General features: G+C 53.4%; 105 protein-coding genes and 5 tRNA genes (2 of these 110 running past the window's edge). 101 read left to right on the top strand and 9 right to left on the bottom strand.

Annotated features, from left to right (window positions below):
- Positions 1-36: the 3' end of a hypothetical protein gene (locus tag JYE50_RS07520; RefSeq protein ID WP_084096738.1), read on the top strand. 1,800 nt of this gene lie to the left of the window's left edge; only the last 36 of its 1,836 coding nucleotides appear in the window; its start codon lies beyond the left edge, outside the window; its stop codon occupies positions 34-36.
- A gap of 241 nt (positions 37-277) precedes the next feature.
- Here JYE50_RS07520 and JYE50_RS07515 read toward each other — a convergent pair.
- Positions 278-368 (bottom strand) — tRNA-Ser (locus JYE50_RS07515).
- 10 nt (positions 369-378) lie between these two features.
- A tRNA-Ser gene (locus JYE50_RS07510) sits at positions 379-467 on the bottom strand.
- Between the two features lie 113 nt (positions 468-580).
- Here JYE50_RS07510 and JYE50_RS07505 point away from each other — a divergent pair.
- The 5 genes from JYE50_RS07505 to JYE50_RS07485 all read left to right on the top strand — a co-directional run bounded on the left by JYE50_RS07505 (position 581) and on the right by JYE50_RS07485 (position 6,698).
- Positions 581-1,522 carry a phosphatase PAP2 family protein gene (locus JYE50_RS07505; protein WP_084096739.1) on the top strand — a complete coding sequence of 314 codons (942 nt, stop codon included), beginning with the start codon at positions 581-583 and terminating at the stop codon, positions 1,520-1,522.
- A gap of 65 nt (positions 1,523-1,587) precedes the next feature.
- The gene (locus JYE50_RS07500) at positions 1,588-2,484 is read left to right on the top strand and encodes an RluA family pseudouridine synthase (protein ID WP_084096740.1); all 897 of its coding nucleotides are present in this window, start codon (positions 1,588-1,590) and stop codon (positions 2,482-2,484) included.
- Between the two features lie 115 nt (positions 2,485-2,599).
- Positions 2,600-4,234: a class I adenylate-forming enzyme family protein gene (locus JYE50_RS07495; protein WP_084096862.1), complete on the top strand. Its 1,635-nt coding sequence runs from the start codon at positions 2,600-2,602 to the stop codon at positions 4,232-4,234.
- A 137-nt stretch (positions 4,235-4,371) separates the two neighbouring features.
- Entirely contained in the window at positions 4,372-6,129 is a 1,758-nt protein-coding gene (iorA, locus tag JYE50_RS07490; protein WP_084096741.1) for an indolepyruvate ferredoxin oxidoreductase subunit alpha, read from the top strand.
- Positions 6,126-6,698, top strand: coding sequence for an indolepyruvate oxidoreductase subunit beta (locus JYE50_RS07485; protein WP_084096742.1), 573 nt, complete (start codon positions 6,126-6,128; stop codon positions 6,696-6,698). The genes iorA and JYE50_RS07485 overlap by 4 nt, the downstream gene beginning before the upstream one ends.
- Positions 6,699-6,869: 171 nt before the next feature.
- Here JYE50_RS07485 and JYE50_RS07480 read toward each other — a convergent pair whose 3' ends face one another.
- Positions 6,870-7,754, bottom strand: coding sequence for a diacylglycerol/lipid kinase family protein (locus JYE50_RS07480; RefSeq protein ID WP_179138412.1), 885 nt, complete (start codon positions 7,752-7,754; stop codon positions 6,870-6,872).
- A 290-nt stretch (positions 7,755-8,044) separates the two neighbouring features.
- Here JYE50_RS07480 and JYE50_RS07475 point away from each other — a divergent pair, with 290 nt between their 5' ends.
- The 9 genes from JYE50_RS07475 (at position 8,045) to JYE50_RS07435 (ending at position 19,492) form a co-directional block, all read left to right on the top strand.
- Positions 8,045-9,778, top strand: coding sequence for an ABC transporter ATP-binding protein (locus tag JYE50_RS07475; RefSeq protein WP_084096744.1), 1,734 nt, complete (start codon positions 8,045-8,047; stop codon positions 9,776-9,778).
- A 3-nt stretch (positions 9,779-9,781) separates the two neighbouring features.
- Complete coding sequence (locus JYE50_RS07470) at positions 9,782-11,737, top strand: ABC transporter ATP-binding protein (protein WP_283399245.1); 1,956 nt, start codon at positions 9,782-9,784, stop codon at positions 11,735-11,737.
- A 319-nt stretch (positions 11,738-12,056) separates the two neighbouring features.
- Complete coding sequence (locus JYE50_RS07465; protein WP_084096745.1) at positions 12,057-12,641, top strand: xanthine phosphoribosyltransferase; 585 nt, start codon at positions 12,057-12,059, stop codon at positions 12,639-12,641.
- 54 nt (positions 12,642-12,695) lie between these two features.
- The gene (locus JYE50_RS07460; RefSeq protein WP_084096746.1) at positions 12,696-13,907 is read left to right on the top strand and encodes a BMP family ABC transporter substrate-binding protein; all 1,212 of its coding nucleotides are present in this window, start codon (positions 12,696-12,698) and stop codon (positions 13,905-13,907) included.
- 119 nt (positions 13,908-14,026) lie between these two features.
- Positions 14,027-15,730 carry an ABC transporter ATP-binding protein gene (locus tag JYE50_RS07455; protein WP_084096747.1) on the top strand — a complete coding sequence of 568 codons (1,704 nt, stop codon included), beginning with the start codon at positions 14,027-14,029 and terminating at the stop codon, positions 15,728-15,730.
- A complete protein-coding gene (locus JYE50_RS07450; protein ID WP_084096748.1) occupies positions 15,727-16,860 on the top strand; it encodes an ABC transporter permease in 1,134 nt (377 codons plus the stop codon). Before JYE50_RS07455 ends, JYE50_RS07450 begins: the two co-directional genes overlap by 4 nt.
- Positions 16,857-17,810 (top strand): ABC transporter permease, encoded by a 954-nt coding sequence (locus JYE50_RS07445; RefSeq protein ID WP_084096749.1) that lies wholly within the window; start codon positions 16,857-16,859, stop codon positions 17,808-17,810. The genes JYE50_RS07450 and JYE50_RS07445 overlap by 4 nt, the downstream gene beginning before the upstream one ends.
- A gap of 404 nt (positions 17,811-18,214) precedes the next feature.
- The gene (locus JYE50_RS07440) at positions 18,215-19,072 is read left to right on the top strand and encodes a DegV family protein (RefSeq protein ID WP_084096750.1); all 858 of its coding nucleotides are present in this window, start codon (positions 18,215-18,217) and stop codon (positions 19,070-19,072) included.
- A 3-nt stretch (positions 19,073-19,075) separates the two neighbouring features.
- Positions 19,076-19,492 (top strand): peptidoglycan-binding domain-containing protein, encoded by a 417-nt coding sequence (locus JYE50_RS07435; RefSeq protein ID WP_084096751.1) that lies wholly within the window; start codon positions 19,076-19,078, stop codon positions 19,490-19,492.
- A gap of 378 nt (positions 19,493-19,870) precedes the next feature.
- Here JYE50_RS07435 and JYE50_RS07430 read toward each other — a convergent pair whose 3' ends face one another.
- On the bottom strand, positions 19,871-21,235 hold the full coding sequence (locus tag JYE50_RS07430) for an O-antigen ligase family protein (RefSeq protein WP_179138413.1): 1,365 nt from the start codon (positions 21,233-21,235) through the stop codon (positions 19,871-19,873).
- 124 nt (positions 21,236-21,359) lie between these two features.
- On the opposite strand from JYE50_RS07430, the gene JYE50_RS07425 reads away from it, so the two are divergent.
- From JYE50_RS07425 to JYE50_RS07095, 67 genes are all read left to right on the top strand, one after another.
- Positions 21,360-22,445: an ABC transporter ATP-binding protein gene (locus JYE50_RS07425; RefSeq protein ID WP_084096753.1), complete on the top strand. Its 1,086-nt coding sequence runs from the start codon at positions 21,360-21,362 to the stop codon at positions 22,443-22,445.
- Positions 22,442-23,338, top strand: coding sequence for a carbohydrate ABC transporter permease (locus tag JYE50_RS07420; protein WP_084096754.1), 897 nt, complete (start codon positions 22,442-22,444; stop codon positions 23,336-23,338). Before JYE50_RS07425 ends, JYE50_RS07420 begins: the two co-directional genes overlap by 4 nt.
- 109 nt (positions 23,339-23,447) lie before the next feature.
- Positions 23,448-24,299, top strand: a complete 852-nt coding sequence (locus JYE50_RS07415; RefSeq protein ID WP_084096755.1) for a carbohydrate ABC transporter permease — start codon at positions 23,448-23,450, stop codon at positions 24,297-24,299.
- Between the two features lie 82 nt (positions 24,300-24,381).
- Positions 24,382-26,010, top strand: a complete 1,629-nt coding sequence (locus JYE50_RS07410; protein ID WP_084096865.1) for an ABC transporter substrate-binding protein — start codon at positions 24,382-24,384, stop codon at positions 26,008-26,010.
- Positions 26,011-26,102: 92 nt separating this feature from the next.
- Positions 26,103-26,837 (top strand): hypothetical protein, encoded by a 735-nt coding sequence (locus tag JYE50_RS07405; RefSeq protein ID WP_084096756.1) that lies wholly within the window; start codon positions 26,103-26,105, stop codon positions 26,835-26,837.
- A gap of 175 nt (positions 26,838-27,012) precedes the next feature.
- Complete coding sequence (locus JYE50_RS07400; protein ID WP_084096757.1) at positions 27,013-28,428, top strand: MFS transporter; 1,416 nt, start codon at positions 27,013-27,015, stop codon at positions 28,426-28,428.
- A gap of 1 nt (position 28,429) precedes the next feature.
- Positions 28,430-29,185 (top strand): glycerophosphodiester phosphodiesterase family protein, encoded by a 756-nt coding sequence (locus tag JYE50_RS07395; RefSeq protein ID WP_179138414.1) that lies wholly within the window; start codon positions 28,430-28,432, stop codon positions 29,183-29,185.
- Positions 29,186-29,310: 125 nt separating this feature from the next.
- Positions 29,311-29,386: transfer RNA gene (locus tag JYE50_RS07390), tRNA-Met, on the top strand.
- A 3-nt stretch (positions 29,387-29,389) separates the two neighbouring features.
- Positions 29,390-29,463: transfer RNA gene (locus JYE50_RS07385), tRNA-Met, on the top strand.
- Positions 29,464-29,835: 372 nt separating this feature from the next.
- Entirely contained in the window at positions 29,836-30,681 is an 846-nt protein-coding gene (locus tag JYE50_RS07380; RefSeq protein ID WP_084096759.1) for an EFR1 family ferrodoxin, read from the top strand.
- Positions 30,681-31,262, top strand: a complete 582-nt coding sequence (locus tag JYE50_RS07375; RefSeq protein WP_084096760.1) for a TetR/AcrR family transcriptional regulator — start codon at positions 30,681-30,683, stop codon at positions 31,260-31,262. Before JYE50_RS07380 ends, JYE50_RS07375 begins: the two co-directional genes overlap by 1 nt.
- 139 nt (positions 31,263-31,401) lie before the next feature.
- Positions 31,402-31,857, top strand: a complete 456-nt coding sequence (locus JYE50_RS07370; RefSeq protein WP_084096761.1) for a deoxycytidylate deaminase — start codon at positions 31,402-31,404, stop codon at positions 31,855-31,857.
- An 84-nt stretch (positions 31,858-31,941) separates the two neighbouring features.
- Entirely contained in the window at positions 31,942-32,721 is a 780-nt protein-coding gene (locus JYE50_RS07365; RefSeq protein WP_084096762.1) for a DUF6062 family protein, read from the top strand.
- An 87-nt stretch (positions 32,722-32,808) separates the two neighbouring features.
- The gene (locus JYE50_RS07360) at positions 32,809-33,183 is read left to right on the top strand and encodes a DRTGG domain-containing protein (protein WP_366212447.1); all 375 of its coding nucleotides are present in this window, start codon (positions 32,809-32,811) and stop codon (positions 33,181-33,183) included.
- A 3-nt stretch (positions 33,184-33,186) separates the two neighbouring features.
- Positions 33,187-33,615, top strand: a complete 429-nt coding sequence (locus tag JYE50_RS07355; RefSeq protein ID WP_084096763.1) for an ATP-binding protein — start codon at positions 33,187-33,189, stop codon at positions 33,613-33,615.
- Between the two features lie 60 nt (positions 33,616-33,675).
- Positions 33,676-34,971, top strand: coding sequence for a [Fe-Fe] hydrogenase large subunit C-terminal domain-containing protein (locus tag JYE50_RS07350; protein WP_084096764.1), 1,296 nt, complete (start codon positions 33,676-33,678; stop codon positions 34,969-34,971).
- A 94-nt stretch (positions 34,972-35,065) separates the two neighbouring features.
- The gene (locus JYE50_RS07345; protein WP_084096765.1) at positions 35,066-35,416 is read left to right on the top strand and encodes a four helix bundle protein; all 351 of its coding nucleotides are present in this window, start codon (positions 35,066-35,068) and stop codon (positions 35,414-35,416) included.
- A gap of 64 nt (positions 35,417-35,480) precedes the next feature.
- Positions 35,481-35,834 (top strand): hypothetical protein, encoded by a 354-nt coding sequence (locus JYE50_RS07340; RefSeq protein ID WP_084096766.1) that lies wholly within the window; start codon positions 35,481-35,483, stop codon positions 35,832-35,834.
- Positions 35,835-35,836: 2 nt separating this feature from the next.
- Positions 35,837-36,541: a PHP domain-containing protein gene (locus JYE50_RS07335; RefSeq protein WP_084096767.1), complete on the top strand. Its 705-nt coding sequence runs from the start codon at positions 35,837-35,839 to the stop codon at positions 36,539-36,541.
- A 335-nt stretch (positions 36,542-36,876) separates the two neighbouring features.
- The gene (nuoE, locus tag JYE50_RS07330; protein WP_084096768.1) at positions 36,877-37,347 is read left to right on the top strand and encodes an NADH-quinone oxidoreductase subunit NuoE; all 471 of its coding nucleotides are present in this window, start codon (positions 36,877-36,879) and stop codon (positions 37,345-37,347) included.
- Complete coding sequence (locus JYE50_RS07325; protein WP_283399246.1) at positions 37,328-37,897, top strand: ATP-binding protein; 570 nt, start codon at positions 37,328-37,330, stop codon at positions 37,895-37,897. The genes nuoE and JYE50_RS07325 overlap by 20 nt, the downstream gene beginning before the upstream one ends.
- Positions 37,894-38,262: a (2Fe-2S) ferredoxin domain-containing protein gene (locus JYE50_RS07320; protein ID WP_084096769.1), complete on the top strand. Its 369-nt coding sequence runs from the start codon at positions 37,894-37,896 to the stop codon at positions 38,260-38,262. Before JYE50_RS07325 ends, JYE50_RS07320 begins: the two co-directional genes overlap by 4 nt.
- Positions 38,263-38,289: 27 nt before the next feature.
- Entirely contained in the window at positions 38,290-40,086 is a 1,797-nt protein-coding gene (gene nuoF, locus JYE50_RS07315) for an NADH-quinone oxidoreductase subunit NuoF (protein WP_084096770.1), read from the top strand.
- Between the two features lie 23 nt (positions 40,087-40,109).
- Positions 40,110-41,858, top strand: a complete 1,749-nt coding sequence (locus JYE50_RS07310; protein WP_084096771.1) for an NADH-dependent [FeFe] hydrogenase, group A6 — start codon at positions 40,110-40,112, stop codon at positions 41,856-41,858.
- A gap of 256 nt (positions 41,859-42,114) precedes the next feature.
- A complete protein-coding gene (locus JYE50_RS07305; protein ID WP_084096772.1) occupies positions 42,115-42,651 on the top strand; it encodes a TetR/AcrR family transcriptional regulator in 537 nt (178 codons plus the stop codon).
- Between the two features lie 262 nt (positions 42,652-42,913).
- Positions 42,914-44,602 (top strand): ABC transporter ATP-binding protein, encoded by a 1,689-nt coding sequence (locus tag JYE50_RS07300; protein ID WP_179138415.1) that lies wholly within the window; start codon positions 42,914-42,916, stop codon positions 44,600-44,602.
- Entirely contained in the window at positions 44,599-46,320 is a 1,722-nt protein-coding gene (locus JYE50_RS07295) for an ABC transporter ATP-binding protein (protein ID WP_084096774.1), read from the top strand. The genes JYE50_RS07300 and JYE50_RS07295 overlap by 4 nt, the downstream gene beginning before the upstream one ends.
- A gap of 12 nt (positions 46,321-46,332) precedes the next feature.
- Positions 46,333-47,466, top strand: coding sequence for a pectin acetylesterase-family hydrolase (locus tag JYE50_RS07290; protein WP_084096872.1), 1,134 nt, complete (start codon positions 46,333-46,335; stop codon positions 47,464-47,466).
- A gap of 26 nt (positions 47,467-47,492) precedes the next feature.
- On the top strand, positions 47,493-50,474 hold the full coding sequence (locus JYE50_RS07285) for a glycoside hydrolase family 2 TIM barrel-domain containing protein (RefSeq protein WP_179138416.1): 2,982 nt from the start codon (positions 47,493-47,495) through the stop codon (positions 50,472-50,474).
- Between the two features lie 402 nt (positions 50,475-50,876).
- Complete coding sequence (nusG, locus tag JYE50_RS07280) at positions 50,877-51,392, top strand: transcription termination/antitermination protein NusG (protein ID WP_143763674.1); 516 nt, start codon at positions 50,877-50,879, stop codon at positions 51,390-51,392.
- A 47-nt stretch (positions 51,393-51,439) separates the two neighbouring features.
- Positions 51,440-52,999 carry a tyrosine-protein kinase domain-containing protein gene (locus JYE50_RS07275; protein WP_084096777.1) on the top strand — a complete coding sequence of 520 codons (1,560 nt, stop codon included), beginning with the start codon at positions 51,440-51,442 and terminating at the stop codon, positions 52,997-52,999.
- A 5-nt stretch (positions 53,000-53,004) separates the two neighbouring features.
- Positions 53,005-54,018 (top strand): LCP family protein, encoded by a 1,014-nt coding sequence (locus JYE50_RS07270; RefSeq protein WP_084096778.1) that lies wholly within the window; start codon positions 53,005-53,007, stop codon positions 54,016-54,018.
- A gap of 71 nt (positions 54,019-54,089) precedes the next feature.
- Positions 54,090-54,617 carry a hypothetical protein gene (locus JYE50_RS07265; protein ID WP_084096779.1) on the top strand — a complete coding sequence of 176 codons (528 nt, stop codon included), beginning with the start codon at positions 54,090-54,092 and terminating at the stop codon, positions 54,615-54,617.
- A 41-nt stretch (positions 54,618-54,658) separates the two neighbouring features.
- Positions 54,659-57,079 carry an ABC transporter substrate-binding protein gene (locus tag JYE50_RS07260; protein ID WP_084096780.1) on the top strand — a complete coding sequence of 807 codons (2,421 nt, stop codon included), beginning with the start codon at positions 54,659-54,661 and terminating at the stop codon, positions 57,077-57,079.
- 17 nt (positions 57,080-57,096) lie between these two features.
- Positions 57,097-58,026, top strand: a complete 930-nt coding sequence (locus tag JYE50_RS07255; RefSeq protein ID WP_084096781.1) for a zinc dependent phospholipase C family protein — start codon at positions 57,097-57,099, stop codon at positions 58,024-58,026.
- Between the two features lie 19 nt (positions 58,027-58,045).
- Positions 58,046-59,029: an aldo/keto reductase gene (locus JYE50_RS07250; protein ID WP_084096782.1), complete on the top strand. Its 984-nt coding sequence runs from the start codon at positions 58,046-58,048 to the stop codon at positions 59,027-59,029.
- A complete protein-coding gene (locus JYE50_RS07245) occupies positions 59,011-60,135 on the top strand; it encodes a glycosyltransferase family 4 protein (RefSeq protein ID WP_084096783.1) in 1,125 nt (374 codons plus the stop codon). Before JYE50_RS07250 ends, JYE50_RS07245 begins: the two co-directional genes overlap by 19 nt.
- A gap of 36 nt (positions 60,136-60,171) precedes the next feature.
- The gene (locus JYE50_RS07240) at positions 60,172-61,254 is read left to right on the top strand and encodes an EpsG family protein (RefSeq protein ID WP_084096784.1); all 1,083 of its coding nucleotides are present in this window, start codon (positions 60,172-60,174) and stop codon (positions 61,252-61,254) included.
- A gap of 10 nt (positions 61,255-61,264) precedes the next feature.
- Positions 61,265-62,356: a glycosyltransferase gene (locus tag JYE50_RS07235; RefSeq protein WP_143763675.1), complete on the top strand. Its 1,092-nt coding sequence runs from the start codon at positions 61,265-61,267 to the stop codon at positions 62,354-62,356.
- Between the two features lie 29 nt (positions 62,357-62,385).
- Positions 62,386-63,003 (top strand): DUF1919 domain-containing protein, encoded by a 618-nt coding sequence (locus JYE50_RS07230; protein ID WP_084096786.1) that lies wholly within the window; start codon positions 62,386-62,388, stop codon positions 63,001-63,003.
- A gap of 9 nt (positions 63,004-63,012) precedes the next feature.
- A complete protein-coding gene (locus JYE50_RS07225; protein ID WP_084096787.1) occupies positions 63,013-64,056 on the top strand; it encodes a stealth family protein in 1,044 nt (347 codons plus the stop codon).
- A gap of 33 nt (positions 64,057-64,089) precedes the next feature.
- Positions 64,090-64,959: an ABC transporter permease gene (locus tag JYE50_RS07220; RefSeq protein WP_084096788.1), complete on the top strand. Its 870-nt coding sequence runs from the start codon at positions 64,090-64,092 to the stop codon at positions 64,957-64,959.
- Between the two features lie 23 nt (positions 64,960-64,982).
- Positions 64,983-66,275 (top strand): ABC transporter ATP-binding protein, encoded by a 1,293-nt coding sequence (locus tag JYE50_RS07215; RefSeq protein ID WP_084096789.1) that lies wholly within the window; start codon positions 64,983-64,985, stop codon positions 66,273-66,275.
- A complete protein-coding gene (locus JYE50_RS07210) occupies positions 66,272-66,985 on the top strand; it encodes a glycosyltransferase family 32 protein (protein ID WP_084096790.1) in 714 nt (237 codons plus the stop codon). The genes JYE50_RS07215 and JYE50_RS07210 overlap by 4 nt, the downstream gene beginning before the upstream one ends.
- Before the next feature lie 58 nt (positions 66,986-67,043).
- Positions 67,044-68,060, top strand: a complete 1,017-nt coding sequence (locus JYE50_RS07205; protein WP_084096791.1) for a glycosyltransferase family 2 protein — start codon at positions 67,044-67,046, stop codon at positions 68,058-68,060.
- Positions 68,061-68,082: 22 nt separating this feature from the next.
- On the top strand, positions 68,083-68,916 hold the full coding sequence (locus tag JYE50_RS07200) for a glycosyltransferase (protein WP_084096792.1): 834 nt from the start codon (positions 68,083-68,085) through the stop codon (positions 68,914-68,916).
- Between the two features lies 1 nt (position 68,917).
- Positions 68,918-69,823, top strand: coding sequence for a LicD family protein (locus JYE50_RS07195; RefSeq protein WP_084096793.1), 906 nt, complete (start codon positions 68,918-68,920; stop codon positions 69,821-69,823).
- A gap of 39 nt (positions 69,824-69,862) precedes the next feature.
- Positions 69,863-70,948 (top strand): glycosyltransferase, encoded by a 1,086-nt coding sequence (locus JYE50_RS07190; protein ID WP_084096794.1) that lies wholly within the window; start codon positions 69,863-69,865, stop codon positions 70,946-70,948.
- Positions 70,945-72,024 carry a glycosyltransferase family 2 protein gene (locus tag JYE50_RS07185; protein WP_084096795.1) on the top strand — a complete coding sequence of 360 codons (1,080 nt, stop codon included), beginning with the start codon at positions 70,945-70,947 and terminating at the stop codon, positions 72,022-72,024. Before JYE50_RS07190 ends, JYE50_RS07185 begins: the two co-directional genes overlap by 4 nt.
- Positions 72,025-72,120: 96 nt before the next feature.
- Entirely contained in the window at positions 72,121-72,921 is an 801-nt protein-coding gene (locus tag JYE50_RS07180) for an FRG domain-containing protein (RefSeq protein WP_084096796.1), read from the top strand.
- A 103-nt stretch (positions 72,922-73,024) separates the two neighbouring features.
- Positions 73,025-75,019 carry a CotH kinase family protein gene (locus JYE50_RS07175; RefSeq protein ID WP_084096797.1) on the top strand — a complete coding sequence of 665 codons (1,995 nt, stop codon included), beginning with the start codon at positions 73,025-73,027 and terminating at the stop codon, positions 75,017-75,019.
- A 292-nt stretch (positions 75,020-75,311) separates the two neighbouring features.
- The gene (locus JYE50_RS07170; protein ID WP_179138417.1) at positions 75,312-76,355 is read left to right on the top strand and encodes an SGNH/GDSL hydrolase family protein; all 1,044 of its coding nucleotides are present in this window, start codon (positions 75,312-75,314) and stop codon (positions 76,353-76,355) included.
- Entirely contained in the window at positions 76,352-77,014 is a 663-nt protein-coding gene (locus tag JYE50_RS07165; protein ID WP_283399247.1) for an HAD family hydrolase, read from the top strand. The genes JYE50_RS07170 and JYE50_RS07165 overlap by 4 nt, the downstream gene beginning before the upstream one ends.
- Positions 77,015-77,218: 204 nt before the next feature.
- Entirely contained in the window at positions 77,219-78,337 is a 1,119-nt protein-coding gene (locus tag JYE50_RS07160; protein WP_084096799.1) for a sugar ABC transporter substrate-binding protein, read from the top strand.
- Between the two features lie 102 nt (positions 78,338-78,439).
- Positions 78,440-79,390 (top strand): ABC transporter permease, encoded by a 951-nt coding sequence (locus JYE50_RS07155; protein ID WP_084096800.1) that lies wholly within the window; start codon positions 78,440-78,442, stop codon positions 79,388-79,390.
- Between the two features lie 11 nt (positions 79,391-79,401).
- Positions 79,402-80,901: a sugar ABC transporter ATP-binding protein gene (locus JYE50_RS07150; RefSeq protein ID WP_084096801.1), complete on the top strand. Its 1,500-nt coding sequence runs from the start codon at positions 79,402-79,404 to the stop codon at positions 80,899-80,901.
- Positions 80,902-80,915: 14 nt separating this feature from the next.
- The gene (locus JYE50_RS07145; protein ID WP_084096802.1) at positions 80,916-81,887 is read left to right on the top strand and encodes an ABC transporter permease; all 972 of its coding nucleotides are present in this window, start codon (positions 80,916-80,918) and stop codon (positions 81,885-81,887) included.
- Positions 81,888-82,217: 330 nt separating this feature from the next.
- Entirely contained in the window at positions 82,218-83,234 is a 1,017-nt protein-coding gene (locus JYE50_RS07140; RefSeq protein WP_084096803.1) for a galactose ABC transporter substrate-binding protein, read from the top strand.
- Positions 83,235-83,412: 178 nt separating this feature from the next.
- A complete protein-coding gene (locus JYE50_RS07135; RefSeq protein ID WP_084096804.1) occupies positions 83,413-84,924 on the top strand; it encodes a sugar ABC transporter ATP-binding protein in 1,512 nt (503 codons plus the stop codon).
- Positions 84,925-84,941: 17 nt separating this feature from the next.
- Positions 84,942-85,958, top strand: coding sequence for an ABC transporter permease subunit (locus JYE50_RS07130; protein WP_084096805.1), 1,017 nt, complete (start codon positions 84,942-84,944; stop codon positions 85,956-85,958).
- A gap of 5 nt (positions 85,959-85,963) precedes the next feature.
- Entirely contained in the window at positions 85,964-86,209 is a 246-nt protein-coding gene (locus JYE50_RS07125) for a hypothetical protein (protein WP_084096806.1), read from the top strand.
- 371 nt (positions 86,210-86,580) lie between these two features.
- Positions 86,581-86,865, top strand: a complete 285-nt coding sequence (locus JYE50_RS07120; RefSeq protein ID WP_084096807.1) for a hypothetical protein — start codon at positions 86,581-86,583, stop codon at positions 86,863-86,865.
- Positions 86,866-87,033: 168 nt separating this feature from the next.
- Entirely contained in the window at positions 87,034-88,104 is a 1,071-nt protein-coding gene (locus tag JYE50_RS07115; protein WP_084096808.1) for a substrate-binding domain-containing protein, read from the top strand.
- 143 nt (positions 88,105-88,247) lie between these two features.
- Positions 88,248-89,792: a multiple monosaccharide ABC transporter ATP-binding protein gene (gene mmsA, locus JYE50_RS07110; RefSeq protein ID WP_084096809.1), complete on the top strand. Its 1,545-nt coding sequence runs from the start codon at positions 88,248-88,250 to the stop codon at positions 89,790-89,792.
- 2 nt (positions 89,793-89,794) lie between these two features.
- Positions 89,795-91,021 carry an ABC transporter permease subunit gene (locus JYE50_RS07105; RefSeq protein ID WP_283399248.1) on the top strand — a complete coding sequence of 409 codons (1,227 nt, stop codon included), beginning with the start codon at positions 89,795-89,797 and terminating at the stop codon, positions 91,019-91,021.
- 18 nt (positions 91,022-91,039) lie between these two features.
- Positions 91,040-92,209, top strand: a complete 1,170-nt coding sequence (locus tag JYE50_RS07100; RefSeq protein ID WP_084096810.1) for an ABC transporter permease subunit — start codon at positions 91,040-91,042, stop codon at positions 92,207-92,209.
- A 116-nt stretch (positions 92,210-92,325) separates the two neighbouring features.
- Complete coding sequence (locus tag JYE50_RS07095) at positions 92,326-93,021, top strand: zinc-ribbon domain-containing protein (RefSeq protein ID WP_084096811.1); 696 nt, start codon at positions 92,326-92,328, stop codon at positions 93,019-93,021.
- A gap of 314 nt (positions 93,022-93,335) precedes the next feature.
- On the opposite strand, the gene miaA is transcribed toward JYE50_RS07095, so the two are convergent.
- Positions 93,336-94,229 (bottom strand): tRNA (adenosine(37)-N6)-dimethylallyltransferase MiaA, encoded by an 894-nt coding sequence (miaA, locus tag JYE50_RS07090; protein ID WP_084096812.1) that lies wholly within the window; start codon positions 94,227-94,229, stop codon positions 93,336-93,338.
- Positions 94,230-94,455: 226 nt separating this feature from the next.
- Between miaA and hbs the strand changes: the two genes are divergently transcribed.
- The 9 genes from hbs to JYE50_RS07045 all read left to right on the top strand — a co-directional run bounded on the left by hbs (position 94,456) and on the right by JYE50_RS07045 (position 101,981).
- A complete protein-coding gene (hbs, locus tag JYE50_RS07085; RefSeq protein ID WP_084096813.1) occupies positions 94,456-94,731 on the top strand; it encodes a non-specific DNA-binding protein Hbs in 276 nt (91 codons plus the stop codon).
- A 135-nt stretch (positions 94,732-94,866) separates the two neighbouring features.
- Entirely contained in the window at positions 94,867-95,709 is an 843-nt protein-coding gene (locus JYE50_RS07080; RefSeq protein ID WP_084096814.1) for a transglutaminase-like domain-containing protein, read from the top strand.
- Positions 95,710-95,744: 35 nt separating this feature from the next.
- Entirely contained in the window at positions 95,745-96,809 is a 1,065-nt protein-coding gene (locus JYE50_RS07075) for a type II secretion system F family protein (protein ID WP_084096815.1), read from the top strand.
- Positions 96,810-96,863: 54 nt separating this feature from the next.
- A complete protein-coding gene (locus JYE50_RS07070) occupies positions 96,864-97,178 on the top strand; it encodes a hypothetical protein (RefSeq protein WP_084096816.1) in 315 nt (104 codons plus the stop codon).
- The gene (locus JYE50_RS07065) at positions 97,175-97,705 is read left to right on the top strand and encodes a DUF4860 domain-containing protein (RefSeq protein ID WP_084096817.1); all 531 of its coding nucleotides are present in this window, start codon (positions 97,175-97,177) and stop codon (positions 97,703-97,705) included. The genes JYE50_RS07070 and JYE50_RS07065 overlap by 4 nt, the downstream gene beginning before the upstream one ends.
- Complete coding sequence (locus JYE50_RS07060; protein WP_084096818.1) at positions 97,702-98,103, top strand: hypothetical protein; 402 nt, start codon at positions 97,702-97,704, stop codon at positions 98,101-98,103. Before JYE50_RS07065 ends, JYE50_RS07060 begins: the two co-directional genes overlap by 4 nt.
- On the top strand, positions 98,100-98,537 hold the full coding sequence (locus JYE50_RS07055; RefSeq protein WP_084096819.1) for a hypothetical protein: 438 nt from the start codon (positions 98,100-98,102) through the stop codon (positions 98,535-98,537). Before JYE50_RS07060 ends, JYE50_RS07055 begins: the two co-directional genes overlap by 4 nt.
- On the top strand, positions 98,534-99,604 hold the full coding sequence (locus JYE50_RS07050) for a type IV pilus twitching motility protein PilT (protein ID WP_084096820.1): 1,071 nt from the start codon (positions 98,534-98,536) through the stop codon (positions 99,602-99,604). Before JYE50_RS07055 ends, JYE50_RS07050 begins: the two co-directional genes overlap by 4 nt.
- A 448-nt stretch (positions 99,605-100,052) precedes the next feature.
- A complete protein-coding gene (locus tag JYE50_RS07045; protein WP_179138418.1) occupies positions 100,053-101,981 on the top strand; it encodes a GGDEF domain-containing protein in 1,929 nt (642 codons plus the stop codon).
- Between the two features lie 59 nt (positions 101,982-102,040).
- On the opposite strand, the gene JYE50_RS07040 is transcribed toward JYE50_RS07045, so the two are convergent.
- A complete protein-coding gene (locus JYE50_RS07040; RefSeq protein WP_084096822.1) occupies positions 102,041-104,128 on the bottom strand; it encodes a glycoside hydrolase family 13 protein in 2,088 nt (695 codons plus the stop codon).
- Positions 104,129-104,273: 145 nt separating this feature from the next.
- Here JYE50_RS07040 and JYE50_RS07035 point away from each other — a divergent pair.
- From JYE50_RS07035 to JYE50_RS06995, 9 genes are all read left to right on the top strand, one after another.
- Positions 104,274-104,350: transfer RNA gene (locus JYE50_RS07035), tRNA-Arg, on the top strand.
- 477 nt (positions 104,351-104,827) lie between these two features.
- Positions 104,828-105,601 carry a hypothetical protein gene (locus JYE50_RS07030; protein WP_143763677.1) on the top strand — a complete coding sequence of 258 codons (774 nt, stop codon included), beginning with the start codon at positions 104,828-104,830 and terminating at the stop codon, positions 105,599-105,601.
- 102 nt (positions 105,602-105,703) lie between these two features.
- A complete protein-coding gene (locus tag JYE50_RS07025) occupies positions 105,704-106,459 on the top strand; it encodes an AAA family ATPase (RefSeq protein WP_084096824.1) in 756 nt (251 codons plus the stop codon).
- A gap of 140 nt (positions 106,460-106,599) precedes the next feature.
- Complete coding sequence (locus JYE50_RS07020) at positions 106,600-108,933, top strand: extracellular solute-binding protein (RefSeq protein ID WP_084096825.1); 2,334 nt, start codon at positions 106,600-106,602, stop codon at positions 108,931-108,933.
- Between the two features lie 104 nt (positions 108,934-109,037).
- Positions 109,038-110,000, top strand: coding sequence for a zinc-ribbon domain-containing protein (locus JYE50_RS07015; RefSeq protein ID WP_084096826.1), 963 nt, complete (start codon positions 109,038-109,040; stop codon positions 109,998-110,000).
- 116 nt (positions 110,001-110,116) lie between these two features.
- Complete coding sequence (locus JYE50_RS07010; protein WP_179138419.1) at positions 110,117-110,287, top strand: hypothetical protein; 171 nt, start codon at positions 110,117-110,119, stop codon at positions 110,285-110,287.
- A gap of 129 nt (positions 110,288-110,416) precedes the next feature.
- Positions 110,417-111,130, top strand: coding sequence for a hypothetical protein (locus tag JYE50_RS07005; RefSeq protein WP_084096827.1), 714 nt, complete (start codon positions 110,417-110,419; stop codon positions 111,128-111,130).
- 224 nt (positions 111,131-111,354) lie between these two features.
- Entirely contained in the window at positions 111,355-112,329 is a 975-nt protein-coding gene (locus JYE50_RS07000) for a P1 family peptidase (protein WP_084096879.1), read from the top strand.
- 39 nt (positions 112,330-112,368) lie between these two features.
- A complete protein-coding gene (locus tag JYE50_RS06995) occupies positions 112,369-112,668 on the top strand; it encodes an STAS domain-containing protein (protein ID WP_084096828.1) in 300 nt (99 codons plus the stop codon).
- Between the two features lie 71 nt (positions 112,669-112,739).
- Here the strand turns inward: JYE50_RS06995 and JYE50_RS06990 are convergent, their stop codons facing one another.
- The 3 genes from JYE50_RS06990 to JYE50_RS06980 all read right to left on the bottom strand — a co-directional run bounded on the left by JYE50_RS06990 (position 112,740) and on the right by JYE50_RS06980 (position 114,646).
- Positions 112,740-113,573 (bottom strand): YdcF family protein, encoded by an 834-nt coding sequence (locus tag JYE50_RS06990; RefSeq protein WP_084096829.1) that lies wholly within the window; start codon positions 113,571-113,573, stop codon positions 112,740-112,742.
- Between the two features lie 340 nt (positions 113,574-113,913).
- A complete protein-coding gene (locus tag JYE50_RS06985; protein WP_084096830.1) occupies positions 113,914-114,213 on the bottom strand; it encodes a hypothetical protein in 300 nt (99 codons plus the stop codon).
- A gap of 190 nt (positions 114,214-114,403) precedes the next feature.
- Positions 114,404-114,646, bottom strand: a complete 243-nt coding sequence (locus tag JYE50_RS06980; protein WP_084096831.1) for a hypothetical protein — start codon at positions 114,644-114,646, stop codon at positions 114,404-114,406.
- A gap of 460 nt (positions 114,647-115,106) precedes the next feature.
- On the opposite strand from JYE50_RS06980, the gene JYE50_RS06975 reads away from it, so the two are divergent.
- Positions 115,107-115,343: the beginning of a VOC family protein gene (locus JYE50_RS06975; RefSeq protein WP_084096832.1), read on the top strand. Its footprint extends 258 nt past the window's final position; 237 of the gene's 495 nt are visible here — the first part of the coding sequence; its start codon is at positions 115,107-115,109; its stop codon lies beyond the right edge, outside the window.

Here is a 115,343-nt window from a genome sequence, read left to right as displayed (position 1 = left end):
GAGACGGTATATATTATTCGGACAGATTTGAAATAATAGATTGAAATTGGATCTGCGAGTCAACAAATCTATTCCCGGTTATAAATTTCGCTTGGAACAATAGGATGATATAGCGCGGTGCGAGCGGTTTGACAACACTAACGCCGCGCGATTTTGTTATTCAAGCGTAATAATTTGTACAATTTGGTCATTCTCTCTAAAGGGTACAGTAAAAGGTACAAGCCTGTTTTTTGGCATCAAAAAAACCCCAGGAACGTTGATTTTCCTGAGGTCTTATTGGCGGAGAAGCCGGGATTTGAACCCGGGCTGGCTTTAACACCACTACTCCCTTAGCAGGGGAGCCCCTTCGGCCACTTGGGTACTTCTCCATGTCAAGGCTGGCGGAGCGAGAGGGATTCGAACCCCCGGTACCTTTCGGTATCACTGGTTTTCAAGACCAGCGCCTTCAACCGCTCGGCCATCGCTCCAGAGCTAACCAGCCCGATTATATTATCATGAGACAGGTGCCTCGTCAAGGGCTTTTTGTTGCGGGCAGAAAGCAAATCATATATAATGACCGGGATCGGAGATGAGGCATTGAATGGGTAATATTTTCTATTTTGACTGGGAAGTGGACCTGATCGAATGGCTGCAGAAGGCGGCAGGATCCATTGGGCAGACAGTGTCCAAAGCGGTGACTTTTGTCGGCGGGGAAACGGTGACCCTGCTGATCCTGCTGATCATGCTTTTCTGCTATAACAAAGAGGCGGGGAAGCGCTGCGGCTTTACGATTGTTGCTGCCAGCATGTGGTATCCGATGATCAAAAATATCGTGATGCGCGTGAGACCCTATATGGCTCATCCGGAACGGGTAGAGGCGATGACCGTTGTTGAAGCTGACGCGGATCCTATGGATATTCTCCAGCAGGGATATTCTTTCCCCAGCGGACACAGCGCCACGGCGGTGTCCATGTACGGGAGCATAGCCCGGGAAGTCCGCAAAAAATGGATGTGGTGGCTGGCTGTGCTTCTTCCGCTGCTGATCGGCCTGAGCCGGTTTACGGTCGGTGTGCATTATCCGACAGATGTGCTTGCCGGATGGGCTGTCGGCCTGGCGGCAATTGCTTTCAGTGCTGTTCTGCATAAGAAAGTGAAACGGGAATGGGTACGGAGCGCGATCCTGCTTGCGGTAACTCTGCCGGGGATCTTCTGGTGCACAAGCCGTGATTATTTTACGTCCCTTGGCCTGCTGATCGGTATGGTGACGGTTTATCCGTATGAAAGGAAACACATAGGGTTTAAAGATACCAGAAATGTATGGGCAATGATCCTGAGACTTGCGGGAGCCTTCGCGATATACGCGGTCCTGAACACCGTGCTGAAGCTGCCGTTCAGCAGTGAATGGCTGAACAGCGGTACACTGGCGGCAAACCTGATCCGCGCAGCCCGGTACGCGATTATCCTGTTCACGATCGTAGGTGTGTATCCGCGGGCGTTTCCGTTTTTTGAGAAAATCGGGAAAAAGGGAATTCATAATTCATAATTCAGAATTCATCGTTATATCTGCCTGAGGGCGAAACCTATTGAGTGCAAAGTGAGGGGCAGGGAATGGAGTACCGGGTGGGACCGGAGGAGACCGGGTGGAAAATCAGGGAAGTTCTGCGGCGCTCCATGGGCGTGAGCTATACAGCTATGAAAAGCGCCAAGTGGAATGGACGGATCACCCTGAACGGCGGTCCAGCCCGGGCCGATGAACGGGTGACGGAAGGCGATACAGTGACAATTGACTGGGCAGAGGATGTTCCGGTATACACCCTGAAACCCTTTGATTTCCCGATTCGTGTTCCGTATGCCGATGAACACCTGATGGCGGTGGACAAACCCGGCGGCATTGCCAGCCAAAGCAGCCGGAATCATCCGGACGATTCGCTGGAAAACGCGGTATATTCCTGGGCGGGATGCCCGGAGAATTTCGTTTACAGGCCTGTGAACCGGCTGGACAAGGGGACCGGCGGGCTGATGATCATCGCACGCACCCCGCACGCACAGCACCTGCTTCAGAAACAACTGCATACGCCGGTCTTCCGGCGGCGCTACCTGGCACTGACAGACGGGATCCCTGCGGAAAAGGAGGGAATCCTTGACTTTCCCATTGCCAAGGTGCCTGGCGCGACGATCAAGCGGATGGTCAGCCCGGAGGGAAAACCGTCCAGGACGCGGTACAGGGTGCTGCGGGAGCAGGGAAACGGCGCACTGGTGCTGCTGGAGCTGGAGACGGGACGAACCCATCAGATCCGGGTACACCTGAGCCACATCGGCTGTCCGGTACGGGGTGATTTCCTTTACGGTACGGAAAACCCGGAGGAGTTTCCGGGAAAATTCGCGCTGCACAGCGCCATGGCTGAACTGCGCCATCCGATAACGGGGGAGACGATCCGCCTGACCAGCCTGCCCGAGTGGGCAGACGATATTGATCCTTCTGTTCTTTTCGTGGACTTTAATTGACATTTCATAATTCATAATCCATAATTCAAAATTACCGGATTCTTTGATGTATACAGAACAGCATCTGAAGAAAGAATCTTTGATATGCGCAGAAAAGACAAGGGGATACAAAGTAATGACCATTATTGAACTGCTTGAAAGAAACGCCAAAGAATGGCCGAATGATACCGCCCTGGTAGAGATCAACCCTGATCAGCCGGAAACGCGCCGGGTTACCTGGCATGATTTCGAACTGGTTGAGCCCAGCGCGAAGCAGAAGCATTACCGCCGGGAGATCACCTGGGCGGTTTTTGATGAAAAAGCGAACCGGGTAGCCAATATGCTCCGGAGCCACGGAATTGGCAAGGGCAAAAAGGTTGCCATCCTGATGATGAACTGCATTGACTGGCTGCCGATCTATTTCGGTATCCTGAAGACCGGTGCGGTGGTGGTTCCCATGAACTTCCGCTACGCGTCCAATGAGATCGAGTACTGTCTGAACCTTTCTGAAAGCAATATGCTGATCTTCGGGCCGGAGTTTATCGGCCGTATCGAAGAGATCGCGGACAAGATCCCCCATGTGGCCCTGGTCTACGAAGGCCCCGGCTGCCCCAGCTTCGCGGATGACCTGATGGAACTGATCAATGAGAGCAGTTCCAGCTTCCCGAAGTGCAACCTGACAGAAGAGGATGATGCCGCAATCTACTTCTCATCCGGTACCACCGGATTCCCGAAAGCGATCCTTCACAAGCACCGCAGCCTGATCCATTCCGCCCGGGTGGAGCAGGCACATCACGGCCAGACAAAGGATGACTGTTTCCTGTGCATTCCGCCGCTGTACCATACCGGTGCGAAGATGCACTGGTTCGGCAGCCTGATCTCCGGCGGCAAGGCTGTAATCCTGAAAGGAACACGTCCCCAGACGATTCTGGAGGCGGTCAGCAGCGAGAAGTGCACGATCGTATGGCTGCTGGTACCGTGGGCGCAGGATATCCTGACTGCCCTGGACAGCGGCGAACTGAAGCTCGAGAACTATGAACTTTCCCAGTGGAGGCTTATGCACATCGGCGCGCAGCCCGTGCCCCAGAGCCTGATCCACCGCTGGCTCCAGTATTTCCCGAACCATCAGTATGACACCAACTACGGCCTGAGCGAATCCATCGGCCCCGGCGCGGTTCACCTGGGCATTGAAAACGTCCGCAAGGTCGGCGCCATCGGAATCCCCGGATACGGATGGGAGACAAAGATCATCCGTCCGGACGGAAAGGAAGTGGCTCCCGGAGAAGTCGGCGAACTGTGCCTGAAAGGGCCCGGGGTTATGGTCTGCTATTACAACAATCCGCAGGCAACAGCCGAAACCCTGAAGGACGGCTGGCTGCTGACCGGTGACATGGCACGGCAGGACGCGGAGGGATTCATTTACCTGGTAGACCGGAAGAAAGATGTTGTTATCACCGGCGGTGAGAACCTCTATCCGGTGGAAATCGAAAACTTTATGGCGGCTTATCCGCCGATTAAGGACGTGGCGGTCATCGGCCTGCCGGATGCCCGCCTTGGTGAGATCGCGGCTGCTATCGTGGAACTGGTTCCCGGCAGCACAGCCACGGTGGAAGATATCCAGGAATTCTGCACGGGTATGCCGCGGTACAAGCGGCCGCGGAAGATCATCCTGGCGCCGGTGCCGCGGAACGCAACCGGCAAGATCGAAAAGCCGAAACTTCGCCGGATGTACGGCGGAGAAGGGCTGGTTGATTCTCAGAATCGCAGTTAAGCGATTCCGAGAATCAACAATGAACAATGAACAATTAACAATGAACAATGATCCGCTGCGGCGGGGGAGATCCCTCCACTTCGGTTGGGATGACAAAAGGAACGAGCGGAATATTTAAGAATAAAGGTTGAGGAGTCATGAAAAAGTTACTGATTGGTAATGAAGCGGTGGCCTGGGGCCTGTACAACGGCGGAATCGGGCTGGTGAGCAGCTATCCGGGAACGCCTTCCACAGAAATTACGGAGTTCCTGGCCAAGCATGATGACATTCACAGCGAGTGGGCACCGAATGAAAAAGTGGCCATGGAAACGGCTTTCGGAGCCAGCCTGGCAGGTATGCGCAGCGTCTGCGCGATGAAGCACGTGGGACTGAACGTGGCGGCAGACCCGTTGTTCACGCTGAGCTATACCGGCGTTACCGGCGGTATGGTGGTCTGCGTGGCGGATGACCCGGCCATGCATTCCAGCCAGAACGAACAGGATTCCCGGCACTATGCCATTGCGGCGAAGGTGCCGATGCTGGAGCCTTCCGATTCCGCTGAAGCTTATGTCTTTGCCAAATCCGCTTTTGAACTGAGCGAAAAGTATGACACACCGGTGCTGCTGCGGATGTGCACGCGGATCGCACACAGCCAGTGTGTTGTGGATATCGGGGAGCGGGAGGAAGCTCCGCTGAAGGAATATGTGAAGCAGCCTTCCAAGTACATTATGATGCCGGGATACGCGAAACAGCGCCATCCCGTTGTGGAAGAACGGACAGAAAAACTGCGGGCCCTGGCAGAAGAATGCATGTATAACCGTGTGGAAATGGCTGATGACCGGGAGATCGGCATCATCACCAGCGGCTGCAGCTACCTGTATGTCCGGGAAGTGTTCGGTGACAGCGTCAGCGTGCTGAAGATCGGCATGCCCAATCCGCTGCCTGAAAAACTGATCCGTGACTTTGCCGCGAATGTGAAGAAGCTGTATGTGATTGAAGAACTGGACCCGGTGATCGAGAACCATGTGAAAGCCCTGGGAATCGAAGTGACCGGCAAGAGCCTGTTCTCCGCCATCGGCGAGTTCAGCCAGAAGACGATCCGGGAAGCTTTCCTGAAGGAAGGCTATGCGGTGAAAGACGTTCCGGAAGCGCAGGGTGAAGCGCCTGCTGTTCCCGGCCGTCCGCCGATGATGTGCTCGGGCTGTCCGCACAGGGGTATGTATTACACGCTGGTGAAGAACCATATCACCGTTCTGGGCGACATCGGCTGCTATACGCTGGGCGCGGTGGCGCCGCTGAACGCACTGGATTCCACCCTGTGCATGGGCGCCAGCATTTCCGGTATCCATGGCTTCAACGCGGCCCGGGGCAAGGAAACCGAGAAGAAGACGGTGGCCGTGATCGGTGACAGCACCTTTATGCACAGCGGTATGACGGGCCTGGTGAACATTGCCTATAACGCGACGAACTCCACTGTCATTATCCTGGACAACTCCATTACCGGCATGACCGGACACCAGCAGAACCCCACCACGGGTTACAACATCAAGGGAGATCCCGCTGCGAAGGTGAACCTGGAAGCCCTGTGCAAGGCGCTGGGCATCAACCGGGTGCGGGTGGTGGATCCCTATGACCTGAAGGCCTGTGAGGAAGCGGTACTGGAAGAGCTGGCTGTGGAAGAGCCGTCTGTGATCATTTCCCGCCGGCCCTGCGTACTGCTGAAGTACGTGAAGCCCAAAACACCTCTTCAGGTGGATACGGATAAGTGCCGGGGCTGTAAGAAGTGCATGAAGATGGGCTGCCCGTCCATCAGCTTCAAGGAAGGCAAGGCCAGGATTGACAAAACACTCTGTGTAGGCTGCGGCGTGTGCGAACAGCTGTGTGCCTTCGGCGCGATCGGGGGTATGGACAAATGAAAACAACGAGTGTAATGATCGTCGGCGTCGGCGGACAGGGAAGCCTGCTGGCCTCCAGACTGCTGGGGACCCTGCTGACGGATGAAGGCTATGATGTGAAAGTCAGCGAAGTGCACGGCATGAGCCAGCGCGGCGGCAGCGTCGTGACCTATGTGCGTTTCGGCGAGAAGGTGTACAGCCCGATTGTGACTGAGGGAGAATGCGACTATATCATCAGCTTTGAAAAGCTGGAGGCAGCCCGGTATGCCGGCTGCCTGCGCAAGGGCGGAAAGATCATCGTCAATACCCAGGAGATCGATCCGATGCCGGTGATTACCGGCGCGGCGGAATATCCGACGGGTGTGCTGGAAGACCTGAAGGCCAAAGGCTTTGACATTGATGACTTTGACGCGCTGACGCCTGCCATGGAAGCGGGAAGCTCCAAGGCGGTCAATATTGTATTGATGGGACACTTTGCCAAGTGCACGGAGATTCCGAAGGAGAAGTGGCTGGCTGCCCTGGAGAAGGTAGTTAAGCCGCAGTTCCTGGAAATGAACAAAGCCGCGTTTGACCGCGGGTTCAACGGATAATGAACAATTACATGATCGCCGTGACCAAAGTTCCAATGGGAACTTTGACGGCTGTAATATGGCAGCTGTTACCCAAATCAAAGATTTGGACAACTGCTCAACAATGAACAATGAACAATTAATACTAAAAGCCAGCGGATACTCCGCTGGCTTTTCTCTATGGTAATAAGTTCAGTAAATCAGGCTGATCGCGTTATGGATGTTTTTGATCTCAACGCGTGAGGTGCCTTCGGCGGCTTCACCGTCCAGGGTCCATGTAATCTCCGGGGCACCTTCAAAGACAAAGGAGGAAGCCCGGAGAAAATAGAGGGAAGGATCATCATAACAATGCGTCCGCAGGGCTGTGAGGATCCGGTTCAGGACGAGAAGATCCGGCGGAAAGGGAATAAGAAGTGCCTCAAAAAGGCCGTCGCTCATGTGGACTTCGCTGTCATCCAGCTTCAGGACACCGCCCAGGGATGTGGAATTGCATACAGCGCCGAAGATATAGTCATCCTCATATTCGTGCCCGTCAGCGGTGACCTTCATATGAATCGGATGAATATCCGCAAGGGAACGAATACCCTCGAGAATGTACGCCGCATGCCCCAGTACGTTCTTTACATTCTGGGATGTGGACCAGGAGACACTGGTAAAGGCTCCGAAGGAAGCGGTATAGCTGAAATACCGGTCAGAACCGAAAAGCCCCACATCCAGAGGCCGCGGGTTGCCGAGAACAATGGAGTCGCAGGCAAGCAGCGGCGCAAGGGGCAGTTCCAGCCCGCTGGCAAAATCATTGGTGCTGCCGCAGGGAATGTAGCCCAGAGAAGGTTTATGCCTGCCCAGCTGCAGCCCGGTGATCACTTCGTTGAGGGTGCCATCGCCGCCGCAGGCAACGACCAGATCCGCTTCACCCGCGTGGGCTCGGGCAAAATCAACCGCGTCGCCGCGCTTTTCCGTCACATAGACAGAACAAAGATACCCTGCCCGGTTGAAGATGGAAATCATCTCAGGCAGGAAACGGCGGCCCTGGCGGGTACCGGCGTTGGGATTAATGATGAGATGGAGAGATTTCAATTCAGAATTCATAATTCATAAAGCGTGTTTCATAATGATAAACGGTGACAGGGAAATTATACCAGACTGGAGGGGAAAAACAAATTCATAATTCATAATTCATAATGGCGGAGAAAACTGCTTCCGGGAGACTGGAAGCAGTTTTTTGATTGGAAGAGATGGACGAATGGAAAAGGGGCTGGGCGGTGCGCCTGCTCAAGTGATTTCCAAAGGTATGGTTCTGGGTTGACAATATGTTCATATGGGGATAAATTGAAACGTACGTACATATAAGGAGAGGAGAAGTCCTTTTGAAACACTGGATGAAATATATCAAGCCTTACAAGGCTTGGTTCATTCTCGGTCCGCTGTGCATGATCGTGGAGGTCATCGGTGAGGTGATCCTGCCGATGCTGCTGGCGGGCGTGATCAATGCCGGGAACATGGGCACGCTGACGGTGGGATCCAGCATCGGTACGGCAGGACTGATGATCCTGATCGCTATTTTTATGATGGCCGGCGGTATCGGCGGATGCTATTTCAGTTCAAAAGCCAGCATTGCTTTTGCGGGGGATATCCGTAATGACCTGTACCGGAAGATCCAAAGCTTTTCTTTCGGGAATATTGACCGGTTTTCCACGGGATCGCTGGTTACGCGGGTGACCAATGACGTGACCCAGATGCAGAACTTTGTGGCCATGGTGATGCGGATGGCCCTGCGGGCACCGGGTATGATGATCGGCGGCCTGATCATGGCGATCCGGCTGCGGCCGAGCCTTGCCACGGTCTTCCTGATCAGTATTCCGGTACTGCTTGTGTTTGTGGGCGGCAATATCCTGACCGCTTTTCCCCGGTTCAAAAACGTGCAGGCCAAGGTGGACGGCCTGAATTCCACTGTGCAGGAGAACATCACCAATGTGCGTGTGGTGAAATCCTTTGTGCGGGAACAGGATGAGAACGTGAAGTTCCACAAAGCCAACGGAGATCTGAAGAACGCCCAGCTGCGGGCAATGCGCATTGTGATCCAGATGCAGCCGGTTACGACCCTGATCATGTATATTACCGTGATCGCGGTAGCCTGGCAGGGCCACTCACTGGTCCTGGGCGGCGAGATGGCTGTAGGCGACCTGTCCGCTTTCGTTAATTACGTGATCCAGATCCTGTCTTCCCTGATTATGGTTACCTTCCTGTTCATGATGTCCTCCCGCGCAATGGCGAGCGCAAAGCGTATCCGTGAAGTGCTGGAAGAAGAACCGGATCTGAACGATGAAGCTGCTGCACAGAAGGAACTGACCGTGAAGGAAGGACGGGTGGAATTCCGCAACGTTTCCTTCCGCTATTACAAGCACAGCGAAGACAGCGTGCTGGATAACATCAGCCTGACGATTGAACCCGGCAGCGTGGTGGGCATTATCGGTTCCACCGGCTGCGGAAAGAGCACGCTGGTGAGTATGATCCCGAGACTGTATGACCCGGACGAGGGAGAAATCCTGGTGGACGGGGTGAACGTCAAAGACTACAGCCTGTACAACCTGCGTGAAGGCGTGGGCATGGTGCTCCAGAAGAACGTACTGTTCTCCGGTACGATCGCGGAGAACCTGCGCTGGGGTGATGAGAACGCAACGGATGACGAGATGATCTCCGCTGCGTCCTCTTCCCAGGCAGACAAGTTTGTTTCCACTTTTGCGGATGGCTATGATACGGAACTGGACAAGGGCGGAAACAACCTGTCCGGTGGACAGAAGCAACGCCTGTGTATTGCCCGGGCATTGCTGAAAAAACCGAAGATCCTGATCCTGGATGACTCCACATCTGCCGTGGATACGGCGACGGAGGCACAGATCCGCCATGCCTTCAGCCATGAACTGGCGGGCAGCACGAAGATCATCATCGCCCAGCGGATCGCTTCCGTGATGGACGCTGATCAGATCATCGTGATGAATGAAGGAAAGATAACGGGCGTGGGCACCCATGACGAATTGCTGGCCTCCAATACGGAGTACAGGGAAATCGCTGAGAGCCAGCTCGGAAAGAAGGGGGCGTAAGCAATGGCCAGATCACTGGAACGCCTCAGAAAACAGTACGCCTCCCGGCCCGGAAGTATGCAGAAAGGCCCGCGCCAAGGCCCGCCCGGCCGCGGCATGACCGGAAAACCAAAGAATGCCCGCCAGACGATCAGACGCCTGCTGAGCTATGTGAGCAAATACTGGTATAAGCTGGTACTGGTGCTGATATGCATGCTTGTGTCTACAGTGACAAGCCTGTGCGGCGGCTATATGATGGCTCCGATCGTGGATCACCTGGCACTGGCGGTGAATCCGGATACGGTGATCACGATGAGTCCGTTTGAAAGAATCGCGGACAATGTGCTGAATCAGATTACTGCCGGTGAAACGGTGCAGAACTGGATCGCTTCCGGAACGATTCAGGCGGTGTCCGCCTACGTAGCGGTGGCACTGATCGTGCTGAGCATTATCTACCTTGTAGGCGTGGCCAGCACTTACCTGCAGGCACGGCTGATGATGTCGGTTTCCCTGAAGGTGATCGAGAATATCCGGAACGATCTGTTCGAGAAAATGCAGACCCTGCCGGTTCGGTATTATGACGGACACCCGACGGGCGAGCTGATGAGCCGGTATACCAACGATATCGACAATATCGATGTGATGATCAACAATTCCCTGGTGGGACTGGTTTCCGGCCTGATCACGCTGATCGGTACGTTTGTTTTCATGATCACCACCAGCTGGGTGCTGACCCTGATCACGATCGTGTTTATTCCGGTTTTCCTGTTCGGCGGGATGATGATCGCCAAGCGGAGTGCAAAGTATTATGCCTGGCAGCAGGCGGCTCTCGGCGCGGTAAACGGTTATATTGAAGAGACCGTGACAGGCCAGAAGGTGATCAAAGTATTCAACCACGAAAGCGAGTGTGTGGAGGAATTCAGCCTGCTGAACAGCGACCTGAAGGAGAAACAGTTCGGAGCGCAGTTCTGGGGCGGCATCATGTGGCCTGTGATGGGCAATGTGGGCCAGGTGACCTTTGCGGTGACGATCGGCGTGGGCGGTATCCTGATGTGCACGGGCGGTTTTACTCCCGGCGCACTGACGGTGTTTGCCGGTTACAGCCGGCAGTTCTCCATGCCGATCAACCAGATGTCCCAGCAGGCGACCACGATCCTGGCTGCCCTGGCCGGTGCGGAACGGGTGTTTGCCGTGATGGACGCGGAACCTGAAACTCCGGACCGTGAAGGCGCGGAAGCGACCGAGATCCGCGGCGATGTGGTGGTGGAACATGTGACCTTCGGCTATGTGCCGGAGAAGACCGTGCTGAAGGATATCACCCTGTACGCCCATCCGGGACAGAAGATCGCTTTCGTCGGTTCCACAGGCGCCGGCAAGACCACGGTGACAAACCTGCTGAACCGTTTCTATGACATTGAAGAGGGAAGCATTACCATCGACGGGAAAGACATTAAGGACTATCCCCGGGAGTGGCTGCGGAAGAACATTGCCATGGTACTGCAGGACACCCATCTGTTCACCGGTACCGTGCGGGAGAACATCCGCTACGGGCGGCTGGATGCCACGGATGAGGAAGTGGAGGCAGCGGCCAAACTGGCCAGCGCCCACAGCTTCATCATGCGGCTGGAAAACGGCTATGACACGATGCTGGAGGGCGATGGCGCAAACCTGAGCCAGGGCCAGCGGCAGCTGCTGAACATCGCCCGGGCGGCGGTGAGCAAAGCGCCGATCCTGGTGCTGGATGAAGCGACCAGCAGCGTGGATACCCGTACAGAACGCCATATCGAACACGGTATGGACCGGCTGATGAAGAACCGGACCACCTTCGTCATCGCTCACCGGCTGAGCACCGTACGGAACGCGAACGCGATTATGGTGCTGGAAAAGGGTGAGATCATTGAACGCGGAACGCATGACGACCTGCTGGAGATGAAGGGAAGGTATTATGAGCTGTATACGGGGAAGAAGGAGCTTGATTGATTTCCCGGAGGAGAAATCAATCAAGTAATGAATAATGAATACTGAAAAACCGTCAAATGAATAATGGCGGAGAACACAGCTTCCGGGAATCCGGAAGCTGTGTTTTTGATTTGAAGAAAAGGGGCGGGAGTATAGGAAATAAAGAATGAGGTTTGTGATGAATGTATATAATGTTTGCAAAGTGAGACGGTACAACGGGTTCTTCGGATTTAGGATAGATTTTAACACTTTTGGCATATAATCGTCATTGAAATATTCGGATTTAAGGCGTATAATTTTGCCTATCCCAAGAGGGAATGTTCGTGTTTTTGGAGGAACCATGGAAGCACTGCGCCGGATGATCCTGGAAAAAGGCAAAGGAATCGGGAACGATATCGTCAAGGTGGATATGTTCCTGAACCACAGGATCGATACGGCTCTTTTGTTTCAGATGGGCGAAGCATGGGCGGACGAATTCAGAAATGAAAAACCGGAAACTGTGCTGACGGTGGAAGCCAGCGGCATTGCCATGGCTGTTGCTGCGGCCCATGCTCTGGGAGATATTCCGGTGGTGTTTGCCAAGAAAAGCGCAACGGTGGTCCAGAATGACGATATCGTCCAGGCACCGGTTTACTCCTTTACGCACAAGACACAAAACATGATCCGCATCGAAAAACGGTACCTGCCGGAAGGAACAAGGGTACTGATCATTGATGATTTCCTGGCGGACGGCCAGGCGGTGCACGGGCTGATGAGCCTGTGCGAACAGCAGAAGGCTGTGGTTGTCGGCGTGGGCATTGCTGTTGAAAAGGGCTTCCAGCCCGGCGGCAAAGCCCTGCGGGAAGCCGGCGTTCATCTTAAGTCTTTGGCAGTTGTGGAGGGCATTGAGAACGGGAACATCGTTCTCCGGCCGGATGACAACTGATCCAATAGAAAAACAAAACTCCGTGATCCAAAGAGAAAGAGGAGGAAAACAAACATGAAAAAGGTTCTTGCCCTGGTTCTGGCTCTGGCCCTGTGCCTGACCGCTTTCGCGGCGCTGGCTGACGGTGTTGCCAAGGAAGACATCAAGCTGGGTGTCATCCTGCTGCACGACGAAGATTCCACCTACGACCTGAACTTCATCAACGGCGTGAAGGATGCCGCCGCTGCTCTGGGACTGTCTGATGAACAGGTGATCATCAAGCGCAACATTCCCGAATCCAATGACTGCTATGAAGCTGCTTTGGACCTGGCCGATGAAGGCTGCCAGATCGTTTTCGCCGACAGCTTCGGTCATGAGACTTTCATGCTGCAGGCTGCCAAGGAACTGCCCGAAGTGGACTTCTGCCACGCGACCGGCACCATGGCTCACACCGAGAAGCTGAACAACTTCCACAATGCTTTCGCCGCGATTTACGAAGGCCGCTACCTGGCGGGCGTTGCCGCCGGCCTGAAGCTGAACGAGATCAAGGAAGCCGGCAAGCTGAAGGGCGATGCTCCTGTGATGGGCTACGTCGGCGCTTTCACCTATGCTGAAGTTATGTCCGGCTACACCAGCTTCTACCTGGGCGCCAAGAGCGTCTGCCCCGACGTTACCATGAAGGTGCAGTTCACCGGTTCCTGGTACGATGAGAAGGAAGAAAAGGCTGCCGCCGAAGCTCTGATCGCTGCCGGTGCCGACCTGATCTCCCAGCACGCTGACTCCATGGGTGCTCCCACCGCCTGCGAGAACGCCGGTATCCCGGACGTTTCCTACAATGGTTCCACCGTGGAAAGCTGCCCCAACACCTTCATCGTGGCCAGCCGTATTGACTGGGCTCCCTACTTCCAGTATATCATCGAGCAGAAGATGGCCGGTGAAGCGATCGCCACCGACTGGACCGGCACTATCGCTACCGGTTCCGTGAAGCTGACCGACGTGAACGAGCAGGCTGCTGCCCCCGGTACTGTCGAGAAGCTGGCTGAAGTGAAGGCTCAGTTCGAAGCTGGCGCCCTGAAGGTGTTCGACACCGCTACCGAAGGCTTCATCACTGTTGGCGGCAATGCTCTGACCGAGTACATGGCTGACGTTGACACCGACGCTGCTTTCGAGAAGGATACCCAGGTTGTGTCCGACGGTTACTTCCATGAATCCGAATTCCGCAGCGCTCCCTACTTCGATGCTGAAATCGATGGTATCGAACTGCTGAACAGGAACTACGGTGATTGATTCACAGAACGACTAAAGGGCATATGATCGGACTGCCACTCTTTCAGGGTGGCAGTCCGTATCCTTTTATGTTAAGATAAAACAGATGACCTGTTAACGCATTTTTGGGAGGACAGATCGTGGAGAAGCAGTTGGCGCTTCAGATGCGCGGAATAACCAAACGGTTTGGTTCGATCGTGGCGAATAACCATGTGGACCTGGATGTCTACCAGGGGGAAATCCTGGCGGTTCTCGGTGAGAACGGCTGCGGCAAAACCACCCTGATGAACATGATCGCGGGTATCTATTTCCCGGACGAAGGCCAGATCCTGATCGGCGGGAAAGAAGTTGTGATCCGTTCTCCCAAGGATGCGTTTGACCACAAGATCGGTATGATCCATCAGCATTTCAAACTGGTGGATCTGTTTACGGCTGCCGAAAACGTTGTGCTTGGCAATGAATCGAAAGAAAAATACAACCTTAAGGCAGTCAATGCCCAGGTGGCCCAGATTGCGGAACGGTACGGTTTCCGGCTGGATCCGGCCAAGAAGATCTATGACATGTCCGTTTCTGAAAAACAGACGGTGGAGATTATCAAGGTGCTGTACCGCGGCGCGGATATCCTGATCCTGGATGAACCGACCGCCGTGCTGACGCCCCAGGAGATCACCCGGCTGTTTGACGTGCTTCGCCGGATGAAGGAAGACGGAAAGAGCATCATTATCATCACCCATAAGCTGAATGAGGTAATGGAAGTCAGCGACCGGGTCGCGATCCTGCGCCGGGGCGAACATATCGCCACCGTGAACACGGCGGAGACCAGCGAAGCAGAGCTGACTGAGATGATGGTTGGCAAGAAGATTGACCTGAACATTCATCGCTCCAATCCCGTGAATGCCATCCCGCGGCTGATCGTAGAGGGACTGAATCTTTACAACGCTGAAGGCGTTCATGTGCTGAAGGATATCTCCTTTACCGCCAACGGCGGGGAAATCCTGGGCATTGCCGGTATTGCCGGCAGCGGCCAGCGGGAACTGCTGGAATCCATTTCCGGCCTGCAGCCGGTGGCAAGCGGTACCATTACCTTCAATAACCCCAAAAAGAACCGTCCGGTCAGCTTCTACCACAAGAGCATGAAGCAGGTCAGGGCACTGGCTGAAAAAGGCGCCTTCCATGACCGGAATATGAACGACGTTACCTTCCACGGCATGAGCAACAAGGCGGTCCGTAAATGGGTACAGAACGGTGATGTGCTGTTCCGGGAAGATGAGGTCATGAACCTGCGGGACAAGACGCCGCTGGAGATTCGCCAGCTGGGCGTGCACCTGAGTTTTGTTCCGGAGGACCGGCTGGGCATGGGTCTGGTGGGCAGCATGGATATTACGGACAACATGATGCTGCGCAGCTACCGGAAGGGCAAGCTGGGATTCCTGAACCGGAAAAAACCCAAAGCCCAGGCAGAGGAGATTATCAAGGAACTGGAAGTTTCCACACCCGGCGTTTCCACCCCGGTACGGCGTCTTTCCGGCGGTAATGTGCAGAAGGTGCTTGTGGGCCGTGAAATCGCCTATACGCCGAAGGTGCTGATGGCAGCCTATCCCGTCCGCGGACTGGATATCAACTCCAGTTATACGATTTACAACCTGCTGAACCGGCAGAAAGAGAACGGAGTCGCCGTCATCTATGTCGGTGAGGACCTGGACGTGCTGCTGGAGCTGTGCGACAGGATCATGGTCATTAACGGCGGCGCCGTCACCGGCATTGTGGATGCCCGGACAACAACCAAGGAAGAAATCGGTCTGCTGATGACCAAAACGGATGAGCGGAAGGAGGAGGACGCGTGAGTACTGCCAAGAAAAACGAAGTCCGTGAACCGCTGATCCACCTGAGCAAACGGACGACTGTAGATCCGGTCAGGGCCTGGGCTATCCGTATCGCGGCCATTGTGCTGGGACTGATCGTCTGCGGACTAGTGGCTTTCCTGCTGATCGAAAAGCTGAACGACCATCCGGAACGGATCGGTGATTTCTATACCGCGTTTATCAAGGGATCTTTTTCCACCAGCCGTAAATTCTGGAAATTCCTGAAGAATATCGCGATCCTGCTGTGCGTTTCCCTGGCGCTGACGCCGGCGTTCCGGATGCGCTTCTGGAACATCGGCGGAGAGGGACAGACGCTGACCGGCGTACTGGGAGCCATCGCGGTTGACTTTTACCTGGGCGGCAAGGTCCCGGAGTGGCTGCTGCTGATCCTGATGTTCTTTGCGGCAATTCTGGCCGGCGCGGTCTGGGGCGTGATCCCGGCACTGTTCAAAGCACGGTGGGGAACAAATGAGACCCTGTTCACCCTGATGATGAACTATGTAGCTACTTTCCTGGTGAGCTATTTCCTGGTGGTCTGGGTTCCGAGCGGATCCTCCTCCCTGGGGAAACTGAAGCACGGCAAACTGCCGTCACTTGGGAATGATTACCTGCTGATCATCCTGATCGTGCTGGCGCTGGCGGGCATTCTGTATGTTTACCTGAACTATACCAAGCACGGTTATGAGATTAACGTGGTGGGCGAGAGCGTCCGTACCGCGCAGTATGTCGGAATCAACGAGAAGAAGGTTATCATCCGGACCATGATCCTTTCCGGCGCGCTGTGCGGGCTGGCCGGATATCTGATCGGTGCCGGTCTGGACCAGACGATCACAACAGAGTCCGCCGGAGGACAGGGATTCACGGGCATCATGGTGGCATGGCTCGGTAAATTCAATCCGCTGGCCATGATCCTGACTGCCGGACTGATCCAGCTGCTGAACCAGGGCGCTGCCCAGATCAGCCAGGACTTCGACGTTTCTGGCGCTTTCCCGAACGTAATCATCGGTATTATCCTGTTCTTCATTATCGGCAGTGAGTTTTTCATTAATTACGAGATCCATTTCCGCGGCCATCACAGCCATGCGGAAGCCGGAAAGGAGGCCGTCAAATGAATATCTGGCTGAACTTCCTGATCGACTCCCTGGCTTTCGGCGCAACGTTCATGTACGGCTCCACGGGTGAAATCCTGACTGAAAAGGCCGGCCACCTGAACCTGGGTATTCCGGGTATCATGTGCATGGGCGGCGCGGGCGGCTGCCTGGTTCTGAACATGATCGGCAAGAGCGGCCTGCCGCCGTTCCTGATCGTGATCCTGGGAATTCTCGGCTCCCTGCTGCTGGCCATGTTCTGCGGACTGATCTATTCTTTCCTGACGGTGAGCCTCCGGGCGAACCAGAACGTGACAGGCCTGGCCCTGACCACCTTCGGCGTCGGCCTGATGAAGGTGATCATGAGCAAGCTGGACGCGACGGTCTACCTGATCGGCCCGAAAGCAATGTACCGCTGGCCTTTCGCCGGCAGGCAGGACAGCCTGCAGTCCCTGGGTATCCTGTTTTTCCTGGCAATCATTATTGCTCTGCTGAGCAGCTGGGTGCTGTTCCGTACCCGTGTCGGCCTTCAGCTGCGGGCTGTGGGTGAAAACCCGGCAACAGCTGACGCGGTAGGCATTAACGTGACCCGGTATAAGTATGCGGCCACCTGCATCGGCAGCGGCATCGCCGGACTGGGCGGGTTTTACTACATCATTGACTACATGGTATCCCAGGAAGCCTATTTGAGCCTGGAAGCCTTTGGCTGGCTGAGCATCGCACTGGTTATCTTTGCCCTGTGGCGGCCGCATCTGACCATTGTCGGATCGTTTGTGTTCGGTGTTTTATTCTCCTGCTCCAGCTTTATCACGACTATTCCCGGAATCCAGGTGACCATGGCGGCCAAACCGCTGCTGAAGATGCTGCCCTATGTGGTGACCATCATCGTCCTGGTGATTTCCAGCATCCGGAACAAGCGGGAGAATCAGCCGCCGGCTTCGTTAGGATTAAGTTATTTCCGTGAAGAACGGTAAAATATGAAAGCCGGCAGCTGATTCTTCCGCAACCTCAATGGTCGCAGCTCCATACTATGGAGCCTGCTCCTTTCGGTTGACCTCACCTCTTTCGAGATTTCTGCCACTGGCAGTCGAAAGAGGTTCGCCCGCCGGCGTCTCTGGGCTTGAGCTATTTCAGGGAAGAAAGATAAAAGCAATTCATAATTCTGCGATCGCTGTTACCAAAATGCCATTGGCATTTTGACAGCTGTAGCATGGGAGTCATTAGCCGTGAATGGCTCGGTGTTACCAACGCTAAAGCGTTGACACCTGCATGGACGATCTGTTACCAGTGCTAAAGCACTGACAGATCAGTCTGAAGCACGGATGACTCCTCAACAATTAATACTTCATCCTGCTGCAGTAGGATACGGGGGAAATTTATGAAGATCAGAATGACTGCGGACAGCACCTGTGACCTGACGCCGGAATGGATCCGGAAGTATCAGATCGGAATCGCTCCGCTGAGCGTTATTATCGACGGGGAAGTATTCCATGATGGCGTTGATGTGACGCCCCGTGATATCTTCCGCGCGGCGGAAGCCGGAAAATCCGTGCGGACGGCTGCGGTGAACACCTATGAGTACAAGGAGTTCTTCAGGAAACAGCTGGAGAAATGTGACCAGCTGGTTCATGTGTGCCTGAGCAGTGAGTTTTCCACCAGCTATAATGACGCGGTGGAGGCCAGCCGGGAAGTTGGCAACGTGTTTGTTGTGGACAGCCGGAATCTATCCACGGGCAGCGGACTGCTGGTGCTGGAAGGAATCAGGATGATCAATGACGGCGCGGAGGACGGCGCGGCAATCGCCGAGGCGCTTCGTGCCAAGGCGGATCTGGTGGACTCCAGCTTTGTGGTCAGGACGATCGATTATCTGCGCCGGGGCGGCCGCTGCAGCGGCCTGGAAGCGCTGGGCGCGAAAATGCTGCATATCCGTCCCTCTATTGTCGTGGCGGACGGAAAGATGCATCCCGGCCAGAAATACCGGGGACGGTATGAGCATTACCTGAAGCACTATATCCGGGATCTGCTGGAGAACGATGACAATATTGACTTCAGCCGGGTGGTAGTTGTTCATTCTCCCAGCGAGGAAGGCCTGGTGCGGTTTGCCATTGATACGGTGAAAAGCTACGGACTGTTCAAGGAAGTGCTGGAGGCCATGGCCGGCTGCACGATCTGCACCCACTGCGGTCCGGATACGCTGGGTCTGATGTTTATGCGGAAGAAAAAGAAGGAAGCCTGAGGAATGAAAAAGAATCCGAAAGTGATCGCGGGGATCATCGGCCTGATGATCCTGGCTGTGCTGGCGATTGTCCTGGCGACCTATATGATTCCCACCATCAGTGAAGTGCGGAGGGAAGCCAGCCTTACGCCTACGCCGCTGCCCCCGGCTCCGGATACCATCCGCGAAAATGTATACGCGGTTGTCACCCCGGAACCCGCCCTGCACAACGGTTCGCAGGGTGAAAAAGTGACGAAGCTGCAGGAACGGCTTCAGGCTCTTGGGTATTATGAAGGCGAAGTGGACGGCCAGTTCGGCCCGGGCACGCGGGAGGCGGTTGTCGCTTTCCAGGAACGGAACGGACTGGATCCGGACGGCTATGCCGGCGAAGAAACCCAGAAGGTACTGTACAGCGATCTGGCAGTGCCGAAGGGAAATTAAGAGAATTCAGAATTAAGAATTCAGAATTATAAGTAAAACTGTCCTGAACATTGTGTCAGGACAGTTTTTTTAGTGAATAGTCTTATCGGCTGCGGCCGGGAAGCCTCTCCGCAATCTCAGTCGACGCAATGGATATTGCTGGCGCATCAATCCGCCGCTTGCTTCGATAAGGAAACGCACACGCACCGCGGACGGAATCCCCGTCCCGCGCACCGCGCGCGTCAGGACTCCAGGTCGCTTCCTGCTTTGCAGGATAGCCCACTGGGCTATCGCTTCCTTCGTTCCCCCTCCACGCGCTTTGCTTGGTCGGGATGACATCCGTGGGATGTCAGTTAAGAGTGAAGAGTGATCAGTGATCAGTTAAGAGTGAAGAGTGTCTTATTGCTCTGTAAAAGACAGAGCAATAAGAGCCCAGAACATAGGCGCGACGAGGCAGACGGAGAAAGAGAAGATGGCCTGGACCGCATAGCAGAGCACCGCGGCGGAATAAGGGGAAAGGCAGGGGAACCAGCCTTCCCGACGGCGGAATACGGCAACAAGCATCAGGAGAATGAACAGCAGCATGGCCAGGAGGCCGTGGTCTGCCAGCTGGGCAATGTATTCGCTGTGCGGGTTGTCAAAATATGCCGGTAAGGCGAGGCCATCCTGCTCTGTTGGAATGACATAATCATGTTCCGGAAGGAAGGTATTGAAACACTCCTTGAATGTCCCGGAACCGTTGCCCAGGAGAAGATGCTCCTTCGACATGAGTATGCTGTAATACCAGACGGCAACACGGTTGCTGCCAAAGGACAGGCGGGCACGGCCGTGGAAGATTTCGTGCAGTTCCCACAGGCCGCCGCTGTGCCCCGGCCAGAACCAGACAACCAGCAGCGCAACGACGATCAGGATGATCAGCAGGGGACGACGCGCTTTTCGGGGCAGGAACCGCAGCAGGGTGAAAAGCAGCAGCACAGACAGGGAAATAACGCCGAACTGGACCCCCATGGTCAGGATCAGGTAAACGGCAGCCAGGAACGCGGCGAGGCTGATCAGGGAAAGGCAGGGATGCCTTTCATCCTTTGGCTTCAGCCGGGCTGACCTGCCGGAGGACGCTTTGGAAGACCGGAGCGTGAAGAGATCATCCAGGAAAGAATAAAGGAGGAAACCAGCCATGAGCAGGAGATAACCTGTCACCATATCGATATTTCCGATGGTTCCCTGGAACTCCGGGACCAGTGCATAGCTCTTATCAGGAGGATAGAGTCCGAAAGGATTCCCGCCTGCCCGCTGGAGCAACACAACAACAAGATAAGCGATGACGCCGGCGGAGGCGGAAAGCACTACGGGTCTCCGGTACACCCGGGAAAAGAGAAAACAAACGAAGAGACCGAAATAGCAGAGTTGCGTGGCCAGCCCTTCATACCGCGCGTCTTCTCCGATCCACCAGGTAATGGAAGTGAATCCTATACTGGTGAAACAGGATACGGCAGTCAGGCCCATGAGAGCTGACGCGATCAGCAAAGGAACCAGGATTTGCCGCTTCCCGGACGAGGGAGACGGGTTCTTTTTCCGATGGATCAGGAAGAAAACCAGGTCAAAGAGAAGACAGAGGAGTGTAACCGCTGACAGGTCCTGCATAATGCGCAGCTTGTCATGGGTGATACTGTAATAGGTTCCGCCCTGAAGCAGCGGGAAAAGGCCCAGCCAGAGACAGGCGGAAAGGGTCATTCCATATCCGCGGCGCGGGTGTGCCTGCTGCATGGGAACGCCTCCTTTCCGTTGATTTTTTTGGTTCCGATATGGTAATATAAACCAAATGAAGTATACATCATCCGATCCTTTCCGCACAAGAGCGCGGAGAGAGAGTTGAAAGGAAGCGGATGCCATGAAAGTTGTGCTGGAAAACCTTACAAAGCAGTTTGCGTCCCGGCAGAAAAAAGGAGAAGTTGTTACCGCTGTGAACAATTTCAACTTTGAAATACCGGACGGGCAGCTGATCGGCCTGCTGGGACCCAGCGGCTGCGGCAAAAGCACCACGCTGAACCTGATCAGCGGTCTGGAAACGCCGACAACAGGGAAGATCTATTTCGGGGATGAGGACGTGACAAATCTGCCTCCGGAAGAGCGCGGCGTCGGCCTTGTATTCCAGAATTACGCGCTGTATCCCCATCTGACGGTGGAGGAAAACATCATCTTCCCGCTGCAGAACCTGAAGGGCGCCCAGAAGATGACCAAAGAGGCGATGCACCAGAAAGCGGTGGAAACGGCGAAGCTGGTGCAGATTGACGGCCTGATGGAGCGCAAGCCGAAGGAGCTTTCCGGCGGCCAGCAGCAACGCGTCGCGATCGCCCGGGCACTGGTGAAGATCCCGAAGGTCCTGCTGCTTGACGAACCGCTGAGCAACCTGGATGCCCGGCTGCGGCTGCAGACCCGTGAGGAGCTGCGCAGGATCCAGCGGGAAACCGGCGTTACCACGATCTTTGTTACCCATGACCAGGAAGAAGCCATGAGCATCAGCGACCTGATCATCGTGATGAAAGACGGCGTGGTTCACCAGATCGGAAAGCCGCAGGAAGTTTATGATGAGCCTGTCAACCTGTTTGTGGCCCAGTTCCTCGGAACTCCCCAGATCAATGTGTTTGAGGGAGAAATCCGTGACGGGCAGGTCTGGATCGGAGAAGAGGCTGTGCTGGACGCCCAGGGTCGGGAAGACAGGAAAGTCTGGGTCGGTATCCGGCCGGAAGGGTTTATTCCGGATGAGAACGGCCCCTTTACCTGCAAAATGGACCGGGTTGAAGTGATGGGCCGGGATGTCAGCGTGGTATCCACCCACGAGAAGATGACGGGCAAGAGCATCCGCTCCATTGTCAGCGCGGAGAACAAGTTCAGGCCGGACCAGACAGAGGTAAAGTTCAGCCTGAAACCCTATAAAGTATTTCTGTTCGACCGGGAGAGCGAGGAACGGGTATGAAACAGAAAAACAACCTGAAAGCCTGGCTGTACCTGCTTCCGGCGATCCTGTTCCTGGGTGTGTTTATGGTCTATCCGCTGGTGGACGTATGTTTTTACTCCCTGGAGGAGAACTACCATTCCATATCCCAGACCTATACAGGAGTCGGACTGGGTAATTTCGGCCATGTGCTGAGCGATCCTTTCTTTATTCAGGCATTGAAAAACACACTGATCCTGGTGGTGATCACGGTGCCGGTCAGCACGGGCATCTCCCTGCTGATCGCCCTGGGGCTGAGCTCCATCAAGGCGCTGAAGAAAGCCTTCCAGACAATCTATTTCCTGCCGTATGTGACCAACACGCTGGCGGTGGGTCTTGTTTTCATGATCCTGTTTGCCAGGACGGAATATACGGACGGACTGATCAATGCGCTGATCCAGGCGATGGGCTATGAGATGGTGGATTTCATCAACGGCCCCTACTGGGCAAAGATGATGGTCACCTGCCTGTATACGGTCTGGATCGTGATGCCCTTCAAGATCCTGATCCTGACCAGCGCCCTGGCCAGCGTGAACCAGGATTACTACAAGGCGGCTAAGGTGGACGGCGCAAGCAGCGGACGCATCTTCCGGAAGATCACCCTTCCGATGATCAGCCCCACAGTGTTCTACCTGATCATCACCGGCTTTATCGGGGCCTTCAAGGCCTACAGCGATGAAGTGGCACTGTTCGGCGTGAACCTGAACGAAGCCGGAATGAATACCATCGTCGGCTATGTGTATGACATGCTGTACAGCGACAAAGGCGGGTATCCCGGCTACGCGGCAGCGGCGGCACTGCTCCTGTTTGCCATTGTGTTCACGATCACGTATATCAACCTGAGGTTTAGTAAGAACAAGGTTCAGTACATGTGATTCAGGGACTGAATCACATGCAATGAACAATGAATAATGAACAATGAACAATTAATGGTTTTTATCCTGCTGTACATACAGTATTGTACGAGCCGGAGGATGTGAAGATATGATTGAGAAGAAGAACGCGCGGGTGTCACGGGTGCTGGTCTATCTTTTCCTGATCATCTGGGCATTTATCGTCCTGTTCCCGTTCTATTGGATGGTGCTGACCAGCGTCAAGGATACCGCGGCCTACAACAATGAAAAGATCCCGGAATTCATCACCACCGCGCCGACAGGAGAGAACTATGTCAAGGCGTTCACCGAGGTCAGCCTTGGACGGTATTTCATCAACACGCTGATCTTTACGGTGGTGACCACGGGGCTGATGATGCTGGTGATCGTACCGGCAGCATTCGCTTTTGCCCGGCTTGAATTCAAGGGAAAGGGCCTGCTGTTTGCCCTGTTCCTGAGCCTGATGATGATCCCGAATGAGCTGGTCATCATCACCAACTATGTAACGATCGTCAACTGGGGATTCCAAAAGGGAGACCTGACCTACCTGGGCCTGATCCTGCCTTCTGTGACCAGCGTGTTCTATATTTATCTGCTGAAGGAAAACTTTGAAGCCATTCCGGATGAACTGTACAACGCCGCGAAGGTGGATGGCACCAGCGACCTGAAATACCTGCTGAAGGTGATGGTGCCGATCAGCCAGCCTACCATTGTGACAATCGTTATCCTGAAGGTTATCGAATGCTGGAACAGCTATGTATGGCCGAGACTGATCACCAAGGAAGCAAAGTATTTCCTTGTGTCCAACGGCATCCAGGCGATCCGGGAAAGCGGATTCGGCCGCCAGGATATTCCGGCAATGATGGCCGCGGTTGTGGTGGTCAGCGTGCCGCTGATCGTGCTGTTCCTGGTGTTCAGGGACAAGATTATGGCGGGCGTGTCAAGAGGCGGAACAAAGGGATAAAGATCTTTTGAAGAAAGATCTTTATCCCAATGCAGAATGCAGAATGCAGAATGAGAGTGTTTACCGGACGGGGGACGGAAAAATGACAGGAAAGCAGATTAAGAGGGTAATGATCGGGCTGATGCTGATTGCTGCCCTGTTGCTTTTGAGCGGATGTCATGGGCGGCTGGAGAGCCGGGAAGCGGCGGGCGCGGGAAGCGCTAAGATCCCGGAGGTTTTTGATGACACGAAGCCGATAGAACTGGTTTTCTGGGCCAAGAATGACACCAACAAGGTGCAGACAGCCGTCTATACCAAAGCGATCGAAGACTTCGAAAAGATGTATCCGAACGTGAAGATCAATCTGCGCCTGTACGCGGATTACAGCCGGATCTTCGCGGACGTGATCACAAATATCGCCACCAAAACCACACCCAACATATGCATTACCTATCCGGACCATATCGCGACCTACAAGACGGGCCAGGACGTGGTGCTGCCGCTGGATGACTGGATGAGCGACAGTCGGTACGGGCTCGGCGGAAGCGAGGTTCGTTTCGATTCCCCGAAACAGGAGGAGATCGTTCCGGAATTCCTGAAGGAATGTGTGCTGGATGAGCACTATTATGCCCTGCCTTATATGCGTTCCACGGAAGCACTGTATGTGAACCAGGACATGGTGGAACAGCTGGGATATGAACTGCCGGATATGGTCACATGGGATTTCGTCTGGGAAGTCAGCGAAAAGGCCATGGAGAAGAACGAGGACGGCACGTTCAAAATCAACGGCCAGAAGGTCATGATCCCCTTTATCTACAAGAGCACGGACAATATGATGATCACCATGCTCAAACAGCTTAACGCGCCGTATTCCACGGAAAACGGGGATGTGCTGATCTTCAACGATACCACAAAGAGCCTGCTGCAGGAGATTTATACCCACGCGAAGAGCCGGGCTTTCTCCACCTTCGCCATCAGCAGCTACCCGGGCAATTTCCTGAATGCCGGGCAGTGCATTTTCGCCATTGACTCCACTGCCGGAGCTACCTGGATGGGAAGCGAAGCCCCGATGCTGGATATTCATGAGGAACAGATTGTCCCGTTCCGCATGAAGGTGATGCCAATTCCCCAGTTTAATCCGGAAGAACCGAAGATGATCAGCCAGGGCCCGGACATCTGTATCTTCAACAAGGAAGATCCCCAGGAAGTGCTGGCCAGCTGGCTGTTTACCCAGTATCTGATCAGCAACGAGGCCCAGCTGGGCTACGCTGAGACGGAGGGCTATATCCCGGTGACCCTGAAGGCCCAGGAAAGCGCGGAATACCAAGACTACCTGAGCCGGAAAGGGGAGGATGACGATCACTATTTCGCCAAGATCGAAGCCAGTGAGCTGCTCCTGAAACATACGAGCGATACCTTCGTCACGCCTGTTTTCAACGGCAGCACCAGTCTTCGTTCCGCGGCGGGACAGATGATCGAAAACGTCAGCAAAAGCGCCCGCCGAAAGGAAAAGATGAATGACGCTTATATCGACAAGCTGTACGCGGATGTGACCAGCCTGTTCCAGCTGGACCAGATTGAGGTGAAAGCGGGAAAACGGGTGACCTTTGGGGAACTTCCCGGCGAAGCAAAAACGCTTCTGATCACGATTCCCTGCGTGTGGGTCGTGATCGGCGGATATTCCCTGTGGGCGAAGCGGAAAGACCGAAAGAAAAAAGCAAAAACCCAATGAATCCGTTGTGTTTTTGGGTTGTTTGATGTATGATGTAACCATCCTGACGGAAGGGTATCCTTCCTGCAAACATTGAAAGGAGAATAGGTATCATGAAGAAGATTCTTAGCCTGATTCTGGCTCTTGTGCTTGCGGTGTTCGCTGTCTGCGCGCTGGCCGAGGAAGCTGCCGTGGAAGAAGAGGAAGTCACGGAAGTTCCGCTGATGACCTACGCTGATTACGCGCTTGCCGAGATCGACGCTCCCGTGTACGTGGAGACCTATGTCCAGGCACATCAGTCCTGGTGGAATGACAAGATCACCGTTTATGCCCAGAGCGAAGACGGCGCCTATTTCATCTATGAACTGGCCTGCTCCGAGGAAGACGCTGCCAAGCTGGTCCCCGGCACGAAGATCGCCGTGAAGGGCTACAAGAGCGAGTGGAGCGGCGAAGTGGAGATCACCGACGCTACCTTTGAAATCCTGGAAGCGGATCCCTTCATCGCGGAACCCGAAGACGTGACCGCGAAGCTGGGCACCGATGAGCTGATCGATGACCAGAACAAGCTGGTTGCCTTCAAGGGCATGACCGTTGAAGCCTATGACGAGACCGGCGCTGCTTTCGCGTACAAGAACGCTGAGAACAAGACCGATGACCTGTACTTCAAGGTTTCCAAGGACGGCAAGACCTATGACTTCTGCGTTGAGTTCTATCTCTGCGGACAGGACACCGAAGTGTACAAGGCTGTTGAAGCGCTGCAGGTTGGCGACGTGATCGACCTGGAAGGCTTCCTGTACTGGTACAACGGCGCGAATCCGCACATCACCAGCGTGAAGGCTGCCGAATAATCCAATCCCGTTATCAACAGGCGGAACCGAAAGGTTCCGCTTTTTTACTACCCTTATTCCGTCCGGGTGTGTTATAATTCTTCGTGACATGGAAGAAAAAGGCTGATAACGGACAAACCCGCGATACAATCGCGGCGTATGCCGGTATATCGGCCGGGAAAGGAAACAGAACCCTATGAAACTGAACGTCAAACGAACCTGTCAGATTGGATTCGCCTTTTTCGGGATTCTTTTGCTGTGGCAGGTGTATGACTCCTGGTGCCCGACCTTCCTGACAGACCTGTTTGCCCACCGGATGTATGGGCTGACTTCGGCGGAACTGAAAGCCAGCGCGCCGGACAAGATCCTGAACGTGCAGTGGCTGGTCGGTATCATCATGGCCTGTGACAACCTGGCTGCCCTGATCCTGCTTCCGATCTTCGGAAACCTGTCCGACAGGACAAAGACACCCATCGGAAAGCGGATGCCATATATCCTGGTTGGTACCTTTGTGGCGGCAGTGGCGTTCCCCTTTATTCCGCTGTTCTTCCATCAGAATAATATGGCGGGCATGATCATCATGATGGGCATTGTGCTGATCTTCATGATGATGTACCGTAATCCCGCTGTGGCCCTGATGCCTGATATCACGCCGAAGCCCCTGCGGGCGAAAGCCAACGGGATCATCAATATCATGGGATATCTCGGCGGCGGTTTCGCCACCATTCTGGGCGTATTCCTGAAACTGAGCGACTATATCAACGTAACGGACAGAAGCTCCAAGATGTGGATCATTGAGATCCCGTTTATCGTGGCTTCCGTGCTGATGGTGATCTCAGCGCTGGTGCTGTTCTTTACGGTTAAGGAAAACAAGATCGAAGAGGAAATGAAGGATGAACTGGCGGAGGGCGAACGCCTGGCGGCCATAGAAAATCCCGCTACGGACGAGGGCCCCATGTCCCCGGCCAACCGGCGGATGCTGCTGGCAATCCTCGGCGCGGAGTTCCTCTGGTTCATGTCTGACAACGCCATCGGTACCTATATCGGCAACTATGTGATCTATTACCTGAACGCGGCCTCCAGCGCCACAATGATCCTGACGTTGGGCGGCGGACTGGCTGCCGCCATCGGTTTTCTGATCGCCGGCGGCATTGCGGAGAAAGTCGGCCGGAAATGGACGGTTTCCTCCGGCCTGATCATATCCTTCCTGGCCACGATGATCATGATCTTTGTCCGGCCTACCGGCAAGGTGGTTGGTGAGCATGGTGAATTCTCTTTCCCGGCCATCCTGTTCGGAGTGTGGGCCCTGAAGGGCTTCGGCATGGCCCTGGTCCACAACTGTTCCTTCCCGATGGTGGTGGAACTGTGCACCTCGAAGAAGATCGGAAAATTCACCGGCTACTACTACGCAGCGAGCATGTCCGCCCAGACGGTCACCCCCGTTCTGCTGGGTCTGATCTTCATGAGGACCGGTGCCTGGGGTGCCCTGCCGGTATATTCAACCATCCTGACAGTCTGCAGTGCCCTGGTCTTTATCCTGCTGGTGAAGAACATCAAAACCAGGAAGGTGGCCAATGCCTCCGGACTGGAAGCCTTTGCGGAGGAAGACTGAGATGAGACAGTATACCGCGGCGGATTTCTGCGGATTCTACTATGCCCACCGGGGACTGTATGACAATCACCACGGGATCCCGGAGAATTCGCTTGCCGCTTTCCGGGCGGCAGCGGAAAAGGGATACGGCGTGGAACTGGACGTACAGCTGTCTTCCGACGGACAGGTCGTGGTCTTTCATGACGATACCCTGGACCGGATCTGCGGTGTACACGGGAAAGTGATCGACTATCCGCTGGAGCAGCTTCAGGAAATGAAACTCCTGGAGACGGCCGAAACGATCCCGCTGTTCACAGACGTCCTTGCGGTACTGCGGCAGGGGGCGGGCCCGCTGATCGTGGAACTGAAGACGGTAGGGAAGCGCAACCCGGAACTGTGCGAAAAGACCCGGGAGATCCTGCGTTCCTATCCCGGCGTATTCTGTATTGAATCCTTTGATCCGATGATCGTCCGCTGGTTCCGGAAAAACGCTCCGGAGATCTTCCGCGGGCAGCTGGCCCAGCCGGAGGCAGATTACCAGGGACAGCTTCCGGGCGTGCTGGCATGGATGCTGGCCGGATGCCGGTTCTCTTTCCTGAACAAACCGGATTTCATCGCTTACAAGATCGGTACAAGGCCGGAACGGGTCCTGGAAAAACGCAAAAAAGGCATCCTGCTGGTTGCCTGGACGTCCCATGACGCGGAGAAGGACGCAAAGGAAAACGATGCTGTGATCTTTGAATACTGCGCGCCGCCGCTGCGGTATCAGGAAGGATAAAAGGGGATACAACAGACACACGATATCCGCTTCCGGACAGAAATGTCCGGAAGCGTTATATTTTCTTCTTGACAATTTAATCCGGCTCATGTATTATATCCCTTGCGCTCGCAAGAGCGATGTGACGCGGGGTGGAGCAGTTGGCAGCTCGTCGGGCTCATAACCCGGAGGTCGGGGGTTCAAATCCCTCCCCCGCAACCATATGGCTCAATAGCTCAGTTGGCTAGAGCATTCGGTTCATACCCGGAGTGTCATAGGTTCGAGTCCTATTTGAGCCACACAACAGAAACGAGGTCTTGTGACCTCGTTTTTTGCTGTTTGTGGCTCAAGGACTCGATTTATGACACTCCGGGTCCCGGAGGGAGCGAGGGAAGCGGTAGCCCAGTGGGCTATCCTGCGAAGCAGGAAGCGCCCCGAACGAGTCAGCCGAAACGAGCAGTGCGACCGCTCCAAGGGAGCAATGCGACGATTGAGGCCGCGTGGATAGGTTCGAGTCCTATTTGAGCCAAATAGGAAGGCGGATCCTTTACGGATCCGTTTTTTCTATAGCTGTTCTAAAAAATAGAACGAAATTCTAGAAACTCTTGACAACCCTCTCAACTCCGCTTATCCTAAAATAGAACGATATTCTATTTATGGAGGAGCTCACGATGAAAGGAAGAATCTATTACTTCACCGGAACAGGAAACAGCATGCGGGCAGCACGCGTGATCGCACAACAGCTGCAGGATACAGAGATCATCTCAATGAAAGTGAATCCAGAGGAATATCCGGCTACGGACTGTGATATTGTCGGATTTATATACCCTGTATATCACTGGACAATGCCCGCACCTGCAGCAGCGTTTATTGAGAAATTGAAGATCAATCCAAATGCTTATGTGTTTGTGATAGCAATGCCGAGTTTTGTATGCGGTATAGCCTGTGAGAAACTTGCGGAGATTCTCGAAAAGAAGGATGTTCAGATCAATTACGGCAATCTTGTGCACAGTGTGGCTAATTACGCGATTGTCTATCCGCCGTTTCCATCAGCAAAGATCAGGGTTCCGGCAACGGAAAGAAAGCTGAAGAAGATTGCCGGGGATATAGTCCTGAGGAAAGACAGAGCGTATCCCCGGGCAAGCAGGTTCATAAAGAGAAAAAGAGAAAGGGTTATGACGCCGTATGTGGAACTTCAGAAGTATGCGGACTATCCTTTTACGATCAGTGATGGATGCATTTCGTGTGGCCTGTGCAGGAAAGTGTGCCCTTGCAAAAACATTATCCTTGAAGAAGGAAAACCTGTTTTTCAGCATCATTGTTCCAACTGCATGGCATGCGTGGTGAGTTGCCCCAGGCGTGCAATTGGGTATAATATATCTCAAGGAGACAGGAAACTCCTGGACGCATCAAATACTAAAACGTTCCTGGTGAAGTGGATGGGGCTTCCGGAAAAACGCAAACTGTATATGAATCCGTATATAACAGCGAAGGACCTGACAAAGGAAAGAGAATAATGGCAAAAAGAGGCGAAACAAGGGAAACCATTCTCCAGGCTGCGACAAAGGCGTTTTTTGAGAACGGCTTTGAAAAGACTTCTGTGAAGATGATCCTGGAAGAAGCTCATATTGTTACGGGAAGCTTTTATCATTTCTTTCCATCAAAAGAAGATCTGTTTGAAGCTGTGGTTGAAGCTTTTCTACAGCAGTATGCGCAGAGAGTCAGGAGCATTCTGGATGATGAAGCCCTGGATGCGAAGCAGATCGCAGAAAAGGTACTGGAAGAACTCAAAACTTCCGGTGAGAAATACTACACGGAGTTACAGGGTGATAAGCTTCATTGGACTATCCAGCTTGCCTTGCATGAAATGACATTGCAGGCAATGGAAGAGCCTCTGACCCGGGCATTGAGTCGACTGAAAGAAAATGAAAAGATAAAGAGTTGTCTTGATGTTGATGATAAGACGCTAGCCCGAATCCTGATCAAAGGATCTGAGGCAGTTATTCACCATGAAGACAATACCGGGGCCGAATGGTTCCGGTCAGAAAAGCTGAATGACAACTTGATCCGGTTCTGGAACAGGATTATTGAAGTGTAAACTGTTTACCTCCCGACCTGAGCAATTGAGAAGCAGGCCCATTGACGGGCCTGTTTTTTGTTGACCAAATGTTTTCAATCTTCTATAATAAAAAGGATAAAACGAGCCAATCATAACAATTACAAAGGCGGGGAAATATATGGATAAATGGGACAAGCGGTTTATGCAGATGGCCTTTACAATCGCAGACTGGTCCAGCTGTTACCGTGCGGGGCGCAGCATCGGCTGCGTGATCGTGAAGGACAAGCGGATCATGACCACGGGCTATAACGGCGCACCGGCCGGCATTAAAACCTGCCGGGACAAGGGCGAATGCATGCGGGATAAGCTTGGTATTCCCAGCGGTACGCGGATGGAAACCTGCTACGCGGTGCACGCGGAGCAGAACGCCATTGTACAGGCCGCGAAACTGGGCGTCTCCATTGACGGGGCAACGCTCTACTGCACCCACCAGCCCTGCTCCATGTGCTGCAAGATGATCATCAACTCCGGTATCCGGAGGGTGATCTACAAGGAAGGCTATCCGGATCCCTTCACGCTGGAACTGTTTGCGGAAGCAGGCGTTCAGCTGGAAAGGTTCGAAGAAGAACTGTAAGGCAATTAAGAATTAAGAATGAAGAATGAAGAATTAAATGTTTCCGCCTGATATTATGGGGTCAGGAAAGATTGGAGTTATTGATTGAGGTATCATATTGACACGATTCCCGTATGGGATGCGATGAAACTGGACGGAGAGTGCCTGCTGTGCGCTCTGGAAAGAAAAACGGAACTGGGAGAGGCAGAACGGTATCTCGGCGCTTCCGTAATGGAACCGGATGTACGCGTGAAGGTGAATGACCGGGGATTCTGCCGGAAGCATCACGCAATGCTGTTTTCCATGAGCAACCGCCTGGGGCATGCCCTGATGCTGGAAAGCCATACGATTGAGATCCGGGAAAAGCTGGCAAAGATCTCGGACAAGCTGAATAAAAACGCCGAACTGCTGAAGAACGCCGGGATCGGCGACAAGCTGAGCGGAAAAACAAAGGCGGCGACGGATGAGATCCTGAAACAGGCGCAGGCCGTGAACGAAATGGCGGACAGCTGCCTGATGTGCGACACGATCAGGGAAAACATGAACCGGTACCTGCATACCTTCTTCCATCTTTATCAGAACGACGGGGATTTTCGCAGCCGGTTTGAAAAGAGCAAGGGGCTGTGCCTGCCGCACCTGGGCCAGCTGCTGGAGGTTGCCACCCAGAAACTGAATGCCAGGGATCTGGGCAGCTTTGTGACAACGCTGACCCGGATGGAAAAGGAAAACATGGACAGGATCCAGGAAGATATTTCCTGGTTTATCAAGAAGTTTGACTACCGCTATGAGAATGAAAGCTGGAAGAACAGCAAGGACGCTGTGGAACGTACCGTAAACAAGGTGCGCGGATGGTGCGTGGGAAAAGAGCCAACACCAGACGCTTAAATAATTCAGAATTCAGAATTAAGAATTCAGAATGTTATATACTTTGAACCCCAGGAACCCTGAGACAAGATAAAGGGGAGACAGAAAATGATGACTATACGGGAAGTCATGGAGATTGTGGACGGCAAGGTGCTGGTTGGTGGAGACAGGCTGGATGAACGGGTGGATACGGCCTGCGGATCGGACCTGATGAGTGACGTGCTGGCTTTTGTGAAAGAAAAGACAGTGCTGATCACAGGACTGATCAATCCGCATGTGCTCCGCACATCGGAGATGCTGGATATTACCTGCATTGTTTTCTCGCGGGGGAAACTGCCCAGTGAGGAAATGATGGAAATGGCAGAGGAAATCGGTATCACACTGATCTCCAGCCCGCTGACCACTTACACGGCATGCGGGGAACTGTATATCCATGGACTGCCGGGCACGAAGAGGAAGTCGGGCGTAACGAAAGGAGAGTAAGCGGTGGCATACATCCTTGAGAAAAGCTTTCCCGTGGAAGCCGGGGCATATACAACGGCCGGAGAAGCTTCCACAACCATTAAAAGAACGCTGAAGCAGCTGGGTGTCAGCGCGGAAGTGCTGCGGCATGTTTCTGTCGCCTGCTACGAGGTGGAGCTGAACCTGGTGATCCATTCACTGGGCGGCACACTGACCCTGCTGGTGGACCCGGAGAAGGTTACGCTGATCTCCAAGGATGTGGGACCGGGAATCCCTGATATTGAAATGGCCATGAAGGAAGGGTTTTCCACGGCCAGTGCGGAGGCACGTACACTGGGCTTCGGCGCCGGCATGGGCCTTCCGAACATGAAACGGAACGCAACGGAGTTTGACATACAGAGCGAAATGGGTGTGGGAACGACGATCACGATGTCATTTTCATTGGCATTATGATGCCAGTGAAAATGACTTAATGCACAATGCATAATGCACAATGAATGATGGAGATTGGCTATGGAACAGAAGCGGTTTCATTCGGTGAGACTGGAAGGCGACAAGTGCAGGGGATGCACCAACTGCCTGAAGCGCTGCCCGACGGAAGCGATCCGTGTCCGGGGCGGCCGGGCACATATCATTGACGAGCGCTGCATTGACTGCGGAGAGTGTATCAGGGTTTGCGGCTATCATGCAAAGGTGGCGGTAACGGATCCGCTGTCTTCCATCAGCGGCTTTAAGTATAAGATTGCTCTGCCGGCACCGAGCCTGTACGGCCAGTTCCAGAACCTGAAGAGCATCAGCCAGGTGCTGAACGGGCTGAAGCAGATGGGGTTTGATGACGCGTTTGAAGTGGCACGCGGGGCGGATGTGGTATCGCGCGCGATCAGGGAAAGGCTGAAGAATCCCGACCTGCCCAGGCCGGTGATCTCTTCGGCATGCCCTGCCATTGTACGCCTGATTCAGGTCCGCTTTCCGGACCTGCTGGACCATATTGTGGATGTGCGTCAGCCGATGGAAGTGGCAGCCATGATCGCAAAGCGTGAGTATGCCCGTTCCCATGGCGTGAATGAGAATGAGATCGGCTGCTTCTTTATCACTCCCTGTCCCGCCAAGGTAACGGCGATCCGCCGGCCTATCGGCCACGCAAAGAGCTCTGTGGACGGCGCAATCTCTGTGCTTGAAATCTACGGCCTGCTATCCAGCCAGATCCGGAACGCACCGGTTGATATCAGCCTGGAAACTGCCTCCGACCTGGGAGTTGGCTGGGCCAGGAGCGGCGGCGAGTGTAATGCTGTGAGTCCGGAAAACTCCATGTCTGTGGACGGAATCGAAAACTGTATCCATGTGCTGGAGGAAATTGAGGACAACAGGCTGAAGAACCTGGAGTTCTTTGAAGGCGCGGCCTGCACCGGAGGCTGTGTCGGCGGACCGCTGAACTTTGAAAACAACTATGTGGCCCGGTCCAATGTACGGCGACTTGCCAGCAGGGATCAGAATCCGGAACTGAATGTGGATAACGGCATGATGACGAAGTATTCCCTGTATGACGACATGCGCATCCTGCCCAATTCCGCCATGAAGCTGGACGATGATCTGATGGAAGCCATGCGGAAGATGGAGAAGATCGACAAGATCTACAAGGAACTGCCTGGCTTTGACTGCGGCAGCTGCGGGAGCCCGACGTGCAGGACTTTCGCGGAAGACGTGGTGCAGGGATTCGCAACGAAGATGGACTGCATTCATATGATGAAGGAACAACTGAGGGTCATGGCGCAGCAGATGGTCGATCTGGCGAAAACTACGCGCGAATAATCGCGCGGGGTTTTGCCAGATCAACATCTGCAATGCAGAATTCAGAATTCAGAATGCAGAATGATATAGTGTTTTACTGCTGAGGGTGCGGGAGATGAAGGAAAACAATCCTATTGTTGATAAGAGCAAGGCTTTTGCAATTCGCATTATCCGTATGTGCCAGCATATTGAGACAGAAAAAAGGGAAATCGTTCTGTCCAGGCAGGTGCTCAGAAGCGGAACAAGCATCGGAGCAAATGTCAGAGAGGCGACGCGCGCTCACAGTAAAGCGGATTTTATCGCGAAGATGCAGATTGCCCTGAAGGAAGCGGGCGAAACAGAATACTGGATCGAACTGCTTCAGGAAACGGGATATATTACGGAAAAAGTGGGAGAAAGTATGCTTGCTGACTGCAGGGAACTGCTAAAGATGATGTCAGCTATCATCAGAACAGCTAAAGAGTAATCATCATTATGAATTATGAATTGTGAATTATGAATTATAAATGTGAATTTGGAGGAAAACAGAGATGACAGTGAAGGAACTGTGTGAGCTGATCGAAGCGAAGGATATGACGCCGGAAGCGGATAAGAGCGCGGAGGTTTCCTGCGGATATACCTGTGACCTGCTGAGCTGGGTGATGGCTCACGGGACAGCAGGGATGGCCTGGGTGACGGTGCAGACCCATATGAACGTGATAGCTGTGGCCAGCCTGATGGAAATGGCGGCAGTCATCATTCCCGAAGGAATCGAGATGGAAGCACCTTCCCTGGAAAAAGCACAGGATGAAGGAATCAACGTGCTGCAGACGCAGCTGACGGCTTATGAGATCTGCGCGCGGCTGGCGGAAGCCGGACTGCCCGGAAAGAGCCGGGAGGCCTGAGCATGTGGGTGGATCTTCATATTCACTCCTGTCTCAGTCCATGTGCGGATGACGATATGACGCCGGCCAATATTTGCGGCATGGCGCACATCAAGGGACTGGACGCGATTGCGGTGACAGACCATAATACCGCCAGGAACCTGCCATTTGTGAAAGAGGCAGCGGATTATTACGGCCTGATCCTGCTGCCGGGAATGGAGATTACCACCAAAGAGGAAGTTCACCTGCTGGGTTATTTCCGGGACGTTGATACGGCAGTGGAGGTCGGGGAGATTTTCTCCAGCCACCTGCCGGCGATGAAAAACAAGCCGGATTATTTCGGAAACCAGCTGGTTATGAATACGGACGATGAAGTGGTTGATGTGGAGGAACGGCTCCTGATCGGTGCGACGGACCTGGACCTGGCAGAGTGTACGAAAATCATCCGGGACCACGGCGGCGCGGCGGTGCCGGCCCATATCAACCGGGGTCACGGACTGCTGGTGAACCTGGGTCTTTTTCCGGAAGAACCGGTTTTTCCGGTGGTTGAGGTACGGCCGGAACTGCCTGTGAACGAAAAACTGATCGTGGGGAAGAGAAGACTGTGGTCATCGGACGCCCATCATCTGGGGGATATCCTCGAAGCAGTAAGCGAGCTTGATACTGACCGGTTTTCACTTGGCGGGTTGTTTGAATTCATCGAAGGACGAAATCAGGCAAATGCATAATGATTGAATGGTGTTCAGCGGCAGAAAAGCCGTCCTGAGGCAAAAGGAAAACAGACGAGGAGACTTGTCTGATATTAGGACATTTTTTGAGGGCGTGCGGGGGAAGAATCCGGCATGCCCTCTTTATGTGACGGGGCGTCTGGAGAGGGACGGCGGCTGAAACCTATGAAAAATAAGGGAAATATTAGTTTCGACTAACCAAAAAGTTTTGATATTCAACGGTGAAAACCCTTTTCTTTCAAGGGCGAATATGATAAAATCAATCGGATAGCTGTAATGGGCAGAGTCTGCCTTTACATAAGTCTCAAAAACATCCCAAGGAGGTCAAGGACTGTATGCCTGACAACAAGGAAAAGTACGCAAAGCTGCAGGAAGTGATCGAGAAGCACAAGGGTGAACGCGGCGCCGTGATGCCCTGCCTGCAGGAAGCCATGAACATTTTCGGCTATGTGCCGCAGGATGTTCAGGAAATGATCGCGGATGGACTGGGAACCACCCTGTCTGAAGTCTACGGCGTTTCCACTTTCTACTCCCAGTTCTCCCTGAAACCCAAGGGAAAACACGTGATCGGCGTGTGCCTGGGCACAGCCTGCTACGTTAAGGGAAGCCAGAAGATCATCGAAAAACTGTCTGAGGAGCTGAAGATCCAGCCCGGAGATACCACGGACGACGGACTGTTCACACTGAACGCTACCCGTTGCCTGGGCGCCTGCGGCCTTGCTCCTGTTATGATGATCGGAGAAGAGGTATATGGCCGTCTGACACCGGATCAGGTTCCCGGTATTCTTGATTCCTATCGTGCGTGACCTGAGTCTTCATCTGCTGGACCTGGTACAGAACAGCATCACTGCCGGCGCAAGCCTGGTTACCATTCGTCTGACTCTTGAAGAGAACGGAATGCTGACCATGGTGCTTGCCGATAACGGCAAAGGTATGAGCCCGGAGCTGCTTTCCAGGGTTACCAGCCCCTTTGCCACCACCCGGACAACCCGGAAGGTGGGATTGGGAATCCCTATGATGAAGGAAAATGCCGAAAAAGCCGGGGGCACTTTCCAGCTGGAAAGTGAGGAAGGGAAAGGGACAACCCTGACCTGCACCATGGATACCGGCAATATCGACTGCCTTCCGCTGGGAGACCTTTCCGGCACATTGCTGAGTCTGATGCTGACCAATCCGCTGTTTCCGGATTTCCTCTTTGAGGGCAAAAGCCCGAAAGGAGAGGGGACCTTTGATACGCGGGAAGTCAGACAGGCGCTGGGCAGCGATATCCCATTCAACGAGCCTTCCGTGGCCGCCTGGCTGAAGGAAGCGCTGGACGAGGAAATCAACTCAATCTTTGGAGGTGTAATGATATGAAATCTTTGGCAGATCTGGAAGCCATCCGCGCAAAGACACTTGAGAGCATCAACATGCGCAAGGATAAGGACGCCTGCCGCGTCGTGATCGGCATGGCCACCTGCGGTATCGCCGCCGGTGCCCGCCCTGTTATGCTGGCCTTTATGGAAGAAATCCAGAAGAGGAATCTGCAGCACGTGACCGTGAGCCAGACCGGCTGCATCGGTATGTGCCGCTATGAGCCCATGCTGGACGTGATCCTGCCCGGCCAGGAAAAAGTTACCTACATCCACGTGAAGCCCGAAATGGTACCGCGGATCGTAGCTGAGCACATTGTTAACGGTCAGCCTGTGGAAGAATACACCATCGGCGCCGCAAAAGACTAATTCACGACAAAGAGGAGGAAAACCCAGATGGAGCTTTATCGTTCTCATGTGCTGGTCTGCGGCGGTACCGGCTGTTCTTCTTCCGGTTCCGCGAAGCTGATTGAACGCTTCGAGGAGCAGCTGAAGGAAAAGGGCCTTGACAAGGAAGTCAAGGTGGTCCGCACGGGCTGCTTCGGACTGTGCGAAGCGGGTCCCGTTGTTATTGTTTATCCCGAAGGAACCTTCTACAGCCGCGTCAAGGTTGAAGACGTGGATGAGATCGTTTCCGAGCATCTGCTGAAGGGCCGCAAGGTTCAGCACCTGGTCTACGTGGATCACAAGACCCACGAGAGCAGCGTTCAGAAGAGCCTGAGCGAGATCGGCTTCTACAAGCAGCAGGAGCGCGTCGCGCTGCGGAACTGCGGTGTGATCGATCCTGAAAATATCGATGAATATATCGCCTTCGACGGCTACAAGGCCCTGGCCAAGGCGCTGACTGAAATGACCCCCGAACAGGTCTGCCAGGAAGTGCTGGATTCCGGTCTGCGCGGCCGCGGCGGCGCTGGTTTCCCGACCGGTAAGAAGTGGCAGTTTGCCCGTGCCAGCCAGGCGGAGCATAAGTACTTCGTCTGTAACGCTGACGAGGGCGACCCCGGCGCGTTCATGGACCGTTCCCTGCTGGAAGGCGATCCCCACGCGATCCTGGAAGCCATGGCTATCGGCGGCTATGCCATCGGTGCTGACGAAGGCTGGATCTACGTCCGTGCTGAGTACCCCATCGCTGTAAAGCGTCTGGAGAAGGCCATCGAACAGGCTCATGAATACGGCCTGCTAGGCAACAACATCTTCGGCACTGACTTCAACTTTGACATCCACATCCGCCTGGGCGCCGGCGCGTTCGTGTGCGGCGAGGAAACCGCCCTGATGGCCTCCATTGAAGGCAAGCGCGGCGAGCCCCGTCCGAAGCCCCCGTTCCCGGCGATCAAGGGTCTGTTTGAAAGCCCCACCAACATCAACAACGTTGAAACCCTGGGCAACATCCCGCAGATCATCCTGAAGGGTGCTGACTGGTTCAAGTCCATCGGTATTCCCACCTCCACCGGTACCAAGGTCTTCGCCCTGGGCGGTAAGATCAACAACACCGGCCTGGTGGAAGTCCCCATGGGTATCCCGCTGCGCACCATCATCGAAGACATCGGCGGCGGCTGCCCGAACGGCAAGAAGTTCAAGGCTGTTCAGACCGGCGGTCCTTCCGGCGGATGTATCCCTGCGAGCCTGCTGGACATCTCCGTGGACTATGACTCCCTGACCAAGATCGGCGCCATGATGGGTTCCGGCGGTATGATCGTCATGGACGAAGACAACTGTATGGTGGACATCGCTCGCTTCTTCCTCGACTTCACGGTTGATGAAAGCTGCGGTAAGTGCACACCCTGCCGCGTCGGTACCCGCCGCATGCTGGAGATCCTGGAGCGGATCACCCAGGGCAAGGGCGAGGAAGGCGACATCGAAAAGCTGCAGACCCTGGCTGAGAACATCAAGTCCAGCGCTCTGTGTGGTCTGGGCCAGACGGCTCCGAACCCCGTGCTTTCCACGATCAAGTACTTCCGCGATGAGTATGAAGCACACATCAAGGAAAAGCGCTGCCCGGCACATCACTGCCAGGCCCTGCTGAACTACAAGATCACCGACGCCTGCCGCGGCTGCACCGCCTGCGCCCGCAAGTGCCCGGTGAACGCGATCACCGGCAATGTCAAGGAACAGCACGTGATCGACCAGAACAAGTGCATCAAGTGCGGAAGCTGCATGGCGACATGTAAGTTCGGCGCTATCATCAAGGAATAATCGCGCGAGGAGGAACAACACAAATGGAAAATCTCGTTAAGCTTACGATTGACGGCGTCAGTGTTGAAGTTCCGGCCGGCACGACGGTTCTGGAAGCGGCGAAAAAGGCCGGGATCAACATCCCCACGCTGTGCTACCTGAAGGATATCAACCAGATCGGCGCCTGCCGTATGTGTATCGTGGACACCGGTGCCCGTGCTTTCGGCGCGGCCTGCGTGCTGCCCGTTGCCAACGGCATGAACGTTAAGACCAATACTCCCAAGATCCGGGAAGCCCGCCGGGTGAACCTGGAGCTGCTGCTGAGCAACCACGACAAGAAGTGCCTGGACTGCGCCCGCAACCAGAAGTGCGAACTGCAGCAGATGTGCCAGGACCTGGGCGTGGATGATGTGGACAAGTACAAGGGCAAGATGAACGAGTATGACATCGATGACCTGAGCCCCTCCATTGTCCGCAACAACAACAAGTGCATCCTGTGCCGCCGCTGCGTGGCTGCCTGTAACAACACCCAGGCTGTCGGCGTGATCGGCCCCATGGGACGCGGCTTCAAGACCAAGATCGGCAGCGCCTGGGAACAGCCCCTGAACGACGTGGCCTGCATCAACTGCGGTCAGTGTATCGCGGCCTGCCCGACCGGCGCCCTGTATGAGAAGGACTCCACCAAGGCTGTGTGGGATCTGCTGAACGACGAAACCAAGACGGTTGTTGTGCAGCCCGCTCCCGCGGTCCGCGCCGCCCTGGGCGAAGAATTCGGCATCCCGATGGGCACCTCCGTGACCGGCAAGATGGCTGCCGCCCTGCGCCGCCTTGGCTTCAACAAGGTGTTCGATACCGACTGGGCTGCTGACCTGACGATCATGGAAGAAGGCACCGAGTTCATCGGCCGCCTGAACAACGGCGGTGTGCTGCCCCTGATCACCAGCTGCTCTCCCGGCTGGATCAAGTTCTGCGAAACCTACTATCCGGACTTCATTCCGAACCTGTCTTCTTGCAAGTCTCCCCACGAGATGGAAGGCGCCATGATCAAGTCCTACTGGGCGGAGAAGGTCGGCATCGACCCCAAGGATATCAAGGTTGTTTCCGTGATGCCCTGTACCGCCAAGAAGTTCGAGGCAAAGCGTCCTGAACTGGGTCATAACGGCCTGGCGGACGTCGATGAAGTCATTACCACCCGTGAGCTGGCCAAGATGATCAAGGAAGCCGGCATTGACTTTGCCAACCTGCCGGACGAAGACTTCGATCCCGTCCTGGGCGAAAGCACCGGCGCCGGCGTCATCTTCGGCGCGACCGGCGGTGTTATGGAAGCTGCCCTGCGTACCGTGTATGAAATCGTCACCAAGGAGACCCTGGACAAGGTCGACTTCACGGCCGTCCGCGGTATCGAAGGCGTGAAGGAAGCCACCATCAAGGTTGGCGACCTGGATGTGAACGTGGCGGTTGCCCACGGCACCGCGAATGCCGCGAAGCTGCTGGACAGCATCCGCAGCGGCGAGAAGACCTACCACTTCATCGAAGTCATGGGATGCCCCGGCGGCTGCGTAACCGGCGGCGGACAGCCCATTGTTTCCGCCCAGAAGCGGATGGAATGCGACCCCAAGACCCTGCGTGCCGCGGCCCTGTACAACGAGGACGCGAACAAGCCGCAGCGGAAGTCCCACGAGAATGCCTCCATCATGGCGGTGTACAAGGACTACCTGGGCGAGCCCAACAGCCATCTGGCCCACGAGCTGCTGCATACCCACTATACAGCACGCCCGAAGTACAAGAAGTAATCCGGGATTTATTCCAGGCAGCGCATTTGCAAAAATGCGCTGCTTTTTTGTTTGCCGATCGGAAACCAAACGTACAGCTGCCATGTGGCCCCAATATGCTTTCAGGCAGATCAGACCCGGAAATGGGTATATGCCTCCTTTTCTTGCCGGATGTGCATGAATCGTGTACAATTTTACAGTGCTCCATAATCTCCCTGCGAGCTCCGGGACCTGAAGCACAAGAAGGGATTAACCTGGCATAAAAGGGGGCTGTCCTGTGGACCAAAGAAATGAATACTCGAAGAAGGCAATTCGTGAAGCGCTGATCCGGCTGTCCCGGACAAAACCCTATACTGAGATTTCTGTCAGGGAGTTATGCCGGGAAGCAAATGTGTCCCGCTCAACGTTTTACAACAATTATCATTTTTTTAATGATGTTGTTGTGGAAATGAGCGAAGCATATATGGAAAAGCTTCGGGGCAGGCGGCTGACCAGGGAATTCTTTGATTCACTGAAGAACGAAGGCGATGAGCTGAAGCTTCTGCTGGACAGTGGCATGTTCGGGCGGGAATTCAGCCTGTATCTGCGTGAGATCGTTCAGGAAGAGATCGCGGACAGGCATCAGCGGGATCCCGGGGATATCTCCGTCAATGTTGTTACACTTTACCATGCTTTCGGTATCTTTGGCGTGCTGCAGAACCTTCTGGCTGTGCAGGGCGAGCCGCGGATCAAAGAGGAAGTCTACCGGAGGGGGATCGACACACTGATGGAGATCATAGAAAACTTAACAGATCCACCCTCCCTGCTGCCGTAAATGCAGTTTCCAACCATGTGACCCGCAGAACGATCGGAGTACTATATCCGCATTTATTGAACACTTTTCTGTGTTTCGGTACGATAAAACCGGGATGGGTTTTGCTTCAATAATGAATATGATAGGATATCCGCAGGAAGCGCCGAAGCTGTTCGGCGTTTATTGCGGATTTTTTTGCTGAATGCTTGAGGGGATTCAAATGACAGAGACAAAGAATCAACCCGTCTGGAAAAACTTTATTCATTTAATCCGACAGATCCGTTTGCCTGTTCCACTCCTTGTACTTGCGTTTCTGTTCAATCTGGGCAGGGCTGCAATTGAGCTGACAATCCCTGAAAAAATAGCAGGCCTGGCTGACCTGGAATTTACCGTCGCAAACAGTCCTGTGGTCAAAACGGCGGTCAGTATCTGCCTTACGCTCTTTGCCCTGGCCCTGGCGGAGTTTGTCGGCGGACTTGCCTCAACCTATATTACCTATATCGCCAAAGCCCGCATCCATCGGAACTTTCAGGCGGTGGCTTCCCGCAAGGTGTTTTCCCTGACCGCTGCGGAGACGGAGGCGCGGGATCCCAAGGAATTCATCTCCCGTATCACGACGGACACCGGGTTTGTAAGTGATTTTCTGATCGACCTGCTGGTCATTGAGATTCCAAGACTGTATTTCCTCACAAGAACGCTTGTGAAGGTTTCCCGCATGGGCAACGGCTCGCTTCTGCTCAGCTTTATCCTGATCATTCCTGTTATCGTTCTCGGCGCACTCTGGTCCGGCCGCGTAACGTACAAAAGCCAGACCAGGCTGCAGAACGCCATTGCGCGCCTGACAGCAAAGCTTGCTGAAAAGGTGGAGCATGTGGAGATCATCAAGGCTTACAACAAGACCGAAGATGAGATCGCAGACGGAGACGGCTTTATAGACGAGATGAAGGCCGCGCAGAAGAAGACCACGATGGCCGCTGCCTTCAACCAGCTGATCGCCAATGTCTTATACGCAGTGCCGACGCTGATCATTATGACAGCCGGTGCGATTCTGCTCCTGGGCGGCGATATCTCCACAGCCCAGTTTATCGCATACTTCGGCCTCGGCGCGACCTACCAGAAGTATATTGCCGACCATCTCACCCTATGGGTGCTGGGCAAGAAGGCACAAGGCGCTACACTGCGCATTTCTGAAATCCTGACGCTCGATGAGGACTGCGGCGGTGAGCAGAAGGCAGTCCGGCAGGCAGAACTGAAATTTGAACATGTCAGCTTTTCCCGCGGCGGGAACAAAACGCTTTCGGATGTCTCCTTCACGGTGAAAAACGGCAGCAAGTTCGCCATCGTGGGCGGGAGCGGTGCCGGAAAATCGACGCTGCTGAACCTGATCGAACAGTTTTACCGCCCGGAACAGGGCTGTATCACACTGGACGGCGTGGACATACGCGAATTTGAGATCAGCAGCTACCGGAACCTGTTTTCCTATCTTCCGCAGAACGCACCGGGATTTGACGGAACCGTGCGCGATTTTCTTTGCTACGGATCCGGGACTCCTCATTCCGATGAGGAGCTGAACAGGTTCCTGAAGGAAGTTGATATGCTGGAGGCAGTCGAGGTGAACGGCGGCCTGGACTACGAGGTCGGGCCGGGAGCATCGAAGCTCTCCGGCGGACAGAGACAGAGGCTGGCCGTGGCCAGAATGCTTCTGTCCGGGGCTAAAATGGTTCTTGCGGACGAGGCCACGAGCGCGCTGGATTATGAAGGCTCCAGACGTATTGCCGCGCTGATCGACCGGTACGCGGCAGGAAAGACAAGGATCATTGTTGCGCACGATCTTTCCACCGTGCAGGACGCGGACACGATCCTGGTTCTCAACAAGGGCCGGGTTACGGGCTGTGGAACCCATGAAGAATTAAAGAACAGCTGTCCGGAATACCAGCGTCTGCTGTCGGCCGGAGAGGGGGCGAAACAATGAAGAACAAGTCCAGTCTTGCGATGGAAAACGTCACAATCAGGACGAAAAAACCATTAAAGACCCTCTATAAAGACGTTAAGCTGCCCGTTCTCCGTACATTGCTCGGATCATTGCTGTACCTGGTCGGTACACTGATTGTCGCATCGCAGGCTGACACTGTGGCTGCGATCTCTGTCGGTAAATTCAAGGATTTTTCACCCATTGTCACCTATGCGCTGATGTGTATCCTCGGCTATGTGTTTTCCTACGCCAGCGTGGTGGCTGATCTCGGCTTTGTGGAGCTGGCGGCAGGAGTCCGGAAAAAGATCTGGAAGAAAACCATGCGGCTTCCGTACAGCTACTATGACCGGGAGAGTCCCAACCGGGTCTTAAGCCGTGTCACCTCAGACCCTGAATATTCCTATCTGCCCTTTAAGCTGCTTCAGCTCATTTTTACGCTGCTGGCTTTCCTTCCGATTGTTCTGGCGGGTGAGGCGGCTGTTGCAGAACTGACGCCGTATCTGCTCATCGGCTTTATCGTCACCATTGGTATTATGCTTTTCTCCGCCCGCTTCAGTGAGCGGGGGGCTGTATATGTAGCCGGAAAACTGTCCGCTTTTACCGCTTTTCTCGCAGAACGTTTCGGCAGAATCCGTTTCATCAAGGCCATGAACAGCGAGGAAAAGGAGAATGCAGCCAGCCTTCGCTGTATTGAGGAACGCTACGAGGCGGACAAATATAACGCCATGGCCAATACCCTTGTGCAGTTCGGCCAGACCTTTCTGATCTTCGTTCTGTTTACCGTTGCTTTTCTGATTGGCAGCATGCTTATCCGGAGCAGCCGCGTTCAATCCGGTGCGACGCTGGCAGCGTTCTACGCTTACGGCAACAACCTGGTGCTGGTGTTTCAGTTCTTCGCACAGTTCCCATCCGTGTTCTCGGCTACAAAGGGCGGCAGCAAAAAGATCGTCTCCATCCTGGAGGAGCAGGAGGAAGATCCTGACCGGGGGCAAAGTGAGTTTACGGCAGCCGGGGACCTGTGCATGGATAAGGTCTCCTTTGGCTACAACGACAGGGAAGTCATCCACAGCATCAGTACGCATATCCCCAAAGGAAAGATTACAGCCATTGTCGGCCCGAACGGCAGCGGCAAAACGACAGTACTGCGTCTGCTGAACCGCCTGTATCCGGATTACGGCGGAAACATCCGGATCGGTGAGGCCGGAAACGAGGTGTCCCTGCGTGCCTGGCGTGACCGCTTCGGCGTCGTCAGCCAGAACGCCGGCCTTTTTGAAGGGAGCATCCGTGACAATATCTGCTATGGCGTCAGGGATGTTAAGGAGGAGGAACTGGGGGCTGTTATTTCCCTGGCCTGCCTGGAGGATCTGATCGCCTCCCATGAGGGAGGACTCGACTTCAACGTCGGCTTCAACGGAGAAAAACTCTCCGGAGGCGAACAGCAGCGTATTGCCATTGCCAGGGCTATGCTGAAGAATCCGGACTATCTGATCCTGGACGAAGCCACTGCCAATCTGGACCCTGTGACAGAGGAAAAGATCAGGACAGGCATCCGGGCCCTTATACAGGGCAGAACAGCCATCATCGTGGCGCACAACTATCGTACGGTAGCTGAAGCACATCATGTGATCGTGATGCGTAACGGAACCGTTGAGGATGAGGGAACCGTTGACGAATTAAAGACCAGAAATGACTTTTTCAGGGCATTTGCCGGACAGTGAGGGGAGAAGCATATGATATTCAAATATCTGGAATGGATTTGCCTGCTGCACGATATGAAGCGGTATCAGAAGGTGGATGACTATGACGGAACGGCCAGGCCGGATCATCTCTTCAGGTTCTATCCGGAGGGCGCTGTCTGCAGCGACGGCAGCCGCTATCACGGGTTGTTTCGTATGGGCCGGGAAAACAAGCTGCTCATTATGCTTGACGGCGGCGGCTTTGCCTTTGACAAATACACGGCAGCACGCCCATCCGGTGATACATTCGATGAGAACAATCCAACCTTTTATGACAGCTGGTGCAAACCCAGCAAGGATGCCTATACCCGGCTGAGCATGTTCCACGAGAAGTGCAAAAAGAGTCCCTTTTACGGCTGGAGCCTCCTGTGTGTACCCTATGCCACCGGCGATTTCCACGGAGGGACAGGAACGTTTACCTATACTGATACGGAAGGGAAGGAACGAACCTTCTACGCTCACGGGAATATCAATCTGCATCTGTGCATTGATTTCGCCAGGCAGTTTTGCCCGCATCCGGAGAAGCTGGTTGTGCTGGGCAGCAGCGCGGGCGGCTTCGGTACGGCTCTTGTGGGAAATGATGTTCTGGAACGCTTTCCCGACTGCAGGGACTGTACCTGCATTGTGGACGGAGCTGCGATCGATCTGGATCTGAAGGAATGTGCTAAAACACTCTGGCAGGTGCCTGAATCCATCAGCGCGGCGCTTCATAGCGACGATCCGGTGGCTGACGGGCTGGAGTATCTTTACGCGCATCAAAAGGGAAGGGTAAAGATCGGCTATGTGATCTCCCTGCGTGACGGCGTCCTGATGCGGTACCAGAATTTTATCGACACGAAAAAAGAGATGGGCTGGCCTCCGGAGGCCGGGGAACGCATGGAGCGCATCATCTGTGGTACGGTGAACCGCCTGTCCGCTTCCATTCCCGACATCAGCTATTTCCTGTACAATTACAACTTCAACGATATCAAAGGGCGGCCGGTTGAGTCCAACGGGGCGACTTCCCACTGCTGCCTCTGGATTCCCGAGTTCATGCGCTTTGAGCGCGAAGGATGCACCGGTCTGCAGTGGGTCCGGAACGTGATCGACGGGAAAACCACGCAGATCGGCAGGGATCTGCTGACCTGAGCACCATCAAGGCGGAGGACCGGAACATGAAATATGTATTGAACACTGAGAATTATCATAACTTTGATATGATTCAGGACAATACCCTGCCATCCAGAAGCTATTTTATCCCCTTCAGCCGTAAGGAACGGATGGAGGGAATTGAGACCAGGGAAAAGAGATACCGCTCTGACAAGGTTGAAGTGCTGAACGGCGAATGGGATTTCTGCTTTATCCGGGATCCGAAGGAACTGCCCGCAGTGCTGGATACGGACGATCTGGCGTTTGACCGGGTACAGGTGCCGTCCTGCTGGCAGTTTACCGGTTATGCAAAGCCGTTCTATCTAAATACCAGATACCAGTTTCCGTTCAGGCCGCCTGTGATCCCCACGACTGAAAAAGCAGGCAGGATTTTCTTCACGACGGGTGCAGACGTCAAACCGGGACTGCATTGGATCACGCCGGAAGATGAGTACAATTCTGTCGGTGTGTACCGCCGTTTTATCCATATAACGGACAAGCCCGGGAAAGCTATTATTTCTTTCCTGGGCGTGGCCAGCTGCATTGACCTGTACCTGAATGGCTCTTATGTCGGCTATTCCGAAGGGAGCCACAACACCTGTGAGTTCGACCTGATCCCCTTCCTTACGGAGGGCGCGAATGAGCTTGTCTGTGTTGTCCACCGCTGGTGCACCGGAACATACCTGGAGTGCCAGGATATGTTCCGGAATAACGGTATTTTCCGGGACGTTCTTTTGTTCCTCTGCGATGAAACCGATATTTTCGATTTCTCTTTCACTCCTTATTATACCCAGGGAAGGTATCGCGCAGAGATCAGGGTGCAGGGCATTGGCAGCGCATCCTGCCGGATCTCGCTGAAAGGTCCGGGTATTGAAAAAGAAGCGACGCTTGCGATCAGCGGGGAAGAGTCCGGCGCAGTCAGCTTTGAAGGCCTTGAGCCCGTGGAGTGGAACGCCGAATATCCCGTTCTTTACGAGCTGCTGCTGGAAACTGAAAGCTGCGCGGTCAGCACAAAGGTGGGATTCAGGCGCGTCAGCATTGAGGGAAATCTCTTTAAGCTGAACGGTCATCTGCTGAAGCTCAAGGGAGTCAACCATCACGATACCACGCCAGATGCCGGCTATACGATGACCGCAGCAGAGATCGTGAGGGACGCTGAGCTGTGCAAGGAATATAACATTAACACTATCCGAACGTCCCACTATCCGCCGGATCCGCTGCTTCTGGAACTGGCGGACGAACTGGGACTTTACATCATCGACGAGGCGGACATTGAGACGCACGGCGCCCAGACAATGACATTTCCGCCCGACTTCAGCCGGATCAGCAAAGACCGTAAATGGGCATCACACTATGTAAAACGGGCTGAACAGATGTTCGAACGGGACAAAAACCATCCTTCCATTATCATGTGGAGCCTGGGAAACGAATCCGGCGGATATGCCTGCCAGGATGAGATGGCGGCTTTCCTCAAATCCCGTTCCGGACTCCCGATTCATTATGAAGGAGCGGTACACTCCAAAAAGATCGCTTACGATGTGGCAAGCCAGATGTATCCTCCGTCTGAAGACCTGCACAGGATCGGGGAGGGCACGCATAAACAGCGCGCGTTTCTGGACAGGCCGTATTTCCTTTGCGAGTATGCCCATGCCATGGGACTTGGTCCGGGCAGCGCGGAGAACTACTGGAAAGAGATCTATGCCTATGACAACCTGCTGGGAGGCTGCGTGTGGGAGATGAATGACCACGCGGTTCGGCACGGGGACGGGAGCTATACATACGGCGGCGATCACGGCGAGTATATGCACGACGGGAATTTCTGCGTCGACGGGCTCTTTTTCCCGGACAGGACACCGTCTTCCGGCGCGAAGCATATCCGGTTCGTTTACCGGCCGATCCGGGTCAGCTATTGCGGGCAGAACCGCTTTGAGGTCTTCAATACAACCGCTTTTTCTGACGGAAGCAGGTATCTGCTGCGTTTCTCTGCGGACGGAGCGATCTTCCACGAAGAAGCTTATTCCGTGCCCCCTCTCAGCAAAACAGTTATTTCCATTCCGCTGCCGGAGCATGACAGCGAAACCGACTTTTTCATCGATACAGAGACGGTGGATACGCTCACAGGAAGGACTGCGTCCGTTGAGCAGCTTATTCTGAACGAGTGCTTCCGAAAAGCCGGTGAGCTGAAAAGAGCAGCGCTTCCAAAGGATTTTGCCGTGGATGAACAGGGCCGTGTTTCATTCGGCGTGCTGAACTCAGCGCAGGAGGATACACTGCTTTACCGGGCGGCTACGGACAATGACGCGCCGCTTCTGGGAATGATTCCACAGGCCCTGAATGTTCAGCAATTCTATCACACAGAGGAGAAGATTACCGGCATCGACAGGGAAGACGGACGGATCGAGGTCAGGAAGGAGCTTGCCTGCGGAAAGCTGCGCTTTGAGGAAACAACAGCCTATATCGGCACAGAAGAGGGCGTCCTTGTCCGGTGTACGCTCCATCCGGTGAGGGGCAGGGCACTGCTCCCCCGATATGCCAAGGCGTTCCGCCTGGAAGAAGCATATGACCTGGTATCCTACTACGGCCGCAGCAGTGAGAGCTATGCTGATATGAAGGAGCATGCACCTGTTGCACATGTGGAATGCCGCGTGTCTGATATGGTTGAGCCTTATATCCGCCCGCAGGAATCCGGAAACCGGGCAGACACGAGACTTGCCGCGCTCTCGGATGGGCGGAAGGCATACATATTTGAGGCGGTTGAAAACGCGTTCGAACTGGGGATCAAACCCTATTCCGACAGGGAACTGATCCCGATGCGTCACAGGGAGGATGCCGTTCGCAGCGGTACCTATGCGGCTGTTTCCATGTTCCAGGCCGGGATCGGAAGCGGAAGCTGCGGACCGATTGCCGGGGCTCCATACCAGTATCCCATGACGAGAGACTATCATTTTTCCTTTCTGATCAGAAAAGAAAGCGTGCACGCGGACGATGTTTTCGGAGAAACTGTTTAGGAAGAAAAACGAAATTTATGTTTGATTTTTTACATGAGGATGTATATAATGTGAAATCATGTAACCAAGACATGCTGAATGAAATGAAAATATGTAACTATTAATCTGATGACTGAAATTAATGAATAAAAAGAACGGACAAAAACTGTAAAAACCTATATTTTTCAAGCAGTGTATTCGAAAGAATACACTAATTTTATTGTAATATCATCGTTTTTTGGGTATAATGGGTTGTCAATTATCATAGCATAATGTGATAATCGAAAATTTGTAATGAGAAATCAGAAACCCGCAAAAGAGTGCTGAAACGGGACCAATGACGCTTGCTGGACCGCGGAAGCATTCTGTCACAGTTTTTTGTGCGGCAGCCTGAAATTTCAGGCCGCGCGGCGGAGCTATGCCATGAAAGGAAATATGTTTACTTACTGCCTATTTTGTGAAACGAACAAGACCGGTTACATTTCCCGGGCAGTCAGCGAAATGACCGGCTGCAGGGCATTATGTCCGAAACAGATTCAGCATACCTGGGCTAAAGGCGGCGGGACAAGAGACCGGGTCAATGACCTGATGCCGGGATATGTTTTCCTCTATTATGAGGATAAAGCGGACATTTCACTGCTGCATTCCGTGCAGGGAGTAATCCGGTGCCTGTCGAGTACAGCGGGAGAATATGAGCTGACCGGACCGGACGAACAGTTTGCGATGATGCTGCTGGAAAAGGACGGCGTGATCGGAAAAACGCCGGTTTACCGGGAAGGACAGATGATCCGGATGACCGGAGGTGCGTTCAGCGGTGTAACCGCCAGGATCCTGAAGGTGGAACGGCGGCTTTCGCGGATGCAGATTGAGATTCCCTTCGCCCGGCAGCTGGTGAAGACCTGGGTTGAATATGAAATAGTGGAACCGGAAAGTAAATAAAAAGAAACAGAGTGTCAGATAGCTTGATAAACCAGGAGAGAAAACTGATGAAGAATAAAGAGAAGATCACAGGACTGACGGAAGAAATGACCGGCATTTCTGTACGGAATACAGCCCCGGCAGCCGAAGGGCCCGCCCAGGAGTACTATTCCGGAATAGATTGGGTCTCTGTGCTGTTCCGCCTGCTGGAGAAGATTCACTGGATCGTCCTGGCGGCGCTGATCGGAGCGCTTATCGCCTGGTTTTACGTGACACGCCTTGTGACTCCTGTTTACCAGGCAACCTCCAAGATCTATATCGCAGGATCAGATACGACGATTTCCCTTTCAGACCTGCAGCTGGGTTCCACACTGGCTACAGACTACCAGGAAGTGTTCAAAATCTGGCATGTCCATGAGATGGTGGATGAAAGGCTGGACCTGGACTACAGCTATTCACAGCTGGAAAAAATGGTTTCAGTCAGCAACCCCAGCGGATCCCACCTGCTTTACATCTACGTCAAATCATCTGTTCCCGAAGAGGCAAAACTGCTGGCGGACACTTACGCTGAAGTGGTTCAGGATTATATAGCCAACAAGATGGAACTGCGCAAGCCGCAGATCCTTGAAAAAGCCCGGACGCCGATCAAACCCATCTATCCCAACGTGAATGCCACGATTGCGAAAGGCGCGGTGCTCGGCGGGTTGGGGATCATGCTGATCTTCCTGTTTATCATTCTCCTGGATGACCGGATCCGGTCCGGGGAAGACATCACAAAGGCGGTGGACCTGCCCGTGTTCGGCGCTGTAACCCGCCAGAACATGGAGCGGAACGCGGCAGAACTGGGCGCGGACATGCCGCGGAATCCGGCGTTTGCTGACGGGAAACACCAGGCGGTATTCCGCGGAAACCTGAAGCTGGATTACGCCGGCGAAGAAGCCATCAACGCCGTCTGCTCGAGCATGTCGTTTACAGGCAAAAACCTGAAGCGGGTACTGGTCAGCAGCTGCGGTGCCAATGAAGGGAAAACCTTTGCCACCATCCAGATCGCCATCGGCATGACCCGCCGCGGCGCGCGTGTCCTGCTGATCGACGCTGACCTGCGCCTGTCGGTGATGAAGGAGAAATATGATATTCATTTCGGCGGTCAGCCTACCGGACTGGCACACCTGCTGTCGGGCCAGTGCGCGCTGGAGGACGCCATCTATCATACAAACATCCCGGGGCTGGACCTGCTGCCTGACGGCGCCAGTATCAAAACGCCCCTGGCGCTTCTGACATCGGCGGAGTTTGACAGTCTGATGGCAACGGTCGGCAGGGATTATGATTTTGTGATCGTGGATACTCCGCCCCTGGGCGTGGTGGTTGACGCGGCTGAAATATCCCGCCGGTGCGACGGAAGCCTCCTGGTGCTCGAATACAACAGGACCCACGGGAAGGCCCTGAAGGAAGCGGTCCGGCTGCTCCGCCGGACGGGAACACCGGTGCTGGGATGCATCCTGAATAAGACTGCTGTGAGCCGGATTGGCAAAAGCGGCTATTCCTACTACTACGGCGGGAAGAACGGATACGGGAAACAGGAAACAAAAGCGGGCAGGCATCCTGTCCGGATCAAAAAAGGAAACTGACTGCCGTGGATAACCATCGGAAGACAGTACTGCTGAGGGCAGTGATCATCCTGCTGATCGCAGGAGCGGCACTGGCGGCCCTGATCGGGCTGACAGACCGGTCCTGGTCAGACAGGTACCAGCTTCGGGAAAACCGTGAGACAGGCAACCAGGCTTTCATGGATGAAGGCATTGTTGAATGGAACGGGGAGAGATACCGGAAAAAGCCGGCGCTGACGCTGATACTCCTGGGCGGCATCGACAAGGACGGAACGGAGGCGGCTTCGCCCCGGGTCAATTACCGGAACGGCGGACAGGCGGACTTCCTGATGCTGCTGGCGATCGATCACGGGGAAAAGAAAATCCACCAGCTCCAGATCGATCGGGACACCATGGCGCAGGTCACGGTGCTGGGTGTATACGGCAATGAGACCGGAACCCGGGAACTGCAGATCTGCCTGGCCCACAGCTTCGGCGCAAACCCGGAGGACAATGCCAGGTATACTGTCCGGGCAGTCAGAACGCTGCTGGACGGCCTGGAGATCGACGGTTACTACATGGTCGATTACAGTGCGGTTCCCGCACTGACGGATGTACTGGACGGCATTTCCGTAAAAATCCCGGATGATATGACCGCAGTGAATCCTGAATGGTATAAGGGACATACGATCACCCTGACGGGGAAGGAAGCTGAGACCTTTGTCCGGACCCGGAAAACCGTCGGAAGCGGAACCAACGCGGAACGTATGGAACGCCAGGCGGTTTATATGCGAAGTGTGATCGACAGGATTCACCAGAAGCTTTCGGAGGATCAGGATTTTGCTTCGGAACTGGTTTCCGCGTTTCATTCCGCCGCGGTCACGGATATGACAGACCAGCGGCTGATGGAGGAGATCAGCAAGGCAAGAACATACGAGGTTCTGCCGGTTGACCGGCTTCCGGGCAGCTACACCCAGGATGAAAGCGGTTTCATTGAGTTTTATCCGGAGGGAGACAGCGTGACAGAATGGATCATGAACCATCTGTACAGCGTCCGGTAAAACACCCAAAGAGAATCAAACGCAGGAGATCCTGCGGGCCAATAAGCAACGACAAGAAAGGAAAGACCACCATGAAAAGAACACTGATCACCCTCATCGCCCTGCTGCTCGCTGTGGTGCCGGTTATCGCGGCTGCCACCAATTCCCGGTCCAACACAGATATTCCCAAAACCGTTGTGACAAATGTAGTGGCTGAGGATGAGACGGAAGAAGTGGTCCCTCCTGTTGTTGAGATCATTCCGGACACACCGGAAGTGCAGGAACTCCAGGAGATCCTGAGGACCATATACCGCCTCACGATCTATTACGTTTACGCGGACGGCAGCACAGCATCGCAGACATATGACGCTATGCTCCAGGCAGGAACGGAATACAGCGTGGCATCCCCGGAAATCAAGGGATTTACGCCTTCTGTTGAAACTGTTGCGGACGTTATGCCGATGCGGGATATGGAATATACCGTTGTGTATGTTTCGCCTGAGGCGGATGTTTCCGCGTTCCCGTACGCTGAGATGGAGGAGCTGTTCACCATTGAGGATTATGAAGCTCCCACCGGACTTGGCTTCTCCGTCAGCAACGTAGGTATCTGCTTCGAATAAGCTGAAAAGGCAGCAAGAATCAACAAGGAGGCACCACCCCAATGAAAAAATGGCTCGGCATCCTTCTGGCCTGTATCCTGGTCCTGAACCTGTTTTCCGCCCTGGCTGAAGGAACGGATTCCCCGGAGAACACAGAGGGACAGGATTACCGGGTATCCTATGACTACAATGACCTGACCATCGGCAATCCCACACAGATGAACGGACAGTTCTTTACCGCACTGTGGGGAAGCAATACCAGTGATATTGACGTCCGGCAGCTGACTGCCGGGTACAACCTGATCCGTTGGGACGGAGATAAGAGCGTTTTCCGTTTCGACCACACGGTTGTCAGCGGCGCCACCATCGGTGATGACCGGGAAGGCAACCGGAGATATCTGATCTCCCTGTATAAGGACCTGTATTATTCCGACGGCACCCGGATCAGTGCGTGGGACTACGCTTTCTCCGTATTGCTTCAGGCGAGCCCGCTGATCGAAAAGCTGGGCGGTATCCATTCGGACCTGAGCTATCTTGAGGGCTATGAAGACTATGCCGCGGGCCGGACAAACACGCTGAAAGGCCTGCGCGTGATTAATGACAACCAGATTGTCTTTGTTGTCAAAAAGGAAGCACTTCCATATTTCTACGAACTGTCCCGGTTCAGTTTCAATCCTTACCCGATCAGCGCGATTGCTCCTGGATGCAAAGTGTATGACAGCGAGGAAGGGGCCTATATTGCCGGAGAAAACCCGGAAGAGAATCCCTTCACGGAGGAACTGCTCCGGGAGACAATCCTGACCCCGGAAACAGGATACCTGGTTCATCCGGCTCCCGGATCCGGACCTTACACGATCCTGTCCTTTGACGGAAAAACCGCGCGGTTTGAAGTCAATCCCTGGTACAAGGGCGATGAGGACGGATCAAAGCCGAGGATCAAAAACCTGACCTATACCCTGGCCCACAATGAGGACATGGTTGAGGAACTGAGCAAAGGGACCTACGCGCTGCTGAATAAGGTGACGCTTGCGGACGCGATCCGGCAGGGCCTGGAGCTTTGCGCGACCACCGGAGAGTTTACCCGCGCGGTGTATCCCCGCACAGGACTGACCTATTTCTATTTCCTGCCGGGAAGTGATGCTGCCCAAAGCGGCAAGCTCCGCCGGGCCCTGGCAAGCTGCCTGAACAAAACCGAATTTGTCCGCCGGTATGTCGGCTATTTCGGCCTGGAAGCGGACGGACTCTACGGCCTTGGACAGTGGATGTACCAGCTGGCTTCCGGACAGATGCCTTATCCGGAAGAAGAAACAAAGCACAGGAATGGAACGCAGACTACCGCCCATAAAGGCGCCGGCTGGGAAGATATCAACCTGGACGGCCTGACCCGGTATCCCTTCGACATTGAGCAGGCTGCCGCACTTCTCAGCGAGGATGGATGGAACCTGAACGAGCAGGGAGAGGCTTTCGTACCGGGAACCGACAATATAAGGTACAGGCAGACAGAAGAAGGACTGAAACCGCTTGAACTGACCATTGCCTATACAGGAACCGCGGAAGTGGAACAGCCGCTGAAGGAGTACTTCGTGGACAATCTGGAGAAGGCCGGCATTAAAGCCAACCTGGTTCCCACGTCACTGTCCCGGATCGAAGAGGTTTTCGGCGGAAGTATTGATGAAGACTATGACCTGCTCTACCTGGGCAATAACTTCTCCTTTGTCTTTAATCCGGCAATGATCTTCAGCAACGGCGCGTCCCGGAAACAGGACAACGACGCACCGGACAGCATCCCGGCCGTTCATGAGGAGCTTCGTGACCTGGCACTGGAGATGGACCGGACTGAGCCGAATGACATGTTTGGCTACATGAAGAAGTGGGTTGCCTTCCAGGAACGCCTGAGCGAAACCCTGCCGATCCTGCCGGTATATATCAACGTCTATTTCGATTTCTCCACCGTTGAACTGCAGAACTACTGGATCGCGGACCACACCACCTGGGCAAGCGCCATGATTGCCGCACGGATGTCCAGGGGAAAGATCACAAGCGAGGAAATGGCGGAACTGCTTGAAGACTATAACCGCATGAAGGACAGCGATACCATCGGCGAGGCGATCCTTTTACGTTCCGCCCATCAGGAAAAAACAGCCCCGGATGCATCCGCCGGTGCGCTCGCGGGCTTCCCGAAGGACATTCAGGACCAGATCCCGGCGGAATACCGCACGGTCAACGAATTTATTACCGCCACCATCAGCGATGATTACCGGAACGTGAAATCCGCTGAGATCCAGTTCGGGTTTGAAACAAAGTACACAGCGGGTGAAACGGTCTATCTCATTTTCGGTATTATAGGCGAAAAAGAAACCGAATGGATCGTTAGCAAGGCGGGAGTCCTTGAAAACGGCAGCGTCAGCGTTGAACTGCAGAAGGATCAGCTGGACAAGCTTGCCGGAAAACCGTTCGCGCTGGTTGCTGTCAGCAAACAGTAACAGGAAGGCTCTTCAGCATGCCTGAGATCGCAGTACACTATTTTTTCGGAGAACGTGTCCTGAAGGAACTTCCGCAGGAGATCCGGGAACGGATCCATCCGGTTCTGTACCGGACGGGCCTTCGCGGCCCGGATCCCCTGGGCGTCATCCGCTTCTGGTGCCCGCCCGTATGGAAAAGATTCCACGGATGGAGCAGCGAAATGCATAACCGCCATTGCGGGAAATTCTTCCGCTGGCTGTCACAGGAAACGATGAACCAGACGGGTATCCTCCGGGAACAGTTGTTTTCCTATGAGTGCGGATTCCTGACACACTACTTCCTGGACAGCACCTGTCACCCTTATGTCATTTACCGTGCAGGTTCTGGGAAAGAGTATTCCGGCAATCACCGGTCCCTTGAACACGCGATGGACCGGCTTGCGCTGGCCCGGAACGGGATGAAACTGAAAGACCGGCCGATCACCCGGAAAATCCTGTCCGGAAACGGTCTTCCGGAAACAATGAGGGAATCCATTGACGCGGTGTACGCGGAAACCTTTGGCTGGAAGAATGCCTGGCAGCGGATCAACCAGGCGCTGCAGGATGAGAAACGGTTTGCACAGATCATTGAAGATCCCGGGGGAATACTTGCCCGTGTCTTTAAGGGAGGGACCCCCGGCTCCCTCAGCTACGCTGAGAAAGCATATGTCAATGTGGATATTGAAAACGAAGATCACCGGGAATGGCATTATCCCTATGAAGAGGGCAGGACATCAACAAAGTCCTTCGCGGAGCTGACGGAGAATGCCGCACAGCAGGCCGGACAGGCTGTCCGTGAACTGTACCTGTACCTGGAAGGCAAAGGACCTTATCCCGAATCGATCGGGAACAGATCCTATGAAAGCGGCCTGGACGCAAAAGACCGGCGCAACCAAATGAAACCACAATGTGAGGTTTATCCAAGATAAACGCATTCGGAGACGACAGATGGAATACGTTCAACTGAACCACTCGGACCTGACAGTATCACGTTTCTGCATGGGCGGATGCCCCATGGGCGGATACCAGTGGGGAGAGACCAACCAGCAGGATTTTGTCAGAGCTATCCAGACGGGGCTGGAGGCCGGTGTCACATTTTTTGATACCGCGGATACCTATGGCCTTGGACAATCGGAAAAGACGCTGGCTAAAGGACTGGGCAACCATCGTAAGGATGTTGTGATCCAGACCAAATTCGGCGTCCGGGCAGGCAACGGAAAAACAGTGATCGATAATTCCCCCGCATGGATCCGGGAAGCGCTGGATCACTCCCTGAAACGCCTGAACACAGATTATATCGACCTGTATGTGGTTCATTACTGGGACCGGAAAACGCCTGCGGAAGAGATTATTGATGAACTGGAACGCCAGAAGGCTGCCGGTAAGATCCGCTATTTCGGCCTGTCCAATGTAAAGCCGAATGAACTGCCGCAGTGCGTACCGCACAAAGGACAGTTTGTGACAGCACAGCATGAGTTTTCCCTCTGCTGCCGGGATAAGGAAGGAGAACTCCGGCTGCTGGAAGCGGAAATGGATACGACGCCCATGACCTGGGGCAGCCTGGGACAGGGCATGCTGACCGGAAAGTATAAAGAAGGAGTCACCTTCCCGGTCAACGACCGCCGCAGAAGGGAAGTATACGTCAACTTCCACGGCGACAAACTGAAGCGCAACCTGAAGATCGTTGAGACGCTGAAGATGATCGCGGCGGTTCACAATGTGAGCTGTGCGGCAACAGCCATCCGGTTTATCATGGATTATCTGCCGACAGCCATTCCCATCATGGGTGTGAAAAATGCATTGCAGATGCAGGATAATCTTCGGTCCCTGGACTGGCATCTGTCACCGGAAGAGGTCAGCCTTCTGAACCGTGTTTCCCTTGAGGGAGAACATGAATCAGAGGAAAAAGGCATATGGCAAAAAGAATTCTGATCACCTGTACGGACTCCATGATGAAGCAGTTCCTGGAGCCGCATGTCAGGAATCTCGCGGAAAACGGGTATGAGGTGGAAATAGCCTGTTCCGAGGTGCTGAACCGGATGACGGAGGTCCGGCAGGACCTGGAGCGGCTTGTACCGGTTCATCAGCTGCACCTGAAACGAAGTCCGCTGGCAGTATCCAACGCCAGGGGATACAGGGAACTCAAAAAGCTCATAGACAGCGGCCGCTATGACCTGATCTGGACCAATGAACCCGTGATGGGGGTCGTAACCCGCATGGCCGCACGGAAAGCAAGGAAACAGGGAACCAGAGTCATGTACATGGTGCATGGCTTTCATTTCTATAAGGGAGCGCCGCTGCCCAACTGGATGCTGTTCTGTCCGGTTGAAAGGATGATGGCATCCAAAGCCGACTGCATCTGCACGATCAACCGGGAGGATTATGCCAGGGCCCGGAAAATGCGTACCCCCAGGGCTGCCTATATCCATGGCGTCGGGATCGATACAGACCGGCTGCGGCCAGGAGAAAACCCGACAGACCTGCGGAACGAGCTCGACCTCCCGAAGGAGGCTTTTCTGGTTCTTTCTGTCGGTGAACTGAACGCAAACAAAAACCAGCAGGTGATCATCCGGGCCATTGCCCGGATGAAGGATCCCGCCATCCATTATGTGCTCTGCGGAAAGGGAGACCAGCGGCAGAACCTTGAGGTGCTTGCTCGGGAACTGGACATTGCGGATCATATTCATTTTCTGGGATACAGAAAAGATATCGCGGATATCTGCCGGCAGAGCGATGTGTTTGCTCTGCCTTCCAGGCGGGAGGGCCTGCCGTTTGCAGCCATGGAGGCCATGTACTGCGGCCTGCCGCTGGTTAACTCCGGAATAAGGGGATTGACGGACATAACAGAGGACGGCGTCTCCGGATATATTTGTGATCCGGATGACGTCCGTCGTTACGCAGAGAGTATTCAAATACTGAAGATCAACCCCGGGAACAGGCAGCAGATGGGGGCACGCAATCAGAAAACCGTTGAAGCCTTTACCATCGACAGGACGAAGCAGGAGATCCTGCAGCTGATCCGGGAACTTCTGGATTAAACGGATATTACCAACAAAGGAGACAGAGCAAAACCGGTGATTATTTCAGCCGTATACCTGATCGTGCTGGTTGTGACGGTGACGTTTGGCATAATGGCACAGACGAATCCCAAAACCAGGATCTCCCGTACAGGAGCCTATTTGACAAGGCCCGACCCGGTCTTCGCTTTCACTGTGGCGGCAGTCCTGATCGCTGTGGCCGGACTGCGGTACCGGGTTGGCACGGATTATATGGCTTATTACCGGACCCGGGTCACAGACTGGCAAACGGTCTGGGATTACCTGATCCATTTCCGGGAACCGGGTATCCGGCTGCTGAGCAAAATATCCACGATGATCCTGGATGACGGGGCAACGCTGATCTTTATCTGCTCAATCATCATCATTGGAATATACAGCCTGATGATCTACCGGTACAGTCCCATGTACCTGGTCAGTGTGCTGATCTTTCTTTTTTTGGGCGACTGGACAGGCAGTTTCAACGGGATCCGCCAGTATCTTGCCGCCGCAATCGTGTTTGCCGGAAACCGGTATATCCTGAAACGCAGGTTTGTCCCTTATCTCCTGACGGTCCTGCTGGCGGTCCTGTTTCATAAATCAGCGATCATTATGATCCTGCCTTATTTTCTGTTTGCCAGGAAGCCGGACTTTACACAGTTTGCCATTCTGGCGGCCGGTGCCCTGATCATCCGCTTCTCCTATGAGATCGTGATCAACCTGATCGAGATGTTTAAGGGCACCATCATCGACTGGTCAGACGCGTATATGACACGCGACGTCAACCCCCTGAGAATTGCGGTCGGGTTTGTTCCGGTCCTCCTTTATTTCTCATCCTGTGACAGGAAGAAGATGACCCGTACGCAGGCGTTCTACATAAACGGCCTGCTCTTCAATGCTTTTGCCATGCTGGCCGGCATGGGCAGCGCGTATTTCGGACGGGTTGGAATCTATACCGGCGCAATGGTGTGTATCGGATACGGATATCTGTTCCAGATGATCCCCAGGAACAAACACCGGAATGTACTGATCCTGGTCACGCTTCTGGTATTCCTGGCCTATTGGGTCTATTCGCTGCAATCAGGAAGCCTTCGGGACTTCAGATGGATCTTTGAACGCTGAGTATAAAAACATGCAGGACAGAAAAAAACGTATTTTTATGGTCGGATACAGCGCCAACAGAGGCGGTGTGGAGACCTATATTGATCAACTGATCAGGGAACTGCCGCAGTATGAGATCATCTGCAGCTTTCCGGAAATGAATATCGATGGCAAGATATGGCGCAGGCCGCCAAACCGCCACCATTATATCCGGTACCGGCTTTTCTGGGACCGGTTTTTCCGCGAAAACCGTTTTGATGTCATATACTACAACACCTGTGATATCATCAGCCTGGATATGCTGCGGTTTGCAAAGCGCGCCGGTGTTCCCGTCAGGATCATACATTCGCATAACACCGGAAACCAGCAGGATATCGGCAAGAACCGGGGCCTGTTCCACCGGATGTCGGAGCGGATCAACCGAAAGAACCTGGACTGTTATACCACTCACTTGCTGGCCTGCTCTGAAGAAGCGGGAAGGTGGATGTTTGGCAGACGGCCGTTTACTGTGATCCGCAACGGTATAGATATCGAAAAGTTCAGGTACCGGACAGAAAGCAGAACAGCCATCCGGGAACAGTACGGGTTTGGGGAAAACCTGCTGGTTGGAGTCATCGGACGGCTGTCTGCCCAGAAGAATCCGGAGTATGCACTGCGTATTCTGGAGGCATTGTTCCGCATGGAACCTTCCGCCAGGGCTTTCTTTGCCGGAGACGGGCCCCTGCGCAAAGATATGATGGAATCGGCAGACAGGGCCGGGATCGGGAACCGGGTTCTTTTTACCGGTACGGTGGATAATGTCCCGGAATGGATGTCCGCAGCGGACGTGCTGCTGATGCCGTCCTTGTTTGAAGGATTTCCTTTTACCCTGGTTGAAGCGCAGACGTCAGGCCTTCCATGTGTTGTTTCATCAGCCATTTCACAGGAGGCGGACCTGACGGGTCTGATCCATTTTGTTGAACCGTATGCATCCGCGGAGGAATGGGCTGAGAAACTGCTGAAATGCGCAAAACAGAAAAGGACGGATTATACAGATAAGATTATTGCAGCCGGTTATTCTGCCCGGCATACAGCAGAACAGGTGAGAGAAATAATTGACGGCGGAGGCACAACACGAAACTGACAGCATATATCAGGAAAAGGATATGGAACATGAACCATGCACGGCTCAACAAACGGAACCGCGCCAGGTTTCATAATCCGGATGTATCCATTCTGTCCATGAACTGCATCGGAGGCGTGCTGGCACATGACCTGGGGATCCGCTTTAATTCACCGACGGTCAATCTGTATATGCGGGCGGAAGATTATATCCGGTTCTGTGAAAACCTGCCATACTATCTGTCTCTGCGGGAAATGCTCCCGTGCACAGATCCGGCCATGATTGGAGAAAGGACCTATCCTGTCGCATATCTTGGAGATCTGGTACTGTATCTGGTTCATTACGCTTCTGTGGAGGAGGCGAACCGGAAATGGCAGGAAAGAAAAACACGTCTCCATATGGACAATCTTGTCATCCTGGCAACAGACAGGGACGGCATGACAGAGGAACTGAAAGAACGATTTGAAAAACTTCCGTACAGGAAGGTGCTTTTCACAAAACAGCCGGATCCCACTCACCCGGACAGCATATATATTCCCGGGTATGAGACGGAAGAATCCCTGGGACTGGTCACGGATCCTGCCGGATGCCTGGGGAAACGGGTTATCGATCAGTTTGACTGGGTTGGTTTCCTGAACGGAGACAGGGACAGAAAAAAACAAGGATAATAGGAAAAGATGAATCATGAAACTTATCCCATTGATTTTGTCCTCTTCTGGGTTGATCCGGGGAACAAACAATGGCAGCAGGAAAAAGCAGAATACAGGGCTAAAGTGTTCGGAGACCAGAAGCAGGAAGCCGATCTGGCTATACGATACCGGGACTGGGACAACCTGCAGTACTGGTTTCGCGGCGTGGAAAAATACGCCCCATGGGTGCGGAAGATCTTTTTTGTTACCTGGGGCGCGGTTCCGGACTGGCTTGACACAACGAACCCGAAACTGGTGATTGTCAATGACCGGGAAATCCTGCCCGAAGGCTGCGCGCCGGTTTTCAGCCCTAACCCGAAAGAGATCAATCTCCACAGGATCCCGGATCTCAGTGAGCATTTTGTGTATTTCAATGATGATATGTTCCTGATCAGGGAAACGGATCCGACAGACTTCTTCCTGAACGGGCGGCCAAGGGAAATGGCGGTTTCATATCAGCTGGCTAATGATATGGATGGGGATTCCTTCCGGCATATGCTGTTCACCATGATGGGCGTGATCAACAGTTTCTTCTCCAAGAAGGAAGTGCAGCGCAGACATTGGCACCAGTGGTATACGCTGAAATACGGAGCACAGGTGATCAATACGCTGCGGACCCGGCCTTTCCGGTACTTTTCCGGGATCATGATCCCGCATCTGCCCAGTCCGATGCGCAAATCCACTTATGAGGAAGTATGGGAGAAAATACCGGAACTGCTGATGGAAACTTCTTCCCGACGGTTCAGGGATCCGTTGGATCTGACACAGTATATTTTTCGCTACTGGGCGATCTGCAAGGGGGAGATCGAACCCGCGAACATCTATAAGTATGGGAAAGAATACTTTATGGAGGACCTGGCACTTAAGGAACTCTGTGAAACCATCTCCAGGCAGAAATACAAGATGATTTGCATCAACGACAGCCGTAAAATCACTGATTTTGAGCGCTGCATCACCCTGATACAGAAATCGTTCGAGACACTGCTGCCTGAGCGCTCCTCTTTTGAAAAGGAAGAGGCAGATCCGCGGTAATTCATAAGAAAAACTGGGAAAACAAAGGATGCTATGAAAGACAATTCTTCATTTCAAATGACGATCACCTCTGAACGGAAGCTGCTTGATTTCAACCTGAAGGAGCTGATCCGGTACCGGGACCTGATCTTCCTGTTTGTGAAACGGGATTTTACCTCCCTTTACAAGCAGACGATCCTGGGACCGCTGTGGGCGATCATCCAGCCGCTGCTGACGACGATCGTTTTTACCATCATTTTCGGAAACCTGGCCGGCCTGACCACTGCCGATATTCCCGGAAACTTCGCAATTCCCGGGTTCCTGTTCTATATGTCCGGCAATATCTGCTGGACCTATTTTGCTAATACACTGAATGAAACGTCCGGTACCTTTATCCGGAACCGGAAAACCATGGGGAAGGTATACTATCCCCGGCTGGCAGCGCCGATTGCCACCGCCTGTTCCAACCTGATCGCCTTTGCGGTCCAGCTGATCATGTTTTTCGGCATCTGGCTGTACTTTCTCATCCAGGGCGGTACCAGTATCAGGATTACACCGATGCTGCTGATGCTGCCGCTGCTGATCCTGCAGATGATGCTGCTCTCGATCGGAACCGGGATCATTATCTCCTCTGTCACAACGAAGTACCGCGACCTGATGCACCTGGTAGGATTCGGGATCCAGCTCTGGCAGTACGCTTCGCCAATCGCCTACGGCCTGGAGCTGGTGCCGAAACAATACCAGGGGCTCTATATGCTGAACCCGGTGACTCCGATCATTACGACTTTCCGCTATGCCGTACTCGGATTCGGATATTTTCAGCCGGGGTATTATCTGCTCAGCTGGGGAATGACCCTGCTGATCTTCTTTATTGGACTTGTCCTGTTTCACCGGATCGAACGAACCTTTATGGATACTATTTGAGGGAAAGGGAAAACAGTCATTTCATGTCAACAATGATCAGGATTGACCATGTGTCAAAACAGTACCGGCTTGGACAGTTTGGAGAGACCTCGCTTCGGGATGTCCTGCAGCGGGCAAATGCACGCCTGCACAGACGGGAGGATCCCACAAAGAGAATTGGCGCCGACCGGATCTCCAATGAGCCGTTCATGGCTCTGGATGATATATCCTTTGACGTGAAGCAGGGAGAACGGGTTGGCATCATTGGCCGGAATGGCGCAGGAAAATCAACACTGCTGAAACTGATCTCCCGGATTACGGCACCGACCTCCGGTACCATCGGGCTGAACGGCCGTGTGGCCAGCATGCTGGAGGTGGGCACCGGATTCCACACGGAACTGACAGGACGGGAAAACATCTATATGAACGGTGCCATCCTGGGCATGAAGAAGCGGGAAATTGACCGGAAGCTGGACAGCATTATCGACTTTTCTGAATGCGAACAGTTTATTGACACGCCTGTGAAACGGTATTCCAGCGGTATGTATGTGAAGCTGGCGTTCTCGGTGGCGGCTCACCTGGACGCGGAAATCATGATTATGGATGAAGTGCTGGCTGTGGGGGATATGGCGTTCCAGAAAAAGTGCCTGGACAAGATGCAGACGGTGTCCCAGACGGAAGGCCGGACCATCCTGTATGTGAGCCATCAGATGGATACGATCCGAAGGCTTTGCGACCGGTGCGTGGTGCTGGATCATGGAAAGCTGACGTATCAGGGAGAAGTTCAGGATGCTATCAGCCGGTATATGAACATCAATACGGCTCAGTTTGAAAAGGAAGTGGACTTGGCCGGGCTGCCCAGCCAGAAGGGATGCACACAGCGGATCCGGTTGATTCACGCGAGCGTACTGAATGCGGAAGGCGTTTATTCCAGCACAGACCGGCTTCACCTGAAGGTGACAGTTGAGTCGGATGATACGTATGAAGACGTGAGGTTTATGTTTATCCTCTTCTACGCGGACGGAAGCCGGCTTGGGAAAACCGAATCACAGAACTTTACCGTATACAAGGGCCTGAATGAAACGGAAATCCGGATTCCCTGTGCGGGAATGGCGGATGGGATGTATTTCTACGAGATGAGTGTTTACCGGAAAAACGATGACGGACTGTGTGAAAAGTGCGACAGTGTTCCCAATGTGTTTCCTGTTACGATCTACAACACAGAAGCGTTCGGACTGAATACGGAAAAATGGAAAAGCGCCGCCTGGGGCCATTTTATGCTCAGGCCGGTTGAGATCAGCGGGACGGAACCTGTAACGGAGAGGCACAGCTTATGATTCCGAAAAAAATCCATTACTGCTGGTTCGGGGGAAAACCGAAATCCGGCCTGTACCGCAGGTGTATCGAAAGCTGGAAACGGTTGTGTCCGGATTATGAGATTATCGAATGGAACGAGGTCAACTTCGACCTCGGACGGTATCCGTACCTGCAGTGGTGCTATGACCGGGGAAAATGGGCATTCATTTCTGATTTTGCGCGGCTGATCATCCTGAAGGAGCAGGGCGGAATCTACCTGGATACGGACGTGGAACTGCTCAGGACCCTTGATGGACTGCTGAAGTACGGCGCGTTCATGAGCTTTGAAAACAATACATACATCAATACCGGAATCGGACTTGGCAGTGAACCCGCACATCCGGTACTGGATGTGCTTCTGCAGCCCTACCTTGAGATGGAACCCGATGGAGACGGTAATTTCAGCCTGGTTCCCTGCCCGAGGCTGAACACCCGGGAGCTGCTGCCCCTGGGCCTCAGACAGGATGGAACAAAGCAGCAGGTTTGCGGAGCGGAAATCCTGCCGGCGGATTACATGAATCCCTACGATGACCCCACAGGCAGACTGCATAAAACAGAAAACACGGTCAGCATTCACTGGTACGGAAAAAGCTGGATGAACAAAAGGACTATCCTGCGCAGCAAACTGACCAAACCGATTCACCGGCTTTTCGGCGTTGATGTGCTGGCAAAATACAGGAAGAAACGGTAACAGCCGTGATACGGGTATCGGTACAGAAAAGGCATAAAGGGAAAAAGGACAGGAATACATGATCAGCATTATTCTTGCGGTATATAACGGAGAACGGTTCCTGCGGGAATGCCTGGACAGCCTTCGGAACCAGACGGGCTGTGACCTGCAGTTTATCCTGGTGGACGACGGATCCACAGACGGGAGCGGACAGATCTGCGAGGAGTATGCCGGCAGCGATTCCCGATTTCTGGTTTTTCATACGGAAAACAGGGGACTGTGCAAGGCAAGGGAATACGGCATCGGGATCGCGGCGGAGCAAGGCGCAAAGTATATCGGATTCATTGACAGCGATGACTGGGCGGAGCCGGATATGTACAGGATTCTCCTGGAGGCGGCGGAAACGGCGGAAGCGGACGTGACGGAATGCGGATACTACCGCGAATATCCGGGCTTGACGGAAACATGGCTTCCGGGAGATTGCTGCGCAAATGCCGGTGACGCTCTGTATGACTTGTTGAAGGGCGCCTCTCACGACTATGTATGGAACAAACTGTGGCGGGCTGAACTGCTGGAAGGATTCCGGTTCCAGAGGGATGGGGCTTACGCGGATGACATGACTTTTACCTGGAAGATCTACACCCGGATCAAGTCCGTGTGTACGGTTCGTGAACCTCTGTATCATTACAGGCAGGTGCAGGGAAGCATTGTACACGCGCATAACACTAACCTGGTGAACCGATGGCGGGTCGCTCTGGAACGGTATAAAGGTCTGCAGGAAGAACCGAAGAAACTGATGACAGAGGAACAGTGGAAAACGGTGCGGGAGAACCAGATAAGAAACTGCGTGTTTATTGCGGGAAAAAACTGGCTGTACTGGCTGGAATACCCGAAAGAGGAGCGGGAAAAGTATCGTGAAGATCTGCGGGAGATGTCGTGTTTTGTCCGGGCAAATGTACCGACGTTCGGAGAGCCGGACTGGGAGACACCGCTGAAAATCTGCGCCTTCCTGGTCCGGTATCCCAACAAAGTTTCGCTTTTGCTGGCCCGCGGGATAAGTGTCCTGACGGCAGGCCGGAAGAAAAGATTGTATTGAGAAAAGGACAGAAACATTTCAGATGAAACCGATCCATGCAGGCGAGATCCCCAGGATATCCGTTATTATGGGGATTCATAACTGCGAGAAAACCCTGCGGGAAGCTGTGGATTCCATTTGCCGGCAGACCTATACCAACTGGGAACTGATTCTGTGGGATGACGGTTCCACAGACGGGACATACAAGATTGCGCAGGAGTACGCGGCGGAATATCCGGACCGGATCCGGGCCTTCCATGACAGGGAGAACCGAAAGCTGTCCCACGCGCTGAATGAATGTCTCTGCCGCGCGGAGGGTGAACTGATCGCCCGGATGGACGGGGATGATGTTTCCCGGCCGGAACGGCTGGAAAAGCAGGTGCGTTACCTGCAGGAACATCCGGAGACGGACCTGGTGGGAACGCAGATGATGCGCTTTGATGAAAAAGGAACAGCGGGCATCCTGCGGGCACCGCTGCAGCCGGAACCGGAGATGCTCCGCGGCGGAACACCGATCCACCACGCCACCATCCTGACCTATAAGACCGTTTATGAAGCACTGGGCGGATACGCGGAAAGCAAAACCGTGGAAGGCGTGGAGGATGTGGACCTGTGGTTTCGCTTTTTTGAGAAGGGATTCAGGGCGGCAACACTGGATGAGGTTCTGTATGACGTCCGGATGAACCGGGATGCGCTGGAACGCCGGACACTGGGCAGGAGAATCCGGTCTATCCGGACCCGGGCAGCCGGGTATAAGCGCCTGGGATTTCCGAAAAGATGGCTGATCAGACCTGCCTGTGTGCTGCTGCTGAAAGGCCTGGCCCCCATGTGGGTCAAACGGATCAACACCAATCACCGGAGGCGGGAAACAGCGTAAAATGAATCGTTATAAAGAAAGGGTGAACCGGAGACTGCGGGACAACCCGGAGGTCAGGCGGCTGACGGGGGAGGAACTGGAAGCCATTCACAGCCGCTGCCTGCAGATGATGAAGGAAATCTGCGAATGCTGCCGGGAAAACGGGATCACCGCCGGCCTGGCCTACGGATCCGCATTGGGAGCAGTCCGCCATCAGGGCTTCATTCCCTGGGACGACGATATGGACCTGTATATCACCCGGCAGGGATTTGAGAAACTGAAGAAGATTTTTCGGGACCGCTTCGGTGACAGGTACATGCTTCACGCACCGAACTATCTTTCCGGCAACAAGGCCAGGGTGGGGCGCATTGAGGATCCCGGTGCCCGGATAGAAGACTATACGGGATGCGTTCACGGGGTACAGATCGATGTGTTCGTCCTGGAAAACATTCCGGACAACCCTCTGCTGTATTATCTTCACGGATTCCGATCCCTGCTTTACACCGCGGCCGCGGGTTTGGTGATCGATTATGAATATGCCCGGGAGGACCGGAAAGCACACGGGGGCAGGGGAAGAAAACCTGTTTCCGCGGAACAGCGTCTCCGGAGGTTTATAGGCTGGTGCCTGTCCTTCCATTCAGCGAAAAAATGGCTGAACCGGCTGGACAAGGTGAACCGGTATGCTTCGGAGAAAACAAGACGGGTGGGCATTCCGACAGGAAGGGATCATTACTTCGGTGAGATCTGGCAGCGGGAAGACATGACCCGGACGGAACCGATGCTTTTTGAAGGACACGAGTTTCCTGTTCCTGCAGGATACGACCGGTACCTGCGCGGACTGTACGGGGACTATACTGTGATCCCGCCGGAAGAAGAGCGGGAATATCATTATATCCGGTCAATCAACTTTGAAGAGAGACAACCATGATACTGAGAGCGTGACTGATACGGGAAGGAATGGTAGCCTTTGCGGAAGACATCTGTAGCGATCATTTTACACGGGCTGTCCCGAAACGGGATCGATATGCTGATGGCATCCCTGGCAGAGCACTGGGACTATTCCCGGTTTGATGTGACCTACCTGCTGGCAGTGGATCCAGGCGCTCCCCAGCTGACGGAGGAGAAAGTGCGGGCATCCGGCGCCAGGGTTATTCATCTGCATGACCTGGACCGCGGCCGGTGGATGCTGTGGCCATTTACGCTTCGGAAAGCACTGAAACAGTATGGTCCGTTTGACGCTGCCCATTACCATATGTATTTCCTGAACGGCATAAACGCCTGGGCAGCGAAAAAAGCAGGGATCCCGGTGCGGATCTGTCATGCGCATACGATCTCCCATCCGAACGAAGGAAAAATCAGCCGAAGGATTTATAAAAAGATCATGCGGCGGCTGATTATCCGCAATTCCACGGAACTGGTCAGCTGTTCCGGACAGGCGGGCAGATATTTTTATAAGGATCATGCCCATCAGGTAATCTTCAACGGGATCGACCTGGAAAAGTTTGCTCCGGAGGGTGAAACGGCTCGGAAACGCGGAACAAGATTCATTACAGTGGGCCGGCTTCATGAACAGAAGAACCCTTTTTTCCTGCTGGAAGTAATCAGCGAGCTGAATCGCCTGATACCGGAAACAACGCTGGACTGGGCGGGGGAAGGCCCGGAAAAGGACGCGATTATAAAGAAAATCCAGGAGCTTCAGCTTGAAGATACAGTTCACCTGCTGGGCGACCGGCAGAATGTGGACAAGCTGTTGAAACAGCATGATTTTTTCCTTTTTCCCTCACGATATGAAGGACTTGGCAGCGTTTTGATCGAAGCGCAGGCTACAGGACTTGATTGTTTTATATCAGATACGATTCCGGAGGAAGCGGACTGCGGAAAGTGCAGACGGATTCCGCTTGCGAAAAGTGCCCGGGAGTGGGCTAATGAGATAACGGAATATATCCGTTCCGGTAAAACAATGCAGGTTGATCCGAATAAGCTTGGCCGGTATAATGTGGTCCATACGGCCCGGGTGCTGATGAATCTGTATGCCGGCAGGGACGCAGAATGAACGATCAGGAGCATAACCATAACATGATGAATCATCCGGACATAAGCGTTATCATTCCGGTTTACAATACCGCACAGTATCTGCCGGAATGTATAGAATCTGTCCGCGGGCAGACGATGCGGAACCTGGAGATTATCCTGATTGATGATGGATCAACAGATGCAAGCGGGATAATCTGCGATCAGTACGCGGCGAAGGATGACAGGATCCGGGTATTCCATACGGAAAACCAGGGACATTACCTTGCCCGGGGGCTGGCCGTGGAGAAAGCCCGGGAGGCGGGAAGCAAATACATCGGTTTCGTGGACAGCGATGACTGGATTGAGCCGGGTATGTATGAGGAAATGCTGAAGAGCGCGAGGTCTGCCGACGCAGATGTTGTTGAATGCGGATACTCCATGGATTTTCCGGATCAATCCTGGCAATGGCTTCCTGAGGAGGGAACATTCGGTCGGGCAGAAGCGCTCTACCGGCTGTTCAGAACGGACAGCGGACATGATTATTTCTGGAACAAGCTCTGGAAAGCCCAATGCTTTGAAAACTTTGACTTTCCTGACGCCAGGGCTTATATGGATGCCTGTATCACTTACCGGATTTACGCAGGACAGAAAACCTTTGTGAACCTGGCTAAGCCCTTGTATCACTATCAGCAGATCACAGGCAGTATCGTACACAGCCATGATATCAGGCTGCTGAACCAATGGCGGGTAAACAAGGATAAATATGATTTTATCGAAAACCGGATGAAGGAAATGCTGCCGGCGGAACAGTGGACAGAGATCCGTGAAAAACAGCTGTACAAATGTGTCTATGCGATCGGCAGAAACTGGACATGGTGGGATGGACACTCCTCAAAGGAGAAACAGGAGAACAAACATGTCCTGAAGGAAATGTCGGCATTTCTGAAGACCCATACGGCTTTATTCGGAAATCCGTCATGGCCTGTATCCCTACGCAGTACAGCTTTTCTCGGACGGTACCCAAACCGTCTGTCCACTAAGATGGCAGGGGCTATGAACAAGAGAGCACAGAAACGGAACAGACTTGTTTTCTTCAAACCGGCGGCAACAAAATAAAAATGATCAGGCGGCGCATTCAGAGATGAATGCGCCGCTTTTGTTTCTGTACCCTTTATGGTAAAATAAAACGAATATGGAAGGGAGTGTGGCGTTATGATTCAGGAAGTCCGGATCACAACACTGGAAGACCTGATGCCCCTGCTTTCGGAACAGGATTACAGGCCCGAACTGAAACGGAACCGATCAGGATACCTGTACCGGGGGATGCCGGATTCCGAGTATAAGATGGCAACCAGCCTGAGCCGCTGCTGCAAGGACAAGCAGAAGACGCTGGAGCCTGCCATACTGAACAACTTTGCCAAATACGCCGTACGGGAGGATCCGACGGTGACGCAGAGCGTATGGTACCAGATGATCACAGGACAGCATAACGGACTGCCAACACGCCTGCTGGACTGGACGCATTCCGCACTGGTGGCGCTGCATTTTGCCATGACAGAAGAATGCCTGGAGGAAATGGACGCCCATGACTGTGTGGTGTGGCGGATCGACATGAACGAGCAGATCGAGCATCTGCCGGAGAAATACCGCCTGGCTGTCGGCAGGGAACAGACCACACTGTTTTCCGTGGAGATGCTGACAAAGATCACGGACAGCCTGTACCAGTATGACGAGGATATGGGTGACCGGTCCATGGTCATTATTGAGCCTCCCAGCACGAATGACCGGATCATCATGCAGTATTCGTTCTTCTCGGTGATCCCGATGGGCATGACGGACATCGAAGGCTTCCTGAATGAGCATACCCAGAACACGGTGAAATACGTGATCGATAAGCAGCTGAGATGGCGGGTACGGGATATGCTGGACAGCCTGAACATCAGTGAACGGCTGCTGTATCCGGGCCTGGAAGGACTCAGTAAATGGATTGCAAGGCATTATTATGTGAAATAACGAGTTATTTCATATAATAACGCGCAATCCATTTACAATGAACAATTAACAATGAATAATTAACAATTGAGATGTTTTTTACCAATAGGAAGGGGACAGACAGATGAGAAGAATCAAAGGGGTGGCAGGAGTTATCTGTCTGTTTGCTATCTGGTTTGTGTGCTTTGGCGGAGCGGCTCGGGCGGATGTGGTCATCAATGAGGTGATGTCTTCCAACGGGTATTATGAAAACGGCCATGCCTGGGACTGGGTGGAACTGTATAACAACGGGAAGGAAACGGTCAACCTTTCAGGCTGGGGATTTACAGACAGCAAGAAGGACCTTTATAAATTCACATTCCCGGACGGGGCAAAACTGAAGGCCGGGGATTACCTGACGATCTGGTGCACGGGAGAGGAAAACAAAACGCCCGGAAAAGGAGATACCTTCTACGCGGATTTCAAGATCTCCTCAAGCGGGGAAACCCTGCGGCTGACAGACCGGGATGAGGAAGAGATCCAGAAGCTGAAGATGCCCGAGCAGTACGGATGCGTCAGCTATGGTATGCCTTCCGGCGGCGGAGCCTACGGGTTCTTCGAAAATCCCACGAGGGGGAAGAAGAACGAGACGGAGGCATATACACGGCGCACCGCGGAACCGGAGATCGTGACAGCGGCCGGCTTCTATGAGGGCAGCGTTACGGTGGAGGTACGGGGTGAAAACGGCGCGGACCTGCGCTATACCACGGACGGTGAGACCCCGACAAAGAAAAGCAAGCAGTTTCCGGCAGAGGGACTGAAGATCAAAAAGACCACACCGCTGCGGGTGAAGGCATTCGCGGAGGATGCAGTTTCCTCTTCAACGGCCGGCGCAACCTTCTTTATTGATGACGCGCCGCAGACTGCTATCGTATCCCTGATCTCAGATGACAAATACCTGTTCAGCAAGAAAACCGGACTGCTGACCAAGGGTACAGGCAGTATTCCGAATTACTCCAAGGGATACGAGTATCCGGTGCATATTGAATACTTCAACAGCAAGGGCGAGAAGCAGATCAGCCAGATGGGCACCATGACCTGCTCCGGACACAGCGCCCGGATCAACAGCCAGAAGAGCATCGCGCTGTATGCCCGGAAAGCCTGGGGATCAGACAGGTTCGAATTCAATCCGTTCCCGACCCGGGATTATGACAGCTATAAGAGTCTGCTGCTGCGTTCCGCCAACAGCGACTATTCCGCCACACGCCTGCGGGATATTGTGGCCAGCTCGCTGGCGGAGGGGCAGGGGATCCTGTACCAGGATCATGAGGTGATCCAGGTCTATATCAACGGCCGGTACTGGGGCCACTATAACCTGCGGGAAAAGATCAACAAGTATTTCGTGGCCGCCTATGAAGGCGTGACGGAGGAACAGGACATCGACAACATCGATATCCTGGCCCGCACGGGAACGGACGAATTCCTGCAGAACGGGGACAACAAGGACTGGCTGGAGCTGTGCGACTTCTGCAAAAAGAAGGACCTGAACGATCCGGAAAACATGGCCTGGGTGGAGGAACGCCTGGACATTGACAATATGTTCACCCACGCTGCCTATGAGATCATCCTGGGTAATGTGGACTTTACCAATGTGCGGGTTTACCGGGTGCCGGGCGGCAAATGGAAGTACCTGCTGTTTGACGTGGAGGCCTGCTGGCGCAACCTTGATCCCACGCCGATCGAATATTACATCAAGGCGCTGAACGCGAAGATCCAGGGCTTCCGGCATGAACCGCTGAATGCCATGTTCAAGGTGCCGGAGATGAAGGCACGGTTCCTGCGGCGGGTGAGCGAGCTGCTGTCCACCGTGTTCCGCTGGGATAACGTGGAGAAGCATTTCGATGATGTGATCAGCGTGCTGAAACCGATCCTTCCGCGGCACATTGAGCGCTGGAAAAACATGAAAATGGAGAACTGGAAAAAGAATATCCACGCCACGAAGTATTACGCGAGGGTCAGACCGAAGAAGATCCCGGAGATGCTGAAGAAGGCCATGAAGCTGACGAACGCCGAGGTGGAAGAGTATTTCGGTGAGACGCTGAAGCTGCTGGAAGAGACGAATAAGAAGCCGGAAGAGTGAGGCACAATTCATAATTCATAATTCAGAATTCAGAATTATTTGGTGAGAGAGACAGGAATCCCTTCGGTCAGAGTTGAGTTAATCTGAATCCGTGGGAGATCTCTCCACGCGCTGCGCTTGGTCGAGATGACAACGGGGAGTATATGCCTGCGGACAAGGTTGTTTCACTCTGAATCCGTGGGAGATCTCTCCACGCGCTAACGCTTAGTCGGAATGACATTTTGGGTGTGTGTTTGCAGCTGGCAGAGCACCGGGAAGAAAAGAAATCATTCGTATAAAGGGAATGGAAAAAATGTTTAGGATGCTGGGGCATATTGTGCGAGAGGGAGAGCTGCTGTGGATGATCTCTTCCGCGGCGGAGATCGGATTCCGGGTGAGCGGCGCGACAAAAGTCATAGTGAAGCTCACGGCGGATGATGCCGTACTCGATCCTACGCTGGAACCTCATCTTCCGCGGTTCGAAATCCTGCTGGACGGTAAACAGGCTGTCGACAGCCGCCTGACGGAAAAGGAAACCACGGTGACGGTGTTTGACGGAAACGAAAAGCGGGACGCCGAGATCCGGCTGATCAAGCTGAGCGAGAGCACTTCCAGCCTGATGGCCCTGCGGGACATCGAAACAGACGGAACCATTGAGCCGCTGCCGGAACGGCCGCTGAAAATGGAATTCATCGGGGATTCCATCACCTGCGGATACGGCGTAGAAGGGAAAAGCGAAGCGGAAACCTACACAACGGCGACGGAAAATGCGGAAAAGGGATACGCTGTACTGACGGCGGAAGCCCTGGGCGCGGACGCAACACTGACCTGCTTTTCCGGACACGGGATCATTTCCGGGTATACCGATGATCCGCAGATCCGGAATGAGGAGGACCTGGTTTCGATCTATTATGAAAAAGAAGGACGGAATGACCTCCCGCTGCCGTCCGGAAGGAAGATACAGGACTATGAGCGGGATTTCAGCCAGTTCCGGCCGGAGTATATAGTCCTGAACCTGGGCACAAATGATCTGTCCTGGTGCGGGACAGACGCTGCGCGGGGAAGGCTTTTCGCAGGTAATTACATCGAATTCCTGAAGACGGTCCGGAAGCATAATCCCTGTACCCGGATCCTGTGCGTGCTCGGCGTGATGGGTACAGCCCTGAATGACATGATGCGGCAGGCTGCGGAAGATTACTGCCGTGAGACAGGCGACCGGCAGGTCCGCGTGCTGGCTGTGGAGGAACAGAATGCCGCAAGGGACGGCTACGGCGCGGATTACCATCCCAATGAAACAACACAGCGGCTGCTGGCCGGGAAAGTGACGGACGCGATCAGAAAATGGATGGAGCAATGAAACTGAAGTATCCCTGCCTTGTGCTGGATCATGACGATACCACGGTGAACTCCACCGCGACGGTTCATTATCCCTGCTTTGTTGAGTATATGGAGAAGTATTTCCCCCATATCCATATGACGCTGGAGGAATACTTCCGCTATAATTTCGAACCCGGCGTGGTCGAAATGTTCACGGACATCTGCGGGATGACCATGGAGCAGATGATGGATGAGGAAGAATACTGGAAGGAGTATGTAAAACACCATATCCCGAAAGCTTATCCGGGCATCCGGGAAATCCTGACGGAGCATAAAAGAAGGGGAGGAAAGATCTGCGTTGTCAGTCATTCCTTCGCGGACTATATCCGGCGGGATTACCGGGAGAACGATCTGCCGGAACCGGACCTGATCTTCGGATGGGAACGTCCCCCGGAGCAGCGGAAGCCGTCCGTTTACCCCCTGAAAGAGATCATGAAGACCTTCGGCATGACGCCGGATCAGCTGCTGGTGCTGGACGACCTGAAACCCGGATATGACATGGCCAGGGCTGCCGGCGTGCCCTTCGCGGCTGCCGGATGGGCCAACGACATCCCGGAGATCGAGCAGTTCATGCGGGAAAACTGCGGCCTGTATTTCAAGAAAGTTGTCGAATTTGGAAACTTTTTGCATAGCTTATGACAAAAGGGTATACGGATTTTCTACCCGGCCCACCGAATGAAAACAAACCAAACCAATAATATTCAACTTGTCGCTTATTGAAACGCGAAAAACACGTCTGATATAATTTTATTAAATCAAACGGATGGATCATAACCCTGCGGAGCGCCTTCGGCGGAAGTGATCTGTCTTTGTTTATCAGTTTCATAAGGAGGACATAGTTTCATGAAAAAGATCATTGCTCTCGTGCTCGCTCTGACGATGCTCTGCGGCCTCATGGTGACCGCGCATGCTGATGACAAAATCAAGATCGGTATCTCCATCTGGAGTTCCACTGACACCCTTGGCAGCGAATGCAAGCGCCTCATCGACGCGGCTGCCGACGCCCTGGGCGTAGAAACCCAGTGGGTTGACCAGGCTCACATCTCCGAGCAGGTGACGGCTTCCGCCGAAACCCTGGCGATGGCTGACTGCGATGGTATCATCATCTGCAACTCCGCTTCCGCTGAAATGGGTTCTGTTATCAAGACCTGTGATGAGAACGAAGTGTATGTTGCCCAGTTCTTCCGCGTAATCAACGAAGAAGCCAACCCCGATGAATACGCTCAGGCGAAGGCTTCCAAGTACTATGTCGGCGCTGTGCATGAATCCGAGTTCGACAACGGCAAGACCCTGGTTACCATCCTGGGCAACAAGGGCTGCCGCAAGATCGGCCTGGAAGGCTGGGAACCCGGTGACGCGACCTTCCTGGGCCGCTGGGAAGGCTACAAGGCTGGCGTTGAAGAATGGAACGCCAACAACCCCGATGACCAGATCGAGCTGCTCGAGCCCCAGTACGGCCGCACCACGACCGACACCGGCCGTGCTACTGCTGAAGCTATCATCGACGCGAATCCCGATATCGATGCCCTGATCGTTGCGGGCGGCGGCGGAGACACCCTGCTGGGCGCTATCGCCGGTATCGAAGCCAAGGGCCTGACCGGAAAGATCGCTGTGGTTTCTACCGACTTCCTGCCTGACCTGGATGCCAAACTGGAAAGCGGCGCGATGGCTGCTGAATCCGGCGGACACTATGCTGACCCCTTCTTCGCCTTCCTGATGGTCTACAATGCTATCAAGGGCAACTATGCTACCAGCGAAGACGGTTTCTATGACATGGTGTTCCCCTACATGTTCGTTGACTCTCCTGAAAGCTACGCCAACTACGCTGCGTACTTCACCGGATCCGAACTGCCCTACAATGCTGACGAAATCAAGGCCCTGGCTGAACTGTCCTACGAGGACCTGGCCGCTGCCTGTGCCGCCCTGTCTGTTGAAGACGTTGTGGCCCGTCACACCAAGTAATCGTAATCTGATCCGGGCGGCTGCCAGGCGCGGCGGCCGCCCCCGGTTTTTTCATTAAGGCACGTGCCAGGCACGGGCCGGAACTGTAAGGGGAGAGAGGCTATGTCCACCGGATTCCAAAAGCTGAAAGGAACGAAAGCATACGGCTATATGATGCTGCTCGCGATGCTGTTGTTCTTTTACGCGGTATTTAAAATCCTGACTCCGGGGAACTTTGGTTCTCTGGGGAATCTGTATTCTTATCTCCAGTCGTCCATCATCTATTCTGTGGGCGGCTGCGGTTTGTATTTTATCGTTGTCATGGGCCTGTTCGACTTTGCGGTCGGCGCGAATATCGTGCTGAGCTCCATCGTCGGCGTGCTCCTGTCCCAGCAGTTCGGATATATCGGATTCGTTGTCGGCTGCCTGGGATGCGGCACCCTGATCGGCTTCATGATCGGTACGCTGTATAACAGGCTGAACGTGCCGTCCATGATCGTTACGGTAGGCCTGATGCTGATTCTTGAATGTGTCGCGGTGATCGTTGCCGGCGGTGTGAAACAGACGCTGGCTCCGGAACTGCGTTTCTTCAGCGGCGCCCCCGGGAACATTATCCTGGCAGGGCTTGCCTTTGTGCTGATGTATTTTATCCTGAACTATACCAAGATCGGTACCTATTGCAACGCCATCGGCTCCAATGAGTTCACGGCGAAGAACATGGGTATCGACGTGAAAAAATATAAGCTGATCGGTTTCATGCTGCTCCACTTCTTTGTGGGCATCATGGCAATCCTGACTGTGTCCTACGGCACAACGATGACAGCCCTGACCGGCATGAGCACCATGAGCCGGAACTTCCAGCCCCTGATGGGTACCTTCTTCGGCGTGGCTTTCCGGAAATATGGTATTCCGATCAGTGCCATCGTGATCGGTGAGTTTATCATCTCCATTATCTTTAACGGCTTTGTGGCTCTCGGCGCTCCGACCACCATCCAGAATGTGGTTACCGGTGCCGCACTGCTGGCGATTGTTGCCCTGACCGCCCGCGGCGGCAGGGGCAGCGTGGTGAAGTGAGGGGGATGTACATGGAAAAGAGAACGTTACTGGTGGCCGAAGGCATTGATAAGCGCTTCGGTATCACCCATGCGGTTAACAATGTATCCCTTGAGATCGCTGCCGGCGAGATCCGCGGACTGATCGGTGAGAACGGCTCGGGCAAGAGCACGTTCTGCCAGATGCTGTGCGGCATTTATTCCATCGGCGGGGGCACGTTCACCCTGGACGGAGAACAGCTGCATATCCGCAACCAGGTGGACGCGAACAACGCCGGCATCTCCATCATCGTACAGGAAATGGGCACGCTGTCCGGACTGACAGTGGCTGAAAACATCTACCTGGGCCATGAGGAACCCTTTGTGCATATGGGCGTGAAGGACAGCCGGGCCATGAACAGGGAAGCACAGGAGCTTCTTGATTCCTATGGATTCGGACGGATCAAGGCCGGCGCGATGATCGACCACTATAATTTCGAAGACCGGAAACTGGTGGAGATTGTCAAAGCTACCTATATGAAACCCAAGATCCTCGTGATCGACGAAACCACCACGGCCCTGAGCCAGAACGGCCGTCTTGAACTGTACAAGATCATGGACGCTGTCCGGGCGGATGGACGCACGGTTATCTTCATCAGCCATGACCTGGGTGAGGTGCTTGCCCACACGGATACGGTTTCCGTTCTCCGGGACGGTGAGTTTATCGGAACAGTCAACTCACAGGACGTGACGGAAGATGACCTGAAGCGCCTGATGGTCGGCCGGGAGATCGGTACTGCCTATTACCGGACTGACTACGGCCAGGAGATAGACGGCGAGGCTGTTCTTTCCGTTGAAAATGTGACCGTTCCCGGCGAACTCAATGACATCAGCTTTGTCCTGCACAGGGGAGAGATCCTGGGATTCGGCGGACTGTCCGAGTGCGGAATGCATGAGGTTGGCAAGGCGATCTTCGGAGCTTCCTGGGACAGGGGAGGAACGGTCAGACTGGCTGACGGAACGGAGATCAACGATATTCCGACCGCTATCAAACACTCCATTGCCTACGCCTCCAAGGACAGGGACAATGAATCCATCATCCTGAATGAATCCATCCGGAACAACATTGTGCTGCCTTCCCTGGATGACCTGGCCACCCATGGCCTGCTGAACGGCTGGAAGCTGAACCGTTTCGCGGACGAGCAGGCGAAAAACATGCAGACCAAGATGCAGAACGTGGGACAGTTTGTATCCGACCTTTCCGGCGGCAACAAGCAGAAAGTGGTCCTGGCCCGCTGGCTGGGCAAGGGCAGCGATATCCTCGTGCTGGATTCCCCGACCCGCGGTATCGACGTGAAGGTCAAGCAGGCGATCTACGCCCTGATGGCTGAACTGAGGGAGCAGGGAAAAGCGATCATCATGATCAGCGAGGAAATTCCTGAACTGCTGGGTATGGCTGACCGGATCTTCATAATGAAAGACGGCAGGATCAACGGCGAATTCACCCGGAGTCCGGAACTGGGCGAAGAAGACCTGATCGCGAAAATGGTGTAAAGGAGGCGGAGACAATGGAAAAGAAACAAAATGCATCCCATGAAGAGTCCAGGCTCCGTTCTTTCCTGACCGGAGACCGGTTCAAGGCAGCCCTTCCGCTGATCGGATTCGTGATCATCATCCTTGTGATGCATATCATGACAAACGGCAAGATCCTGACGCCGAAGAAACTGAGGCTGCTGTTTTCTCAGATTTATTATCCCACGATCGTGGCAACGGGCGTGTTCTTCATCATGACGCTCGGCTCCATTGACTTTACAGAGGGTTCCACGCTGGGCGTGGCATCCATCGTGGTCAGTGTACTTTCCTTCTATAGTATTCCCCTGGCGATTGCGGGCGGAATCCTGACAGGCGCAGCCATCGGAGCGATCAACGGTTTCTTCCATGTGAAGTTCCGGCTTCCGAGCTTTATCGTTACGATCTGTACGATGTACCTGTTCCGCGGCGTCTGTGCCTACTTCACGACGGAAACGGCCGTTCCTGCCAGCAACGCCATCAAGGCGCTGGACCAGGACTCTCTGAAGATCACCATTACGCTGGTGGTGCTGGCTGTGGCCTTCTTCCTGTTCAAGTTCACCCGGATCGGCAATGACGTGAAGGCCGTGGGTTCCGGTGAAACGGCAGCCCGGTTTTCCGGCGTGCGGACCGGACGGGTGAAGTTCCTGGCCTTTGTGGCAGCAGGTGCCCTGACCGGCCTGGCCGCGTTCGTCAACGTGATCAAGGTCGGCTCCATTACATCGACAGCCGGTAATCAGCTGGAAACCCAGATCCTGATCTCCCTGGTGCTGGGCGGATTGCCCATCACCGGCGGCGCGAAGGTGCGTTTTTCCAATATCATTATCGGTACACTGATGTACGCGATCCTGAACAGCGGACTGTCCATCCTGGGCTATGAGCCCCAGGTGCAGCAGCTGATCAAGGGTATCGTCTTCCTGATCTTTGTGGCCCTGACCATTGACCGCAAGGCCCTGAAGGTTATCAAATAACGGCACGTTTTTCCTCCTTCTCAGCTTCCTCCCGTTCGCGAGGGGAAGCGTTTTTTAATCTGAAAAAACCAACAGAACCAACAGTTACATATAACGTTGCGCTTTATGAATACGTTACAAACAGTTAACGCAGAAGGCAATCAGGTACATACAATTTGGCAAAAAAAAGGAAACGATTCGTTTTTATTTGGTCAAAGTTCAAATTCATTCCCACTTGTTCAAAACGGTAGATTTTCGACCAAAATGTATGCTACGATACATACTGTTCAAACGGGTTTCAATGCGGTGGATCCGCATGAACAATAAAACACTTTTTAAGGAGACGGTATTATGAAGAAGATTCTCGCTACCCTGTTGGCTGCCATCCTCGTGCTGGGCTGCTTCAGCCTCGCATCCGCTGACACCAAGACCTACAAAGTCGGTGTTTCCATCTATCAGTACACTGACAACTTCATGACCCTGTACAGGAACGAAATCGAAGCATACTTCAAGTCCCTCGAGACCGACGAAGTGAAGTATGAAATCACCATGGCGGACGGCAAGAACGACATGGCTGAACAGACCAACCAGATCCGTAACTTCATCACCCAGGGCATGGATGTGATCATCCTGAACCTGGTGCAGACCTCCTCCGCGGACGCTGTTATCGATGAAATCGTGGCTGCCGGTATCCCGCTGGTGCTGATCAACCGTGAGCCCCTGGCCTATGACGCTGACGGCAACACGCTGGATGAGCAGTACGAAGGCATCCTGAACAATCCCCAGGTCTGCTACGTTGGCGCTGACGCCCGTCAGTCCGGTACCTACCAGGGTGAAATGATCGCCGCTCTGGACAACAAGGGCGACATCAACGGCGACGGAAAGGTTTCCTACATCATGATCGAAGGCGATCCGGAAAACATCGACGCTCAGTATCGTACCGAGTTCTCCGTGAAGGCGCTGACCGACGCCGGCATCGAAGTGGAATGCCTGGATGACCAGGTTGGTAACTGGGACCAGACCAAGGGCCAGGAACTGTGCGCGAATGCACTGAGCAAGTACGGCGACAAGGTTGAAGTTGTGTTCTGCAACAACGACGGTATGGCGCTGGGCGCCCAGACCGCCATTGAGGCTGCAGGCCGCAAAGTAGGCGAGGACATCTACCTGGTGGGTGTTGACGCACTGCCCGAAGCCATCGACCTGATCAAGGAAGGCAACATGACCGGTACCGTGCTGAACGACCACATCGGCCAGAGCCATGCTGCGGTTGACGTTGCTGTGCAGCTGCTGAACGGCGAAGAAATCCAGAACTACTACTGGGTTAACTACGTGAAGGTCGACAAGGCCTATGCGGAAGCTAACTATTGATCATCCGCTGAAGCAGATCAGTAAATGATTCGCAGGTGGGTGAGCCGGCTATTGGCTCACCCACCTTTTCGGAGTATAATCAGACTATAGTGAACAAAAGCGCCTTTTGATCCGTGCCGGGGGCCGGACCCGGATCAAAGGGCACTGAACAGAACAAGATGAGAGGAGGCATGCCCTCATGTCCGAATACGTGCTGGAAATGACAGGCGTCAGCAAGTCTTTCCCGGGCGTTAAGGCGCTGGACAATGTACAGCTGAAGCTCCGGCCAGGCAAGGTACACGCTCTGATGGGCGAAAACGGCGCCGGCAAATCCACCCTGATGAAGTGTATGTTCGGAATCTACAAGATGGATGAAGGACAGATCCTGATGGACGGGGAGCCTGTGACGATCAGCGATCCCATGGACGCCCTGAAGAAGGGAATTGCCATGGTGCACCAGGAACTGCAGCCCATTCCTGCCCGGACGGTCGGGGAGAACATTTTCCTGGGACGGTATCCCATGAAAAAGGTTCTGGGCTTTATTCCGATGGTGGACCACGCCAAGATGTACGCAGACACGGAGGACCTGCTGAAGAAGGTCCGGATGCACTTCGACCCGAAGCAGAAGGTGGGCGAGCTGAGCGTTTCCCAGATGCAGTCTGTGGAAATTGCCAAAGCGGTATCAGCCAACTGTCGGGTGCTGATTCTGGACGAGCCCACCTCCTCCCTGACAGCCAACGAGGTGGATGCCCTGTTCCGGATTATCGAGGACCTGAAGGCGGAAAACGTCGCCATCGTATATATCTCCCACAAGATGGATGAAATCCTCCGCATTGCCGATGAAGTCAGCATCATGCGGGATGGTAAATACATCGGTACCTGGGAAGCCAGTGAACTGACTACAGATAAGATCATTACCCTGATGGTGGGCCGGGAACTGACCAACCTGTATCCGAAACGGGAAAATGTTCCCGGAGAAGTGGTGTTTGAGGTGAAGGATTTTACCTCCATCAATCCGCGGTCTTTCCGGAACGTCAGCTTCCAGCTGCGCAAAGGCGAAATCCTCGGCGTAGGCGGCCTGGTGGGCGCCCAGCGGACAGAGCTGATGGAAGGCCTGTTCGGTATCCGTTCCCACACGACCGGCCAGATCTTCTATAAAGGCGAGGAACTGACGATCAACCGGCCGAAGGATGCCATTGACCAGGGGATTGCGATGCTGACGGAAGACCGGCGCGGCAGCGGCATCATGGGCGTGCTGAGCGTGGCGGACAATATTTCCATCTCCTCGCTGAACCAGTATCTGGACTACGGCTATTTCATCAACGGCAAAAAGGTGGAACAGCTGGTTCAGGACAACGTTAAGAAGATGAATATCAAAACGCCGTCCTCAAAAACGCAGATCAAATCCCTTTCCGGCGGTAATCAGCAGAAGGTGCTGGTGGGACGCTGGCTGGCCAACAATCCGGACGTGCTGATCCTGGATGAGCCGACCCGCGGTATTGACGTCGGAGCCAAGTACGAAATCTACTGCATCATCGCGGAACTGGCCAAAGAAGGAAAGAGCATTATCATGATCTCTTCCGAAATGGGCGAGCTGATCGGTATGTCGGACAGGATCATGGTGATGTGCGACGGCCGCGTGACCGGTTTCGTGGAAGGAAGCCAGGCAACGCAGGAAAGCATCATGACTTACGCGACGCAGTTTGAATAATCAAGGAGGCAAACAAGATGGAAGCTAAAAAACAGCTCAGTTTCGGAGAGAGACTGGTAAAGGTTGTCACCCGGAATCCCATCGTCTTCCTGCTGCTGATCGCGGCAATCGTGGTGGGCTGCTCGGTGGAGAACTTCTTTTCCTGGGGCAACCTTACAAACTTGCTCAGCAATACAGCCATCCGGTTTCTGATTGCCCTGGGCGTTTCCGGATGCCTGATCACCAAAGGTACGGACCTGTCCGCCGGACGCCAGGTCGGTTTCGCGGCGGTCATCGCCGGCATTATGTGCCAGCGCGGTGACTATAACGGACGCCTGTGGAAGTTCCTGCCGGAAATGAACATCGGCCTGGTCTTCCTGGTGGTGGTTGTCTTCGGCGTGATTTGGGGCCTGATCAACGGTTTTATCGTGACCAAGCTGCACGTACCGCCCTTCATCGCCACCCTGGGCACCCAGACGATTATCTACGGTATCTCCCTGGTGATTTCTGATGCCCAGCCTATCGGCGGATTCCAGAAGATCTATACCACCCTGATCAACGGCCGTATCGGCAACGTGCGGGGATTCCACCTGCCGTACCTGCTGTTTGTGGCAGCGGTGTTTGGCCTGATCTTCTGGTTTATCTACAATAAGATGCGGTTCGGCAAATACATGTACGCCATTGGCGGCAACGACGTGGCGGCGGAGGTTTCCGGCGTGAACACCACCCGGACACTGATGCGGATCTATACCACGGCGGGCATCATGTACGCTGTAGCCGGTTACCTGCTGGCGGCCAAGTCCGGCGGTGCGTCCGCTTCCATGGGTCAGGGCTATGAACTGGAAGCCATCGCGGGTTGTACCATCGGCGGCGTTTCCACAACAGGCGGCATCGGTACGGTGCCCGGCATCCTGATTGGCGTACTGGTGTTCGAACTGCTGAAGATCATCCTGCAGTTCCTGGGCGTCAATCCGTATTACAACTATGTGGTGCAGGGCCTGGTCATCGTGCTGGCTGTATCCCTGGATATCCGCAAGTATATTGCGAAGAAGTAAGGCTTATGGATAAGGAAAAAGAACTCGAACAGCGGGAAAAAGCGCTGGAAGAACGGGAAAAGAACCTGGCGAAGCGGGAAAAGGAACTGAGTTTCTTTTCCCAGGCTTTGAAGGATAAGAAGGAATCCTGGTATGACCGGATCAACGTCAGCGTGAAAACGATGGACAGGATCATCTGGGGCGTATCCGCACTGCTGGCCATTGTGGTCATCCTGATCATCCTGGAAGCCACAGGCGTGTTCAAACTGTAAAGAATCCGATGATTTTCATGCCTTCACTGCAAGGACCATTGACCGCAAGGCACTGAAGGCTATGAAGTGATCAATCTCTTCCATATTTCTCCTCCGGCTTCCTTCTTATATAGAAGGAAGCCACTTTTTATGCCCGGGGCAGGAATCGGATCTTCTCAAACGGTACACTTCGATTCTATTCGGTAAAAGTTCGAAATCATTCGCACTTGTCCAAACAGGTGGAATTACTGCCGGATGTATGCTACAATCCGATATGACAGTCAAAAGCGTATCTTATACATCCATAAGGTACAATTACGTAAGAGCTTTTACACTTCGGAAGAAAACAAGGTAAACCGACCGGGATACCCTGCAGACAGAGGTGAACCAAAATGAACCAGAATACGGGGAGATCATCCCTGATCGCCATAGCCGGCGGCTATGTGCTCTATCTGGCTTATGAGCTGCTGAAGAGCCTGATCGACAATGCGCCGACTACCATGCCCCGTGTTGTTCAGATCCTGGCGATCGTATTCTTCGCCGCGGCAGGTATTTCACTTCTGGTTTTTGCCTGGAAAATCTGGAAAAAGGGCAGGGAAGACCAGGATCAGAATCCGGTCGATATTGAGTCCGGGGAAGGCAAAGCAAAAAATGAGGAAGAGCCTCCGGAAACGTGAAATCGTTTGCGCGAAAAGCCCCGTAGAATAAGGATTGTTTTCTTTCGGTATCGTTTCCGATTTTTCTGAAAAGCTATTTACAAACGATACCCAAAAGTGTAAAATATGGTCAGTTCATTTCCGGATGAACAATCCGGGAAAAAATAAAAAAAGGAGTGTACCCCTACTATGAAGAAGATTCTTGCTCTGGTACTCGCTCTGGTAATGGTTATGTCCGTTGCCTCCGCTCTGGCTGAAAAGGTTGGCGTGTCCATGCCGACCAAAGACCTGCAGCGCTGGAATCAGGATGGCGCCAACATGGAAGCCAAACTGAAGGAAGCTGGCTACGAAGTCGAACTGCAGTTCGCCTCCAATGACCCCCAGCAGCAGCTGGCTCAGGTTGAGACCATGATCGACAACGGCTGCGCCGTGGTCGTTATCGCTGCTATCGAAGGTAAGTCCCTGGGCGCCGCTCTGGACAAGGCCGCTGAAAAGGGCGTCAAAGTTATCGCTTATGACCGTCTGCTGATGGACAGCGAAGCTGTTGACTACTATGCTACTTTCGACAACTTCAAGGTCGGTGTCATTCAGGGCACCTACGTGAAGGATGCTCTGAAACTGGACGAAGCTGAAGGCCCCTTCGTGATTGAGTTCACCGCCGGTGACCCCGGTGACAACAATGCGGGCTTCTTCTTCGATGGCGCTATGTCCGTGCTGAAGCCCTATATTGAATCCGGCAAGCTGGTTGTGACCTCCGGACAGACTGAGTTCGAAAAGGTTGCTACCCCCGAATGGAAGCCGGACACCGCTCAGGCTCGTGCTGAGAACATTCTGTCTTCCTACTATGCCGACGGCACCAAGCTGGATGCCTGGCTGTGCTCCAACGACTCCACCGCTCTGGGCGTGACCAACGCTCTGGAAGCCAACTATGACATCGCTTCCTATGGCTGGCCGATCATCACCGGTCAGGACTGCGACGTTACCAACACCAACAACATGATCGATGGCAAGCAGGCTATGTCCGTGTTCAAAGACACCCGCACCCTGGCTGCCCAGGTCGTGAAGATGGTTGGCCAGATCCTGAGTGGCGAAAAAGTTGACGTGAACGACGAGAAGACCTATGACAACGGCAAGAAGGTCGTTCCTTCCTTCCTGTGCGATCCTGTTATCGGCACTGCGGAGAACTACAAGGAACTGCTGATCGACTCCGGCTATTACATCCTGCTGGATGACGGCCATGTCGACAAGCTTCCCGAATAATTAACCCCGTATCATGACTTAAGATGCAGGCGGGCCCCAGCCCGCCTGCATCGTTTAAGGAGAAAGACAATTACTGATTTCCAATCCAATTCATACGTCCTACAGACCGCGGGGCGGTCTGAGAGGAAAGCTGGAGGAGAGCCATGGCAAAGATATTGCTTGAAATGAAGAATATCACGAAGACTTTCCCGGGCGTAAAAGCACTGGATAACGTGAATTTTCAGGTTGAAGAGGGAGAAATTCATGCGCTGGTCGGTGAAAACGGCGCCGGAAAATCCACCCTGATGAACGTGCTGAGCGGCATCTATCCCTACGGAACATACGAAGGGGATATCATCTACGATGGAAAAGTCTGCGAATTCCATAATATCAAGGATTCCGAAAAACTGGGCATCGTCATCATCCATCAGGAACTGGCACTGGTTCCGGAAATGACGATCGGTGAAAACATGTACCTGGGCAATGAATGCGGCCATAAATACGCGATTGACTGGAACACCACCTACGCTGAAGCTGATAAGTACCTGAGAATGGTCGGACTTTCCGAAAGTTCCAAGGTTCAGGTCAAAACCATCGGCACCGGCAAACAGCAGCTGGTTGAAATTGCCAAGGCGCTTGCGAAGAAAGCGCGACTGCTGATTCTGGATGAGCCCACATCCTCTCTGAACGAAGAAGATTCCCGCGCACTGCTGGATCTCATGCTGGAGTTCAAAAAGCAAGGGATGACGATGATCATCATCTCTCACAAACTCAACGAGGTCGCTTATGTCGCGGATACGATAACGGTGGTCCGTGACGGTGCCACCATTGAAACCATCGACAACCGCGGTACCGAACAGGTTTCCGAAGAACGGATTATCAAAGGCATGGTCGGCCGCGAGATTACCAACCGTTTCCCGAAACGGGATAACGTGGAAATCGGCGATATCCAGATGGAAGTGGATCACTGGACCGTTCATCATCCGCTGTATCCGGAACGCAAAGTGGTTGACGACGTATCCATGTATGTCCGCAAGGGCGAAGTTGTCGGAATTTACGGCCTGATGGGCGCCGGACGGACGGAGCTGGCCATGAGTATTTTCGGCCAGAGCTACGGCACAAACTTCTCCGGCGAACTGAAGATTGACGGAAAACCGGTGAAGCTGAAGAAGAGTGAAGCAGACGCCATCAAGCACAAAATCGCCTATGTTACTGAAGACCGGAAGGGCAACGGCCTGGTGCTGAGTCAGTCCATCAAAGTCAACACTTCCCTGGCTCATCTGGACGCTATCTCCAGCCATACAGTGATTGACGGCGATAAGGAATACGCTGTTGCAGAGGAATACCGGGACAAGCTGAAGATCAAGACTCCTTCCGTGGAACAGCTGGTGGGCAATCTTTCCGGCGGTAACCAGCAGAAGGTGCTGCTTGCCAAGTGGATGTTTGCGGAACCGGATATCATGCTGCTGGACGAGCCGACCCGCGGTATCGACGTGGGCGCCAAGTATGAAATCTACTGCATCATCAACGATCTGGCTGCCGCAGGTAAATCCGTGGTGATGATTTCCTCCGAACTGCCGGAGGTGCTGGGCCTGTGCGACCGGATCTACATCATGAACGAAGGCAAGATGGTCGGCGAGATGAAGGGATCCGAAGCAACGCAGGAGAGCATCATGGCTGTGATCCTTAAATCCGGAAGGGGTGAATAAAGATGAGTGAAAATGTCAAAAAAGCCCCGAGTTTGAGGGAACTTACGCAGAAGTACAAGGTGGGCGAGTTTTTCCAGAAGTACACGATGGTGCTTGCCCTGGTTCTGGTGGCAGCGTTCTTCGCACTGCGAACCGGCGGCAAAACCCTGCTTCCCGCCAATATCAACAACCTGATCGCGCAGAATGCTTACGTATTCGTGCTTGCAGCCGGTATGCTGCTGTGCATCCTGACCGGCGGTAACATCGACCTGTCTGTCGGTTCAGTGGTTTGCTTTGCTGCCGCAGTTGGTACTGTTATGATGCAGTCGGGCGTGAACATGTGGATTGCAGTGCTTGCCATGTTGGCAATCGGCCTGGCGGTAGGCACTTTCCAGGGCTTCTGGATTGCAAAACTGCATGTTCCCGCATTTATTGCCACGCTGTCCGGTATGTATGCCTTCCGCGGCTTCTCCAATGTGGTGCTGGGTGGTTATCAGGTATCCATCACGAATCAGAGCTTCCTGGATCTGTTTGGGGGCGGCGCTGGCTGCTATGTGCCGGATTATCTTCGTCAGTTGTTCGGACTTGCCAACGGAAAGCCTAACATCACTTGCCTTGTGGTGGGCGGCCTGGCAGTTGTCATCTATATCCTGATGACGATCAGGAAAATCCATATCCAGAAGAAACTGCAGATCCATCAGTCCATTATCGGCATGGCGATCACCACTGTTCTGATCTCCGCGGTCATCATCTGGCTGACGCTGAAGCTGGCCAGTCACAGAGGTATCCCTACTGTGATGATCTGGATCTGCCTGGTGCTCGGTGTCTATCAATATATTACCACCCGGACTGCTATCGGACGTCATCTGTATGCGGTGGGCGGCAATGAAAAGGCAACAGCGCTGTCCGGTGTCAAGACCCGTAATGTTTTCTGGTTTGCTTATGCCAGCATCGGCCTGATGGCCGGACTGGCTGGTATCCTGACAGCTGCCCGGGCGAGAGGCATTGATCCCACCTATGGTGAAGGCTATGAGATGGATGCTATTGCCTCATGCTTTATCGGTGGCGCTTCCGCGTACGGCGGCATCGGCAAGGTATCCGGTATGATTATCGGTGCTGTGCTGATGGGTGTGATCAACCAGGGTATGGGTATCCTGGGCGTTGATTCCAACTACCAGAAAGTTGTTAAAGGAATCGTGCTGCTTGTGGCCGTTATGTTTGACGTGCTGAGCAAGCGGCAGAAGCGGTAAGGAAGGAGGATGACAACGATGGATAAAAAAGCAATTGTATCTACCCTGAAAAAGAATGCCATGCTCGTCGTCCTGGTCCTTGTATATCTGTTCTTTATGGTTTTGACCGGAGGCGGTATCTTCAGGCCGACAAGCTTTAATGCTTTGATCAGCCAGAATGCCTATGTTTATATTCTTGGCTGCGGTATGCTGATGTGTATGCTGACCGGCGGCAACATCGACCTTTCCTGTGGTGCTTTCGTGTGCCTGTTGGGCGCGATCAGCGGTGTGCTGATGGTGATTCAGGGATGGGGAACCGGTGTTTCGCTCCTGGTAGTACTGCTGATTGGTATAGTATATGGCTGCGGATTAGGCGCACTGGTAGCTTATGTGCATGTTCCGCCGTGGATCGCGACCCTGGCTGGTTATCTGGCATTCCGCGGACTGGGCACCGCTATCCTGCGCGCGAATTCCCCCACAGGTTCGATCGGACCGTTCCCGGACAGTTTCCTGAATGTATTTTCGCGTGTCATTTTTAAGACGCCCGAAGGAGTAATGAATATTCCCTGCATAGTTCTCGGTATTGTTGCGGCAGCACTGGTTGTGTTTCTGGTATTCAGGAACCGAGCGGTACGGCTGAAAAAAGGCTATGAAGCGGATTCCATGGGTGCTGCGGTTGCCAAGAGCGGCATTGGCGCAGCTGTGATTCTGCTTGTGATGTACAAGCTGTCCCTGGCCGGTGGCATTCCTACCGTATTGCTGTGGGTGGCAGGTATTGTGCTGATCTACTCCTTCATTACCAGTAAAACCACCATTGGCCGTCACTTTTATGTGGTGGGCGGTAACATTGAGGCAGCCCGTCTATCCGGTGTGAACACCAAGCGGATTATGTTCCTAGCCTACCTGAATATGGCGGTTCTGACATCCATATCTGCCATGACCGTTATTGCCCGGTTTACCGCTGCCAACGCAAACGCAGGTAAAAACTTCGAAATGGACGCCATTTCCGCCTGCGTGGTGGGCGGCGTTTCCGCCAGCGGCGGTGCAGGTTCCATCCTGGGTATGGTGATCGGCGCTACGCTGATCGGCGTGATCAACCTGGGCATGTTCCAGATCAGCCTGGATGCGAACTATCAGCGTGTGGTCAAAGGCTTCGTGCTGCTGGCTGCTGTGGTGTTCGATATTCTTTCCAAGAAAAAGCAGAGCTGACAGACTGTTGAGTACACAAAACGGAAGAGCGGCTGCTCTTCCGTTTTTTATTGCTTTTTCCGGCAGGATGGCATATGCTTGTACAGAGGAATCAAAAAACCGGACGAGGTGAAAATATGAGTATCATCTGCGGACAATGCGGCAAAACCATTGAAGGCGAAGACATGGCTTTCTGCCCTTACTGCGGTACGAAGCTGGAAATAAAGAGCACAACAGAACCTCAGAATGAGGAAGCGGAACAGTGGATCCGGAAAGCCAGGGCTGTGACCAGCTATCCGGAACGGAAGAAGATCCTGCAGAAAGGGCTGGATGCCTGCCCCGGAAACCGGGAGATCGAATGGGAGATGCTGTTTGTCGGGGAAGAGGAAAAGACGCGCGGCCGCGTTTTTGATTTCTCCGTCATTAAGTGCTGGGCGCTGGAGTTCTACAGGAAGCCGAAGGATTTTTCCAGAGAGAAGAAGGACAAGATGCGCAGCTGCCTGTTTGACGCGCCTGAACTGAAAAGGTGCCTGAACCGGTTTGATAATCCGGAGGAAAAGCAGAACGAGTATCTGCAGCGTCTCTGCCGGGAATATGTGGAACTGTTCCTGGAAGGAAACAACCAGGTGATGGGGAATATCTTCGGGTTCCAGCTCGAACGAAACAAGGAGAAAAAACTTGCTGTGCCTGTGGCGGAAATGATCGGGCGGATTCAGGAAGACGAGAATCTGCTGCCGGAACAGCGGGAGCAGCTGTGGAAAGCGCTGTACCAGGGGTATGCCGCCAGGACGGGCGGGAAGACAGAGTATCTGGATGAGAGGCTGAATCAATGATTCAGCTCTCATCCAGATACAATGAACAATGAACAATGAACAATTAACAATGAACAATGGTGGGAAAAACTCCTGCGAACCGCAGGAGTTTTATTGATTATATGCGTCCTTCGGCGGAGATTTCTCCACGCGCTGATGCTTGGTCGAAATGACACTTGGGCAGTGTGCTTTCGGATGAAGTTGTTTCGCTCTGAATCCGTGGGAGATCCTTCGACTCCGCCGCAGGCTCCGCTCAGGATGACACAAGGAGACAGAACGGTCTATATATCTTTGCGGCTTACACAATGATGAGCGATAAGTGAAGAGTAAGGAGTTTAGCGTGATAAGTTTAGGAACGTTTCGATCAGGGAAGAGGCTTCGGTGACCGGATCATTTGCCATATCCAGCCAGTGGACGCGGGGATCACGGCGGAACCAGGTCATCTGGCGCTTGGCGAACTTTTTGATCGAGGCGGCGAGCTCTTCCTTCATCTGTTCATAACCGATTTTACCGGTCAGATACCAGGTCAGGTATTTGTATTCCAGGCCGAGTTTGACCATAAAGGTCTCACTGACACCCTCATCCAGCAGGGCTTTGACCTCTTCCACCATGCCTTCCTGCAGGCGCTTTTCCAGCCGCTCGTCGATCCGATGCTTCAGGATCTCCCGGGGCCAGGTGACACCGAGCTTCAGAAGCTCATAGCGGGGGCTTTTGCCGGCGGGACGGTAGTCATCCGCTTCCAGCTTTTCCAGGGCGCGCATGACCCGGTGACGGTTCTTTGGGTCGATATCCGTATCTGGCAGCTTCTGTTTCAGCATTTCATACAGTTCAGGGGTTTCAAAGGTTTCCAAATGAGCACGGAGCGCCTGGTCCGGCGCTTTGTCACTCAGCTCATAACCATCCGCAACAGCATCCACATACAGGCCTGTACCGCCGACCAGGAAGGGCACACGGCCACGGGACAGGATATCATCGATTGCTTCATAGGACAGGCGCTGGAAATCTGCCATGGAAAAGAATTGACCTGGATCACGTACATCCAGCAGATGATGGGGAACGCCGTTCATCTCTTCCGGGGTGATCTTACCGGAACCGAGGTCCAACCGACGGAAGACCTGGCGGGAATCAGCGGATATGATTTCGCCTCCGAAACGGGCAGCCAGCTGAACCCCCAGGGAGCTTTTCCCGGAGGCGTTCGTCCCCTCAATCACGATCATTTTCGGAAGCATTTTTCCCACTCCTTCCGGCCTTCAGGAAGGCCCGAAAAGATGATATCACAGGGGTTTCAGCCGCGCAAGGGCATCAAAATGAGACTATGTCACAAAAAACTGGCACATTTTGTGCTTAAAACGCCCCAAACGGCACAAAATAAAGGCATCCCGGCAAAAAAAGACTTGACATAAAGCACGGATTGGTTATACTGAAAACGAAAATTCTTTCAAGGAGGTCCCCATAATGAATAAGGGTGAACTGATTGCTGCTCTGGCAGCCAAGACCGAAATGACCAAGAAAGATTCTGAAGCCGCTCTGAACGCCGTTCTGGACGTGATCGCTGAGAGCATGGCCAAGGGTGAAAAAGTGCAGCTGATCGGCTTTGGTACCTTCGAAGCCAAGAATCGTCCTGCCCGCGTTGCCCGTAACCCCCGCACCGGCGCTTCTGTGAAGATCGCCGCCTGCAAGGCTCCCGCTTTCAAGGCCGGTAAGGCTCTGAAGGACGCTGTGAACAAGTAATTCCGGCATCTTGTCCCGCAGTCGAAAGACTGCGGGGCTTTTTTTTGTCATCGGGTGTAAATGATTGCAAAAGTAAAATCCATGTGATAAACTTATTGCATTGGTTTTCACAAGGCTCTAGTGGGGGGAATAACTATGATCGCGAGAATGGGCAGGACGCGCTTTATTATGTGCGCATTGCTTATTCTTGTGCTTTGTGCTGCGGTGATTTTCGCGGCTTTTGGCATTAAACTCCCGGAGGCATCCGGTAAGACGGTAAAGAAAGACGGGAAAATGACCATTGACTGCAGCAACATGTCTGAAGGCTACATCATGGTCAAGGCCAAGAAAACAAACAAGCGGCTGAAGCTCCAGATAGCTACTGAAGGAGCCAAGCTGAACTATGATCTGAACAGTGACGGGGAATTCGAGGTGTTCCCGCTTCAGTTCGGAAGCGGCAAGTACCAGGTTTCCCTTTATGAAAACGCCGGCGGGAAAAAGTACTCCAAGGAAGGCAGTGTTAAGCTGAACGTCAATATACCGGACAAGCTCAGCTGCTTCCTCTATCCGAACCAGTACGTTTCCTATGACGAGAATACGCCCTGTGTTAAGTTTGCTGAGGAAGAACTGTGCAAGGGCATGACAGACCAGAAAGAGATATATGACGCGATCTGCAAGTATGTGGTCGGCGGCACTTTCGTTTATGACTATATCAAGAGTGTGACGATCAAACCCGGCCAGCTGCCGCAGATTGACGAATGCTGGAACAACCGTATGGGCATATGCCAGGACCTTTCCGCAATGACTTGTGCGATGCTGCGGTCCCAGGGGATTCCGGCGCGCCTGATGATCGGTACTGTGGGAACTGATCCGAAAAAAACGATTTACCATGCCTGGGTCATGGCTGTAGTCAACGGAAAAGACGAGTTCTTTGATCCTACGGCGGAGCTTGGCGGCAGTTCCAAGACAGCAACATATACACCAGAGAGATACTATTAATCCTGCCGGGAAAAGGCAGAACTGGAGGGGTCAAAATGGCAAACGGGGCGACGAAGAAAAAAAGGATCATGTCCTCGGAAGAACTGAGCAGCTTCTGTGATCAGATAGCGCTGATGCTCAGCTCCGGCATGACGCTCCGGGACGGCATCGAGATGCTGGCTGAAGATGAAATGAAGGGGAACGACAAGGTTCATCCCTATACCAACCTGTACAAGGTTGTGGATGAAACCGGCTCCCTTTACATTGCCATGAAAGAGAATGAGGAAGACTGGCCTTCCTACATGATCGAAATGGTCGATATCGGTGAGAAGACCGGTCGCCTGGAAGACATCATGGTGAGCCTTTCCACCTATTATCAGCGGGAAGGCCGGATCCGTTCCGCCGCGGTCAGCGCGATCACTTATCCGCTGGTGCTGGGCGTGATGCTGGTGGTTATCATCGGTATCCTGCTGTGGCGCGTCCTGCCGATCTTCCGCAGGGTTCTGGATTCCCTGGGCGTTGATTCCTCCGGCAGCGGCTCCGTGCTGATGAAGATCGGTTCCTGGGCCGGCTGGATTGTGCTGGGACTGATTGCCCTGGTGGTGATCTGCGCCATCGTGATCATCATCCTGATGAAAACAAAGCATAAAAACAAGACGATGAGCTTCCTGAAGAACCTCTTCCCGCCGGTACGCCGCCTGTCTGAAAAGCTCTCCGCTTCCCGCGTTGCCGGTATCCTGGGCCTGATGCTCCACAGCGGTTTCCCGATGGAAAACGCGCTGGAAATGGCCCCTGCCGCACTGGCGGACCAGGAATCCATCGACAAGGTGAATTTCATCCGTGAGGAAATGAAGAAGGACCAGAGCTTCCAGGAGGCCCTTTCCAAGAGTGAACTGTTTGCGGACTTCCATAACCGTATGCTGAAGGTCGGCGCTGCTTCCGGTCATGAGCCGCAGGTCATGGAAAAGATCGCGGAGATCTATGAGGAACAGGTGGAAGACGGACTGGATCACCTGATCTCCATCGTTGAACCGACGCTGGTTGCCCTGCTGTCCATCGTAATCGGCGCGATTCTGCTGAGCGTGATGCTGCCGATGGCAGGCGTGCTTGGTTCCATGTAATCCATGGAAATCGTCAAGAGTAAACCATGAATCGTACAGAAAGGAGCGGGAAATATGAGAGTCAATAAAAAAGACGTCGCGTCGATCCTCATTTTCGTCGCTCTGATTATCGCGTTTGTTCTGCTGATCAACGGCATTACCAGTAAGAACACCAACCGGGAACTGCAGATTGTACGGGACGCTGTGAAAAACGCGGCGCTGAGCTGCTATGCGGTGGAAGGTACATATCCGGATGACCTGAAATACCTGCGTGAGCATTATCACCTGTCCTACAACGAAGAACGGTACGAAGTCTTTTATGAGCCCCTGGCATCAAACCTGATGCCCTACATAAAAGTTGCTGAGAGGGGAGGGAAAGCAGACCAGTGAGTAAGCCTGTTTTATCCCGTTCCCCGCGCATTATACAGAGTGTATTCGTACTCCTCCTGCTGGCACTGTTTGCCTGTCTGAGCACTTTCCTGGTGACTATGGGTGCCCAGATTTACCGGAATACGGTGGACAGCGCGGACACGAACAACAACTCCCGGATCATGACCGCGGTGGTACGCAGCGCCGTATGGGCTGAGGACGGCGGCGACGTGGAGATTGAACACTTTGATGAGCTGGGAATCACCACGCTGACCATCGTTAACGAATACGACGGTGAAAAGTACTATAAAAGGCTTTACTGCGCCGTGGATCCCGATCCGCTGGACGGGGCCCCCCGTTCCTGCCTGTGGGAAAGCTTCAACAGCGAAGAAACGGAGTTCAGAATTGACAGCGGCGAAACCATCTGCGAGCTGAACGCCTTTGAGCCCACGATTGAGGATGGCATGCTGAAGGTGGACCTGGAGTCCCCCAACGGGACGAAGAGCACCATCCGGATAGCCCTGAGGACGGGAGGTGCTGGCAAATGAAAAACGGAAGCCGCTCGAACGCCCTCCTGGTGGAACTCCTGCTGGTGATCTTTTTCTTCATGATCTCCGCCGCTATTCTGGTTCAGGTATTCGCGGATGCCAAGCAGAAGAGCGCGGTTGCCAAAGCAACGAACGCCTCCATGCTGGACGCGCAGAATATCGCTGAAGACCTGTACGCTTCAGAAGATCCTGACGCCGTGCTGGCATCCTACGGATTTACAGCTGAAGACGGCAGCTGGGTGCTGGAAAAGGACGGATACCTGCTGAAGGTTACCCTGCAGGCGGAAACAACGGAAACCGGTGAGCTCAGAACCTATGAGATTTCCGGTGTCCGGAAAGGGAACACGCTCCTGACACTGCCCTCCACGAGATTTATTCCGAAGGAGGTGATCCCGTGAACAAGCGTAAAGTAGCGCTGGGGCCGGGCGCCGCCTCCCTGATCCTGATCATTGTGGTCCTTTCCCTTTGCATGATGGCCATGCTGACACAGATCAGCGCCCGGAATGACTACAGCCTGTGCGCCCGCAGCGCGGAGATGGTACAGCGGGTATACGAACTGAATACGAAGAGCGAGAAAAAACTCGCCGAACTGGATACATTACTGGTTACCGCGCAGAAAGACGCGGCGGATATGACAGCATACCTGACCAGGGTGGAAGAGCTTCTTCCGGAAGGAATGACGCTGGAAGAGGACCGGATCTCCTGGACAGAACCCCTGGACAACAGAAATCTTGAGTGTGTCGTACAGTTGCTTCCTTCCGGGGAAAAGCAACGGGCAAAATGGATTTCCCACAAGCTTGTGGTGGACGAACCGGAGGATGATTGGGAATGACAGAGACGCTTGATGATATCCTGAGGAAAGCAATACAGTTACACGGGTCAGACGTGTTTGTTGTGCCCGGTTCCCAGATTATGACCAAGGTCAGCGGACAGATGGTTCCGATCTCGGAAGAAAGGGCACTGCCGAATGACATTAAAGGCCTGGTGGACCGCGCGTACGAACTGGCACACCGTGAAGAGGGAACGCTGGAGGATGTGGGGGACGATGATTTCTCCTTTGCCGTGCGTGACCTGAGCCGGTTCCGCTGTAACACCTACCGCCAGCGCGGCTCGCTGGCGATGACATGCCGTGTTGTAGCCTTTGGTATTCCGGATCCGAAGGAGCGTAATATTCCGGATATCGTCCTGCGCCTTGCGGAATTCCGCAGCGGCATGATCCTGGTTACCGGCCCGGCCGGCAGCGGTAAAAGTACTACCCTGGCGTGTCTGGTTGACCAGATCAACTCCGCCAGGAGCGGCCACATTATTACCATTGAAGATCCTATTGAGTACCTGCATCCGCATAAGAAGTGCATCGTAAGCCAGCGTGAGGTTCCCGGAGACGCCTCCAGCTTCGCACGGGCACTGCGCGCATCCCTGCGCCAGGCACCGGACGTTATTATGCTGGGTGAGATGCGGGACATTGAAACCATATCCACCGCCATTACGGCAGCGGAAACCGGACACCTGCTCCTGTCCTCTCTGCATACACTTGGTGCGGCAAAGACGATTGACCGTGTAATCGACGCGTTCCCGGCCAACCAGCAGAACCAGATCCGGGCTCAGCTTTCCATGGTGCTGAAAGCGGTTGTTTCACAGCGCCTGGTCCTGACCAAGGAAGGAAAGCTCTATCCCGTATTTGAGGTCATGTGCGTCAATCCTGCCATCCAGAACCTGATCCGCGAAGGGAAGACGCACCAGATTGATAACGCGATCTTCGGCGGTGGCCCGGATATGCTGTCTATGGACACGGAACTGGCCAGATTGCTGCGGGATGACAAGATCGACAGGGAACAGGCGCTCCTGTACGCGATCCATCCCGAAACGGTGGAACGCCAGGCACGATTCATGAAAAGCTGATCAGAAAAGATGTAACACCCTGCTTTGGCAGGGTGTTTTTCTGTTGCAAAAAACGATCCGTAAACGGATACATGTTAAAAATCGATGTAAAATGACATGTAATTAAACGAACAAGCTTGACAAACGGTCGTTTTTCATGTAAATAATTAAATAAAAAAGAGGAATTATACAACGTCGCGGCGAAATACAGGATACAAACACAGGAAAAACCATTACATCCATACCTGATAATCAGAAAACCTGGTCAATAAGATACACAAATTAGATAAACAACAGCAAAACAAAGTAACTGGCACGGCCGCCGAAAAAGAATCGGTGAGCGGCGAAAAGCATACTCTGTTTCTCAGGATTAACGATCACGTATAATAAGCATTAAACAGTTCCACAATCCGCGCGGCAAGCGGTAAAGCGAGGGATGGAACCATCCATCCAAAGGGGTAGTGAGATTATGTGTTTCGGCAAACGAAAAACGATCGGAGTCTTTATATGCAAGGCTTATTCGTTTTTTGACAATGCTGTTTACCGGGCGCTGGAAGAAGCGGCGAAACGGTATGACTATGATGTAGTTGTTTTTACAACCGTCGGATACTTTTCGAGCCAGAACGAGTATGACAGCCAGGAGCGGGGCATGTTCGCCTTCGCGCCAATCGAGCAGCTGGATGGTATCATCGTCGCGCCGGATACGTATGAGGTGGAGGGCTTCCGGGAACAGCTGGAGGAAGAACTGAAGGCCCGGGCAAAATGCCCCATAGTTCTGATCCGTCACCTGAGCCAGCAATACGATTGTGTTTATACAGATGAAAACCTGGCTTTCCGTCCGCTGCTACAGCACCTGCTGGAGAAACACGGGCTGAAGCGGATCAGCTTCCTGGCAGGTTATGAAGGCCATCCGGACAGTATCCTGCGGCAGAAGGTTTACATGGAGGAAATGCAGGCCCACGGTCTCACAGTGGATGAGGAAAAGCATATAGCCCACGGAAATATGTGGCTGAACTGCGGAGAGGCAGCGTACGAAAAGCTGTTCTCCGATCCTGATGACCTGCCCCAGGCGGTGGTATGCGCCAATGACTATATGGCATCGGGCCTGATGCGGACACTGCGGGAAAAGGGAATCCGGGTTCCGGAGGATGTGATCGTCACCGGCTATGATAACGTACCTACCATTCCCCTGGAAGAGCCGACCCTTACCACGATCGAACAGGATTTCGCCGGCATGGCCATGATGGCCATGGAGGAAGTGGACCGGCAGATCCGGAACAGAAGTGCCAAAGAAGAGGCAGAAGGCCCCCGGCAGATGCCTATCGGCGCAAAACTGGTGCTCGGGGAGAGCTGCGGCTGCGGATACAGGGGGGATGACTTCTATTACAAGATCTGCAAGGAACGGGGAGAAGAGACAGATCGGATGGCATCCAGAGAAGTCAGCATGACCTACCTGACGATCGAACTGAACGCCTGTGACGATCTGAAGGAACTGCACCGTGTCCTTGTGAGCAAGATGGCAGACACTCCGACGGTCCGTGATTATTATCTGTGCCTGTTTGAAAAAGGCCTGGACGAGGAAGGCAACCCGATCTTTGCGGAAGAGGTTACGGATACGGCATGCCTGGTTCATGCCATGCGTGACCGGCAGGATCACGGGATGCCGATGATCACCTTTGACCGGCGGAAACTTCTGCCGGAGATCGCCGGACGAAAGAATGAGGCCCAGGTGTTCTTCCTGATGCTGCTGCACCAGAAGGAAGACGCCTACGGATACGCGATGTTCCATTTCCAGCCCGGAGAAACGCCGTCCGTATTCTTCCAGCACTGGAACGTCATCCTTTCCGGCGCACTGAGCAACATGCACAAGCGGAACGAGCTGAAGCTGCTGTATGAGGAAAGACGGCTGAGCAGTATCACGGATATTATGACGAGACTGCTGAACCGGCGGGGACTGGAGGAACAGCTTTCCCCCGTGTGGCAGCGGCTTTGCGCAAAGAAGGAAAGCGCGTCGTTTATCAGCTTTGACATGGACAGGCTGAAGAAGATTAATGATACCTACGGGCATCAGGCAGGAGACTTTGCGATCCGGCTGACGGGCAATGCCATTCGCCGGGCTGCTCCGAAAGAGGCCATTCTGGCCCGTATGGGCGGCGATGAGTTCCTGGCGGTTCTTCCGCGGGGGAACCGCCTGACAACGGACCTTTTCGTACGGAATTTCCAGAAGGAGCTGAAGAAGCTGAACGAACTGGAAAACAGGGCGTTCACTGTGGAGGCAAGCTGTGGCTCTGTCGTATTCCACCTGAACGGAATGTCCACGATCGAGGAATGTATCCAGAAGAGTGATGAAAAGATGTACACAGAGAAGGAAAAGAGGCACGCCTGCAGGGCGGATTAGTGATCAAAAAACAGGGACCGGATGATCATCCGGTCCCTGTTTCTGTTTGTGAGAGGTGTTTATTTGCTTTCGGGCATGGCGCTGCTCAGGACAACAGAAGAGAACGGGGGCAGGTCGAAGGTCAGGTAGCCTTCCGACACAGTGCCGCATACTTCTGTTTCGGTCACATGACCGTCCTGAGTGGTCTGGATGCGGCGGAAGAAGGTTTCTCCTTCCTTTGCGCCGGCATCGCGGGCGAAGAGCCTGAAATCCGTCCAGCCGCTGGTGTTGTTGACAGCAACGATGCAGCGGCTTTCCTCATTGAAGCGGGCGTAGGCGATGCGGCCGTATTCCGCCATCAGAGGTTTGATGGAACCGTCCCGGAGAACCGGCAGTTCACGGCGCAGGCGGATCAGGTCGCGGTGCAGGTCGATCAGGCCCTGGTCTTCATGACCCCAGGGGTAGGTGCGGCGATTGTCGGGATCGGTCCAGCCGACCTGTCCTGCTTCATCCGCATAGTAGACGGTGGGGGAGCCAGGCCAGGTCATCTGGATGGTGACCGCCTCCCGGAAGACTCCTTTGTTGATGCCTGCCGCTGCGGCTTCCGGTCCCAGGGTGGTTGTCCGGCCGATCATGCGGTTTGTACGGGTCAGAAAGCGGGAATGATCATGGTTGGAAAGCTCATTCATCGCGCACATGAGGGACGGGTATTTCAGGCGTGCCATCTTATCGGCCATGATGCCGAAGAAGGCGGAACCGTTCTGGTACAGGTCATCCCTGTAGGAATCGGAATGCTTTTCCATGCCGGTCAGGAACCAGGTGACGGGCTCCATGAAGGCATCGTAGTTCATGATGGAATCCCATTCCTGTCCGTTGAGCCAGGCGGTGGGATCTCCGTAGTGCTCGGCGATGATCACGGCATCGGGATTGATGGCTTTTACGCGGTCACGGAATGTTTTCCAGAACTTATGATTGAACTCAGCGCTGTGTCCGAGGTCCGCCGCGACATCAAGGCGCCAGCCGTCGATGCAGTAGGGCGGAGAAAGCCATTTTTCGGCGATTTTATAGATCTCTTCGCACAGTTCGGGTGAAGATTCATAGTTCAGCTTCGGAAGGGTGGAATAGCCCCACCAGCCCTCGTACATGGGGCTTCGTCCGTTGCTTGAATCATTGAAGTGGAAATAGGAACGGTAGGGACTGTGGATGCTCTGATAAGCACCGGGCTGGAAACCAGCTTTTCCCAGATAGATGCCTTCATGATCCATCCATTTGTTGAAGGAACCGCAGTGGTTGAACACACCGTCCAGGATGATGTGCATATTCCGGCGGTGCAGTTCCTGGCAGAGGGCAGCAAAGAGATCATCGCTCTTTTCCAGGTTTTCCATGCTGGTCACCCGGCGGATATACTTCGGGGCATAGCCGTTATGCTTTTCCCATGACTGCATCACGTGATCCACATCATCGGTGATGACGCCGAAATGCGGATCAATGTGCTCATAGTCCTGGCAGTCATATTTATGGCTGGAGGGAGAGACAAAGATCGGATTCAGGTAAAGGGTTTCAATGCCCAGATCCTGAAGGTAGTCCAGCTTATCCAGGATACCCTGAAGGTCTCCGCCGTAGAAGGCCCGGATATCGGTATCTGTCGGCACCGCGTTCCAGTCGGCAATATGCTTGGAGTGACCAATGATGTAATAGTATTCATTATCCGCCACATCGTTGGACGGATCGCCGTTGCAGAAACGATCCGGGAAAATTTGGTACTGTACGGAGCCCTTAGCCCAGCCGGGCACATGGAATCCCGGGATAAACCGGAAGGAATAGGCAGGGTTGTAATCCGGGATATGATGCTCATCCGCGCGAACGCCGCTCTTATCGAAGGCGATCTTTGTGCCGTCGGGGCACTCGATCAGAAAGCGGTAAACAACCTCATTCTCGCTGCAGATGATGCCGGCTTCATAATAATCGAAAAAGTCATCGCTTTTCGTTTTATTCATCATGGTCCCGACGGTCATGGACTCGAAAAGAAGGATAACGCGTTCGGCACTGTCTTTCGCAACCCGCAGACGGATCCTAACGGAATCGCCGACATCCGGCTCTGAAGGGAAACGATAGTCCGGGGATTCATCGCTGAAGACAGCGGAGAGAACAGAATGACTGACTGCCATGAAAGGACCTCCTGATGGTCAAATAACGTGTGTATTATAGCTCAAAAGGGGATCAGTTACAAGAAAGCCTCTTCGACAGAACAAAAAAACGTTGACAGTGCTAAACCATTGTGGTATTATACTTGAGCTGTCAAGAACAGCATGTGGGCTCGTAGCTCAGCTGGATAGAGTGTTTGACTACGAATCAAAAGGTCGTGGGTTCGAATCCCGCCGGGCTCACCAACAGAAAAGCTCTCCCTTGTGGAGAGCTTTTTCTGTTGGTTTGAGCCCGGCAGGGATCCGAAGCCACGGCCTTGTAAAGGGAGTGGGGGAACGATCCGAGTGGTGCCCCAGTGGGGCATTCGCCGAAGACGAAAACGAGGTGAGTGAGTCAAGCGAAACAAGCAGCGGTTTGCAGCGACAGCAAGAGCCGCTGCGCCGATTGAGCTTGCGGTAGAATCCCGCCGGGCTCAAGAAATGCTCCACTGGGGCACTCCTTCCTTCGCTCCCCGCCGGGCTCAGCCCAAAGGAGGCCACCCTAACAGGGTGGCAGTTTTGTTTATGTGGAATGTAAGGTTTTAAGCTTTTAGTTGTGAGGAATAATGGAGTATGATAATATCACATCAAGAAAGTTGCAAATCAAGTATTGTATGTATTCGATAATGCCGGGGATATTGTAATTGTCCATAGAACGAGGGAAGCTTCATAAAGGGGATCACGATGGCTAATTATCAGGATAACAGAGTCCGCTGCAGTAAAGAAACTGCTGAACAGCTGATTACTTCAGATGTGAGCAGATATAGGTGGACGATTGATTTCCGGAAAGCATTGGGAATGGATCTGGATGAAAAAATAGAATGGGATTATTCTTCTCGGGAAATACCCTTGTATACTGAGATGGAGGATGGGCGATATGATTTTGGCTTCCAGAGTCGTTGGTTTTCCAGCCTGAAAATCATCCGGGCTTTTATTTCCCGATATCATGATGCGGAATGGTGGATCCAGCAGAATGATGTAGATATCTATCATTATTATTGGAGTGACGGGGAAGTCATTGAAGATATTCACAGGATCACAGAGGAGGAAGATAACTATTTTGATGAGATGTTTGAAAAGTATGAGGATAAAAAAGATTGTGTGGATCATTATCTGATGATCTTCACTGAAAAGGAAGATCAGAGCAAATACGTCAATTTTCATCCGGATGTGCATTCCGCAGAGTATGCAGCATATCTGGAAACAGTGAGAAAAATCGCAAAAGAAATAGTGGAAAAAGGATCCTTTATTGGATTAAGAGGTTATGATTACCAATGGGAAGGCACTTATCGGTATTATGGCCTGGCATTAAATCTCCGGGCGAATTATTTATATAAGCGGGAAGAAGATCTGTCAGCTTATAAAATGAATATCATGAGCCTGGATGTGCTGAACGAGATACAGCGCCTGAGGTATCCGGATAGACCGGTGAATGATGATGGCTACACCATTCCATAAAAGGTAAAAGTATCCTGCTTAAAAAACCAGTTTCGTTGCGATGATATAATAATGCCGGGTTGCAAACCTCCTAATAAAGAGAGAAAAGAAGAAAGAAGTATTATGCGAGATCTGTACATCCGAAGTATGTCCCTGCCGGAGCCCATTCCGAGAGAGAACTACCTGGCTAATCTGCCGGTGGTCAAATATCTGTCTGAAAAGGGGATAGAGCTCCATAAGCAGGTGACCTTCTTTGTCGGGGAGAACGGATCGGGAAAGTCTACCCTGGTTGAGGCCCTGGCTATCTCCCAGGGGTTCAATCCGGAAGGCGGAACGAAGAACTTCCGTTTTTCCACGGAGGCTTCCCATTCGGAACTGTATGACTATCTCCGGGTAGCCCGGGGCGTTATCCGGCCCCGGGACGGATTCTTCCTGCGGGCGGAAAGCTTTTATAACGTGGCCTCCAATATCGACCAGCTGGACAGGGAAGGCGGCGGAGGAATGCCGATTATCGCGAGCTACGGTGGGGTTTCCCTGCACCGGCAGTCCCACGGGGAAAGCTTCCTTTCCCTGGTGGAGAACAGGTTTGGCGGAAAGGGACTGTATATCCTGGATGAACCGGAGGCAGCCTTGTCTCCCCGGGGCGTTATCCGCCTGATGCAGAATATGGACGACCTGGTGCAGGATGATTCCCAGTTTATTATCGCGACTCATTCCCCCATGCTGCTCACCTTCCCGGGGGCAGAAATCTATCAGATCAAAGAAGACGGCATTGAAAGTGTCCGGTTTCAGGATACAGATCATTACAGGACCACGGTCCGGTTCCTGCAGAACCCGGAAAGCGCGATTGAGGATATAGGGTTAATACATAATTCATAATGATTTGCTAAAACGGAGACAGAGATCCGTCCAATCCCCGATGCCCCCGTCCCCAATGACTCAAAAACCCACCGGAAGAATCAGTCCGGTGGTCTCGTTTATATTGGTAAAGACACTTCTGAGGCGGAGGAGAACTGCGTATGAGAAAACCTGCCCTGTGGGTGACTGCCCTGATTCTGCTGGTATCGGCCTGTGTGCCGGCATTCGCGTCAACCGGAGACCGGGTCCTGATGCATGAATCCAGACTGGCGGATACTGAAACGATGTGGGTAGAGGATGTACTGCCCTGCGGAAATGGATTGTATCTGATTGTCAATGATCTGAAGGAAAGAAAGATCATACGATATACGGATATCCAGGCAGAGCCGGAGGAATATGTGCAGGAAAATGAAAAAATGCCCGGGGAAGCTGCGGAAGGGGAGCAGAGCAGCATCACGCTGACAGAAACCTGGTTTGTCCGGGGAGAAGAACTGTATGCGGTGACCAATACTACCACGTATGGCAAAGAAAACCCGGAAACGGAACTGGATGTCAAGCACGTCCGGCTGGAAAACGGGAAGGTGATCCTGGATGAAAGCGACCTGCCGGATGTGGATCTGTCCGGCCTGATCATGGAAGAGGAGGATCATACATACACAAAGGAAATAAGACATAAGTTTACAACTGACGATAAACTGTTTCTGCACGTATACTGCGACAGCCCGGATGAACTGCTCGTGATCGATCTGCAGGACGGAACCTGCATGTCAATTGAACTGGACGGTGATATCAATGAAATGACCGCCGGTCCGGAAGGGTCTGTTCTGATTACCCGGAGTGAATGGACAGATGATTCGACTGTGAAGGTCAGAATCAACCGCCTGGATCCGGCAGACCGGAGCGAAACGGAACTCGCGGAGCTTGATGGCTTGAGTTTTACAAGAATTGCCCCGAACTACAGCGCGGAAAAGGATACGCTGTATTACTACAATACGGGTGAACTGTGGGCGATGCCCCATTTTGATGCCGCACAGGCGGAAACAGTGAATGACTGCCCGGATAACGGTATTGGCACGCTCCTGCTGCCGAACGGTTTTGTGGTGATCTGGACATATGATACGGTGCTGGTCAGGAATACCGATCCTGCCCTGCGCAGCAGCGTTACCCTGCATGTGATGGAATTCGCGGACGGCGCAGCAGTCACCGAAGCACTCTATGACATGAATAATACACGGGGAGATATCTCTGTGGCTGAACACAATGGCGACTGGAACAATAAGCAGGAAGTTCTGCAGGCAATGCTGAACCGCGACAGCAATACGGATATCTATGTATACAAGTATGACAGCACTGAATTCAGTGCCCTGCGCAAGCGGAATTATCTGCCGGACCTGAGTTCCGGCGCCGGGATCGCGGCGAGCACGGAACGGCTGTACCCTTTCCTGCAGGAGGCCGTAAAACAGAATGGAAGTATTATCGGCGTTCCGGTAAGCATCAGCGGAGAAACGCTGGGTATCCATATGGAACAGTGGAAGAAAACCGGCGGCACCGAGGAGGAACTGCCGAAGACCTGGAACCAGTTTTTTGACTGGCTGGAGTCCCTGCCGGAACGGCTTGAAGGTCAGGATGTTTATCTCGCGCCCTGGCAGGACCGGGTTTCCTTCCGGGCGGATATTCTGGAGATCATGCTGGACCAGTATGAGGTTCAGATGGAAAGAAAGGGCGAAACCGACTATTCCTTCGCCAGTCCCGAACTGTGCGGGCTGGTTCAGCGCCTGAACAATCTGGATTATGACGCGCTGAAGATTGCAGAACCGCAGGATGAGGAAGAATCGGAACAAGAGGAGTATATCGACGAAGAGTATGATCATGATCCTCTGCTGGAAACCTATACTGCTGTAACGCTGAACGGTGAACCGGATTATGTTCCGCTGGCACTGAGCTTTTCGGAGAATGAGGAACCGGTTGTGCCGATCAGCGTCAGCATTGCGTTTATGAATCCCTATTCCGAACATCCCCGGGAAACGATGGATTTCCTGGCCTGTGTGGCTGAAAACCTGAACGTATATGATGCAGCTGCAGCCTATAGTGACCGGACGGTACCCATGCACAGACCCGGTTATGAAAATGACCGAAAGAGTATCCAGGACATGATGGACGAATTGAACAAAGCGCTTCAGGATGAGGAAGGCGAAAACCGGGTGGTTCTGGAAGAAAAACTCAGTGAAGCTGAGGAAGACATGGAGAATAACGAACGCTATGGCTGGATTATCAGCCCGACGGAGGTTGAACGGTATCAGAAGTGGCAGCGTTATTTCAGGGTCAGAGGGTACAGCTTCCTGAATGTGCTTTTTGAAGAAGATGGAGCCGGTGACGAAGAGGAAGGCACTTATGAAAAACTGTTCTACAGCGAGGAAAGCGCCGCACTGAGCCCTGAAGAACTGCTGGGCATGCTGGACCAGAAGGTCCGGATGATCCGGATGGAAAGCAACTGAAAAAACGGAAAGTTTTGTTTTTTCGCATAACAACAGCAGGATTTCAGCCGGTTCATGTCAAAAACACAAATGGCATCCACCCTGCTTCAGAAGGAGAAAACTACATGAACAGTATCAAAAAGGTCATTTCACTCATTTCAGCACTGATTCTGATTCTTGGATGCACCTGCGCGTTTGCGGAAGGTGACGAATGGAGCTGTCCTGATTGCGGTGCGGCTAACAAAACCAACTTCTGTACAAAATGCGGTGCGAAAAAACCGGAAGAAATCATCTGCCCCGATTGCGGCACAAAGTATCCGGCTGATTCCGATGCGGTATTTTGCGGGAACTGCGGCGCCAAACTGAAGCAGTATGCCGCAGCCGCAATCAAATACGAGGGAGAAGGTTTCACCACCCCCGAAGAAGCACTGACCTGCTATATGGAAGGCCTTAAGAATCTGAACTTTGAGCAGATGCTGAGTGCCTTTGCGTGGGAAACACAGCTGGAGCATTATGATCTCAAGGCATACTTTGAGCGTGTCGGAGTATATCAGCTCACGATGCGACCCAGAATGCCTTTTGCAAATGATTTTATGTTTTCTGCCAATGTAAACGTTATGAGATCCAATCAGGCTGATTTGATTTATCGTTCCATCGAAGCGTATATCCTTGGTGATGATGCTCCGACGAAAACAAGACAGGGAACGATTACTTTTCAGAAGGATTCCAACGATGTTGAAGTTTTCCTGAACAAATTCGAGAACGGCAGACTGGAAAAACTGACGCAGATGACAAACATCAGATTCCTTTCACCGGATGCAATCACAGACAACATGTTTTCATCCGGGAAAAACCCGGAGAACTTCATCAAACAGAATGCCTGCTATGGCGCAGATGAAACGGTTAACCTTGTCGGGATGGCGGATGTGGGGGATGAAACCCTGTATTGCTGCCCGACGATATGCCGCTATGGCGATAAATGGTATCTCGTTTCTGTAAGCAGCTTTACGAACATGCTGATTGGTGTAAGTAATCAGTATCTGGCTTTTGTCTGCGGAACAGGTTCATTATTCGATATGATTAAGTAAGCTGACGCTAAAGAGCAAGGGTACCGCTGCCATCACAGTGGTACCCTTGTTTTTTGGCTCATGCTGTTTCGGGCATTCTGGCTGGTGCCTGTGTATACCGCAAGAAGGCGGCACCGGTGATCTCAAGCATCATTGAGCTGCTGATGAAGATCATCGCCGCCCTGTGGGTGATCCCTTCATTCGGATTTGTCGGTATCTGTGTGACAGAGCCGGTCACCTGGGTGATTATGACTGTTTTCCTGATAACGGTATACATGGTGAAAACCAGAAAAAATCCGGAAGGCTGAGGGGAAGAGCCAGGAAAGAAGAAAAATCATTTGTTCCCCTTGTCTGTTCCATCCCTGTGAGGTATTCTTTTTGCGACGGACGTCACATAAATAAACTGATAACCTGCAGGAAAACGGAAAGGATTTATCATGAACAAGGCAGCACTGTATAAGGCTTTTGAAACGAAATACGAAGAACTGAAAGCAGCCCTGGCCGGGGATGATCTGGAACGGATGAAACAGCTGACGCTGGAAGTTCACGCAATGGTGCATCCGGCGGAGGTTTCCGGTGCGTCTGAAAAGACCATTGCTGATTATGTACTGGATTATATGCTGGCAGGGAACCAGAATAAGCTGGTTCCCCGGCAGATCTGGGATACGGATCTGCATTACGCCGGAACGGATATGGTGCCGCTCTGCTGGCAGTTCTGGCATACCTACCGCATTGAGGATCTGGTCAGTAACATTCTGATGGCTGATCAGGATCAGATCTTCAACGATGAATGGCAGAAGAAAATCGGCGCGACCATCACGGACACAGGGAATGCGCTGGAACCGGACGAAGTCAGGGATTTCGGTGAGAAAATCAACGCGGAAGCACTGCGCGATTATATGATCACCGTAGGAAAGAATACCCGGACCATTCTGGAGAAGCTGACGCTGGATGAGATCAAATCCATGGTCCCCGAAGAGTGGGTCATGAGGATCCTGGAAGTCGGCGGGGTTACCACGGACTTCCGATCTGTGTGGCTGTTGGTGTTCTGGGGCAGACTGACCCGGGCCGGAATGATCCTGACACCCATGACGTATCATCATATGATGCATCTTCCGGCCTGTATCGATCACCTGTCGATTATTGACTGACGCACAATATAACCATTCCGAGCACCTCTCCGGAGGTGCTTTTTTACAGGGCAGAGAAGTGGTATAATATATAACAGGCACATGAAAAAGGATGATATGATCTTTTCTTCTTCATTTTATCGATAGAAGGAGATAACAAAATGAAACTGGTTTCCTGTATCCTTATTATCGCGATCACAGTATTTGCTCTATCAACTGTGTTTGCAGAACAGGGAGAGACGATTATGCGGGAAATACCGATCACAGAGATCAGCGGCATTCGCATTGGGCAGGCAGAAAACACGGAAGCGGGAACAGGCTGTACTGTATTCATTGCGGAAGACGGAATGCGGGCCGGGCTTGACGTACGCGGAGGCGGACCCGCTTCAAGAGAAAGCCAGCTGCTGAACCCGCTGATGTCTGCCCAGACCATCCACGCGATCGTGGTTGCCGGAGGCAGTGCCTATGGACTGGGCACAGCAAACGGGGTGATGGAATACCTGGAGGAACGCGGGTATGGATATGATGTCGGCGTGACGAAGGTTCCGCTGGTGGTACAGTCGGACATCTTTGACCTGACGGTTGGCGACCCGCACGTCCGTCCGGATCGAGATATGGGTTATGAAGCGGCAAGAACAGCCATGGAGGCGCCCAATTACAGGGACGGCAACTACGGGGCCGGGTGCGGCGCAACGGTCGGTAAATGCCTGGGAATGGATTACTGCATGAAATCCGGCATTGGCAGCTACGCTGTTCAGATCGGGGACCTGAAGATTGGTGCTGTCGTTGTTGTGAATGCATTAGGAGACGTTTTTGACTGGAAGAACGGACAGCAGATAGCAGGACTTCTGACAGAGGACAAGCAGGGACTGCGCAGCACGGTTGAGCAGATGAAAGCCAGTACGGAAGTCGTTGATAATAAGTTCACGGGCAATACGACGATCGCGGTCATCATAACGAACGCCAAATTTGATAAGGCCCAGTTATGCAAGATCGCCGGAATGGGACATGACGGGTATGCGAGATCCATAAACCCTGTCCATACTTCAGCGGATGGAGACAGCATATATGCCGTTTCCGTCGGTGAGGTGGAGGCTGACCAGGACCTGACAGGAACGCTGTCGGCGGAGGTTGTCAGCGAAGCGATCATCCGGGCGATCAGAAACGCGGAAAGCGCGTACGGCTATCCTTCCGCATCTGAACTGGGCCTGGCAGAGTAACAGCCTGTGCTGACGATAAAAAGGAAAGGGGAGGAACGGATGATCATTCAGGAACAGATAGAAGATGGTGTTCTCATAGCGGCACCGGAAGGCGAACTGGATACGCTGCACTCACCGGAACTGGAAAGATTCCTTGCCTCAAGATATGACCAGGTCCGGCAGGTTATCTTTGACATGGAAAAAGTAAGCTATATTTCTTCCGCAGGTCTCCGTGTACTGATCCAGGCCTATAAGATCATGAAAGAAAAAGACGGAGTACTGCTGCGCAATGTTACTTCCCCGCAGGTTCAGGAAATCCTTACACTGACCGGGTATGCCCGCGTGCTGAAAAACGGCTGATTAGTAATATAACGGAAAGCTCTCCTTTGCGGAGAGCTTTTTCTGTTGGCCTGAACGCGGCAGGAGATGGATCACTTCCCCTGCAACGGCGGCAGTTCATGGATATCATATGTGTCATAATAGATCTCAAAGGCTGTTTTCACATCTCCGGACAATTCGATCAGCGCACCGGCCTGGAACATGGTGGACAGTGTGCCACTGGGTGCCTGCCACGCGGCGTTGCTGACGACCTCAATATCGCTGCTCCTCAGGATCGCTTCCGCACCGAACAGCAGTGTTCCGGTAGCAATATGATAATCGCTGGAGATGATCGCGATCTGTCGGACCTGAGGATACTGCTCATTCAAAATATCGAAGGTGTAAATGGCGTTCTGCGCGGTTGTCAGGGAGTGATCCTCGACGATGATCCTGGAAGGATTCACACCCTGCGATTCCAGCCATTCCGCCATCCGGCCAGCCTCTGTGGCTGCAGGATCCTCAGCAGCTGTACCGCCGCCGGTACAGACAATCAGCGCATTGGGATACTGCTCTGATGCGGCCTTCAGCACTTTCAGCCGCTCAACCAGTTCTTCCCGCATTGTCCCATCCGGATTCAGCTGGAAACCGAGGGCTGCCAGGCACAGCGAATCATCATCCGGCAGATCGTCCGGAAGCTGCTCATTGACTGAAACAGGCGCATCCCAAAGATCCATAATGCGTGTCCATTTCTCTCCAAGGGATGGATCGAGAGAAGCAAGAGCCGACAACGCCTGCTCATCCCGTGTCCCGGCGGCTGCGTAGGAAACAACAGCCCGTTCAATCTGAGACTGGATCAGCGCCTGGGTTTCTTCCCCGGTGACGGCAGGAATCACAGCCGCGACAGCAATGCAGATAACAAGTATAATTGCAAGCCGATTAAGCTTCATTTTCGGATTCCCCCTTGTATATGAGTTTATCTGTTTCTGTGTCAGTATATCATGAAAGGCCCCTGATTTTCCAGACTATGGACAGCCCTTCGATTTTGCTCCCGGGTATTGAAGGAATAATGTCCTGGCCGCTGCGGACGTGGACGGGGAGATACTGGTCATTAATCCGATGATCGCCCGTTATGGTGATAAATGGTATATGGTTTCGGTTGACGGAACTGCCTTTTCGTTCCTTGGGATTGAGGCACAAAAAGCAGCGCTGTTATGCGTAAACGAATCCGATGAGCTGGCATCCCTGCTGAAATAAAAAAGAGCTCTCCGCAAGGAGAGCTCTTTTGATTCACACATTGACCGTAACGCCTTTGCTTTTCATCAGTTCATAGAACTTTTTACGGGCGAAGCTGAAGATGAACTTGTAGTTTTTGCCGTCTGTCATATGAACGATAACCGCCGGGAAAAACCGTTTCTTTTCATGATAAATATAGCCAATATCCGTATACTTCATTTCGATACTGAGGTATTCGGCGGGGACTGTCAGATTGTATGTCCTGTAGGTGATGGCCTGGTCATCCGCAACGACCTCCCCGCTGGGGAAGAAGGCGTTGTCGCTGAGGTTTACGTAAAAGGTCTGTTTCTTCATGATATTATCCTCCGTTCGCGGCAGAGACCGCTTGTGCTGCAGTTTACTACAACCCGGGGGACAGAAAACAGGGCTAAATAAGAAAAATAGATCAGATCCTGAATGGCAGATCCTATAAAAAGCTCTCCCATAGGGAGAGCTTTGACTGGCCTTTCATCAATGAGTCGAATAAAAACGTTTACGATGACTCTTACTTTTTCTTCACGTCCTGAAAAATGCCATAAGCAAGGAAAATGATTCCAGCGATCAGGGCAATGGTGGACCAGACCGGCAGAGCGGGGCCAATATAATCTGACATGTAGTGCTCAATATCGTCGGCACTCCAGGATGTCGTGAAACGATTCTGGGCAAAAATGGCGATCGTCAGGTACTGTGTGATTTTCAAAGCAGCGGAAATAATGCAAAAAACTACGCCGACACCCTTGTTGTTCATGAATGGATCCTCCTTATGTGATTTCTTTTTTATCATTATAGCAGGTGGAAGGATTTACGGATATATGTATCAACAAAACAATACAAATAATAAACAATGTATAAACGCCGAACAATGCGCAGGTGACAGCTGAGGGAACTTTTCCGGAACTCACGTGGATAAAAAGAACACGTCTTCTCAAAGCCGGAAAGGATATCGGATACTTGTATGCCTGAGGCAGGCAAGAATCACGACGGATTGATGCGTCTTACGCCTTTATCATAAATCATAAGCATGTTTGAAGCATGAATCTCCAAAGGGAAAACAGGACCCGGATGTCGAACAGTATTACCAGGGGAAGCCCGACAGCAGGAGCAATTGGATCGCTTCTGTCGTTCTCTCATTCATTCTGACGGGAACCGGTATAATATAACGGGCCCCAGGAAGACACAGAACTGTTCAGGAACGCGGAGGAAATACTATGAGCAGGCAGAATGATGACCGGGATTTTCAGACGGTTGCGGGGTTGAGCCATGCGGCCATCCGCACACGAAATATTCAGGACAGCATCCTGTATTACACAGACGTGCTTGGACTGCGGGAGGCTTTCCGTATGTACAGGGAGGATGGCTCCATAGGCACGGTCTATCTGTTCCTGGCACGGGGCCAGTACCTGGAGCTTTTTCCGGACGGTACCCGGGAAAAAAACGCCGGACCG

Source organism: Aristaeella lactis (genome assembly GCF_018118585.1).
Lineage (GTDB): Bacteria > Bacillota > Clostridia > Christensenellales > Aristaeellaceae > Aristaeella > Aristaeella lactis.
Note: the sequence above shows the minus strand (reverse complement) of the source record. Positions and strands in the feature narration are given on the sequence as shown.

What these genes read in the sequence shown, in the direction of transcription:
- JYE50_RS07000 (WP_084096879.1), top strand. Translation starts at nt 111,355, where the DNA reads ATGCGGGAAATACCGATCACAGAGATCAGCGGCATTCGCATTGGGCAG.
- JYE50_RS07500 (WP_084096740.1), top strand. Translation starts at nt 1,588, where the DNA reads ATGGAGTACCGGGTGGGACCGGAGGAGACCGGGTGGAAAATCAGGGAA.
- JYE50_RS07040 (WP_084096822.1), bottom strand. Translation starts at nt 104,128, where the DNA reads ATGGCAGTCAGTCATTCTGTTCTCTCCGCTGTCTTCAGCGATGAATCC.
- JYE50_RS07440 (WP_084096750.1), top strand. Translation starts at nt 18,215, where the DNA reads ATGAAGATCAGAATGACTGCGGACAGCACCTGTGACCTGACGCCGGAA.
- JYE50_RS07020 (WP_084096825.1), top strand. Translation starts at nt 106,600, where the DNA reads ATGAGAAAACCTGCCCTGTGGGTGACTGCCCTGATTCTGCTGGTATCG.
- JYE50_RS07165 (WP_283399247.1), top strand. Translation starts at nt 76,352, where the DNA reads ATGAAACTGAAGTATCCCTGCCTTGTGCTGGATCATGACGATACCACG.
- JYE50_RS07015 (WP_084096826.1), top strand. Translation starts at nt 109,038, where the DNA reads ATGAACAGTATCAAAAAGGTCATTTCACTCATTTCAGCACTGATTCTG.
- JYE50_RS07255 (WP_084096781.1), top strand. Translation starts at nt 57,097, where the DNA reads ATGCCTGAGATCGCAGTACACTATTTTTTCGGAGAACGTGTCCTGAAG.
- mmsA (WP_084096809.1), top strand. Translation starts at nt 88,248, where the DNA reads ATGGCAAAGATATTGCTTGAAATGAAGAATATCACGAAGACTTTCCCG.
- nusG (WP_143763674.1), top strand. Translation starts at nt 50,877, where the DNA reads ATGAAAGGAAATATGTTTACTTACTGCCTATTTTGTGAAACGAACAAG.
- miaA (WP_084096812.1), bottom strand. Translation starts at nt 94,229, where the DNA reads ATGCTTCCGAAAATGATCGTGATTGAGGGGACGAACGCCTCCGGGAAA.
- JYE50_RS07145 (WP_084096802.1), top strand. Translation starts at nt 80,916, where the DNA reads ATGGAAAAGAAACAAAATGCATCCCATGAAGAGTCCAGGCTCCGTTCT.
- JYE50_RS07320 (WP_084096769.1), top strand. Translation starts at nt 37,894, where the DNA reads ATGAAATCTTTGGCAGATCTGGAAGCCATCCGCGCAAAGACACTTGAG.
- JYE50_RS07465 (WP_084096745.1), top strand. Translation starts at nt 12,057, where the DNA reads ATGGAAGCACTGCGCCGGATGATCCTGGAAAAAGGCAAAGGAATCGGG.
- JYE50_RS07005 (WP_084096827.1), top strand. Translation starts at nt 110,417, where the DNA reads ATGAACAAGGCAGCACTGTATAAGGCTTTTGAAACGAAATACGAAGAA.
- JYE50_RS07180 (WP_084096796.1), top strand. Translation starts at nt 72,121, where the DNA reads ATGATTCAGGAAGTCCGGATCACAACACTGGAAGACCTGATGCCCCTG.
- JYE50_RS07045 (WP_179138418.1), top strand. Translation starts at nt 100,053, where the DNA reads ATGTGTTTCGGCAAACGAAAAACGATCGGAGTCTTTATATGCAAGGCT.
- JYE50_RS07150 (WP_084096801.1), top strand. Translation starts at nt 79,402, where the DNA reads ATGGAAAAGAGAACGTTACTGGTGGCCGAAGGCATTGATAAGCGCTTC.
- JYE50_RS07340 (WP_084096766.1), top strand. Translation starts at nt 35,481, where the DNA reads ATGACAGTGAAGGAACTGTGTGAGCTGATCGAAGCGAAGGATATGACG.
- JYE50_RS07025 (WP_084096824.1), top strand. Translation starts at nt 105,704, where the DNA reads ATGCGAGATCTGTACATCCGAAGTATGTCCCTGCCGGAGCCCATTCCG.
- JYE50_RS07250 (WP_084096782.1), top strand. Translation starts at nt 58,046, where the DNA reads ATGGAATACGTTCAACTGAACCACTCGGACCTGACAGTATCACGTTTC.
- JYE50_RS07130 (WP_084096805.1), top strand. Translation starts at nt 84,942, where the DNA reads ATGGAAGCTAAAAAACAGCTCAGTTTCGGAGAGAGACTGGTAAAGGTT.
- JYE50_RS07050 (WP_084096820.1), top strand. Translation starts at nt 98,534, where the DNA reads ATGACAGAGACGCTTGATGATATCCTGAGGAAAGCAATACAGTTACAC.
- JYE50_RS07415 (WP_084096755.1), top strand. Translation starts at nt 23,448, where the DNA reads ATGATTGAGAAGAAGAACGCGCGGGTGTCACGGGTGCTGGTCTATCTT.
- JYE50_RS07175 (WP_084096797.1), top strand. Translation starts at nt 73,025, where the DNA reads ATGAGAAGAATCAAAGGGGTGGCAGGAGTTATCTGTCTGTTTGCTATC.
- hbs (WP_084096813.1), top strand. Translation starts at nt 94,456, where the DNA reads ATGAATAAGGGTGAACTGATTGCTGCTCTGGCAGCCAAGACCGAAATG.
- JYE50_RS07115 (WP_084096808.1), top strand. Translation starts at nt 87,034, where the DNA reads ATGAAGAAGATTCTTGCTCTGGTACTCGCTCTGGTAATGGTTATGTCC.
- JYE50_RS07080 (WP_084096814.1), top strand. Translation starts at nt 94,867, where the DNA reads ATGATCGCGAGAATGGGCAGGACGCGCTTTATTATGTGCGCATTGCTT.
- JYE50_RS07200 (WP_084096792.1), top strand. Translation starts at nt 68,083, where the DNA reads ATGAAACCGATCCATGCAGGCGAGATCCCCAGGATATCCGTTATTATG.
- JYE50_RS07245 (WP_084096783.1), top strand. Translation starts at nt 59,011, where the DNA reads ATGGCAAAAAGAATTCTGATCACCTGTACGGACTCCATGATGAAGCAG.
- JYE50_RS07285 (WP_179138416.1), top strand. Translation starts at nt 47,493, where the DNA reads ATGAAATATGTATTGAACACTGAGAATTATCATAACTTTGATATGATT.
- JYE50_RS07260 (WP_084096780.1), top strand. Translation starts at nt 54,659, where the DNA reads ATGAAAAAATGGCTCGGCATCCTTCTGGCCTGTATCCTGGTCCTGAAC.
- JYE50_RS07370 (WP_084096761.1), top strand. Translation starts at nt 31,402, where the DNA reads ATGGATAAATGGGACAAGCGGTTTATGCAGATGGCCTTTACAATCGCA.
- JYE50_RS07410 (WP_084096865.1), top strand. Translation starts at nt 24,382, where the DNA reads ATGACAGGAAAGCAGATTAAGAGGGTAATGATCGGGCTGATGCTGATT.
- JYE50_RS07100 (WP_084096810.1), top strand. Translation starts at nt 91,040, where the DNA reads ATGGATAAAAAAGCAATTGTATCTACCCTGAAAAAGAATGCCATGCTC.
- JYE50_RS06980 (WP_084096831.1), bottom strand. Translation starts at nt 114,646, where the DNA reads ATGAACAACAAGGGTGTCGGCGTAGTTTTTTGCATTATTTCCGCTGCT.
- JYE50_RS07225 (WP_084096787.1), top strand. Translation starts at nt 63,013, where the DNA reads ATGAATCATGAAACTTATCCCATTGATTTTGTCCTCTTCTGGGTTGAT.
- JYE50_RS07125 (WP_084096806.1), top strand. Translation starts at nt 85,964, where the DNA reads ATGGATAAGGAAAAAGAACTCGAACAGCGGGAAAAAGCGCTGGAAGAA.
- JYE50_RS07075 (WP_084096815.1), top strand. Translation starts at nt 95,745, where the DNA reads ATGGCAAACGGGGCGACGAAGAAAAAAAGGATCATGTCCTCGGAAGAA.
- JYE50_RS06995 (WP_084096828.1), top strand. Translation starts at nt 112,369, where the DNA reads ATGATCATTCAGGAACAGATAGAAGATGGTGTTCTCATAGCGGCACCG.
- JYE50_RS06990 (WP_084096829.1), bottom strand. Translation starts at nt 113,573, where the DNA reads ATGAAGCTTAATCGGCTTGCAATTATACTTGTTATCTGCATTGCTGTC.
- JYE50_RS07205 (WP_084096791.1), top strand. Translation starts at nt 67,044, where the DNA reads ATGATCAGCATTATTCTTGCGGTATATAACGGAGAACGGTTCCTGCGG.
- JYE50_RS07405 (WP_084096756.1), top strand. Translation starts at nt 26,103, where the DNA reads ATGAAGAAGATTCTTAGCCTGATTCTGGCTCTTGTGCTTGCGGTGTTC.
- JYE50_RS07140 (WP_084096803.1), top strand. Translation starts at nt 82,218, where the DNA reads ATGAAGAAGATTCTCGCTACCCTGTTGGCTGCCATCCTCGTGCTGGGC.
- JYE50_RS07345 (WP_084096765.1), top strand. Translation starts at nt 35,066, where the DNA reads ATGAAGGAAAACAATCCTATTGTTGATAAGAGCAAGGCTTTTGCAATT.
- JYE50_RS07135 (WP_084096804.1), top strand. Translation starts at nt 83,413, where the DNA reads ATGTCCGAATACGTGCTGGAAATGACAGGCGTCAGCAAGTCTTTCCCG.
- JYE50_RS07160 (WP_084096799.1), top strand. Translation starts at nt 77,219, where the DNA reads ATGAAAAAGATCATTGCTCTCGTGCTCGCTCTGACGATGCTCTGCGGC.
- JYE50_RS07290 (WP_084096872.1), top strand. Translation starts at nt 46,333, where the DNA reads ATGATATTCAAATATCTGGAATGGATTTGCCTGCTGCACGATATGAAG.
- JYE50_RS07420 (WP_084096754.1), top strand. Translation starts at nt 22,442, where the DNA reads ATGAAACAGAAAAACAACCTGAAAGCCTGGCTGTACCTGCTTCCGGCG.
- JYE50_RS07380 (WP_084096759.1), top strand. Translation starts at nt 29,836, where the DNA reads ATGAAAGGAAGAATCTATTACTTCACCGGAACAGGAAACAGCATGCGG.
- JYE50_RS07375 (WP_084096760.1), top strand. Translation starts at nt 30,681, where the DNA reads ATGGCAAAAAGAGGCGAAACAAGGGAAACCATTCTCCAGGCTGCGACA.
- JYE50_RS07425 (WP_084096753.1), top strand. Translation starts at nt 21,360, where the DNA reads ATGAAAGTTGTGCTGGAAAACCTTACAAAGCAGTTTGCGTCCCGGCAG.
- JYE50_RS07430 (WP_179138413.1), bottom strand. Translation starts at nt 21,235, where the DNA reads ATGCAGCAGGCACACCCGCGCCGCGGATATGGAATGACCCTTTCCGCC.
- JYE50_RS07495 (WP_084096862.1), top strand. Translation starts at nt 2,600, where the DNA reads ATGACCATTATTGAACTGCTTGAAAGAAACGCCAAAGAATGGCCGAAT.
- JYE50_RS07470 (WP_283399245.1), top strand. Translation starts at nt 9,782, where the DNA reads ATGGCCAGATCACTGGAACGCCTCAGAAAACAGTACGCCTCCCGGCCC.
- nuoF (WP_084096770.1), top strand. Translation starts at nt 38,290, where the DNA reads ATGGAGCTTTATCGTTCTCATGTGCTGGTCTGCGGCGGTACCGGCTGT.
- JYE50_RS07350 (WP_084096764.1), top strand. Translation starts at nt 33,676, where the DNA reads ATGGAACAGAAGCGGTTTCATTCGGTGAGACTGGAAGGCGACAAGTGC.
- JYE50_RS07235 (WP_143763675.1), top strand. Translation starts at nt 61,265, where the DNA reads ATGCAGGACAGAAAAAAACGTATTTTTATGGTCGGATACAGCGCCAAC.
- JYE50_RS07460 (WP_084096746.1), top strand. Translation starts at nt 12,696, where the DNA reads ATGAAAAAGGTTCTTGCCCTGGTTCTGGCTCTGGCCCTGTGCCTGACC.
- JYE50_RS07170 (WP_179138417.1), top strand. Translation starts at nt 75,312, where the DNA reads ATGTTTAGGATGCTGGGGCATATTGTGCGAGAGGGAGAGCTGCTGTGG.
- JYE50_RS07395 (WP_179138414.1), top strand. Translation starts at nt 28,430, where the DNA reads ATGAGACAGTATACCGCGGCGGATTTCTGCGGATTCTACTATGCCCAC.
- JYE50_RS07400 (WP_084096757.1), top strand. Translation starts at nt 27,013, where the DNA reads ATGAAACTGAACGTCAAACGAACCTGTCAGATTGGATTCGCCTTTTTC.
- JYE50_RS07360 (WP_366212447.1), top strand. Translation starts at nt 32,809, where the DNA reads ATGATGACTATACGGGAAGTCATGGAGATTGTGGACGGCAAGGTGCTG.
- JYE50_RS07195 (WP_084096793.1), top strand. Translation starts at nt 68,918, where the DNA reads ATGAATCGTTATAAAGAAAGGGTGAACCGGAGACTGCGGGACAACCCG.
- JYE50_RS07335 (WP_084096767.1), top strand. Translation starts at nt 35,837, where the DNA reads ATGTGGGTGGATCTTCATATTCACTCCTGTCTCAGTCCATGTGCGGAT.
- JYE50_RS07275 (WP_084096777.1), top strand. Translation starts at nt 51,440, where the DNA reads ATGAAGAATAAAGAGAAGATCACAGGACTGACGGAAGAAATGACCGGC.
- JYE50_RS07095 (WP_084096811.1), top strand. Translation starts at nt 92,326, where the DNA reads ATGAGTATCATCTGCGGACAATGCGGCAAAACCATTGAAGGCGAAGAC.
- JYE50_RS07185 (WP_084096795.1), top strand. Translation starts at nt 70,945, where the DNA reads ATGAACGATCAGGAGCATAACCATAACATGATGAATCATCCGGACATA.
- JYE50_RS06985 (WP_084096830.1), bottom strand. Translation starts at nt 114,213, where the DNA reads ATGAAGAAACAGACCTTTTACGTAAACCTCAGCGACAACGCCTTCTTC.
- JYE50_RS07265 (WP_084096779.1), top strand. Translation starts at nt 54,090, where the DNA reads ATGAAAAGAACACTGATCACCCTCATCGCCCTGCTGCTCGCTGTGGTG.
- JYE50_RS07445 (WP_084096749.1), top strand. Translation starts at nt 16,857, where the DNA reads ATGAATATCTGGCTGAACTTCCTGATCGACTCCCTGGCTTTCGGCGCA.
- JYE50_RS07120 (WP_084096807.1), top strand. Translation starts at nt 86,581, where the DNA reads ATGAACCAGAATACGGGGAGATCATCCCTGATCGCCATAGCCGGCGGC.
- JYE50_RS07070 (WP_084096816.1), top strand. Translation starts at nt 96,864, where the DNA reads ATGAGAGTCAATAAAAAAGACGTCGCGTCGATCCTCATTTTCGTCGCT.
- JYE50_RS07505 (WP_084096739.1), top strand. Translation starts at nt 581, where the DNA reads ATGGGTAATATTTTCTATTTTGACTGGGAAGTGGACCTGATCGAATGG.
- JYE50_RS07215 (WP_084096789.1), top strand. Translation starts at nt 64,983, where the DNA reads ATGTCAACAATGATCAGGATTGACCATGTGTCAAAACAGTACCGGCTT.
- JYE50_RS07310 (WP_084096771.1), top strand. Translation starts at nt 40,110, where the DNA reads ATGGAAAATCTCGTTAAGCTTACGATTGACGGCGTCAGTGTTGAAGTT.
- JYE50_RS07030 (WP_143763677.1), top strand. Translation starts at nt 104,828, where the DNA reads ATGGCTAATTATCAGGATAACAGAGTCCGCTGCAGTAAAGAAACTGCT.
- nuoE (WP_084096768.1), top strand. Translation starts at nt 36,877, where the DNA reads ATGCCTGACAACAAGGAAAAGTACGCAAAGCTGCAGGAAGTGATCGAG.
- JYE50_RS07485 (WP_084096742.1), top strand. Translation starts at nt 6,126, where the DNA reads ATGAAAACAACGAGTGTAATGATCGTCGGCGTCGGCGGACAGGGAAGC.
- JYE50_RS07220 (WP_084096788.1), top strand. Translation starts at nt 64,090, where the DNA reads ATGAAAGACAATTCTTCATTTCAAATGACGATCACCTCTGAACGGAAG.
- iorA (WP_084096741.1), top strand. Translation starts at nt 4,372, where the DNA reads ATGAAAAAGTTACTGATTGGTAATGAAGCGGTGGCCTGGGGCCTGTAC.
- JYE50_RS07295 (WP_084096774.1), top strand. Translation starts at nt 44,599, where the DNA reads ATGAAGAACAAGTCCAGTCTTGCGATGGAAAACGTCACAATCAGGACG.
- JYE50_RS07060 (WP_084096818.1), top strand. Translation starts at nt 97,702, where the DNA reads ATGAAAAACGGAAGCCGCTCGAACGCCCTCCTGGTGGAACTCCTGCTG.
- JYE50_RS07435 (WP_084096751.1), top strand. Translation starts at nt 19,076, where the DNA reads ATGAAAAAGAATCCGAAAGTGATCGCGGGGATCATCGGCCTGATGATC.
- JYE50_RS07155 (WP_084096800.1), top strand. Translation starts at nt 78,440, where the DNA reads ATGTCCACCGGATTCCAAAAGCTGAAAGGAACGAAAGCATACGGCTAT.
- JYE50_RS07230 (WP_084096786.1), top strand. Translation starts at nt 62,386, where the DNA reads ATGAACCATGCACGGCTCAACAAACGGAACCGCGCCAGGTTTCATAAT.
- JYE50_RS07105 (WP_283399248.1), top strand. Translation starts at nt 89,795, where the DNA reads ATGAGTGAAAATGTCAAAAAAGCCCCGAGTTTGAGGGAACTTACGCAG.
- JYE50_RS07210 (WP_084096790.1), top strand. Translation starts at nt 66,272, where the DNA reads ATGATTCCGAAAAAAATCCATTACTGCTGGTTCGGGGGAAAACCGAAA.